Consider the following 115,343-nt stretch of genomic DNA (forward strand, 5'->3'; position numbering starts at 1 on the left):
TTATCTTTGCGGTCATATTTGGTTTTGCCGTATCACATGTGGGGGATAAGGGACGCCGAGTAGCTGCGCTGTTTGAAGATCTTAATGAAGTGATCATGAAGGTGGTCACCTTAGTGATGAGCCTTGCGCCATACGGTGTATTCGCTTTGATCGCTAAACTGTCACTGACGTTGGGTGTCGATAAACTCAAAGACGTGTTCATGTATTTTGTTCTAGTGCTGGCAGTACTGATGTTCCACGGCATGGTGGTTTACCCTGTGCTGCTAAAATTCTTCTCTGGCCTCAACCCGTTGATGTTCGTGCGCAAGATGCGTGATGTGCAGTTGTTTGCCTTTAGTACAGCGAGTTCCAATGCCACTCTGCCAGTAACGATGGAAACCGCAGAACACCGGATGGGCGTTAACAACCGCGTTGCCTCATTTACCCTGCCGCTGGGCGCTACCATCAATATGGATGGCACCGCAATTATGCAAGGGGTTGCGACTGTGTTTATTGCTCAGGTCTACAACGTCCATTTGGGCTTTGGTGATTACGTGAGTGTGGTGATAACCGCAACGCTCGCATCTATTGGGACTGCGGGTGTACCTGGCGTAGGCTTGATTATGTTGGCGATGGTACTGAAGCAAGTGGGTCTGCCTGTAGAAGGCATTGCAATGATTATTGGCGTTGACCGTCTGCTGGATATGGTTCGCACTGCAGTCAACGTGACAGGGGATATGGTGGCGACCGTTATCGTCGGTAAATCAGAAAAAGATTTCAATGAGGATGTTTATAACGATTCTGAAGCCGGAAAAACCAAAGGTTTAGAAGAGCAACTCAGTGAGAAATCTGCCTAGTCACTTGATATAATCCATTGTAAAAACGGCGTCCTAACAAGGACGCCGTTTTTATTATCTTTCCCAATAGGCCTCTTCAAGGCTGTCTTCGCGTTCGGGTAAACCGCGCGATAATCGTGGACTATTTTGCGCCAACACTTCATACGCTACACGGTTGGCGTACTTACAAATTTGTGAGAACGAGGAATAACACAAGCCGCCTTTGCTGTGTTTGATAGACCCAGGTACATTGGTCTTATGGAAGGTATTGGCCGCGAGATCATGTAGCAGTGCAGCTAACGCACCATCACCCGCGCCATTGGTATTTAGGATCTGCTCAGGCCCACCCATGTAAGGCGAAATGTGGGCATAGACCTTAATAGGTGCATCACAGTCGCGACGGCGCTTCGGACGCGAAAACTCATAGCGATTAAACTCAGGAATGACCCCCGGCAACAGCAAATGAGCCGTTTCGCGCTTTTCACTCTCTTCAGCGTAACCGGCAGTATAGAGCCCAGTCGCACCCGCCGTGGTCAACACCATATCACACCACTCAAGGGTCGCTTCACTGGCAAGTAGCGGATCATCAAAGCCCGTCAGCGCCAGCCCTTCCTCTTCGTTCATCGCCAGCACAGTGACATGGTCGCGAATAAAATCACGCCAAAACTGCGGATCTTGCTCAATCAAAAAGCGGGTACCTAAAGTCAATACGACAGGAACATCAGCTTCTTTGGCATATTGAATAGCGGTCATGGCGGCTTGAGTAATGCCATCACCTTCAGCTGCCCGCATCAAATAGGCAGATATTACCAGTGCTGAGCTGCCTTGTACCAGCTGTTGATTAATGTACTCAGCCGAAAGCTTATCCATCACCCCTTTGCTAATAGCAAAGGTACGCTCGCCGTTTTCTGAAATCAGGGTAAAACAACGGCCAATAGGTCCATTAACCGGTTGCAGATGATTGAGATCGACTTTAGATGAGGTATCACACAAATAACGATAGGCGTAACTGCCCACCTCAACCTGTCGACTCATCACCCCAAATAATACCGAACGGTCATCTGCCAGAATCGAGTAGTTATGTACCGTATTTCCAATGGTGCCCCCAGCAAACTGACCGCTGATCACCCCTGCAGCTTTGAGCTCCGTATACAGGGCTTCGGCTTGGGTTTCCTCAAGCAGCGTGGAGTTACCTTTCGGCAGTTGATAACGGGCTAACAGCGCATCATCGACCTTAGCTTCAATGTCCACTAAGGTTTGATCAATACCGCATATCCAGGTGCCTGTGGGTTTAGGCTGCTGGATCAGTTGCGCTAATAAGGGATCACGGTTTTTGACTGGGAAATAATGTTTGGACTTACGTTGTCCAGGGAATTTCATAACGGCATCTCTTCGGCATCACGAATATCGCGCAACAGTGTGCAATATTCGCGTCATACTCAAGGGCGGCAGATTCTACCACAGCTTATTAATGTTACCAGCGCTTAACGCCAGCCTTGGCTATGCTGCAGCACCAAATCCGCTAAAAACGCCATATGGTGTTCGTCATCGTTAAGACACGGCACAAAACGGTAAGATTCGCCCCCCGCATGGAGGAAGGTTTCTTTGCCGCCGATGGAGATTTCTTCAAGCGTTTCTAAGCAATCAGCCGCAAACGCGGGGCTGATAATATCGACAGACTTCACCCCTTGCTTAGGCAAACTTTCCAGCGTTTCATCAGTGTACGGTGTGAGCCATGGCTCTTTACCAAAACGCGATTGGAAACACACCATCCATTGCTCTGCATTCAGCTCAAGTTCTTGCGCCAACAACTCCGCAGTCTTATAGCAATGGTCACGATAAGGATCGCCTTCGTTTACGTAACGCTCAGGTACACCGTGAAATGACAGCAGCAGTTTTTGCGATTGACCATGTTGCTGCCAATGCTGACGCACACTGTGTGCCAAGGCTGAGATATAGCCTTTTTTATCGTGATAATCACGAATAAAACGTAACTCAGGCACATCACGACGCGACTTAAGTGTTGCCGCGACCCCATCTACCACACTGGCAACCGTAGAACATGAATACTGCGGATAAAGTGGCAGGACCAATACCTGCTTCACCCCTTTTGCTTCAAGCGCTTTAAGGCCACTATCCAGCGAAGGTTCACCATAGCTCATGCCCAGTTCAACCGGAATATCGATTCCGGTGCGGCTTAACAGCTGGTTTTGCAATGCTTGCTGTTGCTTACGGCTAATCACCATCAGCGGTGAGCCTTCTTGCCACCAAATGGACTCATATAATTTCGCCACTTTGCCTGGGCGGATATTCAAAATGATGCCATTCAGAATGCACCACCACAGCACAGGATTTACATCCACTACCCGCTGATCACTTAAAAACTGCTTTAAAAAAGCCCGTACTGCAGCTTTAGTTGGCGCTGTTGGGGTACCGAGGTTAACCAGAAGCACACCAAAGGGAGGTTGATTAGTTTGCACGTGTCGACATCCTGTTTTCGATTAATGGCGCTAAGTTATCAAAGCGTTAAGCATAAAAAAAGCCTGCGAAGGCAGGCTTTTTCGATTATGAGAATCTACTCATTAAGCTAATGCGGTCACGATAGCGTCGCTGACTGCTGCAACGGCTTGAGTACCGTCGAACTTGCTGTATTTAACATCATTGGTTTCGGCCATTTTGCCATAGTAAGCAACCAATGGTTCAGTTTGCTCGTGATAGATGTTCAGACGTTTGCGCACAGTGGTTTCTTCGTCGTCAGGACGGATCACCAACTCATCGCCAGTCACATCATCTTTGCCTTCCACTTTTGGTGGATTAAATACTACGTGATATACGCGACCAGAACCTGGGTGTACGCGGCGACCGCTCATGCGTTTTACGATTTCTTCATCGGGTACGTCAATTTCGATTACGTGGTCGATCTTGATACCGTTTGCCACCATTGCATCCGCTTGCGGAATAGTGCGAGGAAAACCGTCTAACAGGAATCCGTTAGCGCAATCATCTTGAGCGATACGCTCTTTAACCAAACCAATAATCAAGTCATCAGATACCAGTTGACCAGCATCCATAACTTTCTTGGCTTCCAGACCCAGGGGAGTGCCTGCTTTTACTGCTGCACGCAGCATATCACCAGTAGAAATTTGCGGAATACCGTACTTTTCCATGATGAATTGAGCTTGAGTACCTTTACCGGCACCTGGGGCACCCAGAAGGATAATGCGCATACAAGAGTCCTCTTTTCGCATTGATTTACATGATCAGGGGCGGAATCTTCGCACATTAGGCGGCTATTGAGAAGTCTTTGAACTTCGACTTTAGCCGACTAAGTCGATTATTGCGTAAAGGTCAAATGCCACTTATCTATTACGTTTTGATGATCACACTGCTGATTTTTTATCTGTGACTTTGCTCAATAAAGCAGACTGTACAGCTTACGTCGATATTGGCTGGCAAGCGCATTACCTTGACCAAGCGCCGACAAAATTGTCAGTAATTGCTGCTTCAGCGCGCCATTTGCGGCATTTAAATCTTGCTTAATTGGTGCAAACAGTAATTCTAAAGCCTCTTCATTACGCTGCGCTTGATGCAAAGCGGCAGCGAGTTGACTCAGCACCTCATAATCCGCAGGATTTTGCTCAAACGCTTGCTGCAGAGCGCGAATTTCTGGTGTGTCGGCGGCTTCTTCAGCTAACTTCACTCGCGCCATCAGCGACGCATATTCACCTTGCTTATCTTCTAGCTTCACCGAAGCTAAAAGCGTTTTAGCGGTTTCAACATCACCGATGGTTAGTGCGATGTCCGCATAAGCCAACGTGACTTCTCCGTTTGCCGCTTCGCTGTAAGCTTCTTTAATCACGGGCAACGCAGCGTCGGCTTGCTGATTAGCCAACAGTTGCTTGGCTTCATCAAGTTTAAGCTGCCACATTGCGGGCAGATGTTTGGCCAACATTTCACGAATTTTGGCTTCCGCTAAGCTACCGGCAAAGCCATCCACCGGTTGCCCTTGGCTCAGCAATAAGGTGGTAGGTAAACTTTGGATGCGAAAATAAGACGCTAACTCCATCTGAGTTTCACAGTTAACCGACGCCAGTTGCAGCAGCCCTTGGTACGAGGCAGAGATCTGCTCCATCAACGCCAGCAAGCTTTTAGTTTCAGGCATCTGCTCAGCCCAAAACACCATGGCCACCAGTTTTTCTTTGGAGATATCCACCAACTGCTGAATATTATCTCGGGTCAATTCCATTGCTGTTTGCATAAAATCGGCACCTATTTCAATGGCTGAAAAATAGGAAAAGGGCCATTGCGGCCCTTTTCGGCATCATTATTTAAAACTGCTCAGCAGCATCTTATTCATCAGACTGACAAACTTAGACGGATCTGACAAGCTGCCTTTCTCCGACAACAAGGCTTGTTGCAGCAGCAGCTCACTCCATTCAGCAAACGCAGTCTCATCTTGCAGATCGTTCAAACGTTCCACTAATGGATGGGTTGGGTTGACCTCAAAGATCGGCTTCACTTCTGGCACAGGCTGTCCTGCCGCTTGCATCAGCTTAATCATTTGAGAAGACATTTCACCTTCTCCCACTACCACACAAGCAGGCGTGTCAGTCAGACGCGTAGTGACTTTAACTTCTTTGACTTTATCGCCCAAGGCTTCTTTTACGCGTTTAACTAAGTCTGCAGATTCTGTCGCGATTTTCTCTTGTGCTGCCTTTTCAGTTTCATCTTCAAGGTCACCGAGATCCAAATCACCACGCGTCACTGAATGCAGTTGTTTTTCTTTGTATTCAGTCAGGTGGCTGATTAACCATTCGTCGATACGGTCAGACAGCAACAACACCTCAATGCCTTTTTTACGCAGTAACTCAAGGTGCGGACTGTGGGCTGCAGCTTCATAGCTATCGGCCACAATGTAGTATATGTGTTTCTGGCCTTCTTTCATGCGGCTGATGTAGTCGTCTAACGACACATTTTGCTTAGATGAATCATTATGAGTTGAAGCAAAACGCAGTAAACCGGCGACACGTTCTCTATTGGCGTAATCTTCAGCCGGACCTTCTTTCAACACTTGACCGAACTCAGTCCAAAACTGTTGGTATTTGTCGCTGTCGTCTTTGGCCAGCTTTTCCAACATGCCCAGCACTCGTTTGGTCAAACCAGAACGCATCGCTTGGGTCACTTTGTTATCTTGCAAAATTTCACGCGATACGTTGAGTGGCAAGTCGTTAGAGTCGATCAGCCCTTTCACAAAACGCAGATAAGATGGCATGAATTGTTCAGCGTCATCCATGATGAATACACGTTGAACAAACAACTTCAGCCCGTGCTTGTAATCGCGGTTCCATAAATCCCAAGGCGCTTTGGCTGGGATATACAGCAAACTTGTGTATTCCTGCTTACCTTCTACACGGTTATGGCTCCACGTGACTGGGTCGCCGTAATCGTGCGAAATATGGCGATAGAACTCTTTGTACTCATCGTCGCTCACGTCTGATTTATTGCGGTTCCAAAGCGCGGTGGCTTTGTTCATCACCTTCCATTGACCTTCAGTCGCAGGAATTTTTTCTCCATCCGAACCATCGCGTTCTGGTGTGCCCTCTTCCCACATTTCGACAGGCACTGAGATATGATCAGAGTATTTAGTAATGATTGAACGTAAGCGCCAATCATCAGCAAACTCTTTTTCCTCTTCGCGCAGGTGCAGCACAATTTCAGTACCGCGCGTGTCTTTTACGATGTCAGTGACGGTGAAGCTGCCTTCACCTTCAGATTCCCACTGCACCGCTTTATCTGCAGTATCGCCAGCGGCGCGCGTACGTACCGTTACCTTATCGGCCACGATAAAAGCTGAGTAGAAACCCACACCAAATTGACCAATCAGCTGCGAATCTTTTGCGGCATCGCCAGACAGGTTTTTGAAGAATTCGGCAGTACCAGACTTAGCAATGGTGCCCAAATGTTCGATAACGCTGTCGCGGTTCATGCCCACGCCGTTATCTTCAATAGTGACAGTGCCTTTGTCTTTGTCGGCACTGATGCGGACTCGCAAGTCACCATCACCTTCGTACAATGCATCATTGGTAAGGGCTAGGTAACGCAGCTTGTCAGCGGCGTCGGCAGCGTTCGACACCAGCTCACGTAAGAAAATCTCCTTGTTGGAATACAAAGAGTGGATCATCAAATGCAAAAGTTGTTTTACTTCAGCCTGAAAACCATGAGTTTCTTGTTGTGACATGAATTTCTTCCTCAGTTCATCCGGTTGGACAATCAAAAAAACAGTGTGAAACCTAACTGGATTAAAAGATGGGGGTCATTCAGCGCTTTTCAAGCGTCTAAAAAGACAGATTGCGCAAAAAGCCGACAATCGGCCATTAAAAAGCCCCGCAAATGCGAGGCTCTTCGGGCTAACAACATGATGTGCGATGGTTACAGCTGGATACGTCCGTTGAAAGACAAGGCTAATGTGGTGCTATCCACATACTCAAGCTCACCGCCCACCGGCACACCGTGTGCAATACGGCTAACTTTTACCGCGTAACGGCGAGCAATATCCGCAATATAGTGCGCAGTAGCATCACCTTCGACTGTAGGGTTAGTCGCTAAAATCACCTCGGTAATATCGGCCGATTTTAGGTGCTGTTCAAGCAGGCTTAACCCCAGCTCATCAGGGCCGATACCATCAAGTGGCGACAGATGCCCTAACAACACAAAATAACGGCCAGTGAAATGGCCACCCGCTTCAATCGCCAATACATCAGCAGGAGTTTCTACCACACAGAGAGTGTCAGATTGACCACGTTTACTACTGGCGCAAATAGGACACAAGGACTCTTCGGTAAAGGTGCGACAACTTTGACAATGCCCCACCTCACTCATGGCCTTGGCCAATGCATCAGACAGCTTAAGGCCAGCGTTGCGGTCGCGCTCCAACAATTGAAACGCCATACGCTGCGCTGATTTAGGCCCAACACCGGGCAAGCAACGCAACGAATGGATCAGCTCATCAACAAGCGGACTGAATTTCATGCCATTAACCGACGTTCAATTAAAATGGCATTTTCATACCTGGAGGCAGTTGCATGCCACCAGTCACTTGCGCCATTTTTTCTTTTTGGGTTTCTTCGACACGACGAGCTGCATCGTTGCAAGCTGCCGCAATCAAATCTTCCAGCATCTCTTTGTCATCTTCGAGCAAGCTTGGATCAATTTCGACTTTACGTACGCTGTGGCTGCCTGTCATCGTGACTTTTACCAGACCTGCGCCAGATTCACCGGTAACTTCCATGCGGGCAATCTCTTCCTGCATTTTAGCCATACGCTCTTGCATTTGCTGGGCCTGTTTCATCAGGTTGCCCATACCGCCTTTTCCAAACATATTCAGTTCTCTTTCATTAACAAATAGTGACAGCGAAAACCCGCCCATCTTACCCAAATATTCATGATTCGCAATTTAAAAGCCGTTGAGCTGTAACGAATTCGATCTGGTTAGCATTTACGGCTGAATTAATGCCGTTTTTTCCGCCAGCATTTCACCAGGGTAACTTAGTGAGTCCTCGTCCAATTCAGCGCCCATTTGCGCCATCATCCACTGCACATTGCTATCGGCGATTAACGATGACTTGGCTTGGGCTAATAATTCGCGATTAAAGCGATGACGTATCTCTTGCGGCGTTTCTCGCTGTTCATCCACGCCGACCTCAATAACGGCTTCACAGCTGATACCGAGCACAGCGCTAATCGCCTGCTCCATCTGCACCACAGCCGTTTTAGCAGCCAGATGCTTTTGATCGGGCTTTAGCAATAGTTTTATCTGTTCACCTAATGCGTAACATACGGAGTTAGCAGCTAACTGGCGCACTCGCCCACCAATGTTGATACTTGCCACCAGCTTGTACCAACGTAAATCATCCGCGTGGCCTGTGGGTTGTTCAACCCGGTTTGCTTGGGCTGACTCAGCAGGTACCGAAGCTGCAATATTCGGCTCAACCTCAACAACCGCTGATGATTGCGGCTGTTCAGCACTTGCTGTGGTAGTTGCACCACGTTGAGGTTCACGCGCATCTACCAATGGATTGGTGACTGGAGCCTGCGGTGGCGTTACATCACGGTGTGAAGGCTTTGGTTGCTCTGGCTCAGGAAGAGCTTCACCGGGTTCCTGGGCCGCTTTTTTTAGGCCACGTCCCGGAGAACTCACAGTACTCTCCACGTCATCGGCAGAGAGCGCCTCTATCTCTTTAAGCAAACTATCTCGGCTTGCTAACACCTGATCCAGCAGGTCATCGCCAAAGAGGCTGTCAACAACTGTGGCGACACTGTCCGTTGCCGTAGTGCCTTGAGCAGTAGCGGCTTCATCTGGCTGATTGTTCTGCAAGTCGCTCGCTTCAGCGATTGGCTGACGCTGAGCAGCAGCTGCCGGCGCTTCACCAAACATATCGCCCGTCAGTTCATCGTGAAAAGGCACTTCATAGGTGCCTTGTTCATCAACGGCATCTTCGACCACATACCGCTTTTCAGGCATGGCGTCAGCTGCCGCCATACTGGCATAGGACTGCTCGTTGTCATACTCTGCCGCCATCTTATCGTAGCCTTGATATCCCATACTATCGGCTTGAGAGATGATCAATGCTTGTTCAGCGGCTAAAGCAGCATCATCGGCGTCAGCAAAATCATCGTCATCACTGTCCGAGCTATCGATGACAACCACATCGATGGCAGTTTTTTCTGCCGTCGCCATAACCTGAGGCCGCGAGGCATTTTCAGCACCATGTTGAACTGGCGCTGGTGTTGCACTCGCCGATTTGACCGCTGCTGCACTCAGAGTTGGCAATTGAATAGATTCTACGCGGCTGTCATCTGTGGCCAGCCAACGAGTCGGAGTGGCTTTCGGTTCGAAGGCAACGGCTCGTAGCAGTGCCATTTCCAGTCCTGACTTAGGATCCGGCGCAAACGGCAAATCTTTACGGCCATGAAGCAACAGTTGGTAATAAAGCTGCACCTGCTCGGGAGGCAATGCCACCGCGAATGCCTTAATCTGCTCAGCATAGATCGCCAGTTGTGCCGCCGCAGGGGCAAATTGGGCTAAGGTGATTTGGTGAAGCAACTCCAACAAGCTGCGTAAAATTTCGTTGGCATCAGCGCCAAACGCTAACACTTTGTCGGCTTGGGTCAATAACTGGGCAATATCGCCATTCACTAACGCTTGCAGCAAAGTGAGCACTTGGCGCTCATCAACGGAGCCGAGCATTTTCTGCACCTGCTCCAGCATCACTTGACCGGCACCAAAGGCAATAGCTTGATCGGTTAGACTTAATGCATCACGCATACTGCCGTTAGCGGCTTTGGCCAACAAGTCCACTGCAGCGGCATCAGTCGGCACCTGCTCTTGCGCTAAAATATGAGTCAATTGAGCGCCAATGTCTTGCTGGCTCAAACTCTTCAAGTTGAACTGCAAGCAGCGCGACAACACAGTCACAGGCAGCTTCTGCGGATCAGTCGTGGCCAACAGGAATTTTACGTGTTCAGGGGGCTCTTCTAACGTTTTTAGCAACGCGTTAAAGCTGCTGCGCGAGAGCATGTGAACTTCGTCAATCAGATACACTTTGAAGCGGCCACGTGTTGGCCGATATTGCACGTTATCTAGCAGCTCACGGGTGTCATCTACTTTGGTGCGAGACGCCGCATCGACTTCAATCAGGTCGACAAATCGCCCTTGGGCAATCTCTTGGCAACTGGAACATTCACCGCAAGGATTTGCAGTGATTCCTGTCTCGCAGTTGAGCCCTTTGGCAAACAGTCTCGCTAAACTGGTTTTACCAACGCCGCGCGTGCCGGTGAAGAGATAAGCGTGATGCAAGCGCTGCTGACCGAGCGCATTGGTTAATGCATGCAAGACATGGGACTGGCCCACAACTTGTTCAAAGTTGGCAGGTCGCCATTTTCTGGCTAATACCTGATATGACATGAAACTCCCCAAATAACATTGGCTTGATATTGCGGGAGCAAGCTCCGCGGATCGTCAAACAATACCATGCAGATTCAAGACATGCTATTGCTACGATCCGAGGTGCGAGTAATTGCGGAATTAATCCCCTTCAAACTCACATAGTTTGGAGATTTCTAATCCCATATTGATCAAACGCTGCTCACCACCTAAGTCTGGCAGAGAGATAACGAACGCCGCATGAGCAACTTCCCCACCCAAACGGCGGATCAGTTTAACGGTGGCTTCAATAGTGCCACCCGTGGCCAGTAGGTCATCAACCACCAACACTTTGTCACCCGCTACGATGGCATCTTTATGCATCTCGAGCGTGTCATGACCATATTCCAGCTCGTAGCTCTCAGCAATGGTTTCACGCGGCAGTTTTCCCGGCTTACGAACTGGCACAAAACCTACGCCTAGCTCCAGCGCCAGTGGTGCGCCAAACAGGAAACCACGGGCTTCGGTACCCACCACTTTGGTGAAGCCGAGGTCTTTATACTGTTCAACAAAGCTACGGATAGTTAATTGGTAAGCAACAGGATCTTCCAACAAACTGGTGACATCGCGAAACATGATGCCCGGCTTCGGATAGTCAGGAATGGTTTTGATACTCTGCTTGATTAGCGCCAACTGCTCGGTATTTATTGCCATAATTTCAATACTTAATTTGACGGGTTTACCCTGTCTTTACCAACAAAAAGGCCCACCCAAGGTGGACCTCATCTAAAATCCGGCTAAAGCTTAAGCCGCTTTGACTATGGTTGCAACCGCAATCGGGCGTTTGTGCGGCAACGGTTGCTTATTTAGCCGGCAGTGTTTGGATGGCGTTTGTTTCGTTTTGACGCCAAATAAAGATCATCAAACTGATAAATAATCCCACTAACAATAACTTGACCCAGATAAGTGGCACAAAGTAAATGCTGACAGCAAAACTGAGCGCGGAAAACACCGATGCTCGCACTTTGATAGGTCGGCGGATCACACGCGATTGATTCCAATCCGCAAGCGGTGCACCAAAGCGAGGATGCTCATGCAACCAGCGATGTAATCTTGGGCTCGAACGGGCAAAACAAAACCCCGCCAGCAATAGAAACGGCACGGTGGGTAACAAGGGTAGAAAAATACCAATCACACCGAGCCCGACAGCCAGCAAGCCTGAAATTAAATAGAAACTACGTTTCAGCATTCAATGCACCAAATGAAAACAATTCTCAGTTATCCAGTTTAGCTAAAATGGCTTAAATACCCAAGTCTGCCCCAACAGATTAGCGCAATCGAAAACTGCTGTGACGAGATTGGGCAAGAAACGGTTTTACGGTAGAATGCGCAGCCCGTTATCATGAGGTTTAGCCCACGTGAGAGTTATCCTAGCCCCGATGGAAGGGGTTGTTGACCATTTAATGCGAGAATTACTGTCCAGTATCAATCACTACGATTTGCTGGTCACCGAATTCGTGCGTGTTGTTGATCAACTTTTGCCCGAGAAAGTGTTTTACCGTTTATGCCCAGAGTTGCAACAGCAAGGCAAAACGCTTGCTGGAACGCCGGTACGCGTGCAACTGTTGGGACAAGATCCTCAATGCATGGCAGATAATGCCATCACCGCCATTAATCTCGGCTCTCACGGTGTTGATGCGAACTTTGGCTGCCCAGCCAAAATGGTAAATCGCAGCAATGGCGGCGCTATACTGTTGCGCTGTCCTGAACGAGTACACGATATTGTCAAAGCAATGCGTCAAACCGTTCCCAGCGATCAGCCGGTGACAGCCAAAATACGTTTAGGCTTTGATGACCGTTCGCTGTACATGGAAAACGCACTAGCTGTATATGAAGCTGGCGCAACAGAGCTTGCCGTTCATGCACGCAGTAAAGTTGATGGATACCGTCCTCCGGCCTACTGGGAATACATTCGTGATATTCGTGAACGTCTACCGATCCCGGTTATCGCCAATGGCGAAATCTGGAATCAGCAGGATGCCTTGCGATGCCAAGAAGTGACCGGCTGTACTGATCTTATGATTGGACGAGGTGCCATTGCGATGCCAAATTTGGCAAATGCAATCAAGGGCTCTGAAACGCCCTACTCTTGGCAGCAAACCTTGCAACTGCTGCTGCAATATACCCAATATGAGCACGAGAAAAACCTCTATTTCCCCGCGCGGATTAAACAGTGGTTTAGCTACCTTAATCGTCAATATCCAGAAGCTGATGAACTTTTCCGGCAACTTCGCCTGCTCAAAACGCGGGAGGAGATCATCTCTTTGTTAGAAACTAGCGCCGTCACACTGCAAAAGTAGCTGAAGTTGATCAGAGTCATAGTGAGCCGTTACCAGCCAACTAGACTAGTAAGTTAGCGACCACTGAAGGGCGACGTGATCATGCAGCAAATTAGACAACGATTGTCGATTATAGAAATGGAACTCAGAAGTGAATTGGCGGCCTTGGCACCCGAATGGCAAGCGTTACTGCTTAGCGATGTAATCGAGCAGATGGCTAGCCATGACATGTGTCATCATGCCCTGTATTCAAAGCTGGTGCGTCTTGACGCGGCACTATGCCAATTGGACATTGGCTTATATGGTTTGTGTTCAGATTGTGAAGCAGATATTGAGGCTGAAAGGCTGAGTGCCGATCCGACTGAACAGCGTTGCCACCATTGTGATGACCAGTATAATCTTCAACATCGGCAAGAGCTAAGACTGAGCCATTAGCGTTACACAGATAGCAAAAGTGACAACAAAAAAGCGCGTGCTAAGACGCGCTTTTTCAACTTCTACACGACCGTAAAAATTAACGAGTACGTGGGCAGATTTCGTCAGCTGCGAAGAAGTATGCAATTTCACGTTCTGCAGAAGCCAAAGCGTCTGAACCGTGAACTGCGTTTTCATCGATGCTGTCTGCGTAGTCAGCGCGCAGAGTACCGCGAGCTGCTTGAGCTGGGTTAGTTGCACCCATGATTTCACGGTTTGCCAGAACAGCGTTTTCGCCTTCCAGAACTTGAACCATGATAGGACCAGAAGTCATGAAGCTAACCAGCGCACCAAAGAAAGGACGCTCGCTGTGCTCAGCGTAGAAGCCTTCAGCCTGTTCTTTAGTCAGGTGAACCATTTTAGATGCAATGATTTTCAGGCCAGCGCTTTCAAAACGGCTGTAGATTGCACCGATGTGGTTTTTTGCAACTGCATCAGGCTTGATGATAGAAAAAGTACGTTCAATCGCCATTGTTAAGGTTCCTAAATCAGCGAAGTTAAATTTCGCGCGGATTATACGAAATAACGATTGAAAATCCTAATCGAATCTCACAAAAGCGAGGTTTTTAAGGAGATAGCGCAATCTTGCTCGCATTTTTACTGCGAGCAAGAGCACAGTTCGGCAGTGAGCGGTTACTTTTCTTCAATCCAGCACTTTTGTACGGCTTCCAAAATGCGCTCGTTACAGTGCCGAGGATCATCATCAAATGCGTCTAACGCCATAATCCAATTGAATAAATCGGTGAAGCGAACCGCTTCTGGTTCAACCTCTGGATAGGCTTCTAACAGTTCTAAGGCGATGTCTAATGAATCGGTCCATTTAAGCTTCATAACGCCTCCTCAATTCAACGTAGGGGAGAATATGTAAAGCTTAGCAGCATTCATTGAATTCATACTATTCAACGCGCATTTTCATCAGCATTGTAACTATCGATAACCATAAGCATAACAACCAGCTATCAGTTCGCTACCGTTCAATAACGCATAAGGTTTATTGCCTCGTGCAAAGACAAAAAAGGTGTCTTGTGCAAGGCTTGCAATCCCTAATGCTAAATCGCGCCCGGACGCAAATGCTTCGCAAACGGAAAGGCAATTTTTAGTCGGTCAACGTCCGCCGCCGGTAACACCAGCAATAACTTCTTACCGTGCTCCCGCGCTTGTAACAACTCGCTATTGGTCAGCATCGGCAAACGCTCTGCGTCTCGACGCATCAGTTCAGCAATGGGGTCAGGAATAGGCGCTAGGCTTACCACAGCGTCAATACGCTGCATCAAAGGTAACGCTGCTAGTGGCAACAGTTCTGCGGGGCAATCTTCGCACACCAGTAACAACTCGCCATGGCTAATATCAGCCGCAAAACTCTGCTGATATTTTTGCAATGTGTGGCCATCAAAATGCTCGCCATTGGCGGCAAAAAATCGCTCCCAAAAGCGGCGGCGTTCAGCGCCCGAGCTAATACGCTGTTGCACTTCAGTGCGCTTTTCTGCAATAAAATCAAAAAGCGGCGCGAGACTGACGGGCAACATCGCTTCGAGTTTAGCACGAATATCTCGCGCAAATACTGGCGCAGCTCCGGCGGTGCTGATGGCGACGACTAAGCGGCCACGGTCGACAATCGATGGGGTAATGAAATCACAAGCGCTTGGTGTATCAACCACATTCACCAACGCGCCCAGCGCTTTCGCTAGGCGTGCGAGTTCCAAGTTTAAGGTCTGATCCGCCGTGGCGATATACACCAGTTCACGTTGATGCAGATCTGTCTCAGTAACGCGGCGCTGGGCTAAAGCGATTCGCCCAGCCTGCGCATAGGCGAGCACACCCGCACTCACCTCAGGCGCGATCACCTCAATGATCGCATCAGTACGGCACAATAAATCTAACTTGCGACAGGCAACGTCTCCGGCACCAATCACTAACACACGTAACTGCTGGGTATTGAGAAATAGCGGGAAATACTGCATTAATCCGTCACCAAAGGTAACTGTTTTTCACACCAACCGCGATAACCACCTACTAACGAAAATACCTGGTTATATCCCATCAATTGGAGATTGTGGCAGCTCAATGCAGAACGGAATCCACCGCCGCAATACAACACTAGCGCTGCGTCTTTATCGGGGAAGCGTACCTCAATATCGCGCTCAATAATGCCGCGGCCGATATGAATCGCATTAGGCAGATGATCTAGTTGCCACTCATGGTCTTCGCGAACATCGATCAATGTCCACGCTTGCGGTTGTGCTAAGTAGTCTTCAGCAGAAATTTCAGTGATGTTTGGCAGAATGGCTTCCACCAAGGCAAGAAAGCCAGGGCTGTGATGCATGAATGCTCCAAAGTCAAAGAATTAGCCGTTATGAGACTCACTGCGCTCGGCGCTGCATTGCCAACAGAGCTCAAAACTAGCATGGTTAAATTCATGACACTGTACACATTGCCACTGGGGTTGTTCAACATCTAACGCAGCTAATGCCAGTTGTGCTTGTTCAGCTTGACCTGAAAACACCCATAACTGCACACTCTGCGCATCAACGGGCAGTTCACCAACGCCGCCCATTAACGCTTCGCCCCGCAGTTCAACTTCGATGCCGCTCGCCTCCAACATGCCCTTCCACGTATGTGCTTGCAACAAATTGCCACTGGCAATCAACACTTTTCTCTGTTCCATGTACTGCACTACTCCAACCGTAACTGCTTGAATAAGCTCTCAGGAATCACGCTAGGTGACAACTCATGTGGTGTGTTGGCTCATGCTACAGCTAAAAAATGAACAGTGTCGAGGGATAGCCCACATATTGTTCACTTTTTATCAACAAAACATGATGGACTTTTGGCTAATACAGCAAAGACAAAAGCCACCGCGAAGGGTGGCTTTTTATATCAACTAACGAAGGTTAAGGCATGATGCTGGGTTGATCAGCGCCTTCTTTTTCAATTTGTACCGGCATCATATGTTCACGATTTACCCCGAGGCGCAGTGCCAAGTAACTCGCAACATAAATTGATGAGTAAGTACCTACCACAATCCCCATCAGCAACGCGGTCGCAAAACCGTGGATCATGGTGCCGCCTTTCAAAAAGAGTGCAACCACGGTAATCAAGGTCGTGCCCGTGGTAATAACGGTACGGCTCATTGTCTGCGTGATAGAGGCGTTAATCACTTCTCTCGGATCAGCTTTACGCATCTTGAGGAAGTTTTCACGGATACGGTCATACACCACGATAGTATCGTTCAGTGAGTAACCAACCACAGTTAATACCCCGGCCAGAACTGTCAAATCGAACTCAAGTTGCAGTACGGAGAACAGCCCCAAGGTCACGATAACGTCGTGCGCCAACGCGGCTACTGCGCCCATTGACAGACGCCATTCAAAGCGGAACGCCACGTAGATCAAAATACAGAGCAGAGCGACAAATACCGCCATTCCGCCTTGCTCAGCAAGTTCTTGACCAACTTGCGGTCCAACAAACTCAACACTTTTTTGAACTACGTCAGCATCTTGCTTCTGTGCCGCAATCATCACCAATTTCACTTGGTCATCACTTTTGGCACCCGCTTCGGTTTGCAAACGCACCACCACATCACGGCTTGAACCAAAGTTCTGTACTACAGCACTTTCTGTTGGGCCCTCTGCGAGTATGTCACGCAGCGAGTTCAGATCGGCAGGCTTACTGAAGTTGAGGACTACAGAAGTACCACCAGTGAAATCAAGGCCCCAGTTAATCCCTTTAGTACCCAGCGACACCAGCGATGCAAGCACCAGAATCATCGACATGATACTGATAGGTACAGCGTGACGCAGGAAGTTAACTGAATCTTTAAAATTTAAAATCTGTAACATCGTCGGTAGTCCCCTTAAATCGACAACTTCTTAAGACGCTTACCGCCCCACAGCGCGTTAACGACCGAACGAGTACCCACAATCGCTGTAAACATTGAGGTCAGGATACCGATCATCAGTGTCACCGCGAAGCCTTTAATCGCACCGGTACCCACTGCAAACAAAATCAGCGCTGTAATAAAGGTGGTGATGTTGGCATCAGCGATGGTTGAAAATGCGTTGGCGTAACCTTCGTGGATTGCTTGTTGAATAGAACGTCCGGCACGTAACTCTTCACGAATACGTTCGTAAATCAGTACGTTACCATCCACAGCCATACCAACAGTCAGCACCATACCGGCAATACCAGGCAAAGTCAGTACTGCACCGGGGATCATCGACATCACGCCAACAACCATGATCAAGTTAAATGACAGCGCTAAGTTTGCGATGAAACCGAAAGCTCGGTAGTAAATCATCATAAACAGCAGCACAACCGCCATACCCCAGATCATCGCCTGCAAGCCATTTTCAATGTTTTCAGCACCGAGGCTAGGACCAATCGTTCGTTCTTCGACAATCGATACCGGCGCAATCAAGGCACCAGCACGCAGCAACAAGGCTAAGTTTTGCGATTCAGCATGTGTCAACCCAGTAATCACGAAGTTACGTCCCAGACGCGCCTGAATGGTCGCAACTGAAATCACTTCTTCGACTTTGGTCATTTTGACCGTGCCATCTGGATTACGCAGACCACTGTCTTTGTACTCAATGTACAAGGTCGCCATCGGTTTACCGATGTTGTCTTTGGTCACGTTAGAGAAGATGGTACCGCCTTTCGCATCTAGGTTGATGCTCACTTGCGGACGACTGTATTGGTCAAATGATGGCTGTGCGCCCGTGATATGGTCACCGGTCAGCATAACTTCTTTCTGCAGAATCACCTCGCCGCCTTCACGACGTTTGAAGATCTCAGAGGTTGCCGGCAAACGACCCGCTAAAGCATTTTGCAGATCTGTCTTCTGGTCGACCATATGGAACTCGATTGACGCAGTCGCACCCAAAATTTCTTTGGCGCGAGCGGTATCTTGAACACCTGGCAACTCAACGATAATCCGCTCTGCACCTTGGCGTTGTACCACAGGCTCAGCAACACCCAGCTCGTTTACACGGTTACGAATAGTGGTGATGTTTTGTGTCAAAGCGTCTTCTTTGATCTGCTTCAGATAAGGCTCGCTCATGGTGGCAAGCAGCTTGTAGTTTTCGCCTTCTGAGGCATCCGCGAAGACCATTTCGTTGTTTGAGCGGGTTTTCAAAAACGCTTCAGCTTGCGCCACACTTTCTGCATCACGAAACGCAATTTCGATACCCTTTGGTGTCACTTTCACACCGGAGTAACGAATGCGCTCTTCACGCAGTTGTGAACGGAAATCCGCAATTTTTGCTTCTTCCATCTTGCGAATCGCTTCGCTCATATCAACTTCCATTAGGAAGTGAACGCCGCCACGCAAGTCCAAACCGAGCTTCATCGGTGCACCACCGACATTTTCCAACCATTGAGGCACGGCTGGCGCTAAGTTCAGCGCTACAGAAAAACCATCACCCAAGGTTTGCGCGATAGCTTCTTTAGCAAGCAATTGATCTTCACTGCTGGTCACACGCACCAACAACTGACCATTTTCAAGTTCTGAACGCTTAACTTGAATGCCTTTCGCTGCCAATAGATCTGTGACTTGTCGCTGAGTAGTTTCAGTCACAGTAGCACCACGAGTGCCAACAACCTGTACTGCGTTATCCTCACCGAAGAGGTTAGGCAGGGCATAGAAAGTCCCGATGGCGAGGAACACAATCACCATCAGGTTTTTCCACATTGGATATTTATTTAACACGCCTTAGCCCCCTTGGCTTACAGCGACTGAATAGAGCCTTTTGGCAATACCGCCGCAATATAATCTTTCTTGATAGTGATCTGAGTATCTTCGTTCAGACTGATCAGCACGTAGTCGTTGTCATCTGCAATTTTGGCGATTTTGCCAACCAGACCACCGTTAGTGAGGATCTCATCGCCTTTTGACAAAGCAGACATCAAATTTTTGTGCTCTTTCACCCGCTTAGACTGTGGGCGGAAAATCATGAAATAGAACACTAACCCCATCAGGATCAGCATAATCATCAATTGGAAAGTACCACCTTCTTGTGGTGCGCCAGGAGCGCTTGCGTAGGCATTTGCGATAAACATACTTTTTCTCTTCTTATATCAGTGGATTTAATCAAGTAATTCGGGCACTTCACGGCCCTGACGAGTGTAAAAGTCCCTTACAAAGGCGTCTAATGTACCTGTCTCAATGGCGCCGCGCAAACCCTGCATCAATCTTTGGTAGTAGCGCAGATTGTGGATGGTGTTTAAGCGAGCACCAAGCATTTCATTGCAGCGATCAAGGTGATGCAGGTAGGCGCGCGAGTAGTGCTTACAGGTGTAGCAATCACAGCCTTGTTCCAGCGGAGATGTATCATCACGATGACGGGCGTTACGAATTTTAATCACCCCATCGGCGGTGAACAGATGACCATTACGCGCATTTCGGGTGGGCATCACGCAGTCGAACATATCCACGCCACGACGAACACCTTCAACCAAATCTTCCGGTTTACCCACGCCCATCAAGTAACGTGGTTTATCCGCCGGAATTTTTGGACAAACATGTTCCAATACGCGGTGCATATCTTCTTTGGGCTCGCCTACCGCCAAGCCACCGATGGCATAACCATCGAAACCAATCTTCAGCAGGCCATCAAGGCTTTCATCACGCAGATGCTCGTAAACACTGCCCTGAATAATCCCGAACAGCGCATTAGGGTTTTCCAGTCGGTCGAATTCATCGCGTGAACGTTGTGCCCAACGCAGTGACATCTGCATTGATTTACGCGCTTCATCAACGGTTGCTGGGTATGGCGTACATTCGTCAAAAATCATGACGACGTCCGAGCCCAGAGAATGCTGAATTTGCATTGATTTTTCTGGGTCAAGAAAGATTTTTTCGCCATTGATTGGTGAGCGGAAATGCACACCTTCTTCGGTGATTTTACGAATATCACCCAAGCTAAATACTTGGAAACCACCCGAGTCAGTCAGAATAGGACGCTGCCAGTTCATGAAATCATGCAGATCGCCATGCTTACGCATCACTTCTTCACCAGGACGCAGCCACAGGTGGAAGGTGTTACCCAGCAGAATATCGGCGCCTGTTTCTCTCACTTCTTCAGGCGTCATCCCTTTGACCGTACCGTAGGTACCCACCGGCATAAACGCTGGCGTTTCTACAGTACCGCGTTCAAAAACTAAACGTCCGCGACGGGCGCGTCCATCTGTTGTTTGTAGTTCAAACTTCATGTGTTACCTCGTCAGAGAAACAGTCTGACTTGTTGTGGGGACGTATCCCATCAGATTCAAGGGGAGCGTCTCGCTCCCCCACATTAATTCATCAAATAATGTGATTCGAATTGTACTTTGCTTAGTCGTTGGCTGTCGTTTTACGGGTCACAAACATCGCATCGCCATAACTAAAGAAACGATACTGCTGCTCGACGGCATGCTGATAAGCATGGATAACATGCTCATAGCCCGCAAACGCTGAGACCAACATAATCAAGGTGGATTCAGGCAAGTGGAAGTTAGTGACCATTGCATCGATCACTTTCCACTGATAACCGGGGAAGATAAAAATATCGGTGTCACCGCAAAATGGCTTCAGTACGCCATCGTTAAAGGTGGCCGCACTTTCAAGTGAGCGTACGGAGGTGGTGCCCACGGCAATAACGCGCTTACCCGCCGCTTTAGTCACTTGAATCGCGTCAACCACTTCAGCAGGCACATTAGCCCATTCAGAATGCATGTGATGATTGTGCACATCATCAACCCGCACTGGTTGGAACGTGCCAGCGCCAACATGCAGCGTTACAAATGCGGTTTGCACGCCTTTGGCTGCCAATGCCGCTAAAATGGCGTCATCAAAATGCAGTCCCGCGGTTGGCGCGGCGACCGCACCGGGATTTTTGTTGTAAACGGTTTGATAGCGCTCTTTGTCTGCGTCGTCATCTGGACGATCAATATAAGGAGGCAGTGGCATATGCCCCACGGCATCCAGCATCTCAAGAATGGTGCAATCAGCTTGCAGCTCAAGCTCAAACAGCGCGTCATGACGTGCCACCATCGTGAGGTGATAACCCCCATCAACAATGATTTCACTGCCTTCTTTCGGTGATTTTGAGCTGCGAACGTGGGCTAACATGCACTTATCGTCCAACATGCGCTCAAGCAAAATTTCCAGCTTGCCGCCAGAGGCTTTCTGCCCAAATAGACGTGCTGGCACAACCCGCGTGTTATTGAACACCATCAGGTCGCCTTCATTGACTAACGCTAGAATATCTTTGAACTGTTTGTCCTGCAGCGCACCGCTGTTTCCATCTAGGGTCAATAATCTAGACGCGCTGCGTTCAGGCGTAGGAAATTTCGCGATCAACTCTTCCGGAAGATCGAACGCAAAATCTGCAACTCGCATGGGAATGCCTCAGAATAGCTTAAAACGGCGGCTAGTCTATGGGCTTGGGAGGGGAAGATCAAGAATCCTTCAATTCTCGCTCAGAAATCTCATCTTCTGAGGACGCATCCTTATTCGGTCGATAACTATCAATCTGCTCAAAAGGGATATCTATCGGGACGCGACGCCTCACCTGTCGTGGAGGCTTTCCCAGCAGTTTTTCAATCCAATTCCACATCTTCCATGATCCTTTATGAAGCATAATCTGGCACGAAATAACCAGTCTAGTAGAGAAAAACACCTCTGTCTGTGATATTTTTCAAATCACGGTGGCACATATTAGCCACATTCAGTTTTGTGGCAAGTATAAAATATGAACTTTTTAGCGCACCTTCATCTGGCAGACATCAGTAACACTTCGTTAGCCGGTAATATCGCTGGCGACTTTTGTCGCGGTAACATCGCCCATCATCCGCAACACCTTCGTCAAGGTATCTGGCTTCATCGAAAAATCGACACACTGACCGATAATGACGAAAGTGTGAAAATGCTCAGAGCACAATTTCCAACGCCGCTCAGACGGGTGGCGCCAATTCTGGTCGACCTAGCCTTTGATCATATGCTGGCACGTTACTGGGACGAGTATCACCATCAACCGCTCAAACAATTTAGCCAGAGGTGTTATCAACACCTAGAAGCAACGGACGAGTTGCCTAATACCCTGCAAACGCTGTTGCCCAAAATGCGTCATGGTGATTGGTTATCCAGCTATGCTAACAAGCTGGGATTTCATCAGGCGGTCGAAGGTGTGAGTACTCGGCTATCCAAGCCCGAACTCTTTACTGGCGCTACCAAGGCATTAACCAAGCTTGATGTCGATGTGGAAATTGCATTTCGCACTTTTTATCCGCAATTGATGGCCTATTGCCGCCGTTGGAGCCGCGAAACGCCGCCAGAATATCTGCTCGATTAGTGTAGATGTTTGGTCTCCTGCAGCGCTTTTGTATACAATACGCCGCGAACTGCGGGAGACGACATGCAAATCTTTGAATACCATCCACCCAAATTGCCTTGGCTAGATATTCGTTATATTGATCGCGACGTTATCGTAATCAATAAACCCTCTGGTCTGCTATCTAACCCAGGTCGTGCCGAAGTCACTCATGACTGCGCCCTCACCCGCTTACAGCAACTGTATCCTGAGACCATTCTGGTACATCGATTGGACTGCGCCACCTCGGGCATTATGGTGTTCGCACGCAGTAAAAAAGCCGAATCGCACTTAAAGAAGCAGTTTCAAGAACGCCACAACGATAAGCTGTATATTGCGGAAGTTGATGGGCATGTGCAGCAAGACCAAGGCACGATTGATTTGCCGTTAGCGCCGGATCGCGACAATCCTCCTCTGCAAAAAGTAGATGTCGCTGGCAAAAAAGCGATTACCCACTTTAGCGTATTAGAACGTCGCGCAGATTCAACAATTGTGTCGTTGCAGCCAGAAACTGGCCGTACCCACCAATTACGGGTGCATATGTTGGCGCTTGGGCATGTGATTTTAGGTGATGACTTTTACGGAGATGAACGGATACTGCATGCGAGGCCACGTTTGTGTTTGCACGCCGCAAGCTTGATGTTTAGTCACCCATGGTCAGCTAAAGAGATGCATTTTGTCAGCATGGCAGGGTTTTAAGTCTTTACCATGCTGCACGCTATTCTTGATTAAGTTGTGCAATTAAACGCCGGTTGGCTGCGCCGTATAAAAGCAGCCATCATCGCGACAGAACACTAAGGCGCCGTTGGCTTTAAGCACAAAAAACTCACCAAAGAAATTACCGCCTTTTTCCTCTAGGCGCACACCCTCACCAGTTTCTTTGGCCTGCATTTCATCACAACTGTGGCTACCGTCATTAAACCAAGTTTCCATAATCCATTTACCTGCTTCACGGTAAATGACAATTTCATCATCTAGGTTTGGACGTTTATCTCGCCACTTGCCAACAAGTTCACCGTGCTCATGTTGACGACGTACTAATTTTCGACGTTTTTCAGCCGCAGAAATACCCGATAATTTGCAGCATCCTTGTAATTGCAGTGGCAGGTTTTCCTGAATATCCAGCAACAACCCCATAATACTTTTGCCCCCAATCGCAAAAAGTAAACAGCCAGTAAAAATTAAAACATTTCATTTACACAACAATCACTTATTAGCAGTTGATTGTATGGTGACAAGTGTAATAAACAATCAATGAAAAAACGAGACTTAGATCACTGCAGGGAATTTACTTTAGTTACTTATGTAGCAAGATCATGTTTGTGGCAAAAGCGTGAGTTGGCTTAAAAACTCAGCAACCGGCGCAACAAAGAGTTAGTTGGATGCCGGCTTCATCTGGGTGAGCAAGATACGATTTTTCAATGAATACGCCGACAGCAGTAATCAGCTCTCCGTCCACATATAACAACGGGATTTGCGACCGACGCCATACCGGGACTTTGGCTTCTTGCCATACTTTTTTCAGTTCGCGGCCTTGCTGGCGCCAATGGGGATGACATCGGGTACTGCCGCTTATGGCATAGCGTATTTCCACATCACCTTGCAGACTATCTAGCGCAATACGTGCGCCAGAATGGGTGAGCGCACTCCTCATCGCCTGCCACGGTTTTGCGAGTGGCAACACTAACTGACCTTGTAGCAAGTCATGCAGCTGCGCCGATGTGAGCTGTAATGGTGTAGGTTCACGGTCAAAAGCCACTGGTTCAACATAGAGAGCGCCATTAAAACGCCGATAAACGACATTGGCAAAGTTAAGCGCCACCGTTGCATCGCTCTCGGCACACAATAGTTGTTGTAATAGTTGCTCAAGTTGCACTTGTGATGGGGGCGCAAGCTTACGTAACTGACAAAATTGGCGTACAAGCTGGCGCTGCCACGCTGCATTCATTTGCGCCAGCGGTGCTACTAACAAGGTCGCTTGCTCAGTGATAGCGCAGTGTCCAAGCAGTGGCTTGAGTTTTTCTGCCGCCACTTCTTCAAGCAATGCCTGTTGCTCAGCACATAACTGTGCGCTTCTTGCGGCAGTTTCTGCAATTGCAGGCCAACGTTGCTTCAATTCAGGGATGATGGCTTGTCTTAAAAAATTGCGGTCGTAACGAGTGTCGAAATTACTGTCATCAGTAACGAAATCTAACGCCAGTTCGTCAACGGCTTGCTCGATATCCGCCCGACTAATATGCAACATGGGGCGCAGTTGCCAATAATCATCGGCCAAGGTCTGAATCGCGCCCATTGCCGCAAGCCCTTTGGGGCCTTGACCACGTTTAAGTGCGAGTAATAGGGTTTCGAGCTGATCGTCTTGATGATGTGCCGTTAATAACACATCACCGCGGTTCATCAAGGCTTTAAGTGCCTGATAGCGCTGACTCCGTGCTTCAGCTTCAATACTCACCCCGGCGCGGGTGTCGACTTTGACATAACAGGTTTTGCTGTCGAGTTGGTATTCATGCGCAAGATTGCTGCACAATGCTGCCCACTGTTCAGCATATGGATTGAGCCCATGATGCACATGTACTAAATGTACTCGATGGCGTAATTCCGGTTGTTGGCGTACCAACAATGACAAAGCATAGGCCAGCAATGCCGAATCCATTCCGCCGCTAAACCCCAACCAAAGATGACGCTCCTCAGCTGGCGCCGTCGCAGGTAACTGCAACAGCAGGCTCGTCAGTTCATTGATGATGCTGTCGGTCAGGGCACGATTCATTCAAATAGTATCCGCACCCGGTTACTGCCGAGCATGGTTTCTAACGCCAACATCAATTCATCGGATGGGTTAATCCGCCAGTCATCGCCCATTTTAAACCGCGCTTGGGCGTGGGATTGCTGATATTCAATCACTAGCGGCACAGCGCCATTACGCCATGGCGACACGGTTTGTTGCAGAGATTGCAGCCACTGCGGGGTAATTTTGGCGGCATCAAGTTTGAGTTCAACCGCTGAGGCAAAGTGATTGCGCGCCTCACTCATATCGATAATATTGCGCGCGGTCATGCGATTACCACCGGAGAAATCGTCAAAACTCACTTCACCTTCACAGATGAGAATGCGATCTTGCTCAATCAAGTGGTTAAATTTCTCAAACGCTTCAGTGAACAGCATCACTTCAAGACGCGCACTCTTATCATCTAACGTTAGCAGCCCCATTTTTGAGCCGCGCTTGGTGGTCATAACCCGTGTCGCCACAACGAGACCCGCAACCTTGATGCTTTTACCGCGTTCAGTAGGATGGACTTCCTTCAAACGGGCACTAGTGTATTGCTTCAGTTCATCTAAATATTGATTAATTGGGTGGCCCGTCAAATATAAGCCGAGGGTTTCTCGCTCCCCTTCCAACCAGATTTTGTCTGGCCACGGGGCGCAATCAACAAACTGCTGCTTAGCGTCAGTTGGGTCGTCATTGAGCAAACCAAACATGTCGTCTTGACCAATAGCGGCTGCTTTTGCATGTTGGTCGGCGGCTCTCAACGCCTCTGGCAAGGTGGCCATCATCGAGGCACGATGTGGCCCTAGACCATCAAGCGCCCCCGCACTGATCAGCCGTTCAATCACCCGCTTATTCAGCTTTTTCAAATCGACACGGGCGCAGAAATCAAACATATCTTTGAATGGTCCCGATTTACGCGCTTCAATAATCGCTTCTACCGGCCCTTCACCAACCCCTTTGATAGCGCCGATGCCATAAACAATCTTTTGCCCGTCATCAACGGTGAACTTAAACAGCCCTTTGTTAACGTCTGGCGGAATGATGGTGAGCCCCATGCGATCGCACTCGTCCACCAAGGTCACGATCTTGTCGGTATTGTCCATATCGGCCGACATAACCGCGGCCATAAACTCTGACGGATAATGGGTTTTCAACCACAGCGTTTGATACGACACTAAGGCGTATGCTGCCGAGTGTGATTTGTTAAAGCCGTAACCCGCGAATTTCTCTACCAAGTCGAAGATTTTCATCGCCAACTCAGGATCAACCCCCTGCGACTCAGCACCACTGCGGAAAATATCCCGCTGTTTAGCCATCTCTTCAGGCTTTTTCTTACCCATCGCGCGACGCAACATATCCGCGCCACCGAGAGTATAACCCGCCAGCGCCTGTGCAATCTGCATTACCTGTTCTTGGTAAACAATAACGCCGTAGGTGGGCTCGAGGATCTCTTTTAGACACTCATGCTCAAAATCAGGATGAGGATAGGCCACCTTCGCCTGACCGTGTTTACGCGCGATAAAGTCGTCCACCATGCCCGATTCCAGCGGACCCGGACGGAACAAAGCCACCAACGCGATCATATCTTCGATGTTATCGGGTTGCAGACGCTTGATCAGATCTTTCATCCCGCGCGATTCAAGCTGGAACACCGCGGTGGTTTCATAGCGCTTCAGCATGCGGAACGATTCCGCATCAGCCACATCAATCGCCGCAATATCCACCGGCGGTTTACCTTCACGCGCTAAGCGTGGGTTGATCATAGCTAACGCCCACTCAATGATGGTGAGTGTTCGCAAACCTAGGAAGTCAAACTTCACCAGCCCCGCATATTCCACGTCACCTTTATCGAACTGGGTTACCGGGTTTTTACCCTCTGAATCACACAGTAACGGGCTAAAGTCAGTGATAGTGGTTGGCGAGATAACCACCCCACCAGCATGCTTACCTGAGTTACGAGTCACCCCTTCGAGCTTACGGCACATGTCGATAAGGTCGCGTACCTCTTCATCGGCTTCATAAGCCTCAGGGAGTGCAGGTTCTGCTGCAAACGCCTTTTCCAAGGTCATACCGGGCTCAGCAGGGATCATTTTTGAAATACGGTCAACAAAACCATAGGGATGCCCTAACACCCGTCCCACATCACGAATTACCGCTTTAGCGGCCATAGTACCGAAGGTAATAATCTGCGATACCGCATCCCGGCCATACATATCGGCCACGTGGTCGATCACCTCGTCGCGGCGATCCATACAGAAGTCAACGTCGAAGTCGGGCATTGATACCCGCTCCGGGTTCAAAAAACGTTCGAACAGCAGGTCAAATTCGAGTGGATCGAGGTCGGTAATTTTTAGTGCATAGGCCACCAACGAGCCCGCACCAGAACCACGCCCTGGGCCTACAGGGATGCCATGGTCTTTCGCCCACTGAATAAACTCCATCACAATGAGGAAGTAACCGGGGAATCCCATCTGGTTAATCACACCGAGTTCGACGTCTAAACGCTCATCATAAGCAGGACGCTGCTTTAAACGCTCTGCCTCATCCGGAAACAAAAACGCTAACCGTTCCTCTAACCCTTGCTTGGATTTATGTACCAAGAAGTCGGCTGTGGACATATCGCCGGTGGGAAAGTTTGGCAAAAAATATTCGTGCAAACGCACGGTAACATTACAGCGTTTTGCTATCTCTACCGTGTTTCGTAACGCTTCAGGAATATCCTCAAACAGCGCACACATTTCAGCTTCAGATTTAAAATACTGCTGGTCGCTGTATCTTTTTGGTCGGCGCGGATCAGCAAGGGTAAAACCATCGTGAATTGCCACCCGGATTTCATGCGCTTCAAAGTCATCTTGCTTCAAAAATACCACTTGGTTAGTGGCAACAACCGGTAAACCGAACTGCGCCGCAGCGTCTACCGCCAAATGCAGGTAACGTTCTTCGTCAGGGCGGCCAGTACGCAGCAATTCAAGATAATAACGATCAGGAAAATGTTGCTGATAGAAGCTAATCAGTTCAGCTGCTTGTTGATTGTTGCCTTTAAGCAGAGCTCGCCCCACATCTCCATCACGGCCACCGGAGAGTAGAATCACCCCTTCACCGTGCTCGATGAGCCATTCTTGGTCAATCGCCGCACGGTCGCCTACATAGCCTCGAAGATAAGACTTACTCGTCAATTGGGTCAGGTTCTGATAACCCTCATTGGTCATCGCGATGGCAGTTAGACTGCAAAACTCCCCTTCAAAGCCGGGGACAACGACCCATAAGTCCAAACCTATGATCGGTTTTATTCCGCTATCGTGACAGCCGCTATAAAACTTCACCAAACCACACATGTTGTTTTGGTCAGTAATCGCAACCGCGGGCATGCCTTCGCTGACAGTTTTGGCAAGGATAGGCTTTACCTTTGCCAAGCCATCAGTCATAGAAAAATCACTGTGGACACGAAGATGAATAAAACGAGGTTCGGCCATTCGAATATCTGCTTGTTTTTCAATGAATGATAAATTGGGTATGCCGCTATGCTACCGCATGCGGCATAGAGCTCAAGCGCTTTTATGCCAAACCGAGTGCTTGGCGGACAGGTTTAAAGCTACGGCGATGTTCAGCTAATACACCGTGCTGAGCAATGGCGTCGAAATGCGCCTTGGTTGGATAACCTTTATGTTTAGCAAAACCAAATTGCGGATAAAGCTTATCTAGCGCTTCCATTTCGCGATCGCGAGTGACTTTAGCAATAATTGAAGCCGCACTAATAGCAGCGACCAAACCATCCCCTTTGACTATGGCATCTGCCGCGATACCGGAAAAGTCAGGAGTACGGTTACCATCCACCAAAACCCGCTCTGGGCGAATTGCTAACCCAGCGACCGCTCGCTGCATCGCCAGCATGGTGGCATGCAAAATATTGAGCTCATCAATTTCGGCAGGTGAAGCACGCCCAACGCTGTAAGCCAGTGCTTGTTCGATGATGATGTCGTACAAGGCATCACGCTTTTTATCGCTGAGTTTTTTGGAATCATTCAAGCCCACTATTGGCTTGCTCGGATCTAATATTACCGCGGCAGTCACCACATCGCCGACTAATGGACCACGGCCAACCTCATCAACGCCTGCGACAATCCCCGGCTCTAATACCAGTAGTTGCTCTGCGGTAATCTGCTTATAAATCGCCATGAATTAAGCATCCTTCTGTGGGATATTAAGTAGAGCCTCGACGGCATCAGCTGCTTTCTCACTGGCATTTTGTTTAAGGCGTTGATGCAGTTCAGTGAACGTCTGCTCGAGCAGTCGAGGATCACCGTTCAACTGTTGAGTGACTTCATCCGCCAAGCGGGTTGGATTGCATTCATGTTGAATAAGCTCAGGCACCAACTCACGCCCAGCCAGCAAATTAGGCAATGAAAAATGACGAATTTTGATCATCAACTTGGCAATTTGATAAGTGATAGGGCTAACTTTGTAGCCGACGACCATCGGCCGCTTCACTAGCATCGCCTCCAAGGTGGCTGTGCCCGATGCCAGCAGAATACAATCAGCGGCAGCCATCACTTCACGCGAATAACCATCAATCAAGCTGATTTCCAAATCTGGGGCAAACTGCTTGAGTGCGCTAACAAACTGTTCACGACGTTTAGCATTAACCAACGGCGTCACAAATTTAATATCAGGAAAGCGCTGTTTCACCAGCTTGGCCGCTTCTAAGAACGGCTCAGCCAACATGCCCATCTCTCCACCACGGGAGCCCGGCAAAATGGCCAGATATTCAGCCTCAACCTCAAGACCAAGTGCAGCGCGCGCTGCGGCTTTATCTGAAACCAACGGAATATCATCCGCCAGTGTATGGCCAACAAAGGTACACGGAACCTGATGTTGATCGTAAAACGCCTTTTCAAACGGCAACAGTGCCAACACCATATTGGTTGCCTTAGCAATTTTGAAAATACGTTTTTGCCGCCATGCCCATACCGAAGGGCTAACGTAATGCACGGTTTTAATGCCCTGGTGCTTTAACTTGAGCTCTAGGCCGATATTAAAGTCAGGTGCATCAATACCAATAAAGCAGTCAGGTTGTAAGGCGGTGATTTGTTCAACCAATGACGCGCGGATTTTGAACAGTCTAGGCAGATGTGCCAATACTTCGGCAATCCCCATCAGCGACAACTCTTCCATCGCAAACAGAGACTCAAAACCTAAGGCTTCCATGCGTGGCCCACCAATGCCAACAAAACGCGCATCGGGGAAGCGCTGTTTAAGTTCAGCAACTAAACCTGCACCTAAAATATCGCCGGAGACTTCTCCGGCGACTAGGGCGAATGTCTTTACATTATTGTTTTTCAAATCTTTTTTCGTCATTGAAAACATTGCTTTTTCATTTGGGGTACTCACTGGGGTACTCAAACCATTTTCTCTAGGTTGCGTACCTTCGCGTAAATTGGGGTGATTATATAGGAGTGAGATCTTGTTGTGCACCCTAAAAAAAGAGGCTCCAAGGTGGAGCCTCTAATAACACCGGTTAATGTCGTGTGGTTTTTGGGGGATTCACGGTTGGGTTATTTTGGCGGGGCCGGTGTGTTGTTGTCGACGTTGTTGTCGTCTTGTTCTTCTTCCTGTTCTTGCTGTTTGGCCTTTTGTGCCAGATCGGCGATATAGCCGAGTAGCTGCTCGGCGCTGCCGTCTTTAAATCCTGAAGCGTTAACGATTGCCTGTATTAATTCACCTGATTGGTTTAACTGCTCTTGGGTGTCAAATAGTCGCGCTTTTAGTGCTGTGATGATCGCGTTTGGATCTTGTTGTGACATTGGCTGGCGTTGGTTCTCGTTGTCCATCTTCTTACCTGTTAGTTACTTGGATAGGTGCGAGTAATGCGGCCACCATTAATTACCGCCTCTACTGATGTAGTGGTTCTAACGGTTGAATTGCCGTCCATCATGTCGACGTAAATATTGCCGCTGTGAAAACGCGCCTCAGGTATTGCGGCGAGGAAGGTTTCGACGGCTGCGGTGATCTCGTCGTTCATTGCCTGCTGCGCTTGTTCAAGTTCTGTCGCGGTTGTCATTGTCCTGCTCCATACCGTTTGGGTGGCTACAGACTAGATCTTGGGTTCACCTGTCGTCACCCTGCGGAATTTCCAAACATTGCTGATCGATTTTTTATCACCCGTTCACCATTTTAAGTGAGTGGGTATCGCTGTTTGATTGCCGCTACCGCCTCCCGCCAACGTTGTTCACTCTCTGGGGTCTGGTCATATTGGTATTCCATATAAAGCGGGTCTGATTCTGCCGCATATGCAGCTTTCCGCTGGGCGATTGCTTTCTTGCGCTTCGCTTCGGCGCAATCGCACCATGTTCCTGTCTCTGGGGAGTAGACTTTGCCTCGATACTTAAATGTCGTGTCGAATGGGATTTCGTACCAATTCTCTAAGTCGTCGGGAACCGGCCAAACCTGCACATTTCTACAAGTGGCCTTGTCCACATAGGCAACTTTGAAGTGTTCGTCGTTTGCCTCTGGAGTCATTAGCTAACTTTCTCCTTAATGTTTACGCCCCATACTCGGTGGACAACACCGTTCTCTGAACCAAGTACCAGCGTTCTCAAGCCTGACAGTGAAACCGTCCAGTAGCGCGAGTCATTACTGAATAGGAAGAACCGCTGGTTATCCACGTTGGTAATATCCATTTGAACCGCATAGGTTGGGATCACGTTAGTCACCAATTGGTCGTCACCGTCGTCTGCGCCTGCTACGACTAGGAACTCGTATTTGTTGTAATCGTCGGCGAGCGTGATGTTTCCTGACCCTAAACCGGCTGCGTTGTAATAGAGCTGGGTATATTCCAGTTGTGATCTGATCTCTTTGAACGCTGGCGATTGACCTTCGAATCGAGTCACGCGCATTGTGGTTGGTGTACCAGATACACGGGTAACGCGAATTGTATAAACCTGCGAACTGGCGGCACTGGTGTCGGTTAACTGCTCGTTGATGGTCAGAACAGCACTAGCATCGTATAAACCTAGTTCGCCGTCATACCAGTTGTTAGCTGTACCTGTGTAGGTCTTATCTAGCAGCTTTGTACCTGCGGTTGTACCTCTGAAAACTTCCAGCTTCCAAATTGGCACTGAGTAAGCAGGGAATGTTGGCGACATAACGTATGCTGAGGCTGTCATGCTCAAACTGAGGTTTACCTTACCGGCTAGAGTTGAGATCGCGGCTAGTGCCAATGTACCGCCGCTGCTCAGTGTGGTGGTTGCTGCCGATTGCTGATTGCCTGAGGTTGTACCGATGTAATAAGGGTTAATTTGTCGGCGCGCTTCTTCTTGGATCGAGTCAATATCGACGGTGTCTTTGCTCAATTTACCGTTAAAGAAGCCATTACCCTCCGTGTCAACGTAGAAAATATCCTCTGTTACGTTGTTGTTTGCGTCGATCTTGGCGAGGTGAAGCGGCCTGTTAGCATCTGGGGCGATCTTAAAGCTAGTTCTGATCCCGTTGGTTTCGGTGATGCTGTTTACCTGCAAATGCTTGGCGTTGATCGCGCCTGCTGCGATCCAGTTTGCGGTGATCACGTCCTCTAATCCGGCCGGAGGCGTATCTGGGAGGAAGTCGTCCCAAGTCATAACCTTGGCGTTTGCACCACCAGTACCCCAAGATGTAGCCCTAAGCGTACCAGTCACATCAGCACCAGCAGACGTGGTTGTGATGCGCGTTGCGCCGTTATAGTGGATTAGCGTTGAGCCGTTCTTGGATGAGTACAAGCCCCACTTAGTGACAGACCCCCAATACAGTCCCATAGCTGAGCCGCTACTCATAAACTGCGCGTCATTGTTTAGCGCCAGCCCGTAATAGCCCCCCTTGGCGTAACCAGACACGTTTATTGTACTGTGCGAAGCGCCTGTGGCCCCAATAACACCACCGTTGCTTGCGATGGTGTAGGTAGAAGCGTTTACACCGCCTGCTGTGTAGATAGCGTCATATGCTGTGTTGTCTACATAGAATTTTTTAGTGCCATAGGTGCGAACCCATGTTGAGTCGGCCATGTAAATGCCACCGCCATAGGTGGCATTAAACCATCCCGTACTGCCTGATGAACGGAACCAGTTTGAACAGCTGAAGGAGTTCGTTACACCTGAGTCGTAGCCAGTGTAAAAACGTAGGCCGCTAATAGTCCCGCTAAAACTGGCATTGCCACCCCCATCAATACGGCCAATCTGCCCTTGGGCACCATTACCGAAGTAAACGCCATTGGTGCCAGCGTACCAGTTGAAGTAAGCCGCAAAGCTACCAGCGGCGGCGTCTAAGTGCAGGTTGCCATTTGTTGTTGTAACGCCTGCTGTGTTTGCATCCCCAGAATATCCATTGCCGCCAATTCGTAGGTATTTCCCCCAACTACCGTTAGGCCCGAATGTGAGCGTGTTATTTCCCGAAATAGTCGAACTTGTATTAATCCCCACGGCGTATGCGGTGTAATTGCTTGAATGCAAGATCTCTTTCCAAGCCCACCAGTTGTCCGTCACATCACGCAGCGAGCGGAAGTAAAGCTCAACTCCTGAACCCGTCCAAGATGCGGCAATCTCTGCCATACCAGCACCGCCACGCCCAAAGCCAAGCACAGACCAATACGAAGTTGGCGTGCTGTCCCCTAGTGATGCGTTGTGGACGTTGTAAGTGAATACACCATTACCGTTGGTGTTACGTGTGCCAGTAGCTGGGGCTGATAGCGCACCTTTCGATACGAGCTCGACAATACTTATGTTGGCCGTACCATCAAAGTTGACGTTGTTGATTGATCGCGCTGTTTGCAGGCGCGTTGCGGTGTTGGCGTTACCGTTTAGCGCCCCATTAAAGGTCGGCGCTGTTACTGAACCAGCAAGCGTTAAGCGTCTGTTGGCTGGGTTATACATCATGTGGTTCGTTGACTTATACAACGTGTTACCTGACATATTCTCCCAAACTACAGGATATTCGACGTCGTTGGTTGTGTGCTCACGAACAGACGCATAAGATGCGTTACCGCTGATGTTAATACCCCAAGTTCCTGACGCACCGCCGCCAGTAAGGGTAGGCGCATAACCGTTAAAGTTATTAGTGGCAAGCGGGCGTGGAATATCCGTTGTGCCCCACGCGCGAGTGCCAGTAACAGCCTGCGGCGCTTCACCAACCTGATAAACATTGTTCATTTGCCGCGCATAGATTCGGTACTGAATAACCTGATACGCGGTTAATTGCACGTAGACCTTAACAGTGCCATCGGTTTGGGTATAGAAAAGAACAGGACAGTTACCCTCAGAGCTGTACCCAGTAACCTTTAATCCCTCACGGTTCGTCGCAGTAATCTTGAAGTGAGTTCTGGTCGCCGTCCAAGCACCCCACACACCCTCAATGGTGAATGTGTCGTATGTGGCAGCGGTAGACGCTGGCATAACAGCGACTAAATGTGTCTCCGTGGTGTTCCCGTTGTAGTAGAACGAAGCATCAACGTAGCTGCCAAAAATATCCTCTAGCGACCATGAATAGTTCGCAGAGCCATTTACAGTTTTACCTCCACGGCCAATAGTGATTGTGCGTCCTGAGCCCCAATAGCTTGTAGTGATGTTGCCACCGCCATTGAAGCTGCTGCCGTTAATGGTGCGAGCGGTCTGCAACGTTGTAGCTGTAGCAGCGTTTCCACTAATGCCAATATTCCAAGTTCCTGTCGCACCGCCGCCTGTATTGGTTGGCGAGAAGCTGTTGTAGTTGCTTGAGTCGAGAATAGTTCTCCACGATTGATACGTGCCAGCCTCAGCGCGGCGCTGGTATAGGTTGCCGTCACTTGAGAACGCTAATTGGTGAGTATAGTTGCCGCTGTGTGTGCCTGCGGTCAACACGGCGTTGGCGTTATGAACAACTGGTGGTCTATTGGTTGATGATGAACTGAAATGCTCATATGAAATGTCACCCGCAGCGGTATAGAAGTTCAGGTCAATCGTCTGCCAGCTTGCATTGCTATACAGCGTCTTTGACGCAATGTTCCAGTTACCACTTGCACCAGCACCAGTTAGCGATGGGACACCAATTTCAGTAAGTGACCAAGACACATTAGCGGAACCGTTCACAGACTTACCTGTGCCGCCGATCGTTAGTGTTCTGCCAGTTCCCCAATAGCTTGTTGTGATGTTGCTACCACCATTGAAGCTAGTGCCGTTAATGGTGCGAGCTGTCTGCAAAGTAGTCGCTGTGGCTGCGTTGCCTGTAGTCGTTGTCGCAGTTGCTGCGTTACCCGTAATTGATATACCCCAAGTTCCGCTTGCCCCACCACCTGTCTTGGTTGGTACATAGTTGTTGTAATTGCTCGAATGGATGAATGTCTTGCCTGAACTGTGGCTTATATCGCCACCCATCATCATTTTGAAGTACTCAGTGGCGTAGTTGTCGTTGCCACCCATAGCAACAAAGAAACCAGTGTCACCTACACCCCATGAGCTAGGAGCTTTATACAGACCTGTGTATAGGTTTGTTCTGTAACCGCTTGAATACGTCGCGTATTGATGAGTAAGCGCCATAAACGCTGGGGTAGTACCAATACTGCCGCCAACCGCAACAATTGGAGCGCCTGCTGACAAGGTTAGGTCAGTTACTGCCGCCGCTTGATATGGTGTTTTAACGAATAAGTTGCCAGTAAGCGTTCCACCTGCCAGAGGTAAGTAGCTATGCGAGTGGTTGCCTGCTGCGTAGTTCGTGCTGCCGGTGCCGATGTTGCGATTGTTTGGCGAGTAGACGCGCTGCCCGTTGTCGTATAGCTGGCCGCTTGAATCGGCGATTTGCTTGGCGTAGTTGGCAACGTATAGGCCGCCGCTAACTACTGTTGCGCCTCGGTTTTGCGAGTCGCTAACGGTTAATACCTTTGTGCCGCTGTTGGCTAGTGATTCAACTAAAACACCGCCAGAACTGCCGATTGTCTCGGTAACTGTCAGCGAAATGGTGCCGCCGCTGGTGCTTTGATAGAAGTTGGCCGGAGCCCAAGATCCCGACACGTTTGAAACGGTGAACCAATACTCGTAATCGCTGCCGCCGCTTGGTAGTGGGCACTGAATTACGGTGTCGATTCTTATGTCTGAGTAGTGCTCGTCAGGCTCGCCGCCTGCGTGTAAGTTGTGCGACGTGCCGGTGTAGGTGGTGTCGTTGATTAGTTCGCTGGTGCCACCAACTGCTTTACGGTAGATCTGGACGCGACAGCTTGGCGCTGCTGCGTTGCCCATGTAGCCGTATTGGATAGGAATACCGCCGTTTATTTTCAGGCGCACTTGTGTTGAGGCGCCACCTGATGAAATTACTTCGTCGCCTGTCTCTGGGCTGCCGTTTACTGATGCGGCGTAGTACGTACCGGCGACAACGGGGTTTTGCGATTTGGTTCTGGTGCCACCAGTCACCGTAGCGTCTGGATCGGTTTGAACAAGCCGGTCGCGGAATTCTGGCGATAGGTCGCCCCATTTGATTTGGCCTGCCTTGGCCAGCGTGAAGTCACCCTCGATTACGGTGTGCCCGAGTCGTGCGGTTCGGCTGTTCGGGTCGTTTACGTCCTCGACGTTAACGATCGTCCCTGCCTCGATGGTAGAAACTCGCGCTTTGTTCATCCAAACGATGCCGTTAACGATTGAGAACGGCATGATCCCGTCGGCGCTGCCGTCGTCGAAGCCTAGTTGATCAGCTGTGAACTTGATTGATGTGCCGCTAGGGCTGGCGGTAGCGCCAAAGCCTGCAACCTTGCCGTTTGCCTGCACTTTTAACGAGTAGTAAGCCTCGTTTTCTACTGCGGACATACGCTGCTCGACGGCCGATACTCGGTCGGCTTTCGCGTAGGCAATTAAATCTGTGCTTGTCGCATAATCAGCATTAGCTAGTTGTGTCGATGTGACATAACTTTCTAATGTGATGTTTAGGTCGCTCGTTTTGACATAGGCAGTTAACTCGCTGTTCTTGGCGTAGTCGGCACTCACCAGCGCACTTTGAGTAACAAAGGTTTGCAGCGTTGTATTCAGACTCGTCGCTGTGACATATGATGTCATTTCTTCACGAGTGGCAAAATCCTTAGCTTCTAGTTGTTGGGTGGTGACGTACGCGCCCATTTGACTGCCTGTGACATAATCGGCCTCTATGTTTTGCAAACGCACTAGAACGCCGGTCACAGGTTTGTCGATTAAGTCGATACGCGATTTAAGCCCATTGTCTAATTTCTCGTTGGTGATCCAGCCGGTCGCACTGAAATCGTAAACTCGCGCAGGTATTTGTTCGCCCTGCTCGTTCCGTACCGTGATCGAGTAAGTGCCGTCGCCGTTGTCGGTGATGGTTGTCCCGTAGGTCTTGGCGACGGTGATCTCGAATGTGGCGAATACTTCCGGCGTCCATCGGCCGTTAATGGCTCGCGCCCGAATGTAAGCGCCGTATGTGCCGATCCCCAAACCGTCGACGTTGATTTGTGGGCTGGTTGATGTGTACGCCTTATCTAGTCGCGTTAACCCGTCGGCGCTGGCGATCTGCACCTCATAGGCGGTGTATTTTGACGGCTCGGCGCTGCTGATTGTCAGGAATCCGTTTCTTAGCTCGTCGCTTGCGGTTTCGCTGAATGTGAAGCCAGCCAGCGTTCCCGCTGTCATGTTGTCTGGGATCACGATTGTTGGACGGGTCACGGTGGCGTGAATGTCATCGTTCCAGATCTCTGGGTAGTCGATTTCTGCTTCTAGGTGGACTGACTCGTCGGCCTTGTTATAGCTCCAATTGGTGACGACGCAGTTAATGTTGATGCCGTCCTCTGGGATCTGGATTGCTATTGGTTGGCCGCACATGGCCAGCATACCTTTAGGCCCGACGTCCATTGAGATCGAGAAACCGGCGCGTGAACGCTCCATGTAGACTTTTTGCAGGCGTTGGGCGATTACAACGTCGTTGGTGAAGCTGAGTTCAAGCTCTTTTTCCAAGTAGCAACCATCGGCGTCGACGTATGCCTGATTGCTGATTATTGGCGCTTCGACGGTGGTGTATTGGCTGTTCTTGTCGACGTAGCTTGCGCGGACGGCGTTACAACGCTGACGGATAGGCGTAAATGGCTGGTAGTTTACCTGCCCGATTAGGTCGTTTGAGGTTAGCGTTAGTGCTGGCGCGCCTGAGAATGCACCTGCCTTTATCATTACGCGACCTGATACTCGGTAGATGTGACCGGCGCAGCTCGATAGTAACTTGTCGAGGACTTCGTTTGGCGATTCGTCGAAATCCCAGAAACCGTTACAGGTGTAACGCTTGGCCTGTCGTATGGTGCCGTTGTCGTCGTAGTCGACAAGCTCGTCGCAGATATTGGCCTGCTCGATGATGTTGGAAATTATGAAACGGCTAATAGGTACTGGCTTGTAACCAAAGTGTCTGATGTAGTCGAGCGCACAAAGGATTGGGTTGTCGCTCCATTCCCATGTTGTGGGATCGTCGGCCCGTTGCGCGCCTGAACCGCCATTGGTTGAATCCCGGCGAGGGTCGTAAACTTTGCGGCCGCGCACCTTAAAGGTGGCTGACTTCAAACCTGACGGCAGCGTTTCTGGGTCTGCTTTTACTTGGATTACTGCGTAGGAAACGCCAAAGCCGATGTGGTTCTCGTCCCAGCCGTCGACGACTTGTAGCAGTTTTGATGATGCCGCTGTTTGGGTGCCGTCGAATAGCTGATAGGTTGGGCTTGTTTCGTTGTAGTCCTTGTCGTTGATTTGGTACATCGAAACGGATTCACATTCATGTCCGGCAATCGTGATGCCCATTACGTGATAACTGAGATCTCCAACGAGCAATTTGCCATAGGCGAAAATGGTGCCGCCGACGATTGTCTCGCCGTAAATTCCTCGCCGTGGGCTAACCGCTGACGTTATCAGCGATTGCGAATCCTCGGTGCTGCTGCCGAGGCCCGATAATTTGGGCGTCATGGCGGTTGTCATAGCGTAAACGGCAACCGCGGTCATTACACCGACGACCGCAATCCCTGTACTTACACCGGCCGCTACACCGGCTGCTACCGCTGCAACTGCTACAGGCATTAATCAATTCTCCAAACTGCCAATACTTCGTTGTTCTTGTGCGCCATTAACCCTGCTTCGCTTGGGCAATAGACGGCCCCGTTCAGGAAAATCCCTGCTGTCGGGCCGTTTACTGTCTCGATTAGGCAAACGTCGCCCCGCGCTGGGTGCGTGTTCTGTGGTTCGCCTAATAGCTGGGTGATGGTGTCTTTTATGGTTCCCGCGCCGTAACGGCTAAGGGCTTTTGTGGCTCCGGCTTTGGTGCTGTATTTGCCACGGAATGCGGCGGCGTAGTCCTCGCCGGTCATAGCTTTGACGGCGTTGGCTGCGAAAAGGCAACAGTCGAACTCACCCCATTTAAATGGCGTGTTTAGGTTTTCCAGAATGTAGCGGTTTAAGTGAGTGGGCCAATTATGCTGCTTCATAGTTGGTTCCTCCGTCGGCTGCCGCTGCTGCCTCCACTTGACCCTGTGCCGATCTGCTTACCTGCGATTGTGTCGTCGATACCTTTTGCTAGGGCCTCGACTTGATCGAATATGGTGTCACCTGCGTGTAGGGCCTGCTGACTTGAGTCTGAGTATTTCGAGTTATTGACGGGGTTGGCCCAGATTTCTAACCAGTCCGATATAACGATACTGGCCGCATATGGCTTGTTCTTGGCTAGGCTGAAATTAACGATGTCGCCTGCGTAGAGCAGTTCCACGGCCGAAATGCGCCGGTGCTCGTCTAGTGATGCCAAGTAGACCTCTGCGGCGCGGTTCATCGGGTCTTGGTTCATAACGCTGGCGAATATGTCGCTGTCGTCTATGTAGAGCGTGAGGGTTAGCTGTTTCGCCGATGTGGTGCTGTCCTCGCTAAATTCCGATACTTCGGCCATTTGGCCCAAACCGGTGTAACGCTGGCCGTTGTGGAAAACCTCGCCGACGCCGGTGTGGGCGAATATCCAGCCGCTTGGGAATTCGATATTTGCTAGAAGGATTGTTCGCTGTGGATCTGCTCCCGCGAGCATGTCGCTTAGTGCTGCGGAATCGAATCTCATAATCTTATTGCCTCGATTAGTGAAAGTCTGACGCCTCTAGCGCCGAGCCTGTTTTGTGAGAATGTTGGGATCTCGCTGGGGTCGCGCAGCATAAACGTCCCGTATGGGTCTGCGGTAATTAGCGCGGTGCCTTGTAGTGGTGAGCGTCGTAGCTCTGGGGTGAAGTAGATCTTCGCTTCCCCGTTGGCGTCTGCCGTCGCGGTATCGGTTAGCTCGTAGAGAAAGCCGTCCAAGGTGAAGCGGTCGGCTATTGGCGCGATCTCGGCGTTTGGGGTTGCTCCGCTTATGGTGAGCATTTTCCCGTACTGGCTCGCGCCGTTTACTACGATCCCCCCGCCCCATGCGCCCTCGTTCTGGTGCGCTGTGTCACGGACGTAAAAGCGGCCGGTGCCGCCTTGTTTGTTTAGGAATCCGCGCAGGGTTCTTACATCTGCGCGCTTGATGAAATTCCAGCTTAGTGTCGCTTCCCATTTGTCTCCGGCCTTATCGAATACGGTTTCTACTTTTGAGAAGTTATTGAAGCGCGCCTCTGCGGCCGGTATTACCGCAAAGGCGCTAGTGCTGGGCGTTATGTCTGGGAAAAAATCAAACATTATGCGGCTATGCCTCTATTTTTGAGTTGGCGGTACAACTGGCCGCCGTTGGCAAAGTCTTTGGCTAACTCTTGTTTCATTCGCGCTGTTGCTGCGTCCATTGCGGCCGATATTTGTTGCTCGGTGCCTTGGGATGCGCCTCTTGCGTCGATTGAAATTGTGTTGTTTACGGTCACGCCCCCGCTACCTGCGGAATTTCCGCGCTGGTCTAGTAGGCTCTCGAAGTTATCGCGCTGCTTGTTGTTTAGAACCATTTCGCCTTTTTTCAGGAGCCAAGTGCCCTCGTTGGCTGCTGGAACGTAGCCGATCCCGTCGTGTGCCTGCCCTTTGAGGCTTGTGCCTTTGATGGTGCTGAGTACCTGCGCGCCGGTCGCTGCGGTTGCCGCAATTACTGGTATGTTTTGCGGGAAGCCGAGCGCGATTGCCTTACTGATGCCGGTCTGGATTGAGACGATTGCTTGGGCGATAGAGAACGCCTTACTGGCTGCGAATAGCGCCTTGTAGGTCTTTGATTGCTCGCCGCCAAAGGTTTTGGCTATGTCGGCCATGCCTCCGAATAGCTGCTCGTAGTTGCCGAGCTGCATTACGGTTTGTTGGGCTTCAAATTGGGCGATCTGCTGGTGATATTGTTCGTTGATGCGGCGCTTGTAATCGAGGTATTGGGCCTCTTTGATTTTCCCCTGTTCGTATGCCGCTTGATTGATTTGGTTTAGCTCGTTGTAGTGAGCTAATAACTGCTCGCGCTCGGTAGATAGTGCAGTTTGTAGGCGTGAGACTTGGGCGTCGGTCACTTTGGCGGTGTTTGTGCCTGTGCCCTGTTTGTTCGGGTCTTTTTTAACTCTGTATTCGCCAATGTCGGTTGCGGCCTGCGCTTTCTTGGTTTTTTCGTATTCTGCACGTAGCTGTTTTGCTGCGGCCGATTGTTGGTTGTAGGCGGCGATTGTCTTGTCGCGGGTTTTTAGTGCTTCTTCGATAGATGCCATTCGCGCCGCTTTGGCTGCTGCGATCTGGTCTTCTGCTGCCTTGAAGTAGGCTTGTGTCATGCCGTTGGCGATCTCGTCTGCGCGCTTGTAGGCTGCCTCGGCGTCGAAAGTGTCACCGTCCCAGAATGCTAAATCATCGGCAACTTCTTTAGACCAGATCTTCACCTTGTCGGCTAGTTTTGCCAGTTCTACTCCGATTGCTTGAGCAAATGCGGTGCCGTAGGCGCTACCTATGTCTACCCATGAGGCGAGTTCTACGGTGAGGATCTTCGCCATAGCGGTTACGTTAGACGGAAATTGCCGCAAGCCATCTAATACCTTTTTCTGCCATTCCCCGACTTTTTTGTCGTTCAGGTCTAGTGCGCCGTTGATGAAAGTGATCGCGCCGTCGAATCCGTTTTTTAGGGTGGTGAATACTTCGTTGAATTGGCCGACCCATGCGGAAAGTTCGGCCCCGAGCTGGCCACTGCTGATTAGGTCGGTAAGTTCCTGTAGCGCAATAGTCACGTAGCCGACGCCCTGTGTGATAACGTCGCTAACGCCTGAGTTGCTTATTGCGTAGACGAACTCGTCCCAAGTTAGGCCGAGCCGGTTCAGTTTGCCCTCTAGTGTCGCGGCTTGGTTTTCTAGCGCACCGGCGAACTCGACTTTTCCTAGTGATTGAAGGTACTTCTCGATTGATTCTGCGTCGTTTTTAACGCTGGTTTGCATCCCTCGGAATGTAAAAACGATCTTGTCGCCTTGGTTGCTTGATTTGATGCCGAATTCTTTTAGGCGCTCAAATTCGCCGGTGGTGGCGTCTGCTACGGCTTCCACAAAGTCGATGGTGCTTTTGCCTGATGCGGCGGCGATGTTCCCGTAGGCGAGCAGGGCCTCTTTTGACGGGTCGAGGCCAAGATTAACTAGCCGATTAAACGATGTGACAACGCTTTCTACGTCTTGGCCGGTGTCCTTTGAGAACTCTTTTAGCGCGGCAAAGGCTTTGCCTGCGTTAACGATTGAGCCGGTCGATGTTTTTAGCTGGGCCTCTAGGCTTTGAAATCGCTTTGTTACGTCGATTACTTGGTCAAATGAGGCATATGTTGCGTATGCTCCGGCCAATGTGCCACCAACGCTGGCAGCTACTTTGCTGATGCTACCTAATGCGCTTTCGGTGTCCTTTGCTTTGCGCTTAACGTCGGTGTTATCGCCTTTGAATATGATGTTATATAACAGGCTCATTTTGACCCCTTGCGGCTGTTCTTGGCGTTAACGGCTGCGGCTGCTGCGCGGCCTATGGTGCGGAGTTTTATGTAATCTTCTGGGGTGTAGGTGCGGCCACTCATGGTGGCGTCTGCTTGAATGGCTTTTACGTCTAGGCCGAGTAAAACGCCGTTGCTAACGATGAATAGGTCGTCTACATCTAGGAACCATTCAATCGCTTTCCAGTTTTCTTGGTAGATCTCGCAGTGCTGTTCGGCGACTTCGTCGGCTAGGTGTTCAAGGCCAAAGGCCGCAAAATCTGCGGCCATCTCCTGTTGCTCAGAGGCTGTTGCCCCGTTAGCCCAATAACGAGCCGCCTCTATCAGTTTTTTGCTGCTGCGCCTTGTACTGCTTCGTTGTAAGCCTTAATGATTGCCTGCCGGAAAAATGGATAACCGCAGGCTTTGCGTAGCTTGGCGACGGTGAATTTGACCTCTTTGCCTTGGTCGTCGACGAGGCCCTCCCAATTGGTCATAAATTTACTGATGAATTCAGCGTCGTCTTTGGCACTTTGTAGTGCCTGCTCGTATTCGTCTTGTGATAGCAGGTTGAATACTGCGGTGAATTCCTGCTCTTCTACCTTGCCGCCGTTTACTGGCACCCGCACTGTTACCGGCCAACATAGGCCGGTGATACGGTCTACTAACTTAAACATTCAGCTCCCCTTATTTGGTTGTAACGGTGTGTTGTGTGCCGATCACGTTGAACTCGATCTCGTAGGTGAGGCGCCCGTTTTGGTCGCCGTATGCTGGGCGCATTAGCTGGACGACTGGCAGGTTCAACACAAAGATGTTGCCTGCGGCTGTGCCGTGGGTGACTGTCATAGCCAACGGTGTCTCGTTCTTGGCAATGTCGAACGGGTTAAATGCGGCTAGGTCTTCGGCCAAGATGGTGATTGAGCCGGTTGGCGCTAACTCGGTAATGTCCACGGTTTCGGCTTGGGTGTTTTCGTCATATTCGACGGTGTTGGTTTCGTTCATTTGGAACGAGTAGGCTTTGACGTTTTGGCCGCCAATACTGATGGTGGTGTAGGTTGCGCCCACTGGCACCGGTTTCAGGAATCCGCTGAAATCTGGTTTTGCTGGCATTGACTGAGTTACGATGCCGCCATATAGGCCGGTTAGTTCGAACTCGATTGTGCCGACTTCCTGCACGTTTAGGTTGTAAGTGATGTTCCCGCGAGCGCCGGTGACTTTGTGTAGTGCACCGTCGCGGTACACGTAGACGGTAATGTCTTTCTCGGTGTTGTCGGTCACTCGGCTGAATTGAAACTCGCCCTCGCCTGCTGCGCCTGCGTAACCTGCGGCGACCATGATTGCTTCCCATGCTGGGGCGTTTGTGGCGGTGCCTGCGCCTGCGATCTCAACTGAGCCGGTCACTGATACGTAAGTACCAACTAGCGTCACCATTGAATTGCCGAGGCTGCCGTCGTCCAACTCGCGGTCGATGGTGTCGCCGTCCATTGGGGTTATATCTAGGCCGGTAGTGAGGATAAATGCCGGTTGCCCCGCGGCTTGGATTGCGTCGGAACCGTAGGCGGCTTGGTTAATGGCTGCGGCGAGTACTTTCTTAGCTGTTTTTCTCGTTGCCATGTGAGGTTACTCCGTTGGTGTTTCTGTGTAGCTTGTGGTGTAGGTTTCAAACCAAAACGCGCCGCCTTGGCCGAAAAATATGATTTCGCCGTCTACAAAGGCGATGGGGTCTGCGTCGTTGGCTGTGGGCGTCCAGCCGATTAGGTGCCGCCTGACGGCGCGATACATGGCTTCTAGTCGCTCGTTTACGTTCTGGCCGAGCCGGTCGTTTACGGCGCGCACAGCTAGAATTACGCCGAACCGCACCTCGATTTTTTGGTCGTCTAGGCCGGTATATAAAAACTCGCCATTGCCGTACTCCCCGATTGGGACGACAAAGGCGGCGTCGCGTCTAACGATGCCAGTGTCGAGCACGCTCTCGCGGTCGACGGCGGTTAGCACTTCTGTGATGAAAGGCGCGCCGTTCTGGTCTGTTAGCGTCTTTAGGCGCTCGGTAATGTCTCTAAGTAACACTCTGTCCCCCGATGGTGTTTTTCTTCATAAAGTGCGTGAATGCCTGCGCGATAATCTTCTTCTGTGGCGCTTCTAGGCCGAAGAATGGGCGCGGCTTGATATTGATTTTCTTTTTGTGCGCGCTGACGGTGATTTTCTTCGGTTGCTTGAGCTTCTTGCCGAATGCTTGGTTGATTACTCTGGTGTGCTCTTTGACGTTTATCGGTGACGGTAGCCCCTCTTGCTGCGCTCTGGCGTAGACGACATTTGTGCCGACTTCTGCCTGCTCACCAGTGTGTTTGGCCTGTATGCTGCGGCGCAATCGGCCCGAGTCGATTAGCGGCTTACCCTCGCGGTGGCGGATTGGTGCCCAAGGTGTACCGTCTGGGGCCTGCGAGTTTTTGAAGCCCATTAGAAAGTTGTTTTTTAGCCGGTTGGCAACGTCGCGATAGAAATCATCCAGTGGGGTGTGCTGGATCTTCTTGAGCGTCTTTTGTATTGCCTTGAACTCGACCTCGATTACCGAGTTGTTATCTGTACCTGTAGCCATTGGTGAAGTGCGCCAAAGAACGGTTAGTTAGAGCGCGGTCGCTGGCGCTCTTACTTACTGAAACGGTAAATCCGGTATTGCTGGCCTGTTTCTCTGGGATGCCAATTGTGGCTTTCCCTGCTGCTACGTCGCGCAGCCATGCAACACGCTGCTGATAGCGGTTTTTTACTTCGTCTGTTGCTCTTGCTGAATAGAGCGAGTAACGGGCCATATCGCAACAAACAGCGACGATTACCGCTGGGACTTCGGTTAGCTCCCCGTATCGCTGGGCGATGTAGCTGTCGATCTCGGCCTGTGCGTCGGCTATTGCGGCGGCGACTTTGGCTTCGTCGACGTCACCTGCTTCTGCTGGCGCTAGTTGCTTCACTTCGTAGTCGCCAAAACGGTTTTTAAGGTCTTCGGTTGTTGCGTATGGCATGGGCTAAATCCTTACTCTATGCCTGTCGCTTGTTCGTCTTGAAATGCGTCGGTAATGGCTTTGGCGTCTAACAGCTCTTTGTAGGTTTTGTCGTCTACGGTTGGCTGCTCGCCTTTTTTGAATTTCTCGTTTTTGATTCGCACTGTACGGACTAGGGTTACTTTCTTGTTTGCCATAACAGCCTCTCTTGGTTTGTCTGTGTTGGGTTAGGGAATTGGGGCGTTAGTGCGCCCCGCTGGAGGTAACGGCTTACACGACGCCCTCTAGGAAGTAACCGGCCTCGCTGGCGATTACTAATTCGTTGGTTGAATCGCCAACGGTAATTTTGACGCCGCCACGAATACCCAATTCACCAGGCTCTATCACCTTGCGGTAGGCGATGCGGCCCTGCCATGATGGGGTCAGCATGAAGGTTACGTCGTCGGTCAATTGCGCTGCCTGCTTGCGGTAAATGAGCGAGACTCCACCCGACCAAAGGTTACTGATATTCATTGCTTGGCCTTTGTTTGCGGTGTTGTAGCGACTGGCACCCACGATGATTTCGTCTAGCTCGAATAGCTCGCGGATAAAACTTAATGGCACTAGCCCGTCCTCGCCGGTGTTGCCGTGGTATGCGCGGATAATTTGCGGGTTCTTACGAAGAGCCAAAGCCTCGGCGCGGCCCATAACCATTATGTTTGGTGTCACCATTGGTGTGTTTAGCGCATCGGTGATTTGGTCGATTGGCTTGGATGCTGGATCTGTCCATTTATCGGTGCCGGTGATCAACTCGCTATGGTTATAGGTTGAGGCGTTCATGACCAAACTAGCGACACGCTTCTCGCGGTCTAGGGCTACTAATTCGGTCAGTTTGACGGTTGCGCGGCCCTCTGGGTCGAATGATGGGTTGTCACGCGCTTTGATGATGTCTGATTGCGGGATAACGTCGCTCAAACCGTAGTCGTTGACTGAGCCATCTTTTTCTGTGGCGCTGAATTCAACGGTGTTTGGTACACCTTTACGGCCAACAAAAGTGTTTGGAATGGTGAAAACGTCTTTAGTATCGAATTCTGTCCATTTGAATTGTTCGCTTGGAACGTCGAAGCGCGGCGCAACCATATCAGCGATGAATTGCGCGTTGCGGTAGCCGATAGCGATAGCTGTTAGCTTCGAGTCGACTACAAAAGGAGCTTTAGAACCCATAGGCTAATACCTCTTAGTTTTTGATGATTTCTAGCGATACGATGTCGCCAAGTACGTTTGCGGCGTCTAGTAAGCGGCCGATGCGCTCGGCTCCATCACCGGCGACAACTGCGCGGCCGTTAGCGTCGGCGGTAATCCATGCTCCTTTGGCTAGGACGCCGCTGGCTTCGACTTCAACGATGCCGGAAAAGGTAACGTCGATACGCTCGCCGTCAGCTATGTCTTGCGGTTCTTGGCTTACGCCGATTAATGGGTCTGCTGCACTGGTAGCCAGTGCGACTTGGTTATCGCCTGCGGCCAAGGCGACAATCCGGTAACGTGGGATCGCACCTGATGCGACAAAGGTTTTTACTAAGCCTTCGTTTCTCATAGGCTATTACTCCGCTAATTGGTTGTTGATGTGGTTAACGGCTTCGTCGATCGTGACTAGGTTGCCTGCTTTGCGCTGTGCTTCTTGGTATTCGACGGCTTTCTGTGCCAATTCGTGTGAGGTCATGCTGCGCTTGCCCTCGTTGCGCTCGCGTGAATGCTCGTTGAAGTCGACACCGGCGAGCTGCTCTAGCGATGCCAAGTAGGCGTCTGCACCTTTCTTCTTGTTGTCGCCCTCGGCGAACTCGATCGTGTCGTTGGTGTCGATTGTTTCTGCAAAGGCGATTGTTTGGGCGCGGTTGGCGGCGGGCACTTTGCCTGCTGCGATTAGCGCGTCGACCTTTGTCTCGATCTCGGCTTTACGTCGTGCTTTGGCTTGCTCGCTGAAGCTGGCGATCTGGCTTTTTAGGGTGTCGTTCTCGGCTTCTAGTGCCGCGATGCGGCTTTTGGCTTCTTCTAACTCGTTCATGTTCTCGCTCTCGTTGAAGTTGCTGGGGTCGGTTGTGATGTCTTGGGTGGCGGTGTCGATCTTGGCTTGGCCGCTGTCTTTCAATTCCTCGATGATGTAGTCGGGAATGATGTCGTCGGCTTCGTCACGACTGTATTTGTCGATTAGAAAATCCCGCAGGCGCTTGAATACCCGCGATATGTCTTGCAGGTTGAAGCCGTCACGGAGGGATTCTTCAAATTCGATGGTTTTGTCTGCTTCGCTGAATTCGACAGCGTTTAGGCCCTTAATGGCAGGTGGTTGCGCTCCTAAGAAGCCCACATGGCGCAGGTATAGCGTCCCCTGCTTTGGGTTGTTTGGGCTGTCCGGCAAGTACCATGAGGCCGATATTTTCTTGAATAATCCCTTTTGAACCATTTCCTCGAAGTCGGCGTTTACTTGGTGAGGTTCGGCGCTGATGTTGCCGTCGCTGAAAGATAGGGACTTAATCCAACCGTATGCTGGCGCGTTGTCGCGTGGGTGCCCGATTACGATTGGCGCTTCGTGCAGTTGCGGGTCGTAGCTTGCGGCGGCGTCTTGCAGTATGTCCTCGTTGAAGTCGAGCGTTTGCCCGTTGGCGGCGGTGTGTCTGCCGGTTTTGAATATATGGAGTTGCTTCATTGGCGGTTCCCTCGTTTATTGGGGACTTTGTACCGCCGATAAAATGGCTTTATTACCCGTAAAATTTCGTCTGTTGCGTTTACAGGGGATTGGTTGGGGGTTTGCTTGTCTGAAAACGAAAAACCGCCACAAGGGCGGTTTTGGGGCTGTTTAAAAGGGTATATCGTCCCAATAATCTTCAGAATTTGCGTTGTTCCAACCTGCCGGTGGTTGGTTACGCGCTTGCATGTTTGGAATATCAGAAGCCTGTTGCTGGCTCACATACTTGGGCTGCGGGGCGTGTTGTGTGTACTGCGGTTGCAGTGCTGGATCTTGGTAGCCGGTGCGTTGCCGGTTGTGTTGTCCCGATTGTTGGTTGCCACTGCTATCCCCTCGGCTACCGAGCATTTGCATGGTGCCGTTTATGTCGACAACGACCTCAGTTGTATAACGGTCTTGGCCGTTTTGGTCTTGCCATTTGCGAGTTTGCAGCTTGCCCTCGATGTAAACTTGCGAGCCTTTGCGTAGGTACTCACCGGCGATTTCAGCGAGCTTTCCAAAAAACACAACGCGGTGCCATTCGGTGCGCTCTTGCTGTTGGCCGTGCTGGTCTTTCCATGTTTCGCTGGTTGCCAGTGTGATGTTGGTAACGGCGTTTCCGTTTGATGTGTATTTTACTTCGGGGTCTCGCCCTAAATTGCCAACTAAAATGACTTTGTTAATGCCTCTTGATGCCATTCTACTTGCCTCAATCAATCCATAAAAAGCGGCCGTTAGACCGCTGATACTGCGGGTTATGGTTCAATAGATTTGTAGGTTGTTTAATCGATGTACCTGAAGATTTTTTCTGCTTCGGAGAGGGTTTCAGCGTAGTTTTTCAGGTTGTAGACGTTATCAGAAAGACGCTCTTGAAAAGTGCCTGTAGCTGAAAAAGCTAAAATGCTTGAGGCCATGATGTTTGCGCCTACGTTTAGCGCGAAGGGTGACATTAAACCTTGGAAGTAATTACCCGACCAAGCGACCATTACCTTTTCTGCATCTGGGTTTCGAGGGTCTCGACCATCAAAAGAGAATATCCCTGCAAACCCTTCACCCAAGAGGTATAGGCCGCCGCTGATGTCTTTGGGATTATCTAAGGATTCATTTAGTACCATTACTACAGCGTTCAGGTATGACTTGATTTCGTGCGGTGTTTTTAAGACGTCGGTTAGTGGTTTAGCTTCTAATTTCACTGACATATGAAGTCCCTTTTTGCTAGTTACAACGAAAACGAACCACGGTTCGTTTTTACGGATATTATTAAGCAAAAACGAACTTATCAATCTATTAAGTGAACATATATAACTAAAAGGCCGCAAATGCGGCCTAATAAAAAGATTTAACTCGGTGAGTTCATCAGAAAATAATCAATTTCGTAGGTTGTAAATCTTGGCTATCCTCTCAAACCGCAATTTGTACTGCTGCTGATTAGTCGGAGGAAGCCATTCATCCAACCCTTTATCGCCTTTCTGACGATTAAGTGACGCTTCAACAGCCACTAAATTGCGCTGGTCATTGGCAAATGTTTCACGTTCCGCTTGCGTCCATTTGTCGGCACCATGTTTCCATGCCCAACTGAGCGGCACAATATGGTCAATATCGACTTCTGAAGCGTTCACAATCACGTTGCCACTGTACATAGATACCCAGCGACCTCTAGTAACACGGCCTTTGTCATTAAAAACCAAGTTACCGGTGTTCTGAGAAATCAAGATTTCTTGTCGGGTATCTTGGCCGTCATGGTCTACATCAGCCCACCCTTTTCCGAACTTGTCCCTTGAGTAGCCAGAATCAACCGAGTGTTTTGCTGTTGGTTGATATACCGACATGGCTTTTGGCACATATCCTTTAGGCAGACGACCACCTGAGCTTAAGCAGTCGTCAAGCGTTTGGTAAGGGGTGAAATGTTTGGTCTTATCGAAATACTGGCTACTTTCATCGTGGCAGATGCCACTGTTTGATTTCTTGATTAGTGCATGCGCAGGATATGCCAGCAAAGACGCTGCGAGCAGCACGATTGATAGAAAAATTCTCATTCCCTAACCATAAAGCTCCGTGAAAAGTACCCTGCCAATGTGACATAAACCTATTGTTAGTCAAGCAATTGCGGGGGATGTTGAGTAGTTGGCATCTAGCGGGCGCAACGTGAAATTGCCCCATTGTGTGTTATTGACGCTGCTAACAATTAGCTCTACACCCTGTCATTTGAGCAAATTTTAGTAATGCTAGAGAGTGCCAGAATTATTCTTACTTTATAACGTATCTAACGGACTGGTTGTCCCCGCGAAATGTTGGCCAAGTACATGTGTATAGATTTGTGTTGTACTAACGTCATTGTGGCCTAGTAACTCTTGGACACTTCTTATATCACGGCCTGCTTGAAGCAAATGGGTTGCGAAGCTGTGCCTAAACGTGTGGCAGGTGACGCGTTTATTTATTTGAATATTACGAACGGCATTCCCGAGCGCTTTACGAATAACACTTTGATGCAAATGGTGCCTGCAAAGTGTTCCCGTATAAGGATTAATGCAGGTTGACGACGAAGGAAAAATAAACATCCATCCGTGTTGCCTAAACGCATTGGGGTACTTACGTTCTAATGCATTTGGCAGAGATGGGCCTATCCCCTTTTGGTTGTCATCCTCTTGAATTTTAATAGCCTTTTCAATATATGTAGTAAGCTTCTCTGCGCATTTATGGCTGAGGATGGTTTGCCTATCTTTATGTCCTTTACCGTCTCTAACGGTAAGCGATGTTCTAACAATATCAATGTCTTGGACGCGTAATCGGAGACATTCTGAAACTCTTAGTCCACTACCATAGAGTAGTTCAATGATTAGCCTGTCTCGGCCATGAAGTTCATTTAATATCGATGAGATCTCCAATTGGGATAAAACCGTCGGTAAATGTCTCTGCTTAGTCGCATAGCAAAATCCTAAATCACCAAGATCATGGTGCAAATGCTTTTGATATAAATAGGCTAATGCGTTAAGTGCTATTTTTTGTGTGTTGATAGCCACATTTCGTTGATTGGCAAGGAAGGTTAAAAATTGTGTGACTTCTTCCGTTCCCATTGTTTCAGGATGACGCTTGTGGTGAAAGTTAATGAATGCTTTGATCCAATACAGATAGGTTTTTTCTGTTCTAATGCTGTAACCACGCATACGCATTTCCTCCTGAAGACCTTTCAGAAATGGGCTTTTTAGACTCATGATAACTCCCAACCTTATAATACTGTGTTTATATACAGTATTATTTGAAATTCTTGGATATCAAGGGAAATAGTGAAAAATTTTTGCGCGTTTATACATGAATAAAATTAGATTATTTATTTTTATCAACAAGTTATGTATTTTGGATTAGAGATAATAGGTTTGGAAAACGCGCATGCGCGTTTTTCCAGATGGTGAATTTAGTAAAATACTGATAAGTTCATTGCATACAAATAGTTAACTGTGCGCGTTTTTACTGGTCCAACAAGATAAATGCGCATGCGCACTAATAAAATGTTATACCCACTAAGCATCGGATGAATATTAAACTTAAAATAGTATTTTGCTTTATTGTCATTACTGCGTGCACAGCTCTTACAGTTAGTGCGGGCTCTCCTCGCTATTATTCACCATTCTCATTAACCACAGTTTTGCCTATGTTTCTTGTTTACTCCTCCGGCATTTCTGGGGTGACGTTATCGTTTATTGCTGCTATTCCAAACGCATTGGTATTTCTAATCAGCACCTTGTCGCTAACTGAGCAAGACTCTAAACTGACCAAGCCGTTTACAATATTCTGTGCCATCACCATACTGTTCTCTATTGCTTTTTTTGTGGTTAGCTTCAGTTATGGTGTAACGTATCAGGGGCTTAGCCATACTGTCTTAATGTGTATTTTTAGCGGCACTTTTATTGCTGCAATCTTTGCGGCTTTTAAACTTAATAATCAAAATCCAAACATTAATAATGCCTTGGCATTCAGAGTTTTATTTTTTAGTTGGGTGGGCTGGGTTGCGTTCCCATGGCTCGGTGAAATGATTTAGCAGGTATAACAAACCAAGGCAGCGGGACAATTACATGCAGGCTCCCGTCACTTCGTTCCGTATTTTAGCCTGCATGTATTTGCCCCTGCTTGGGGCGTTATATGTGTTGAGGTGCATTTGAGCTCGCCAGAAAAAAGCTTACTTTATGCTGATACAATAATTGTCGATATCAAGTGGCAGGGAGCTGCATGCACGATCCGCTATGAGGCTTGGGATGGCGACATAAATTCCCTGGCTTTTCTGGATGCAAGAATAATTTCTGAATGCGAAATAGATAGAGATCGTGTAGAGAAGGGCACTTTGAAGCATTTGAGTTCAGGTAACTGGCAACTAACTCTTGTGGATGATGACGATTTAGCTTTTCTAGTTTTAGAGTATCGAAACTGTGAGCCCATATAACAAACGCAAGCAAACCGGCCTGACGGCCTCGACTCGCTACGCTCGCGTTTGTTGCGGGCGTTAGCCGAGGTTGAAAAAGTGCGTTACTTCTTCGTCGTATTTATGATTTTTAGTGTGAATGTGATGGCATCAGAGACTGTTGAATATCAAATTGACGCCACATTCATTGATGACAATGATTCATGGGCAATCATCGAGCCACTTTGGTGGACAGTAAGCATTTACGATGGCGAGAAAAAATACGAGCAAGATCTATCTAAATACAGCAAGAGCCAGAGATTAGTTTTTGCGTGTCATTGGTATATGTCTGAAGTTAACAATGGTGGGCACGATCAATTTTACTATAACAGCACCGGCATAGTATGGCGTGACGCAATTGAATGTTTCGATGCCATTGGAGCAACAGAGATATCAGAAATAATCAAAAGTTCAGCGACCAGGCTCGGTGGCTCCCCTAGCTTAGACAGAAATGAGAGGAATGAGGTTCTAGAAAAAATAGAGCCCAAATTTGATGATCTAGATGACCGGTTTTATAAGCTAGAAAGTCAAATAGATATCGAGAAGTTGATAAAGGTATTTATTTCAAAAAGAAAAAGCGATTTTGTTTTCAACGGCAAGGTTTTAAAGCCATGAAAGCGGCTAATCGGGTAGCCGGAGGTATCTAGCCTCCAGCCCCCACACCACCCTGCATGCGGCTCCGCACAGGGCGGTTCATCTAGAACACCTAACCTGTTATTTGGCTAGGATAATGAACAGAAATCCATCCATCTCTTAGTGAATACAATCCTGCGTTCGTCAGATATTCGTTACTCAGCGCTTGCTGTATGCCTGGCGTTTTCGAGCTACGCCAAGGGCCTTTACTTGTGAGCCCACAAGCAACGGCTGCTTGGATCCTGACACCTCGTTTCAGTAGGTTTTGCACCTTAGTCCGTGGTTTTCGCCACTGACGCCAGAAGCACATACGCACTCGGCGACGGATCCAGTGGTCTAAATCGACGCACCCTTGATAAGCGTTGGCTATGCCAAAGTAATTGATCCAACCTTGCATATATTGCCGCAGTTTAAACAGTTGATAGCTCATACTGACTCCCCAATTGCGGTTCGTCAGTCGTCGTATCTTTTGTTTGAAAACATGCAACGTGTTGGCATGCCATTGGATCTTTCCTCGGTTAAAGGTGAAACCAAGGAATTTGCTTTGGCCTACCTTAACCACTTGGCTTTTATGCTCGTTAACGATCAGTTTTAGCTTCGTACCAAGATAATGAGTAATACTCTTGAGAACACGTTCTCCCGCCCGTTGAGACTTCACCAAGATGATAAAGTCATCAGCGTAGCGGGCGAAGTGATGTCCTCGACTTTCCAGTTCTTTATCCAAACTATCCAGCATGATATTTGATAGTAATGGTGAGAGTGGGCCGCCCTGAGGTACACCTTCGAAGCTTGCTTCAAATTGGTCGTTGACCATGACGCCCGCTCGTAGGTATTTGCCAATAAGCGCCAGCAGACGCTTATCCTGCACCTTACTCCTTAACTGAGTCATCAACAGATCGTGGTTGACGCGGTCAAAGAACTTGGACAGATCAACATCAACGGCAAATTTGCGTTTCTGTTTGATGATATCCCTGACTTGTAGTACCGCCTGTTGGGCGTTTCTGTTCGGCCTAAAGCCGAAGCTATTCACTGAAAAGTGAGGGTCAAACAACGGCGTGAGTATTTGAGCGATTGCTTGTTGTATCACACGATCAATCACGGTAGGGATCCCCAATTTGCGTTTACCGCCATCGGATTTATCGATCTCTACACGCCTGACCGCTGAGGGTTGATATTCTCCTCGCTCAAGCTGAGATTTACACTGTTGCCAGCCGCCTTGTTGCATCCAGCGCGGGAAGGATTCGATGGTCATGCCATCAATGCCCGCCGCGCCATTATTGGCTTTCACTTGTCGCCAAGCTCGGTGTAGATTCTCAGGTTCGAGTAGTTGCTGAAATAGATTGCTGCTGAAGGCTGGTTGCTGGCTAATACGCTGTTGATAGTAATCGTCTGTCGACGTAGTGGGTATCGACAAGTTTGGCAAGACTCCTCCTTCTTCTAAATGTTCAGGCCTTCACCATATCCCATCCATTACGATAGGCGTTGGGCTACTATGCCGTCTGCTGACTTCTGCTTAATCACATGCCGAGTTGCCCCGTCATGCGCTATCGGTTTTCATCTAATTCGCTCTTTCCAGTCGATGAAATTGAAAAGCCAAGACACTTGTAGACCAGAGCCTTACTGGTTAATGACCGATCGCATGCTAAGCAGATCTCCCCAGATAAGGACATGAACTTTCTTTGCACTGCTGCATCATTTACGGTGGCCGTTAGATCACGTGGTTTCGTCGTCTTGTGCCAACTCACCTTCAGCCTACGCCTCATATGATGTTCTTGTTCATCAGCTCGCAAATTTGCTAGCGGCTTCCTTCAGACCGCCCCTCACGGGTAAGCCCTTGCCATTCGCTAGTAGTTAACGTTTAATAACAGCATGTTATCGAACGGTGACCTTCCTACAGAGGACTTTCACCTCATTAGTTCATGCCCATGCTGGGCGTACACAATCACAAGCAAGGGACCAAACTACGCTCCGCCAATTTGCGGTTCGCTTTGCTCACTTTACCGCAAATTGGCTCCGCTACGTTTGGCCCCTGTTGTGGGCGTTAGTGAGAACATGAAAAAAATCAGCATATTGCTTTTATCCATAATTAGTCTTTTCGTCATGGCAGGTAACAATATAATGATTCATAACAATACAGAGCGTGTGCAAAAGCTTGAAAAGTTGTTAGTTGAAAAGAAATTTACTGCTGATGAAAAGCTTTTTTATCCTGGAGCTCCCTCAGAAGAAGTTAGGGCAACATGCGAACAAGCAATGAATATTGTAATCCAAGCTTTAATTGATACTCCTGAGGCGGGTATAACGGAAATCGAGTTTTGGAGCCTTCTGGAAAAAGCTGCCACGGTTTATAAACAATTTGACTCAGAAGAAATGGAACGCGGCCTAAGTTACATGGAAGAAATAATGGACATTTATGACATCGAAAGCTCCGATGGTAGGTTAAACACTTGGAGGTATGGGTTTGATCCAGCAAATTCTCACTAATCGGGTAGCCGGAGGTATCTAGCCTCCAGCCCCCACACCACCCTGCATGCGGCTCCGCACAGGGCGGTTCATCTAGAACACCTAACCTGTTATTTGGCTAGGATAATGAACAGAAATCCATCCATCTCTTAGTGAATACAATCCTGCGTTCGTCAGATATTCGTTACTCAGCGCTTGCTGTATGCCTGGCGTTTTCGAGCTACGCCAAGGGCCTTTACTTGTGAGCCCACAAGCAACGGCTGCTTGGATCCTGACACCTCGTTTCAGTAGGTTTTGCACCTTAGTCCGTGGTTTTCGCCACTGACGCCAGAAGCACATACGCACTCGGCGACGGATCCAGTGGTCTAAATCGACGCACCCTTGATAAGCGTTGGCTATGCCAAAGTAATTGATCCAACCTTGCATATATTGCCGCAGTTTAAACAGTTGATAGCTCATACTGACTCCCCAATTGCGGTTCGTCAGTCGTCGTATCTTTTGTTTGAAAACATGCAACGTGTTGGCATGCCATTGGATCTTTCCTCGGTTAAAGGTGAAACCAAGGAATTTGCTTTGGCCTACCTTAACCACTTGGCTTTTATGCTCGTTAACGATCAGTTTTAGCTTCGTACCAAGATAATGAGTAATACTCTTGAGAACACGTTCTCCCGCCCGTTGAGACTTCACCAAGATGATAAAGTCATCAGCGTAGCGGGCGAAGTGATGTCCTCGACTTTCCAGTTCTTTATCCAAACTATCCAGCATGATATTTGATAGTAATGGTGAGAGTGGGCCGCCCTGAGGTACACCTTCGAAGCTTGCTTCAAATTGGTCGTTGACCATGACGCCCGCTCGTAGGTATTTGCCAATAAGCGCCAGCAGACGCTTATCCTGCACCTTACTCCTTAACTGAGTCATCAACAGATCGTGGTTGACGCGGTCAAAGAACTTGGACAGATCAACATCAACGGCAAATTTGCGTTTCTGTTTGATGATATCCCTGACTTGTAGTACCGCCTGTTGGGCGTTTCTGTTCGGCCTAAAGCCGAAGCTATTCACTGAAAAGTGAGGGTCAAACAACGGCGTGAGTATTTGAGCGATTGCTTGTTGTATCACACGATCAATCACGGTAGGGATCCCCAATTTGCGTTTACCGCCATCGGATTTATCGATCTCTACACGCCTGACCGCTGAGGGTTGATATTCTCCTCGCTCAAGCTGAGATTTACACTGTTGCCAGCCGCCTTGTTGCATCCAGCGCGGGAAGGATTCGATGGTCATGCCATCAATGCCCGCCGCGCCATTATTGGCTTTCACTTGTCGCCAAGCTCGGTGTAGATTCTCAGGTTCGAGTAGTTGCTGAAATAGATTGCTGCTGAAGGCTGGTTGCTGGCTAATACGCTGTTGATAGTAATCGTCTGTCGACGTAGTGGGTATCGACAAGTTTGGCAAGACTCCTCCTTCTTCTAAATGTTCAGGCCTTCACCATATCCCATCCATTACGATAGGCGTTGGGCTACTATGCCGTCTGCTGACTTCTGCTTAATCACATGCCGAGTTGCCCCGTCATGCGCTATCGGTTTTCATCTAATTCGCTCTTTCCAGTCGATGAAATTGAAAAGCCAAGACACTTGTAGACCAGAGCCTTACTGGTTAATGACCGATCGCATGCTAAGCAGATCTCCCCAGATAAGGACATGAACTTTCTTTGCACTGCTGCATCATTTACGGTGGCCGTTAGATCACGTGGTTTCGTCGTCTTGTGCCAACTCACCTTCAGCCTACGCCTCATATGATGTTCTTGTTCATCAGCTCGCAAATTTGCTAGCGGCTTCCTTCAGACCGCCCCTCACGGGTAAGCCCTTGCCATTCGCTAGTAGTTAACGTTTAATAACAGCATGTTATCGAACGGTGACCTTCCTACAGAGGACTTTCACCTCATTAGTTCATGCCCATGCTGGGCGTACACAAGTTAAATCATCGGAAAATCACTCGCTGGCTGCGCCAAAGCGCTCGCGTTTTCCGCTGTTTAAAGCGTTATGCTCAAAGAGGTACGGATGACCTGTAGTTACAAATTGACAGAATCTGAAGTCGTAAATGCAATGAAGCTAAACGGGAGAGGTTCCAATAAGACATTGGTGGCGCTTGTAATTGTTGGGCTAGTGTTGGCATTGGTTGGCACTTTTACCGAGCACAAGGCATTAGGATTTGGTGGCGCTGTTGGTGGGTTAATTGGTTATTTTTCCGTTCTGTTCTTATTGATACCGTTCAACGCTAAGAAACAGTTTCGCCAAAACAGGGCGCTAAGGGCTGAAATCACCATGCTTTTATTAGAGCAAGGAATAAATTTCAAAAGTGAATCAGGCGAAAGTAACTTGCAGTGGTCTGACATTCACAAATGGAAGTATGGTAAAGGCATCTATCTCCTGTATATCACGAGTAATATGTTCCATATGGTTCCATCAAGGGCGCTTTCAAATGAAGCTGAGTTTAGCAAATTGCTTGGTGAGTATATTGGCCCTAGAAAAGCATAACAAACGCAACCAGTATGCTCCCTGCGGTCGCGGGACGCCCAAAACGCTTCGCTTATTTGGCCGCCCCTGTTGCGGGCGTTAACCCATAGAAATTTTTATCCGAAAATGTCGAGTTAGAGTTAAGGCTTTAACTCGGAATTGTCCATAAACAACATTGTGCCCCTTTTTGCTCCTATTTAACTGCCGCGTATCCATCACGGCAGTTCCGACATTTTCCTCTCTAACGCCGCCTTTAAGTTTTCCAAATAACTAACCCCTGAGTTATGGGCGAAGCTTGGCCCCGTTCCCTGCGGGTGTATTACAACCTCGCCTGTTTTTGGGTTCTGCCATTTAAGCATTGGCAGGACTGGATCGTCTGATATGGTTAAGCCGTTAGCTTTCACGTCGTCAGCGTCCATTTGTATTACGCCACAGCGGCAGTTGTAATCGTTTGGCGGGAAGTGTGTTTGCCAGAATTTCGCGTCTATTGGATAGACTTTACCGTCGAATCCTAAGTGCTCAGGCCTCGTTTTACTGTCATCAACGGCGTCGTACATCAAGTACGGCATATCTTCGGCATTTTCTTGAATACCAGCCCAATGTCCTGCTGAGTAGGCGCTTTGCAGGTTCGTGCGAAAGATTGTCTCTAGGCGGCTGGCGCTGCCTAACTGAATAGTGATGACTGTCCCGTCTGGGCCGACTATATCTTTTTTCCCCCACCATCCTTTTTGCTGTAGCAACGGGATTAGCGTGGCTCGAAAGGTGTCTAAAGTGGTTCCACTCGCTAATGCCTTTTCTAACTCGCTTTTGATGGCTGATAGCAGGTCGATATTCATCATTTTTGCGACGGTAAATGCTGCATCGTGCTGTTCACCTATCATGTCGAACCAATCCCACGTTGGCTGCAATCCCTTTGCCGTGAAATAGCTGATTGCTTCCTCTGGGGGGAGTTCAAAGGTAAGGCTTGGCTCGTAGTAGTTAACTATCATGGATGTCTCATTTGCTCGCTTTCAACATTCCCATAAGGCGGCCAACAAAGGTTGCGTTGCGTAGAGTGTCCACGGCTTCTTTTGGTGGTTCTACGTCCATGAGTTCTTGTATTTTTGCCCTCACCTTTTCTGCATCGGGAGTCGTTTCCATAAAGGCCATTAGCTCGTCTACTTGCGTCCCGATTAGCTGCTGATATTTGGTCGATAGGTACTCTGCTGCGTCGGCTAATGCCTGCATATCTCGGCGATGTTGGACGCGCTTATCAGTAAGGCGGCTAACTTCTGCAAACTCTGCCCCCATAGGTGGTACAGGTTGACTAGCGGTGGGTTCAAATTGGTTTGGCGGCAAGACTTCCGTTTTCTTGCGCCACCCTGCGCCGTAGGTTTCGGTGATGTATTCCTCGGTTGGCTCATAGCCGAGTTGGGCGATCTTGTTGTCTCGGTCTGCTAATTCGTTGAGGTCGACTTCTGGCTCTGTTCTGCGCCAAACGGTCGGAATGTCGGCGTTTGGGTAGTTCATGCTGACGAGCTGTTTGACCACTTGCTCGGTGAATGAATAACACAGCTGGTCGGCGTCGGATTTGATGATTTCATCGCGCACAGCCATGTGTGTTTCTGACTGGCTGCGGCTGCTGCCATTATCGGTGGTCATGGTTTGGCTGAGAATGATTTTCGCGATTGAGGCGTCCATTGCGGCCTTTAGCGAGTTGTAATCGGCTGTCCCACTGCGGCTGGCTTCGATTAGCTCTACTGCGAAATCTTCGGGCACTACGACGCCGCTATCGGCTTGAATCGCATCGAGTACTGATAGCGCGAGCGATACCTGCTCGTTATCTTTCATTTGCGCTTGTGATAGCCTCGCGGTTGCCGTTGGCATGCCGAATTTTTCCAGAAAAATCATCCAGAACTTGATCCCGTTGCGCTTGAAAAAAACCGGCCAATAGAGCGAAAAGGCCAATCCTTCGCCATATGGATTGTCGTCGTTGTCTGCGCCGGTACTGAATACCCAGAATTTTTCTCGCGGCATTTTCTGCTTGGTTAGCAGGTCGTCGACCAAGTACAGCTCGCCGTTAGGGCCAAAGCGAAAGCGTGAACGGTCACGAACCTTGATTGCATCAATCACGATCCGGTTTAGACGTTGACTATAGCCCCACATGATTTCCGCTACTGAATAGCCGTAGTGGACACCGCCTTTAATCATTTTTTCGCTGATGTCGTCGAATGGAATGAGGTCTAGGCATTGGGTAACAAATTCGGCGATCTCAATGTCTTGTGCGCTTTCACTGGCCGGTTTAACTTCGAATGGTGCGGATATTAGAGCCTTGGTGCGCTGTTGGTAGCAGCTCGCCACTTGGTCGTCGCGCAAAATGTCGCGGTAGACGTCAAACCTGCCACCGTGTTCCCGCAGCAGGTTGTCGGGGTTCTGGATCATGCCATTGATAAGAGCCTGCGCCATGAGTTTGCCGTGATCTACTCGGCTGAGTTCCTGTGTTTGAATTGGTTTTAGTTTGTTTGCCATTGTCAGTAACCCCTGTATTTACTGCGGCTTCGGTTAGATATTGCGAAGCTTTGTCGTGTAGGTTTGTCCTCTGCCCTTTTCTGCTGGTTTAAACTCGCGTAAACGATGTTCATACCGTGCATTCTTGCCCATTTGAGGTATTGGCTTGTACTGTCGACTTGGTCATCGTTGGCGCTAAGTGGAAAGCCGAAAAGCTCGCTTTCGTAGTCGGGCAGCCACGGTGCGGCAACTGGTAGCCAAAACTGACCGGCCTCGATCATGGGCGAAACCGCGATGAGTCGATCTAGCTTGTTGACGCCTTGCGGGTCGATTGCGATTACCGGCATTCTGATTGGCTTTGGGAAACCTTCGAGTTTTATCCCCTCGCGGCATTCTTGGATTAGGCTTTGGCCGCTTGCCTTGTCCTCGATAAGTACGGCGTCGGGTCGCCATTGCATGTATAGACTTGCCAAGATGCGCTTGAGGCTTGGGTATTCGACTCTGTCGCGCCATACGTGAAGCAGATAGTGGTTTTCGTCCAATTCGCCCCATATTGTCGCCACACTTGGGTCGTTGTGCTGCTCTGGTTTGTATGCGGTATCTAGGCTTATAACTACCCGTGAAAATTCAGACGGCGGCGTTCCGTAGCGTTTGGGCCATGCGCGCTTGATGAGCGAACCGTCTAGCGGTTTTGGCCTTTGCTGGTATAGCGATTCCCAGTTGCGTGAGCCTTGCACGCGCTTTTCACGTGCCCAGTGTTCTGGGGTGAACCATTCCGTCCATAGCCATTCGCCGCGCTTACGTCCTAGCGGGTCGGTGTCTGTTTCGCATTGGGCCTGTAAACAGAGTACATACCAATCTTCGCCGTCCCTTGAGGTTATCCAGCCGCTTTCGCCGTTCCAATCTTTAGGCAAAATGCGGCCGCTTAAATCGTCTTCATGCCAGCGGGTTTGGATGATGATTATCCAGCCGTTTGGCTTTAAACGGGTGCGAAGGTCGTTGAGGTAGGCTTCCCATGTTTTCTCGCGGATTGTGGGGCTGTCTGCGTCCTCGCGGCCTTTTACGGGGTCGTCGATGACTAGGCCGTTGGCGCGGTTCCCTGTGATACCGGAGAGAATGCCGCCGCACATATAGGTCGCCCCGTTGCTTATCGACCAGTCATCAACTGCGCGGTTATCTGCATTTAGGTAAACGCCGAATAGCTCGTTGTAACCCTTGCTTGAGGTTATGGCGCGGCACTTGCGACCAAACTTTTTGGCTAGACTGCTGCCGTAGCTGGTGCAGATGATGTTCTCGTTTGGGTGCTTGCCCATGTACCAAGTCGGGAATGTGACGGTGCCATATGTGCTTTTAGCGGAGCCCGGAGGCATCATCACCATTAGGCGCTTGATTCGCCCCGCTTCTACATCCATGAGCTTGCTGTTTAGTAGCCGGTGGTGCTCTGCGGGTTCAACGGTAATTGGATAAAAGGCCGTTGAGGTTTCGTGCATGGTGCAGTTTGGGTCGTCGCATTTGTCGCCCAATGGGCACTCGTCCTCTTTTAGCGGAACGCTTGGGATCTCGATATAGCGGCAATAATTGTCGAGGTTGTCGATCGCCTGCTGTCGGCGCTCGGCCTCTAGCAACATCAATAGTTCTATTTCCTCGGCAGGTGTCATTGCTCTCATTTGCCGACTTTTCCCATTAGCTCGGCGATACGTGCGCGACGTTCTTCTGGCGTCATGCTTGCGGGGTCATATTGCTGCTTTCCGTCTGGTGTAGTCGGTGCAACTTTGGCCGGTGCTTCTGCACCTGTTAGCCGGTTGATACTGTCTAGGATGCGGCGCGCAGTCTCGATAGCCTTGCCGTCACCTGATTTAACTTTGGTCTGTAGGCGGAGAAACATATCCTCGTAACGCGCTAGTTGCAGGGCGCGATACTTCTCTGTCTCGGTTAGAGTTTCGCTGGCGAGTTCATCTAGCGCGAGAGTTTCTTGCTTGTGAACCCAGCCCACGCTTTTGCCTATATGCTGCGCTATCTGCCTGATACTGAATCCCTGACGGCGCATGTCGATAATTTGCGGCCGGAGTGCGGCCGCTGTTGCTTTATCGGATTGTCGTTTACTCGCCATTGTCTAGTGCTTCCAGTGTCAGGGCGTCTAGATCTGCCGCAACTGGATAGCCTGCGGCTTCTGTCGCCACTTTGGGATCGCCTTTGCAGAAAACGATCACGTTCTCGTAGGCTTCAAATACTTGTCTGTGGTCGTCGAAATGCGCGGCTATGGCTTCTGATAGGCCCTCGATTGCCTGCGGGGCTGGCTCGCCTTTAGCAAAAACAAGGGCGTTTTGGTGGCCCTTTGCCATTTTGCGGCTCTTGGTGAATTGACCTGCTGCGCGGATCGCGTTTGAGCCTATGCTTGTGAGCAGGATTAGCTCGTTGTAGTAGCTCAAGCCTGCGGCTTGAAAGGCTTTGATGGTGTCCTGAACGAATCCGTAGTAGCTGCCGTTTTTGTTGCGTACCTCGCCAACGACGAACACGGCGAAGCGGTCGTTTTTAAGTTTGCTGCAAGCCTTTTTGATGATGTCGGTATAGGCCGCGACGAACTGGTCATACTCAAGGGTTGATAAGTCCTGCGGGTTGTCGCTGTAGACTTCGAGATCGGCGTATGGTGGGCACGAAAAGATAAAATCGACCTCTTGGTCGACTAGGTCGGGAATGTTGCGGCTATCGCCGTTTATCCAGCGCGCGGTGCTGTCTGTGCCGAGTATGTGCAGGGCTTGCGCTTGGTTAGCCTTTACCTGTTCGGGACGCAGTTCGACGCCTGTGTAGTCGTAGCCGAGGAAACCGGCTACTACTCCGCGCACGCTGCCGCCTGCGAATGGGTCGAGGATCTTGCCTAGCTTTGGGCAGAACCATGAATACATGATTTCGGTAAGTACGGGGTCGAATATGCTTGTGCCGGTGAGGACGATTTCCTCTGGGTACTTCTCGGCGAATTCTTTCCACGAAAGTTTGTAGCCAAGCTCGCGTTCTACTGCGTTTTTGAACTCGTAAACGTGCGGCGGCTGGCTGCTGACGGCGTATGTTAGCCCGTCGTCGCGGCCCAGCTCGCTCTTGATTCCTAGCGCCAACCATGCGCGCTTGCGGTCGGCCCAATATCCCTGCTTGGCGTCTAGAACGCTGAATGGTGGCACGATGAAACGCTCGGCTAGGGTTTCCTTGGCCAGCTCGACTTCTTCGCCTGCTGTGAGTTCTTCGGGTGACATTAGGCTTTCGAGGAAATCGTTTAAATCCTCATTATCGACTTCGCCGATATCTGCCAACAGTTCGTCGAGCAGTGCTTGGTCTTGATCTGCTAATGCGCCGATGGGGTCGATACTAGCGAGCGCGATCTTTTCTTCTCGCTCGGAAAGTTCGACGTATTTAACCGGCACTTGCTCGCCTTTCTTCATTGCCAACTCTACGCGCAGGTGGCCGTCGATTAGGTGGCCGGTGGTTTGGTTGACGATTACGTCCTGAATCCATCCGATTTCACTTAATACGCCGTTTAGCGCGTCCTGTTGGTGCTTTGGGTGCTTCCGAAAGTTGAAAGGGTTAGCCAGTAGCTGTGCGGGGTCTTCAGTCCCACTTCCTACGATTCGGTTTTCCCATTGTTGGTGTTCTTTTGGCATGGTTTCCCTCGGCGCTAGTGTTCACGCCCTATGCGTTCACGTTGTTTTTAATCTTCTGGCTGGGCGATAGAGCGCACTAATGCCATGATGCCGGTCTGAATACTGGCTTTACCCATTTCGGCCCATTTGAAAGGCTCGGCGCGCTTGAACCGCTCGAATTCGTGGTACTGCTCTGAGTCTTTTTTGGCGCGGCTTGCTGCGGTGGCCTTTAGCTGGTTGTCGATGGTGAGTTTTTCTTTTAGCTGCTCGGCGAGAATGTTTAACTCGCGGCCTTTCATCTTGATTTCGTTGATTAGGTCGATTTCTTCTGATGTCAGGTCGCGGTAGCCATTGATATAGCGGTGTTGGTTATCCATCTGCTGTCCTCGATTAGTCGGTTAATAGGCGGCAAACGCGCCCATGTGGCGCGCTGCGTTTGGTTATTGATTAGTTCAGCTTGTCGGGGTCGGCGACTATGTCCTCGATTACTTTGAGCCGCTTGCCACTTAGGCTGAGAATGATGTCGCTTAGGGTGTCATCCACGACCTCATTAGTGTTGAGGTCGCGTAATTTCTTGAGGCCGTAGACGACTAAGCGGGTGAAAAACCGTTCGAGGATGGTCTTGAATGCAATCTTGGCGATTAGGGCCATGAAGGTTTCTTTTAGGACGGCGAGCAAGATATTAAACATGGCGGCGTTCTCCTTTGAATGTGATGACTTCGGGATCTGTTAGCCAACGCTCGACGCTCTCGATGTAATGCTCTGGGGTGCCTGCTCCGGTCTTGTTGTAGAAGCTTTTCCAGTAGTGAGCGCGGTTCAAATAGGTTGATGGGATATGCTCTGGGCGTAGTCGGTAAGTTAGGCGGCAAAAAATCAGACTTAGCTTTGGGTCGCTGTCTAGATCTTCGGGTTTGGTTAGCTCGATGTCATAGCCGAAAACGTCCTTAATGGCGGCCTTGGCGTCGTCCTTGGTGCGTTCTTGAACATCGACGATGCCGATTTTGTCGTGCTGGCAAAGGCCATGACCGTTGTTTGGTGTGGTGTCTTTGTAGGTGCCGAGTTGGGTTTCGGCGCAGGCAGTTTCGACGATCATCTCGGAAGCGGTGCCGTACTTACCGAAGCCTAGAACTGCGCAGATATTTTTAGCCATGACCAAGGCGTCGGCTTGATATTGGAGTCCGTAGTAGGTTTTCATTTTTCGCTTTTGGTTCTTCTTTCGATGGTTAGTGCGAGTTCTTGAACGCTGCGGTTTGTCTTGCGGATTTCTTCGAGGATTAGGCGATTTGACTGCTCTTGCTGCTCACGTCGAGTCTCAATGAGCATTGATAGCTTTTCGACGGCGTCTTTTAGCTCTTCCTTTGAGGCGTAGTTCTGGCTGATGTTGTATTGGCGATCATCAATGCGCGAAACCCAGCCGGTTAGCAGGGTTACGCCTAAAATCAGGATCGGGATTGAGAAGTTAATCAGGAGCGTGATTACTTCGTTATTGTGTTGTTTCTCCGGTGCTGCCATAGATACCGCGCTCTTTCAGAATGGTTGCGATTCGTCGGGTTGTTAACCGAAATTTTGCAGCCAGCTCCTTCACTGTTTTACCCGTAGAATTTCCCGTTCTTAGGCTATCCAGCGCGGCGGTTTCGATTTGCTTATTGCGGAGTTGCTTTAAAGCGACCTTTGGGACGTAAATATCTGAGCCGCCAAACCAGCCACAAAGCACTTTTGCGCGTTCTTCGCCGACCGCGTTTATTAACGCTTCTGACGGCTCCGAGGCGTGAATGTATATGAAGCTCCCACCGAAGTGCTGTTCTAGGCTAATTAGCCCGTCTAGGCTTATTAGGCGCGACAATTCAATTTCCCATGAGGTAGTTGGCGCGATTTGGTTCATGCTGCGGCCTCGTTGATGTATTTCTCGATTTGTTGTTGCGCTTCGTGCCAGCCCCAGCAGACAATTGCGCGATAACCGGCTTGATTCATTTTTTCTACCCATTCGCGTTGCTCTGGTGATGGATAGTTTTTGTCTTTTGAACTGGTGTATGGCGCTTTCAGCTCTACCCATAAACCGTGATTTGCTGCGGTCGGAATGGCGAGTAACAAGTCTGATACTCCGGCTTTAACGCCCATACGCTTAAAACGCGCAGCTTCGGCTTTATTGCGCGAACCGCCGTTTGGGATATGGATTAGGTAGTCTGCGATGGTTGAACCGCGGATAACGCCGGAGATTTGCGGTAAACGTCTAATGCGCGCCCATTTGATGAGGCATATTTGATGTTCGTCCTCTAGGTGTCTTGGTCGTTTTGTTGTTCGCATGGTCTATCAAGTGCCTGGTCAAAATTAGGTAAAAATTGCCGCTTTTCAGCCACCGGCGCGGCCACCGGCTAGTAATGTCTCGGCCTGACCTGCTTATTCCCGTTTGTTCCAGATCACTTGGGCATCTAAGCCCTGCCTCCTTGCGATCTCTGGACGGCTGGCGCGAACAGGTGCGCGTCGGTCTTGGTCTCACTTCTGTGTTGTAATTCGTTCTCTCGCCTTGGCCCTTATGGCGGCGATTCTGGCTCCGAGCTCGGTGTTCTCGTTTAGCTTGAAGCCTTTAATTCGTTGCAGGGTTGCATTCATTTCGTCAGCCCTAGTGGTGTTGTCCTCTAGTGCGATTCGTGGCTCTGGTAGCGTTCCGGCGATCGCTTGCTCGACCCAATGGTCATACTCGCGTTGCACTAGCTCTCTGAATCGTTCCTCGCTGCTAACGTAGATGTTGTAACCGACCCGTTGGTCTATCAGCTCAACGATGCGATGCGAGTATTCTTGTTTTCGGCCCGTAACGCGCCTCTCGCGCCTTTTCGCTATTACTTCGGTGATTACCTCGTCCACGGGTCTAACGCCTAAATCTGCGGCTGTGGGTTTGCATAACTGGGCGAACTCTTCAGGGTTTGGCGTCCACTTGTTTGTGGTCGCTCGTTGTTTTAGGTGTTCTATTCCCCATCGGAGGCCCTTGCTGCCTATGCCATGCCTGATTAGGCGCGAGGCGTATTCGTTAATCGTGTCTTTGAGTACCTGTTCGTCTTTGCCGAATTTGCTGTTGAAGTCTGCGCAGTAGACGGATAAAACCGGTACTAATTCGGCCATGAGTCTGTTCACGACCTTAGAATTCATCATCTCCGTATTGGGCGAGGTCTGCGGCTGCCTCTCTGGCAAGCTGGAAGATCCGCGCCGTTGTATTTTGAGGTGATTTGCTATGCTGCTGATGCTGGTAGGTTGTCCCATTTGGATTCACTCCGGATTGTCTACCGGCCATGTAAGCTTTTTGGCGACCGCACCATCCCCTCCAAGCTCTTAGCCAATGGCCTCTAGGTTGAAAAAGTGAAAAGTTGTTTTTGTGGTTTACGAAGGTGACGAATGTCCCCTCGATCTGTTCTTGGCTGAAAGCGGCTAAACCTGAGATTTTTGCGGCGTTGATAAACTCGTCGTCGAGTTCCAACTGGTCGGCGGTTAAATTTTGCTCGACCCCATAATTATTAATAGGGTTTATATATTTATAATCAGATATGGTGCCGTCATCGGTGCCTTCACCGGTGCCGTGTTGTGGCTGTAACCCTTGATATTGCTGGGTTTGTATAGTTCCCTCACCGGTGCCGTCATTGGTGCCGTCTTGGTGCCATGTTCCGGTGCCGTCATTAGCCTGAACCCCTTGGTATGACTGGGTTTTAGTAGCTCCATCATATGGTGCCGTCTTAATTTCGGTAATTTGCCATGATGCGGCCTCTCCTTTTGCTGCTGAACCAACTTCGATTTTGGCGATTAATTCAGCTTGCTCTAATGTCATGAGTAATCGCTCGATCTGCTTTTTGGTCGGGTCGATTGCCTCTGCTTTTGACTTGAGTGGTGGCTGGTAACGGATGAGGTTTGCCATGCGTTTAAAGCTCATGCTTACAACGCCTGTTTGGTAGTCAGCCATTGAACGCATGGCGATGTATAAGCTTCTCGCCAGCGGACTAACGCAAGGATCGAGTAGCTTGTCGTACTCGGCTTTTCTCATGCGTCATTACCTTGGTTTATTACGTCTAACCCGCGACGCGCCAAGTAGCCCAGACTTTCGTAGAGCTGTTTGTCGATGGTCACAGCTTGGTCGGCTTGAGAGATGAGCTCTAGGCCGATCGCGGTTAGCAGGGTGGCAAAGTCTTGCAGGGTGATACTTCGCTCGCCGTTTTTTAGGCGTGAAATGAACGCGGCGTCTTTGCCTATGGCCTCACCTGCATCGCTATTTCCACATTCACAAATCGCTGACAAAAGTACGGCGTAATTTTTTGCAGCTTTATTGCTAGTTGTATTGCCCATGTTCCTGTACCTTTAAAACTAAGCCGCTTGTTCGTTAAACAGTTCTAAATCAGCCTTTAGTTGAGCGTCAGTCTTAACCTGAATTTCGAACTGTACGCCTCGCGGCAGCTTATCGGGCCAGCCCGACACTGTGGTCTTAGAGCGTTGCAGCACATGGGCTAACGCCTTTTGAGAACCAAAAAAATTAACAGCTTCGGTTTTAGTCATGTTCGTTTGTCCTTGTTAGTTCGGATTTATAGTAAGTGTTTTGCGAACTTTAAATACAATTTTACGAAACTTCAATCACCTAATTTAAGAACCGTTTTTCGGTTAGTATGTATCTATTGGTTTTGTTTACTGTCAGGGAAGAGATTTTCTAGTTCAGGGGGTATGTATGGATAAGACTTTGTATTCAGAGAGAGTTGCAGCTCGTATTCGTGAACGCTGCGCCGATCTCGACATTCTGCAAGCCGATATTGTAAGAAAAACAGGCGCAGCAAAGAGTACCGTTAACGCTTGGTTTTCTGGCGGTACTGCTCCGCGAGGTGCCAACGTGGGCAAACTGTGCCGCATTCTACGCTGTAGCAGTGATTGGTTGCTTGAGGGTATTGGTAATCCAGCTTATAGCGAAGAAACCGGCGTTATGGCCAGCCTGCAATCAACGGCTGATGTTAATAACGTAAAAGAAATCGAATCGCCGATCGTGCGCGTTCCTGCGCTTATGGTTGATACTGAAAATGTGGTTAATCTAGACGGCGACAATGAGCATATTTTCCCTGTTACTGCGCTCAATGGTTCTTCAAAAGTAAATGGCTCCGCATGGATTGAGGCTAACAGCAGAACCGCTGCGCCGGTAATTATGAATGGCGATGCTTTGCTGGTAGATACCGGCGTAAACAACGTTTCCAAATCCGGCGGTTTCTATGTGATTTCTGATAGAGGCGTTCTTAACGTTTTTCAGGTATTCGTAGAGATTAACGGTGATTGGTCTATCGTTGACGGCTCTCGCATAGGCGCTAAAACCGTAATCCAGCGGGATTATCGTGACGCGATTGTTATCGTTGGCAGAGTATTATTCCGCTGCGGTGGTATAGAATAGTTAGCTGTATCCATAAACTCCTTTCGATATTTGGCGATCAAGAATGGTCGCCATTTTTTTGACTAAGTGTTAGCCAATTGACACAAAACCCATATTAAAAATGTGATTTCACACACACAAGATGTTCACTTTAACGAACCTTTTGATAGTATAGGCATTCTCTAAAGGAGGATGGTTTGTAAATGAGTGAGCGTGCTTTTTTGGTCGTTAGCTTCGACCTGCCTAGAAAGGATGCTAAGGCTTATCGCCACAGAGCGTCAGTCAGTATCCCTTCAGGCATAGATGCTATTGAGTTAATTAGTCAATTGAAGGATTTAACTGATGAATTCTCTAACGTAGTCGTTAACATTTCTCCCTCTGAACGCGGCTAGTTGAGCGCGCATGGCGTCCCCAAAAAGGACGCCTTTTTCATAATTAATCCGCTATTAAATCCCGTTTTCTATCACAATCCCTGAATAACCTCTCGCCAATAAAAATTTAAATTTCGTTAAACAACACCAATTTAAATACTGATATGCGAACTTTTTATAATTTTTTGGTTTCCACCTCTTGAACAATGTTCGTATTTCACTATCATTCAATACGCAAAACGAAGCAACATGGAGAAAGGTGGTTCAAATGCTGACGATGCGATTCAACGATTACAACCTATTGCCTCCCGCGCCAACGCTTGAGGAGTTACACCAAGAACGCCGCTTTGAGGATTGCGAGCTACTTCTGGACAAGGTTGTAAGTGGTGAGCCTGTAGAGGGCGTGACTGTCGATGATGTTGTCGACGTTCTCGGATATGAGGAGGTTGCTGATTTGGTCGCGATAGTGCTGCGGGGAGGGAAAGACTTCAACGTTAAGCTGAGTTCCTTTCGTCGTCGAGCTGTCGAGAAATCGCTTCAGTTGTTTGATGACTTCTTATAAAGGAAAAGGGGTCAAGTGTGCGGCTTGACCCCCAGTGATTTGGACTTAGTTAAGCCCTAACCAGCGAGGGAATTTTACCGTTATGAACACTATAAATCTAGCCACTGTTAATCGGTCAAACAAACTTATCGAGCAGCAGCTAATGCTTGCGGTGCGCTTCGGTGTGCTGATGTATCGCCGCCGTGATACAGAACTTAGCCGTCGCCGTCTGCTGGCTGCGATTAAGGCTTTGCACGATCACCTCAACACTTATGGCCCGTCTACGTGGCTAGAACAGAACTTTATGGGTGTATCTGGTCAGTTTGCTGGTTTGTGGTGGCTCGTCACTGGCAAATTTGGCTCTTACCGAATTGGTATTGATGACCGCGAGTTCAAGGTCGCCGGTGCCCCTGTCCTGTCTTTAGTAAAAGGAGAGATGCAAGCATGAAAGAGTCTGCGATCAAAGGGCTTGTTACCAAGTTAAATAAGGAATTGGACAAGCTTAAATCGGGCGAGGTGTTGGTTAAGAAAAACCTCCATTCTGAGGTTTACCATCGGGCCAATGGCGTTAGTAATTCCAAGCTAAAGCTGTTTATTAGCTGCCCTCGTAAGTATCAGGCGCGCTATATCACCGGCGAATCTGAGCAAAAACAAAATAAGGCATTCGATCTTGGCAAGGCTGCACACGGCCTGATTTTGGAGCCTGAAAAATTCAACTCAGAGTTTATCCGCCAACCGGATGACATTGCTGTCCGTCGAGGTAAGGCTTGGGATGCGTTCAAAGATGCGAACCCCAACAAAGTGATTATTACCGGTGAGGATTGGACGCATTGCTTTGGTATTCGCGACGCGGTTCTGCGCCACCATTTCGGTGCGCGCCTGCTGTCTGGTGGCCGTGCTGAGGTGTCATTCTTCAAACGCGATGCAACAACTGGCCTGATTATCAAATGTCGTCCTGACTACATGCTTGGCGATCTCATTACGGACGTTAAAACAGCGGCCAGCTCTGAGCCAGAGGCTTTCGGTAAGCACGCCGCGTCCCTGCTCTACCATATGCAGGATGCTATCTATCGCGATATTACCGGCCTGCCCGACTTCGCATTCTTAGCAGTCGAAAAAGAGCCGCCTTATGTAGTAACCGCGCCGATTATGTTCGACGACGATGCCCGTCAAATCGGTCATGCGATGTATCGCGATGCACTGGGGCGATTAGCCGATGCGATCGATTTCAATGTGTTTGAGGGGTACTCAAACAAGCCGGTGGTTATCTCGCTGAAGCCTTGGGATAAGAAGAAATTTGAACATTTAGAACAGATTGAATATGAGGAATCCGCGTCATACGCGGCGTAATGGGGGATTTATGAACCAAGCTATTCAACAAACCGAATTCAATACAAACCTGCCTGTAGGCGCGGAAAACACCACGGACCTGCTGCTTGATAGCCATGCGATGACTCAAATACAGGCTGTGGCCAGAATGATGGCTAATGGCCGCGCTACGGTTCCGCAACATTTGCAAAAAAATGAGGCTGATTGCTTTGCGGTTTGCATTCAGGCAGCTCAATGGAAAATGAACCCGTTTGTCGTGGCTCAGAAAACCCATTTAGTCGGTGGGACTCTTGGCTATGAAGCGCAACTGGTTAACGCAGTGGTATCGTCCTCCACCGCTATTGTGGGCGGCTTCCATTATGAATGGTTCGGCGCTTGGGAGCGCGTCATTGGCAACTTTAAAGAGGTTACGAACCCACAGGGTAAAACCTACATAAAGCCAAATTGGGCGCTTGCCGACGAAAAAGGTCTAGGTGTTCGCGTCTGGGCTACTCGTCGCGGTGAAGATGAGCCTAAGGTGCTTGAGTTGCTACTTTCTCAGGCACAAGTGCGAAATTCTACGCTGTGGGCGTCTGACCCTAAGCAACAGTTGGCTTACTTGGGCGTGAAACGTTGGGCGCGCCTCTATGCCCCTGCTGTGATTATGGGCGTCTATACCGTGGATGAGTTAGAGCCTAGCAATAATCGAATCCGCGATGTTAACCCTCGCCCAAATACAGCGCCAAAAGCAAAAGGCTCAACATTGAATAGCGTCATCGACGAACCTCAAAGCGATATGGATCTCGTCGCTGAGTTCCATGCTCGAATTGATGATACTTCGTCGGTTTCAATACTTAACCAGATAGCGAGTGAAATCGGTGTCGCGGTTGAAGAAAACCGAATTTATGAAACTGAGCGTAAGGAACTGCTGAAACACTTTAAACAAGCCAAACAGTTCATTGCTCAGGCCGAGGAAATGGAAGCCCAAGAGGCTGCCGCTGAATAGTAGCCGGTGCGGGGTCTCAGCCCCGCTAAAAGGAGATCTGATTCATGCCTGTAGGTTTTGCAAATAGCTCAACACCAGTCGAAATCCGTAACTTGTGGCGCACTCCCGATTTTGCCTTTGTGCCGCTTAATAACGAGTTTCGCTTTGCGCTAGATGTGGCTGCTGACGCTATGAACGCCAAGGTGCCTGATAACTTTATTACTGCCGAGGAAAATGCGCTGACAGTATCGTGGGCAGATCGCATTCCTGCGGGGAAGCCGTTAACTGCTTGGTGCAATCCACCTTATGACAATATCCAACCTTGGTTAGATAAGGCCCATTTCGAGGCGTCTACTCGCGGCCTAACAACGGTGTGCTTTGTTCCACTGACACCTGATGCTGGTTGGTGGCCGACCAACGCCAGTGAAATTCGCCAAATTACCGGTGTACGTCGTAAAGGTGATGCTCGCAATATATCGGGCCGCGTGAAGTTTATTCGCGCCGATACTGGCAAGCCGGTAAACGGCCAAAATAAAGGCTCGTGTTACATCATTTTTGCCCCGTTCACGCTGGGCAATATGACGACAAAATATGTGCCTATTACTCAACTGATTGATGATTTTGAAACGTTCCAAGATATGACTGATTGTGGGGTGTACGATGCCTGATGAAATTGAATATCTATCAACAAATCAACTATGTCTGCGCTACGGTGGGATCTCTAAACGTACCCTACTTTACTGGCGCGAATCTCGCGGCTTCCCGATGCCGGTGTTTACTGCTCGCATCGCGCTATATGCCAAGAAAGATGTGTTAGCGTGGGAGGCTGAAAACTTCAATCTCACAGCCAATCAACAAAATCATGAATGTAAAAGCGCAGCCTGAGGGCTGCGCTACTTTATTGAACATAACTTTTAGCTCGGTATTGCAGTCCGGCTTCAAGTGTTTGTTATGCGTTGCCGTATCAGCATAAACTATGAAAACATCTAAAAGTGTTTTTAAAGGTGCCATTACTGGTGCTACACTTTGATAAAGCAAACCACGGAGCACCATAATGGCGTATCAAATTTTGACATCTGTCGCAGCAAGTATCACCGAGCTAAAAAAGAACCCTATGGGTACGGCCTTGGAAGGTGAAGGACAGCCTGTGGCAATTCTCAATAGAAACGAACCTGCGTTTTATATCGTACCTCCGGCTCTGTTTGGCTACTTTCAAGAATTAGCTGAAGATGCAGAATTGAACCGTATCGCAGATGAGCGGATGCAAGAGCCAGATTTTGTCGAGGTCAACATCGATGACCTATAAGCTCAAATTTGATAAAAGAGCTTTGAAAGAATGGGAAAAATTAGGCTATCCGGTAAAAACTCAATTCAAAAAGAAATTAGAAGAACGCCTTGAGAATCCCCGAGTACCAAGCGCCAAATTAAGTGGTCATGCAGACCGCTACAAAATAAAATTACGTTCAGCTGGTTATCGGTTGGTATATCAGGTTTTTGATGAAGAAATCGTTGTTACCGTGATTGCGATTGGCAAGCGGGAAAACTCAGATGTTTACTCGTTGGCAGACAATCGCTGAAGCGCTTTTCAAAGAGCAAAACGCCCCAATATGGGGCAAAATAAGCATTGCCTGATCGACTTGTAGGCTTCACTTCATGTCTAAGTTCTGTGCTCAGTATCGCCTACTAGGGTAGCTTAATCGGCTACTATACGTTAAGAGTCTTAACCGATAGAAGGTGAAATGCAGTGTTTTATCGACATCACCTAAAACCTTACATTCCCCTAATGCAGGTCTTGACCGTATCAGCCATTGTTACAGTTTTTTACCTTAAAAATCAGTTTTCTGTAAATTTCCCGATTAACTTTCAAATCACACAACAGTTTCTCAGCGAAATAGCTCCGGGCGCACTACTAATCTGTTTGCTTTTAGGCTTTGGTCATTATTTTATCAATCAAAGGCTTAATTACTCTGTCAAAACGTCCAAACTGAGTTTATGTCAAAAAGTCTTCGGATTAAGCTTCTTTCTCGGCTGCTCAAACTTATTGCTTTTTTTAAAAGCGGAAAAACTCAAACTAACACAACGTGATCGGTACATGATTTTGCTGATTGGCCTTAGTTCAGCGGGTGGGATTAGCTGTGTTTCAATGTCTGCATTGGGAATCCCTGTATATCAACTCCTGCTTGCAAGCCTAGTTATGCCCTTAGCTATTATCATTCTTAACGTTCCGTTTAAGAGAGAAAAATCAGGCAGTTCAGTCAATTACGCTGTTGGCAGCATTCAACAAAGCAAAACACGCAAAAAATTATCCGATTACCTTTCTCAATATTTGGTGGGGGGCTGCAAACTTACTGCTAATAAAACAATTACTATTATGTTTTTCGAAGTACTCAAGGGTTCTGTATATAAATCAGATATCGATTGGAGTTATGTTACCCATTATCCACATTTGCTCTTAAAGGATTTGGGGTTTAGTGCTCAAGCCGCTGAGGTTATCACTCAAGCATGGATTGCCAAAACTGTAGCGAATAGGGAAGCAGCGCTTATTGATGTTGCTAACGCCGGAATTTATGACGAACTAACGCTAATACAACAGATGTTGACGCTCTCTTTGCTGATCAATATCGCCAGTGTTAGTGCTTTTATCGTTGTTGGTTTAAATATAATGGCTTTGTTTGGTAAACAAGCAAACCAATACCTAAAAATCCTGCCTATCGCATTTTTCATAGTAAATATTGTTCCGATTCTACCAGTTGGTGTCTATTCCTTACTCTATTGGTAATTACTAGGATGTGATTAGCTGGATAGCAGTCTTTTTAGACTGCTATCTTCATAAGAATCAAAATATTACGTGTTGCAACAGTAACTAATTAGCTTTCTGTCTAATAAAAATACTTGCAACCAAGGTCACTATAAGAATCATTGCAACCACGCCAAGCGAAACCGCGACTGGTATATGGATGAAATCAACCATCGTCATCTTTAGCCCGATGAAAACCAAAATTACGGCTAGTCCATATTTAAGCAATGAGAACTTTTCTGCCATACCAACTAACAAGAAATACATAGCTCTCAAGCCTAGAATCGCAAACAAGTTGGAAGTCAAAACGATGAATGGGTCTGTGGTAACAGCAAAAATCGCGGGAATGCTATCAAGGGCAAAAATGACATCACTCAACTCAACCATTACTAATGTCAAAAACAGCGGTGTGACATACCAAAGTCCATTACGTTTCACTAAAAAATGCTCATTTTCTAGCGTGTTAGTAACTCGAAGGTGCCGTTGTAGCCATTTGATTAAAGGATTATCAGCGGTATTTTCCTGTTCTTCTCCACCAAAAAACATTTTGGCACCGGTAAAAATCAAAAAAGCACCGAATACATACAACAGCCAGTCAAATTGGGAGATTAACCAGCTGCCACCGAAAATCATCAATGTTCTCAATATAATAGCGCCTAGGACACCATAAACTAACACTCGGCGCTGTAAGGATGGAGGAACAGCAAAATAGTTAAATAACATCAGCCAGACAAATAAGTTATCTACGGCCAACGCTTTTTCAATGAGATAGCCAGTCAAAAATGCGACTGACTGCTCCGCTGCGACTTCATGACCAGCTGTACTATTTAAATACCACCAAAGACCTGCGTTGAACGTAAATGTTATTGATACCCAAATAACAGACCAGACAGCTGCCTGTTTGACGGACATGCCATACTCGCCTCGGCGGCCTTGAATCATCAAATCAATAGCAAGCATTGTGATAACTATGAGAGCAAAAGCTCCCCATAGCATCGGTGTTCCGACTGTTGTCATAAAATAGCTACTCCTAAAAAAACAAAATGGCCGACACAGAAAGTGTCAGCCATTGATTTTGAGTAGCAATAGACCTCGCCTTCCGGCAAGGTCTCACTTACAACCATCTAAAAAGGTTGCTCGGCGACCGGATGCTTTAAGCATCGTGATGACGATCTACCGACAATGAAGTTACTCCCCTTTGCAGCGCAAAATCTACACTAGGCTCAAAAGCTAGTCAATCGAACCTAGGATTATGTTTTGGGAAAACTAATCTGGCCTACTTTATATTCGATGCCGTAGCCAACACAACGCTGTAGCACTACCCCAAAAGAAGTCCACGCTTTTGTGTGGTCGGAACGAAATTAAACAATTTGTTGTTATACGTTTTTGCATTTACTCTCTCCTTGGCTGCCACTTGCTTTTAGGTGAACGTCTTTAACCGTGGGGTTGGCATTTGCAAGTGCGACATAAATCTCAGCAACCATAACTGGGCCGCGATGGGTGGAAAACTGACCGTAGACGTTCAATTGCCTGACGGTCGTCATATCGGTATGAATTTCTGATTTTTCCACGGATTAAGCACTAGCGTATGCCAATGATTTAAACGCCCATATAACTGGAGCGGCGAATGTGAATACAACACAGTTGAGCGAAGTGACTTTTTGTTATCAATTAACATTTTCAAGGTACTCCACAAACCTTGGCTCCATGCCACTGAGACGTAAATACCTCGGATGATAGGTTCTAAATGTATATAGTGGTAATGCCTCATGAACTATGCGTGACAATTCTTGTTTTGTGAACCCATCTACAGACTCAAAGCGTGAGCCAGAAAATATATTTTCGATGTGCCCGTCGAAGTTGGGGCCAGTAAAAAAGATGACTATATCTGGCGTTAGGATATTAATCTCCTCTAACAATAGCGCGGAGACATCTCGTAATTCGAGTTCCAATTCATATGGAGGACGATCATCATTAAAATCACAGCGATTTAAATTGCTCCAAACGATCGCATAATTGTCTATTTCTAGAGCATTCTCAATTTTTCGCGTCACATTCCAAAATGGGCTTGAGTAGTAGGTCTCTCCAAAGTTGAAATCTTCATAACATCTCAGCAGTTCTTCAATATCACCATCACCCCATCCCTTAGTTTGCTGGCCTACGATCATCAGCTTTACTTTTTGTGCCGAATAGGAAGCTGGGGATTTGATTAAGATAGGTGCAGAGAGGTTCGGATTTCTTGTCCGCAATTCCGATATTATGCCCCAGTACTTTTCATATACATCATTGAGTAACTTTTGATTGCCCACTCTGTTTCCTTTTTGCAGTCTGAATAGTCACATGTATTAGCTACCACGCTCCAACTAGTCTATTGCTTATTGGTGCAATGGTTGTTACTTCGCCTAAATCGTTAATTATTTCAAAATTAGAAATCTTCTTTCTGCTCTTTTTACACCACTCTAGACTTATCTTTGCAAGATCGTGGGCTGCTGGTAGTTCAAACATATTTTTTAGTAAAAGTGCAGTCAGTGCTGAGTTTTCCTCAAAGAAGAAATCACCAATATTGACCATATTATCTGGGCTCACACAAGCTGAAGACCTTTGCTTCTGAAACATCTTTCTTTCGATTAGATTTGGAGAACCAGCCTGATTAAGCGCCTCTCTGTACTCTGGTGCTGTAAAATCAATGATATTATTCTCTGTCTCAATCCAACAATGAAAAGCATCTGGACTACTATAGAAATTACCTTCTTCTACACCTGCATATGTCAGCGTGTCGCCACTTTCAGTTAATCGAATAAACGCCATTCCCATAACAGGCCTCGCCTTAACTTTAAATAGGTGCTCTAAAATGATAGCCCCATTCACATTGTAAAATTGACATGATTTGCCAGCCCCATGAGATAATTCTCGACCTACGCTTGCTACAATTTTGTAAATTAGCTCGTACTGTTTAAGCGTAATATCAAACTTCATCTGTTCAATCCTAGTTTAGATTTAACTGTGTTAAAAAATTAAGATAATTCCTATTGGTATTTAATACACCATTGGAAATGTTCTGTCGTCTTCTTAAACAACTCTCTTTCTGCTCAAGGGCACGATGTTTTCATCACCGTGTTCTAGCGCTTTCATTATCCCCCACCACTGCCGATAGATAACTGCCATTTTGTCAGTGTAAGTGGCGCGGTCGTACACGTCTGCCTCACCATGTAGCTTATGGCCGAGCATCTTTTCACAAACAGCCCACTCTCCTAAGTCTGACCAATAGCTGCGCGCTGTTCGCCGCAGGTCGTGAATGCTCCACGGCTCCCAATCTGGATTTTCGCCGTTTGCGTCGTTGAATTTCTTACTACTTGCCGCAATTAGCACCTGCCGCGATATGTCCTGTAGTGAAGCTCCGGACATTTGTCGCTGCGATTTAGCGGTCTTGCTATCCATTGCTATACAAAGCCAGTCACAATCGCTGTATTCGAGCAATGCATCCCATAGGTGACGCATTTCTGGCAGAATGGGCCTGATTATCGGCTTCTTGGTCTTTTTCCCTGTCTTGTGGAATTCTGGCGGCACGGTCCACGTCATAGCCTCAAAATCAAGCCAGTCGCGCTTGGTGTGGCGTAACTCGCCACCACGGCACCCGTAGAAAAGCAGTAACTCTAGAATGGCGGCGTTCTTCTGGTTCATATCCATAAAACGCATGGTGCGGTATAGCGTCCTAATATCTGCGTCGTTGAGAACTCTAGTTCGTTGGTTTTTAACGATCCCTAAGCTGCGTGCATTAATGCCGGTTAGGATATTGTCGCCCTCAATGGTTCCCGCTATTAGGTGGTAGTCAAAACACATACGCAAATCACCGAGGATACGCTTTGCGATGTCTGGGACTTCTGCTGCCTTACTAATTAGGAATTGGGCCATAGTTGCTCGTTTGAGCTCTTGGTATGGTATTGCGCCGAATTCCTTTTGAACGTGTAACTCGTAGGTGCGCCAGTGCTTCTCGCGCCCCACAACTTTACACTGTCGTTCGAACCAGATTTTGAATAGGTTGTCGAAGGTTGGCGCTGTTAGATTCTGGATTTGCTGTGCCTTTACTTTGACTCGCGGATCATAGCCATCGGCCACATATTGAGCCAATTCTAAAACTCGTTCTCGCGCTTCTTTTAGGCTCATGCGTGGGAATGTTCCCAGCGTGATTCTGATTTGCCGTCCGTCTTTAAGTCTTGGCCGGTAGATAAACGAGATCTTGCCGTTTCTCAGTCGAGCCGATAGTCCGTCACGGTCGGCCTTACTGATCTCCTTTTCGTAGATCTTCCCGTTGTTCTTTTCTAGCCACATATTATTAAGCATGGTTGCACCCTGATTGCTGGTTATATGTGCTCAAGTCCCCATCCAATTTGGGGTACTCAATGGGGACTCACTGGGGTACTCAAAAAGGACGGTTTGAGCTGCTTGAATTTGCGTAGTTTTGCACAGCGAGGGAAGTTTGAAAAGTCGTAAAGGTTGATTTTATTGGATTTTTTGCTGGGTCTTGCTTGGTGTTGCATAGGGGGATTTTACTCCCCCATTTCGTCTCCGGCGACTAGGGCAAAAACTTTCGGCTGGATTGACTCAGTCATATCAGCGAATAATGCCTCGTTGTGATGATGTGACGAAATCAATGAACAGTTTTACTTGCTCATCGTTAGCGATGTCATCTTGCAGTGCCGCTACAGCTTCATCAACTGTGAGGCTGCTACGATAAAGCGTCTTATAGGCACGACGCAGTGCTTGCTGGCTTTCTTTTGAAAAACCACGACGCTTCATGCCTTCAAAGTTTAACCCACGAGGAGATGCCGCTTGTCCTGATGCCATGACAAACGGTGGCACGTCTTGCAAAATCAGGCTGGCGCCAGCAGTAAAGGCATGCGCCCCGATATGGACGAATTGGTGCACGCCAGTCATACCGCCCAGAATAGCCCAGTCATCCACTTTACAATGACCCGCAATTGAGGCGTTGTTTGCCATAATGACGTTATTGCCGACCACGCAATCGTGGGCAACATGCACATAAGCCATCAGTAAATTGTTAGAGCCAATCTTAGTCAGCCCTTGATCCTGCACCGTACCACGGTGAATCGTGACAGATTCACGAATTACGTTATTGTCACCTATCTCTAAGCGCGTGGCTTCGCCAGCGTACTTTTTATCTTGACACTCTTCGCCCACTGAAGCGAATTGGAAGATTTTGTTGCCTTTACCAATAACGGTCGGGCCTTTCACGACAACGTGTGAACCAAGCCAACAATCATCCCCAATCACAACGTCTGGACCTACATACGTCCATGGGCCGATAGTAACGTTTTTACCAATTTGAGCGTCCGGATGGACAATAGCGGTTTCATGAATCACGAACGAATCTCTCTACGGGCACACATGATTTCAGCAGAGCAAGCTAACTCGCCGTCAACACTTGCTTCACCATAAAACACACCAATCCCTCGGCGTTCTTTGATCATTTTCACATCGAAACGAATTTGATCGCCAGGGCCAACAACACGCTTAAAGCGTGCATTATCAATACCAGCAAAATAATAAAGTACGTTTGGCGATGGTTTTTCACTCATGGTTTTGAATGCCAACAACCCAGTGGCCTGCGCCATTGCTTCGAGGATCAGCACGCCCGGCATCACAGGTTGAATAGGGAAATGCCCTTGGAAGAAGGGTTCATTAATAGTGACATTCTTAATTGCGGTCAAAGTTTCACCCGGCGTAAAGTCAAGTACGCGGTCGACCAGCAAAAATGGATATCGGTGTGGCAAAAATGCCAAAATTTCTTGGATATCCATTGTGTTCAATTCATTGGACATGAATTAATCCTCTAACCGTCTTAGCGGCGTTATTCTTCGTTCGGCGTTACCGATTTTTCCAATTTACGCACGCGTTGGAACAACTCATCCAACTGGCGGAAACGTACAGTGTTTTTACGCCACAAGCGGTTATCCATCGCAACAGTTGCAGATGAGTATAGCCCAGGCTCTTTTACATCATTGGTGACATTGGTGCCACCCGAGAGATGTACACCATCGGTAATGGTTAAATGACCGGAAATTGCGCATGCCCCGCCGATAATGCAATAACGTCCAATAGTGACGCTACCGGCAAGTACAGTACATCCAGCAATTGCGGTATTTTCCCCAATAATGTCGTTATGAGCAATCTGCACTTGGTTATCAATGATGCAACCATCATGGATTTCTGTATGTTCAAGTGCACCGCGGTCAACTGTGGTCCCCGCGCCTATTTCAACGCGATTACCAATACGCACACCGCCGGTTTGCGGGATTTTAATCCATGTACCACGTTCGTTGGCATAACCAAAGCCGTCAGAACCCAGTACTGCACCCGAATGAATAATACAGGCTTGGCCTAGATGAACGTTGTGATAAACGGTCACATTTGCCCAAAGAATACAATCTGAGCCGATAACGCAATCTTGGCTAATGACGGTTCCTGCACCAATCTGTGCATTCTCACCGATAATCACATTGGCACCGATCACCGCATTAGCAGCAACAGCAACGCCTTTGCCTAATTTGGCAGAAGGGTCGATAACCGCCGATGGATGAATCAACTCCGCCGCTTTCGGTGTGGTATCCAACAATTGTGCGGTACGGGCAAAACCCACGTATGGATCTTGTAAGATCAACACGTTACCAGAATAACTATCCGCCATGTCCGCTTTTAATATCACCGCGGAGGCTTGTGTTGTTTCCAGCTGCTGCTTCAATTTGGGGTTTGAAAGGAAAGCGACTTGACCGGCAGTTGCACTTTCTAAAGAAGCAACAGAGGAGACTGTGATATCACCGTCTCCTCGTAACTCAGCACCCAAATGCTCAGCGAGCTGTTTTAATGAAACAGCTTTCATCAATTACTGACCTTTGCTCAGCTCTTCAACAACTTTACCGCTGATGTCTGCCTCAGGCTTAACATAGATAACTGCACCACGTTGCAATACCATGTCGTATTGTTCTTTCTTCGCAATGTCATTGATGGCTTTTTGAACTTTCACCAGCAACTTGTTTTGCTCTTCACCTTGGCGGCTACGCAGATCTTCATCCAGCGCTTTACCTTTCAACTGAAGATCAGCTTTGATTTGGTCCATTTTACGAACCAGATCAGTCTTTTGCGCTTCAGTCATGATAGCGGCATCACGTTGCTGCTTTTCCATCATGCCTTTCAAATCATCTTGCATTTTTTGAACTGCGGCCATGCGATCGCCGAATTCTTTTTTCAGTGCATCAGTGATCTGTTCGCGCTGAGGGATCTGCTGGAACACGGTTCCCATATCCACCACAGCTAACTTCTCTGCATGGGCAGCAAGAGGCGCACCCGCCAACATCATAGACACTAGAGCGCCATTCACTATCTTTTTCAAAATCAAACTCCTTGTTAGGATTCAGCAATGCTGCCGAGTTTATGTGTTTTAGAATGTTTTGCCAATATTGAACGAGAAGATCTCCATATCGTCGTCTTCGTAGCTCTTAATTGGCCAAGCGAGACTGAATACCATCGGACCCATCGGTGAGAGCCACTGCACGCTCATCCCCCACGAGGCCCGAATGCGAGCTTCATCGCTATAGTCTGCTAACTCAGCATACTGATCCGCTGGCAGATATTTGTATAAGCCATAGTCAAATTCAGTATCCCAAACGTTACCTGCATCGACGAAGAAGCTCGTACGTACAGAGTTGCTATACGACTCATCCAAGAACGGGGTTGGTACAATCAACTCCATACTTGCTGTCGCCAACGCGTTACCACCGATTGAACGGTTACTACGTACGTAGATGTTGTTCAATTCCCCCGGTAACGAACAGCTATCTCCAGAAGCATCAGGTGAACAAGATTGATCGTCACGCATTACGTAGAATGCGCGCGGGCCAACCGAGTTAGACTTGAAGCCACGTAAATAACTGCTGCCGCCGGTGTAGTAGTTTTCCCAGAATGGCAGAATTTGGTCATTACTGTTGTATTTACCATAACCGTTTGCATAAGCAAGACGCGCTCTCGTCAAGAACACGAAACTGTGAGAACGGTTAATTGGGAAATAGAAACTAGTCTCAAAATCTGTTTTAAAGAACTGCAGATCTGAACCTGGCACTGTCATACGACCGTTCAAACGCTGTGAGTTACCGTCTGTTGGGAAGGTACCTCGGTCAAGCGTACTGCGTGTCCAGCCTAAGCTCAGTTCGAAGTTATCAAAACTCAAACTGTCATCAGGGTTTTCGTTGCTACGGTACAAGTTGTAAAAACGTAGCGCCTGTTGGTAACCCGATACATCTGAGATTTCGTTGTGGCGATAACCTAAACCAACGTTGATACGGTTGTATTCGTTGATAGGGAAGCCCAAGGTCGAAGCAACACCATAAGAGTTGTTTTTATAGCGTTCTAGATAAGCGCTGTTCGCATCAAACGCACTCCAATACACTGAGCCACCTAAACTCACACCATCTTTGGTGAAGTAAGGGTCGGTATATGACAAGTTAACACTCTTCTGATAGCGGTTCGTATTGAGCGTAATACCCGCTTGGTTACCTGTACCTAAGAAGTTAGATTGCTGAATACCAAACTGTAAACTCATACCTGAGTAACTGCCGTAACCGATACCAGCGTTAAATGAACCCGATGGCTGCTCTTTTACTTTGAACTGCACATCAACCAAGTCATCAGTGCCGGTCACCGGAATGGTTTCGGTATCGACGGTTTCAAAGTAACCCAAACGGTTCAAACGTGCTTTAGATACTTCGACCAAAGCGTCATTCAACCAAGCACCTTCCATCTGGCGCAACTCACGACGCATCACTTCATCCGCCGTTACTGTGTTACCAGTAAAGTTGATCGAGCGTACATAAACGCGCTTACCTGGCTTGATATTGATGTTAAGCGTTACTTCCTTGGTCTTGTCATCAATCTCAGGGTAGGTCTTCACTTCTGGATTAGCATAACCGAAACGACCAAGATACTTGCTGTACATCTCTTCGGTAAAGGTCACGTCTGCACCGTTATATTGCACGCCCGTTTTCAGCGGCAAAATGGTTTGCAAGACTTTCTCACGGCCCATCAAATCGCCGGTCAAATTAACTTCTTTAACCTTGTACTGTTCGCCTTCATTGACGTTGATGGTGATATACAGACCTTTACGGTCTGGGGTCATTGACACTTGCGTTGAAGTGATCTCAAACCGGATATAGCCATTGTTATGGTAAAAGGTTTCTAAGCTTTCTAAATCCGCTTGCAGTTTTTGCTTCTGATAGCGGCGCTCACCAAACAGGTTCCACCATGCAACAAAATCTTTCAGTTCAATCAGATTGGCCAGCTCTTCATCGGAGTAATGTTCGTTACCCACAAAGTTGATCTGACGAATTTCTGCTGCCAAACCTTCGGTGAACTTAAATTTCAATTCAACGCGGTTACGCGGCAAGTTAACGATTTGCGCTTCAACTTTAGCGCCATACTTCCCTACCCCGTAGTAAAAATCTTGCAGACCTTTTTCAATGTCTGACAACATGGTGCGGTCTAATGACTCACCAATTTTCACACCGCTGCCATCAAGACTTTCTTGCAGTTGTTCATCTTTAATATCTTTGTTGCCATCAAAGCTGATTTCACTAATCGTTGGGCGTTCACGCACGTCAATAATCAGCACATCACCATCTCGCGCAACTTGCACGTTTTCAAAGTTACCCGATGCGTACAGACTTTTGATCGCCTGTTGCAACTTCACTTGGTCAATGGTGTCACCCACTTTGACTGGCAAATTCAGCAGCGCTGCACCGAGCGCAACGCGTTGTAATCCTTCAACCTGGATATCCGCAACTTTAAAAGGCTGGAAAGTGTCGGCCCATCCATTCCCTGAATAAGCGGCGCCGACCAGTAACATAGAGGCAAAAAGTTTATTTAATCGCATAGAGCACTTCTAATTATTTGTCAGTCCTTGCTCAGAGTCGGGCAAAATCGTTAAACAGGGCGATGCTCATCATTACTAACAGCAACGCCGCCCCAAATCTGAATCCAATTTCCTGAATCCGCTCGGAAACAGGCTTACGGGTAATCACTTCGATGAAGTAATACAGCAGGTGTCCTCCGTCTAATACAGGTAAAGGCAACAGGTTAATAATCCCGAGATTTACACTGATTAGCGCAAGAAAACCTAAAAAATATACCAAGCCAATATCGGCACTACTGCCCGCACCTTGGGCAATTGAAATCGGGCCGCTAAGACTTTTAACAGAAACATCACCAGTAAACAATTTGCCGATCATCTTGGTGCTAACCACCACCAGTTGCCAGGTTTTATCCGCTGCCATGCTGACAGCTTCTACCGGGCCATACTGCAGATCGATTTTCATGTTCTCAGGCCACTCTGGGAGCTTAGGCGCTACCCCGATGAATCCCTCTGTCACGCCGTTATCATTGAGGCGCCCTTGAGGCGTTATCGACAGCGACAGTGATTGACCATCACGCATCACTGATAACGGTATAGTCTGATTGGGTGAGGCTTTAATTAGTTCAACAAAGCGTGTCCAATCGGTAAATTCTTCGCCATTAATGGAGCTAATGACATCACCGACCTTAAGACCAGCTGCTTCAGCAGCGCTGCCTTTATTCACAACGGCAAGTTCGGGGACTAAATTCGGGCGATAAGGGATTAACCCAAGAGTGCTAATCGGCGACTCTTTTTCAGGATTAAATTTCCAACGACGGATATCCAATTGAACGGTTTTGCCCACAGCGGTTGCATCACTGTCAGGCGCAATTAACTCTGCAACTGGTGTTAACGTTAACGACAACGACTCTTCACCAATGTGACTGACTAAAGCGAGATTAACTTCTTCCCAGTTACGTACGCTCTGACCTGATACAGCAGTAATCTGCTGCGGTTGAGTGACGTTTAGCACTGCGGCGGGGGAATTAGGATTTACCGATTGTAAAACAGGTTTAACTGCCGGCAAGCCCAGCAAATACATAAAATAGAGCGCAATAATTGCAAAGATAAAGTTGGCGATAGGACCAGCCGCTACGATGGCAATTCTCGCCCAGACGCTTTTACGGTTGAACGCCTGATCGACTTGGTCGGCCGGTACGTCTTCTACCCGCTCATCGAGCATTTTAACGTAGCCACCGAGCGGGATCATACCAATGACATATTCAGTACCATCTTGACCGACACGGCGCCACAACGCCTTACCAAAGCCTACTGAAAAACGAAGCACCTTTACGCCACAGCGACGTGCAATATAAAAATGGCCGAACTCGTGAGCGGTAATCAAAATGCCCAGTAGTACGACAAACGCTGCTATGTTGCGTAAAATCTCAATCATTCGGTGCTTTCAATCCTCAACTAAGGTGCTTAATAAATTCGTCTGCGTAACGACGGCATTGTTCATCGAGCGCTAGAATATCAGCTATCGAATCCAGTGGCGATTGCGGCACGATATTCAAACAGTGCTCATTAACTCTCACGATGTCCGTAAATCCAATCTGCCCCGCTAAAAATGCCGCGACGGCACGTTCATTGGCCGCATTGACAACCGTGGTTGCCTCCTGACCTTTGCGACTTGCTTCCATCGCCAAGGCTAAACAAGGGAATCGATTGAAATCAGGCTCAAAGAAGCTCAATTGTCCGACTTTGAAAAAGTCCAAAGGTTCCACGCCCGAGCGAATTCTTGTTGGATAGGCCATACAATGCGCAATGGGTGTACGCATATCAGGATTTCCGAGCTGCGCCAGCACACTACCGTCGCAATATTGCACCATAGAGTGGATAACACTTTGAGGATGGATAACGACTTGGATCTGTGCGTCGGTCGCATTGAACAACCAGCGCGCTTCGATATATTCCAAGCCTTTGTTCATCATGGTGGCGGAATCAACCGAAATCTTCGGTCCCATCGACCAGTTTGGATGCTTAATGGCTTGGGCCGGTGTCACATGTGCTAATGATGCAAGATCCGCCGTTAAAAATGGCCCGCCAGAGCCTGTCAGCAATATCTTACTGATACCGGAGGCTGCTAAGTCACATTTCCCCAATGCATGTTGCGCTTCAATGGATAAACACTGAAAAATCGCATTATGCTCACTGTCTACTGGTAACAAGGTGGCACCATACTCGGCAACGGCATCAATAAATAACCGCCCTGACATTACCAAGGCTTCTTTATTGGCCAATAGCACGCGCTTTCCTGCTTTTACCGCTGCCAATGTGGGCTGCATACCTGCAGCCCCCACTATTGCTGCCATCACGCTATCAACTTCAGTACTCGTCACCAGTGATTCTAATTCGTCAGCGCCAGTGGTGACCTCAACGCTAAGATGGCCAATCCTCTGCTTTAACTGCTGCGCTGCGTCTGCGGAAACCATGTGAGCCACTTTTGGAAGGTATTGCTCACAGAGGGCGACCATTTTGTCGACGTTGGTGTTGGCGACCAGCGCATACACTCGATATTGCGTAGGGTTTTGACTAATAACACTGAGCGTGCTGGCACCAATAGAACCGGTGGCACCGAGGATCACCATTGATTGCATAGTGGTTACATCCAAAAAGCGAGATAGAGAAGCGCAAACACAGGTAACGCAGCTGTGAGACTATCAATGCGGTCTAATACGCCACCGTGGCCGGGGAGAATGGAGCCAGAGTCTTTAATTTTGGCCACACGCTTAAACATACTTTCAGAGAGGTCGCCCAGCGCTGACGCTAACGCGGTGATCAGGGTAACAACAATGACTAACTGCCACTCTTGCTCTGGCGAGTAATACATCACCCCAGCAACCACGATTAATGTGGTTAATAAGCCGCCGAACAGACCCTCAACGGTTTTACCAGGGCTAACACGGGCAATCAGCTTGGTTTTACCAAAGGTTTTGCCGGCAAAGTAAGCGCCTGAATCCGCCGCCCAAACCACTAACATCACCAACAACAGCAAAGTGCCGCCCATGTAAGGATTAGCTTGTGTATCAAGCGCCTTAATCACAGAAAGTCCGGCAAAACAGGGCAAAAGCGTCAACTGACCAAACATTGACTTCAACATATGGTTGCTCTGCCACCAACGACTACTGCCGGGAAACGATACGACCAGCACCAGTGCAATCAACCACCAACAAGCCCCGAGTAGCAGTAGCGCTAACATGACGGGATGAAGATGACCACGCAGCCAAATTTGATCGGCAGGAACAATCAGGTTTATCGCCACCAATACGGCCGCGATAGTCGCTGTAAAGCTCCATTTAGTGACTTGGCAGTTCGGGTCAATAATGCGACCCCATTCGCGGGCGGCAATAGCAAAAACGGGCACTAGTACCCATGAGAAATAGAGCGAAGGAAGGTAAAAAATGGCCCCTAAGACAAGAGGGATCAACCAAATTGCGGTTATTATACGTTGTTTTAGCAAAAGAATTCCTCTTACAGGCTCTGCTTACTCTTCATTGTTTCAATCTGTTTGCCGGTGAGACCAAAACGACGTTGCCGGCTATTAAAGATCTCAATTGCCTCTTTAAATGTCTGCTCGTCAAAATCTGGCCATAACGTATCGGTAAACACGAGTTCCGCATACGCGACCTGCCATAGCAAAAAGTTGCTGATTCGGTAGTCACCACCGGTGCGGATCATTAAATCAACTTCGCACTGATTGTGCATGCTTAAATGCTGACTTAATGCCTCTTCAGTGAACTGTTCGCTGTCAATTTCACCAGCTGCGAATTGTTCAGCCATTTTTTGAGCAGCTTGAAGTATATCCCAACGGCCACCATAGTTAGCAGCTACGTTTAAAATTAATCCTTGGTTATCTGCAGTTTGTTGTTCTGCTTTTTGGATTTGACGCTGTAAACGTTCAGAAAAACGACTGGTATCCCCGATGATGTTCAAACGAACACCGTTCTTTGACAATGTTTTAATATCGCGTTGAAGGACGGTCAAAAACAGCTCCATCAACAAACTGACTTCTTTGTCTGGTCGGCGCCAGTTTTCACTTGAAAAGGCAAACAGGGTAAGGGATTTAATCCCGATTTGACGCGCCAAACTGACAGTGCGACGCACCGCCTTCACCCCTTCTTTATGACCCAATACTCGGGCTTTTCCGCGCGACTGCGCCCAACGGCCATTGCCGTCCATAATAATAGCGACATGGCTGGGGATATTTTGATTTACCAGATCGCAAAGATTATCTGGTAGTTGTTCAGATGTCTGACACTCCGAGCTTGGTAATGTGATATCAGCTGCAGTCTCCATCTTGGATGACATCGAATTTAAATCCCTAATAAAATAAAAACGCCGCGTAGTATAACGCTACACGGCGCTTCAAAACCAGTTTAACAAGGCAATATCAGACTTCCATCAACTCGGCTTCTTTTGCAGCCAGAATCTCATCGATGAGCTTAATGAACTGGTCGGTGATTTTTTGAATTTCATCTTCGCTGCGACGCACATCATCTTCTGTGCACTCTTTGTCTTTTTCGAGTTTTTTCACATCAGAGTTAGCGTCACGACGCACGTTACGAATCGCGATACGGCCGTTTTCAGCCTCTGCACGAACAACTTTGACCAAATCACGACGACGTTCTTCAGTCAGTGCTGGCAATGGGATACGAATCGTTGCGCCAGCAGACATTGGGTTCAGTCCTAGGTCTGAACTCATGATGGCTTTTTCAACAGCTTGAATCATTGAGCGGTCAAATACGTTTACGGCCAGAGTACGGCTGTCTTCAACCGAGATATTACCCACCTGTTTCAGAGGAGTCATGGTGCCGTAGTAAGAAACCTGAATGGAATCCAACAATGCAGGATGTGCACGACCGGTGCGAACCTTAGACATTTGTCCTTTGGTTGCCTCTACACATTTTTCCATGCGGGTTTTCGCATCTTTTTGAATGGTTTCAATCACGTTAGATTTCCTTTTATTTAATATCTATTACCCAGCGTTGACCAAGGTACCCTCAGAGGTATCCCCCATGATCACTCTGCGTAGTGAGCCTGGCTTATTCATATTGAACACGAGGATGGGCATATTATGATCCCGCGCCATCGTAAATGCAGCCAAATCCATCACTTTTAATTCTTTATCGAGCACTTCGCCGTAGCTCAGTGTGTCATATTTTGTTGCATCAGGGTCTTTCATTGGGTCTGCAGTGTAAACCCCATCAACCTTGGTGCCTTTTAGCACGACTTCCGCCTCAATTTCAATGCCCCGTAGACATGCTGCAGTATCAGTCGTAAAGAATGGGTTACCTGTACCCGCAGAGAAAATCACTACACGGCCAGATTTTAGCAAGCTAATGGCTTCAGCCCAATTATAAGCATCGCACACGCCGTTAAGCGGAATGGCAGACATCAAACGTGCATTGACATAAGCACGGTGCAACGCATCACGCATTGCCAAGCCATTCATTACGGTCGCCAGCATCCCCATGTGATCGCCAACAACGCGATTCATGCCCGCTTTGGCAAGCCCTTCGCCACGGAAGAGGTTACCGCCGCCGATAACGACGCCGACTTGAATACCGAGTTCCACCAACTCTTTAATTTCCTGTGCCATGCGATCCAATACTTTTGGATCGATGCCGAACCCTTCTTCACCCATCAGGGCTTCGCCGCTTAATTTTAATAGGATACGTCTAAAGGCTGGTTTTGGATTGGTACTCATATTTTTCAGTCCTAGTCATAATAAGACCGCAGCAATTGCCGCGGTCTTTGATGTTGAAGAAAAGCGATTATTAAGCCTTTTTAGAAGCTGCGATTTGAGCAGCAACTTCAGCCGCGAAATCTTCTTCTTTCTTCTCAATACCTTCACCCACTTCTAAGCGGATAAAGTTAGTCACAGAAGCGCCCTTCTCTTTCAAGAATTCGCCAACAGACTTTTTAGGTTCCATGATGAATGGCTGACCAGTCAAAGATACTTCACCGGTGAATTTCTTCATACGGCCTTCAACCATCTTCTCAGCGATTTCTTTTGGCTTGCCTTCGTTCATGGCGATTTCAACCTGAACTTCACGCTCTTTAGCAACCACTTCAGCTGGTACGTCTTCAGGGTTGATGTACTCAGGCTTAGAAGCAGCAACATGCATAGCCAGGTGCTTCAGAGTTTCTTCGTCAGCAACACCAGTCACCACTACACCGATACGGTCGCCGTGGCGATAAGAGGCAACGTTTTCGCCGTCGATGTATTCAACGCGACGTACGTTGATGTTTTCGCCGATTTTAGCAACCAGTGCAACACGCGCTTCTTCAAACTGTGCTTTCAGGTCTTCAACGGTCACTTTACCAGCAGCAGCCACTTCCAGAACTTGGTTAGCGAAAGCCAGGAAGTTAGTATCTTTTGCTACGAAGTCAGTTTGGCAGTTAACTTCCAGCAGAGCAGTGAAACCAGCACCTTGCTTGATCAGGATGGTACCTTCAGCAGCGATGTTACCGGCTTTCTTAGCAGCTTTGGCAGCGCCACTCTTACGCATGTTTTCGATTGCCAGTTCGATGTCGCCGTCAGTTTCAGTCAGCGCTTTTTTGCAATCCATCATGCCTGCGCCAGTACGGTCGCGCAGTTCTTTAACTTGGGCAGCAGTAATTGCCATTGTTAAATCCTCAATTGATAATTCGAAAAAGTTACCAGTAATACTTAAAAAACAGGGGCCATATGGCCCCTGTTAACCAAAGCATTTCGGCTAATAAGGGAGATGTATTACATCAACCTTATTATTCAGCTTCGATGAAAGCTTCTTCAGCTTGAACAGCCAAATCCTGACCACGGCCAGCATTAACTGCAGCAGCAACAGAGTCAGCATACAGGCGAATTGCGCGCATTGCGTCGTCGTTACCTGGAACTATGTAGTCAACACCAGCTGGAGTTGCGTTAGTATCCACAACAGCTACAACTGGAATACCCAGGTTGTTAGCTTCTTTGATAGCGATGTGTTCATGGTCAGCACCGATTACGAAGATCGCATCAGGTAAGCCGCCCATGTTTTTGATACCGCCCAAAGATTTTTCAAGCTTTTCCAATTCGCGGCTGCGCATCAGAGCTTCTTTCTTGGTCAGTTTGTCAAAAGTGCCATCTACAGATTGAGTTTCCAGATCTTTCAGACGCTTGATTGATTGACGAACGGTTTTCCAGTTAGTCAGCATACCGCCTAACCAGCGCTTATCAACGTAGAACTGTTCACAAGAAATTGCAGCTTCTTTAACAGCTTCGCTTGCTGCACGCTTGGTGCCTACAAACAGAATTTTGCCTTTTTTAGAAGCAGTGTTGCTCAAGAAAGCCAAAGCTTCGTTGAACATTGGCACAGTGTGCTCCAGGTTGATGATGTGTACACCGTTGCGAGCGCCGAAGATGAATGGCTTCATCTTAGGGTTCCAGTAACGGGTTTGGTGACCGAAGTGTACACCGGCCTGCAGCATATCGCGCATAGAAACTGTAGTCATTTTCAATACCTTAAAGTAAAGGGGTTATACCTCCACGTATCCCATGTATCCGACCTAAAAAGGCACCCCGGCACATGTGTCGACACGTGTGTGATTTCGTAATTAAATTATTTGCCATATAATGGCCGCCATCTTTCACTCAGCTTAGACTCAACTTGAGGAATATTCCCCAGCTTGAGACACTAACTTCCGAGTCAAATCTAACGGCGCGCTTTATACCATAATTCGCCTCAAAAGACAAACCCAAAACTGGTTTGATTTCGCCATAATTTTTGGATTCGGAAGCCTGGAGTGTTAATTTAACTTGCTCTTAAATAAGCTAAAATTGCGTCATTCATTGACAGCTTGAGAATTATTATGACTATCACAATTAAAACTGCTGAAGAAATCGTAAAGATGCGCGCGGCCGGCAAATTAGCCGCTGAAGTTCTGGAAATGATTGCCCCATTCGTCAAACCTGGTGTCACCACCAATGAATTAGACGAACGTTGTGCCAAATTTACTGAGGAAGCAGGCGCGATTTCAGCCCCCTTGAACTACCACGGTTTCACCAAATCAATCTGCACCTCAATTAACGAAGTCGTCTGTCACGGCATTCCAAGTGATCGTCAGCTTAAAGAAGGCGATATCATCAACATGGATATCACCGTTATTAAAGACGGCTATCATGGCGACACCTCAGCCATGTTCTTAGTGGGTGAAGTATCGGCAAAAGACAAACGTTTGTGTTTATTGGCACAAGAAAGCCTCTATGCCGCGATTCGCAAAGTGCGTCCCGGGATGCAGCTTGGTGAGATTGGTACCACTATCGAAAAATTCGTCAAAAACAGTAAAAGTGGACTGGAGAAGTTTTCTATTGTTCGTGATTACTGCGGTCACGGTATTGGCGCGGGCTTTCATGAAGAACCACAAGTGGTCCATTACCGTAACAATGATCGCACGATTATTCGTCCCGGCATGTGCTTCACCATCGAACCCATGATCAATGCAGGCCGTTACCAAACAGTGCTAAATCACGAAGATGGCTGGACTGTATCCACTGCCGATGGTAAAAAATCAGCGCAATGGGAACATACTCTGCTGGTCACAGAAACGGGTGTTGAGGTACTGACATTGCGCAATGACGAAGACTTCCCTCGCATCATCAACCACAAATGATTGTTTGCCATTGAAGGATCATAATGACTAACGCACAAGCGGTAAAAGCCCTACTTAACGAGCACTTACAAACACTGAGCAAACGTTTTATTGCCAGAGAAAAAATTAGCGAATTAGTGAAGGAGCGCACCCGCTTTGTCGACGATTTATTGGTCGAACAATGGCAACAAGCTGGTTTGGTGAACGACGGTATTGCCCTTATTGCGGTCGGTGGCTATGGCCGTGGCGAGTTGCTACCGCATTCTGATATCGACCTGCTGTTTCTCGTACCGCCAGTGCTCACCGCAGATGAAGAAACCAAACTGTCGCAATTCATTGCGTTTCTTTGGGACACTGGACTTGAGATTGGCCACAGCGTACGTACTCTTGGTCAGACCTTAGAGCATGGTCGCGGCGATATCACCATTGCCACCAATTTGTTAGAAGCCCGTTTGCTTGCGGGGCCAGAATCAGTATTTAAGGTACTTTACGATAAAATCCGTGAAGACAGCTTTTGGCCCTCCAGCGTGTTTTTTCAAGCTAAACGTGATGAACAGCGTCAACGGCACGATAAAGCAAACGCCTTTGACTTAGAGCCTAACCTCAAAACCTGCCCAGGTGGATTACGCGATATCCATACCGTAGCGTGGGTGGCAATCCGCCACTTTAACGCGGCTAACCTCACTGAACTCGTTGCCCATGACTTTCTTGAACCGCAAGAGCTAGATGAGTTGCTAGAAAGCCAGAATTTCTTATGGGAAGTAAGATTTGCGCTGCACATGACGGCAGGTCGAGATGAAAACCGCCTGTTGTTCGACTTGCAGCGACAAGTGGCAGAATTTTTAGGCTATAAAGACGGTACCCAACTGGGAGTTGAGCAGATGATGAAGCGTTATTACCGTACGGTAAGACGGATCATGGAGCTCAACGAGATGTTGCTTCAACTGTTTAAGCGCGCAACGCTTGGCGATACACATGCGTTAGAAATTCAATCGATTGATGACAACTATCAACGTCGTGGTCGGTTTATTGAAGCGCTCAAGCCAAACATTTTCGAGCAGCCCCATGAAATTGTGCGCTTATTCCTTTACGTTGCTCGCAATTCCAATATTCACGGAATTTATGCGCCAACCCTGCGAGCATTGCGTAATGCTCGTCGGCTATTAGTACAGCCGCTAATGGAGTCGGTAGAATCACGCAAGGTGTTGATGGAAATCCTCAAACACCCACGGGGCATTTTTGCGTTTTCTTTAATGCACAAACATGGGATTTTGTCGGCCTATCTACCGGCATGGCGCGCGATTGAAGGTCAAATGCAATTTGACCTATTCCACGCTTACACCGTTGATGAACACACACATCGACTGCTGCTCAACATCGATAAGTTCTCCCAGCAAGAGCAACGCGATGAGTTTCCGTTAGGAGCGGTATTGATCAATCAACTACCCAAAAAGGGTTTGTTGGTACTGGCCGCAATTTTCCATGACATTGGAAAAGGCCGCGGGGGTGATCACAGTAAACTCGGCGCGGTAGATGCACTGGAATTTTGTCAGTTGCATGGATTAAATAGCCACGATGGCCGTATGGTAAGTTGGCTCGTTGAAAATCACCTAACCATGTCGATTACCGCGCAGAGACGTGATATTTCAGATCCAGATGTCGTTGCAGATTTTGCCGACAAAGTAAGAGATGCATCGCACTTAAGCTATCTGTATTGCCTGACCGTCGCCGATATCTGTGCCACCAACGAACATACATGGAACAGTTGGAAAGGATCACTGCTGCGCGATCTCTATTATTCTGCTCAGCGCGTACTGGCTCGCGGCAAAGAAAAGCCCGTCGATATTCGAGGTCGCGTGAGAGAACATCAAGCGAAAGCGAAAAAAGAGCTCTTACGCAGAGGCATTAAAGAAAAAGCGCTGGATGATTTATGGCATCGCTTGCGAGCGGATTACTTCCTACGCTACCAACCCACCCAAATTGCATGGCATGCAGAAGCAATATTAAAACATCGTAACGACGATGAGCCCTTGGTGCTGATTTCTAAACATATGACACGTGGCGGCACTGAACTTTTCATTTACTGCAAAGACCGTCCAAAACTGTTCGCAACAGTGATGGCAGTACTGGACAACAAAAACATTAACGTTCACGATGCGGGCATCATGATGACAAAAGATGATTTCGCACTGGACAGTTTTGTCATTCTTGAGCAGGATGGAGCCCCTGTTACGCAGCTATCCCGTATCCAAAGTATTCGCAAAGCGCTAGAAAAGGCCCTTGCAGATGTACCGAAGATGCCTAAGTTCCGTAAGATGGCGCGCATAATGAAACCATTCAACGTTGCCACTCAAGTAGGTTTTATCCCGAGTAAACGCCAACGTACCACGATGATGGAACTCATCGCCCTCGACACCCCGGGGCTACTTGCTAAAGTCGGCGAAATTTTCTATCGCTGTGGGTTTACGTTGCAATCAGCCAAAATCACTACCATTGGTGAGCGGGCTGAGGACTTTTTTATCTTACAAACAGTGGATGGCAAAGCGCTGGATGAACAACAGCAGCGCCAACTGCAAGATGCATTAGTTACAACTTTAAACAATCAATCAACGCAATAAAGAGTTAGGAGAATACAATGGAGGCTTTACGCCAACGCATTGAGGCGGCTTTTGAAGCCCGCGCGACGATCAGCCCAGCAACTGTCGAAGCTTCGTTGAAAGCTGATGTCGAAAAAGTCATTGATATGCTTGATCGCGGCGAAGTTCGCGTCGCCGAAAAAATTGATGGCGAATGGCATGTGCATCAATGGCTGAAGAAGGCGGTATTGCTGTCGTTCCGTATTTTCGACAATGCTGTTGTTGAAGGCGCTGAAACTAAGTACTACGACAAAGTACCAATGAAGTTTGCTGATTATGACGAAGCGCGTTTCCGCGAAGAAGCTATTCGTGTAGTACCACCAGCAGCGGCTCGCAAAGGTTCATTCATCGCAAAAAACACCGTGTTAATGCCATCTTATGTGAACTTAGGTGCCTACGTTGATGAAGGTACAATGGTAGATACATGGGCAACCGTAGGTTCATGTGCTCAGATCGGTAAAAACGTTCACTTGTCTGGTGGTGTTGGCATCGGTGGCGTATTGGAGCCACTGCAAGCAGGCCCAACGATTATCGAAGACAACTGCTTTATCGGTGCTCGCTCAGAAATCGTAGAAGGTGTGATCGTTGAAGAAGGTTCAGTGATCTCTATGGGCGTATACATCGGTCAAAGCACCAAGATTTATGACCGTGAAACCGGCGAAGTACACTATGGTCGCGTACCAGCAGGCTCAGTGGTAGTTTCAGGTAACTTGCCATCAAAATGTGGTAAGTACAGTCTCTACGCCGCTATCATCGTGAAAAAAGTAGATGCCAAAACGCGCGGTAAAGTGGGTATTAACGAATTACTGCGTATCGTTGACTAAGTTACTCAACGCTTTCGCTTAAAAAAATGCCAGCCTTCATCAGGCTGGCATTTTTGTTGCTGCAACGGTGAGTTGTTAATCTGCGAGCAACTCACGTGCGTTGGCAAGTGTATTGCTGGTAATAGTATCGCCACCCAGCAGGCGCGCCAATTCTTCAATACGCTGTTCGCGAGTTAATGGCACCATCGACGTTTCAGTCATCCCAGCCTTGCTTTGTTTAGCAACAAACATTTGCTGATGACCGTTTCCAGCCACTTGGGGTAAGTGGGTCACGCAGATCACTTGGGTGGAGTTGCCCAGTTGCCGCAACATACGCCCAACCACAGCAGCGGTTGGCCCAGAAATCCCAACATCAACCTCATCGAAAATCAAGGTAGGAGTGGCAACCTTCTGCGATGTAATCACTTGAATGCCTAAACCAATACGTGAAAGCTCACCACCCGATGCCACTTTAGATAAACTGTCTAACGGCTGGCCAGGGTTAGTACTCACTTTAAAATCAACCGTATCACTGCCGTGAGACGATATAACTGCTTCGTTAAATGCTACATCAATAACAAACTTCGCTTTTGGCATATTGAGTTCACGCACAGAGTCAGTGACCAGCTTGTCTAACGCCTTAGCATGGCGCTGACGGCTACTACTGAGCTTTTGTGATGCTTGTTGATATTGAAGCAGATAAAGTTCAACTTGCGTTTGCAGCTGCTCTAGCAGCTCGTCATTGGAGTCTAAAGATGCGAGCTCCGCAATTAACGATTGATGATGCTGAAAAAGCGCTTCTGGCAACACATGATGTTTACGACTTAGCTGCATCACTTTTGATAAACGAGCTTCAAGCTCAGCAAAATATTCAGGATCAATTTCCAAGTTATCAGCATAGTGCTGTAACTCACTACGGCTTTCCTGAATTTGGATAAGCGCTTCATTAAGCATGTTATTGACTGAACTGAGCTTGTCATCATAACTCACCAGCTCTTCTGCAAGGCTAAGTACTTTATTGAGCATCGACTCAAGGTTTGCTTCATCATCTTCGCTAAGTAGCATCAAACTGGCTTGTACGTTTTCAACTAATGAGGTGCTATTAGCTAAGCGCTTGTGCTCGTTTTCAAGCTCACTGTATTCGAACTCACCTAGTGCAAACTCATTCAACTCTTCAACTTGATAACTAAGGAGCTGGCGCTTAGCTTGTCGTTCCTGAGCACTCTGAGATAGCTCTGCTAGTTGTTGCTCTGCATGACGTAAGTTGTGGTAAGCCTTGGTTGTAGCCTCCAGCAGTAAATTATGTCCCGCATAGCTATCTAGTAGCACTAACTGCTGATCGCCACGCAATAATGCATGATGCGCATGTTGGCCATGAATACCGATCAACAAGTTTCCAAGCAACTTTAGCTGCGCCACGGGAACAGGATTGCCATTGATATATCCGCGAGAACGTCCGTCGGCCGTCACCGTGCGACGCAGAATACATTCGTTATCGAGTTCAAGATCATTATCTTCTAGCCAACGTTTAGCCAACGGCACGTCCGCGAGCGAGAACCGCGCACTGACTTCCGCCTTATCAGCACCGGGACGAACAGCACTCGCATCAGCTCGGTTTCCCAAACACAACCCTAGTGCATCAATCGCAATCGACTTACCCGCACCCGTTTCACCAGTGATAGTGGTCATTCCAGCACTAAAATCTAACTCTAAAAACCGAACGATGGCATAATTTGTTACGCTGAGTTGGCAAAGCATAATGGCCCCCGAAGTACTGTATTGATAAACAGTATATACTGATTTTTTATACAGTAAATATACTGTGCAATTTTTTCTCAACCACAGTTTTTCGCAAGTTCATTGCAGTAAACTTCAGCGGAATCATTGGTTATTTTAGGATCAGCATAGATTTATGCTCATCAAAAAGGACGCTCATGTCAGGTCAGCAAGCTGCTGAATTTCAGTTAATTTACCTTTTCGTGCACTTGGTTAATGCGGGAAGTTTTTCCGCTGCTGCCAAAGAATTGTCGATGCCCGTTGCCACCGTAAGTCGAAAGCTGGCCAAGCTTGAAGCTGTCCTAAACGAGCAATTACTGATGCGCAGTACGCGCAAGTTGAGGTTAACTGAAGAAGGGCTGGCATTATTTCAAAAATATCAGGCGCTGATAGCGCAATTCGATGCCTTGAACGGCGCGCCAGAAACGCCTGAGGGTACATTACGTGTTTCAGCGCCCATCTCGATTGTCACCGCGCTATTTATCGATGTATTTAACGAGTTTTGCGATAACTATCCTGACATCCGCTTGCATATTGTGCAAAGCAATGAAGAGTTTGACCTGATTGATGAAGGAATTGACGTGGCAATTGTGGGAGGCACACAACCCGACTCATCGTGGATATCACGTTCAATGGGCGTGTTAGATTATCGCCTCGTTGCATCACCGGATTACCTCAAGCAAGCGCCAAGGCTCAATCACCCACGCCAACTTGAACAACATCAAATCATTAAGGCTTGGCCGCTTTATAACTTTTCCTTACGCCATCCGAGCGGTGAAAGTTTTTACTATGATGGTCCAGCAAAACTCACATTAACCGATCTTAACGGTGCCATTATTGCGGCAGAACACAATGGCGGCATACTTTATGGCCCAGAGTTATTTGTAAAACAGCAACTTTCAGATGGACGGTTACAGATCTTGCTACCTGAATGGCGCTGCGAAAAACGCCGGATTTCACTACTGCAACATCAACGCAGCCAACAGCCGCTTAAAGTGAAATTGTTTATCGACTTTATGCTGAGTAAAGCACAAACAATTTTTACCTCATGATGAATACAACAAGGCCCCGAAGATCGGGGCCTTGTTGTATCTGCGAGCTTTTACAAACTGATCCCCGCTTTAGCGAGATCTTTGTCGATTACGCTCATAGGCAACGAAACGTAGCCATCTTTTTCAACCACCATCTGGCCTTGCTTCGAAAGAATATATTTCAGAAATTCGCGCTGCATTGGCGTCAACGGCTGATTTGGGTGTTTGTTAATATACACATACAGGTAACGAGACAACGGATATTTGCCACTGGCGGCGTTTTCAGGTGTCGCTTCAATATACTCTTCACCTTGTTTGGCCAGCGCTACCGCTTTAACCCCTGCGGTTTTATAACCTATGCCTGAGTAGCCGATCGCATTGAGTGATTGAGATACTGACTGCACCACCGATGCACTACCAGGTTGCTCATTCACACTCGGCTTGAAATCACCCTTACACAATGCGTGATCTTTGAAGAAACCATAAGTCCCAGACACCGAGTTACGACCATACAGCTGAATGTCTTTTAAGCCCCAAGCACCGGTCAGCCCCAAGTCACTCCAACGAGAGAACTCTTGTGAGCCACATTTGTGCGTTGATGAAAAAATGCCATCAATCTGCTCCATATTGAGTCCTTTGATAGGATTATCTTTATGAACAAAAACGGCTAAAGCATCAATAGCAACACGGATTTTGGTCGGCTTATAGCCGTAGTGCTTTTCAAAGGCTTCTTCTTCGTTTGGCTTCATCGCACGGCTCATTGGGCCGAACTGTGATGTACCTTCAGTCAGTGCTGGCGGTGCAGTTGATGAGCCTGCAGCTTGGATCTGCACATTCACATTGGGATAGATATGCTTAAACTCTTCCGCCCACAAGGTCATCATGTTGGCTAAAGTGTCAGAACCAACGGAAGAAAGATTGCCCGAGACGCCACTCGATTTTTGATAAACTGGCAAGCTTGGGTCGACAGCAGCCAAGGAAGAGAAAGAAAGTAAGCTAGAGGCTAATAACGTGAGCGCGCCAGCTAGAGGATTCAGTTTCATCTTTACTCCGGTGAGGATCAGAAATTATCGATTAAATTAACGTCAGTATTTCGAGCTTTCATCACCATTTTATGACCAAATAATGACAGTTAGATGACGAACGAGATGTTCGATTTAGAAGTCCAATGGCAACTACACGACTAAATGCTGCGGAATAATAAAACTAAAGGTACTGCCCTTCCCCAGCGTACTATTAATGACGAGCTCGGTGTGATGATGGCTAAGTGCATGTTTTACAATAGCCAAGCCAAGGCCTGAACCCCCAGTTTGTCTTGAACGCGCATTATCGACGCGATAAAAACGCTCGGTTAGTCGTGAAATATGTTGTTGAGCTATCCCGATGCCACTATCAGTCACACTGAACATGGCGCCAGTGGCCACTTGTTGCCAACGTATATGAATCGTCCCACCCGGCTCAGTGTAACGAATCGCATTAGAGATAAGATTTGAACAGGCACTACGTAGTTGCAATTCGTCACCATGAACATTTAACTGCGGGTCTACCTCAAAGGTGACTTGATAATCATCACGCGCTAATGCTTCGGCCTCGGTGCGTAACAGGGCCACCATCTTTTGCATATCGACCACTTTTTCGAGGTTAATTTCTGCAGAGTCCTCGATACGCGATAACACCAATAGTTGCTCAACCATAGACTTCATGCGGGTGGCCTGCTGCTGCATCAAGGTCAAAGCTCGTTGGTTGGGATCATCCTCATCCGCCATACTCTGCATAACTTCGAGGTAACCTTGCAGTACAGTAAGCGGTGTTTTTAATTCGTGGGAAACGTTGGCCACGAAATCTTTGCGCATTCCCTCCAGCTGACGCACTCGGGTGACATCACGCGCAATCAACAGCATTTGTTGTTCGCCGTAAGCAATAATACGGATTTCAAGTACGCGCTTCTCTGATACAGGTGACGGCAGAGCGAGGGGATCATCAAATTTTCCCGCTTTGATATAGGCAGCAAAGTCAGGATGGCGGATCAGGTTATCCACCCGTTGGCCATTATCTTGAGGCCAAACTAAGCCCAACATCAACTGGGCTAATTTGTTACACCACAAAATATTCAGTCCGGCATCAAGCACTACAGCAGCATCTGGCAGCGCTTCGGCACCTTGGCGAAATCGACCAAGTAATCCAGCAAGTTGACTAACACGCTTGCGGTTTTTGCCTTGCAGACGGTAAATACCGTTAAATACGCCTTCCCAGCTACCGGTGCCTTGTGGCGGTGTGAGTCGACGGTCTTTCCACAACCAATGATTAAGCCTTATCAACTGACGATAGTGCCAAGTGAGCACTAGCCCCATTCCGATACACAGCACCAACAGCAGATGTCCGCTTACAAGTCCGACTAATAAACACCCCAGCAGATAAAATGCTAAGCGAAAAAACAGTCGGTATCCTGAATAGGAATCAAACATAGATTATTGCGCCGTCAGGTAAGGCCTACTTAGCCCAACGCCCAGCATGGGCGTCAGCTAATTAAAACAGGTTGATTAAGTGCGGGCTGAAAAACGGTATCCAGCGCCACGTACGGTCTGGATCAGGCGGTCGTGTCCAGAAGGCTCAACAGCCTTACGCAAACGACGAATATGCACATCCACTGTACGATCTTCCACATATACGTTAGTGCCCCAAACGTTATCAAGCAATTGCTCGCGAGAATATACACGCTCTGGGTGCGTCATAAAAAAGTGCAGCAAGCGAAACTCCGTCGGCCCCATGTCGAGTACAGACTCACCCACCGTCACGCGATGGCTCACAGGATCGAGCATCAAACCTTGCACTTCAATGGTATCTTCCAAACGGGTTGGCGCCGCACGACGTAACACAGCTTTGATACGTGCAACTAACTCTTTCGGTGAAAAAGGCTTGGTAATGTAGTCATCAGCACCAACTTCTAAGCCCTTCACTTTATCTTCCTCTTCACCACGCGCAGTGAGCATGATAATCGGAATTTGGCGAGTAAATTCATCTTGCTTCAGGGTCTTAGCAAATTGGATGCCGCTACCACCTGGAAACATCCAATCCAGCAGAATGAGATCGGGATAGGGTTCCTTTAGCTGTGCAGATGCAGATTCAAAATCTTCGGCTGTGGTCGTCGCAAAGCCATGTTGTTCCATCACAAACGAAAGCATCTCTCGAATGGCGGCTTCATCTTCAACAATCAAAATTCTTGCAGTCATGGGTGCTTCTTTAAGTAAAATAACACGCTGCTATTATTAGACAAATTTATGACAGATTTATGAATAACCAGCAACTTATCCGTCATATTTCTTTTATTCTACAGTTATTTTTGCCAAAACGCCTCATGCGCTAGAAAAACAAAAAGCCAGTCTATTTGACTGGCTCTAGCATCGACTTAGCTGAGCTTAGAACTTGTGTTCCAGACCCAAACCAACATAGCTTTCATCGTCAGATGAACCTTCCATAGAGCGTGAAGTGTAGAACGCGAACAACTTAGTTGGCTTAGCCAGTTTGTAGTCGCCACCCACTGACCATGAATCGCCAGTGTCATCCATGTCTTGGTATTGTGCTTTTAATGTTACAGCATCGATGCTGTAAGCAGCACTGACCAGGTAACCCTCGATGCTGTCTGCATCGCCTTCAGATTTTTCTTGAGACTGCCACATTGCACCCAATGTCAGGTCAGCCACTTTACCTTGTACACTAGCGCGAACGGTGTCATAACCTTTTACTTTTGAGTCATAAGCGATAGCAGCGTAGATTGGGGTTTTCTTCAGACCTGCATCACCGTACATCAGCGCTGCAGATACACCGCTTTCACCGTCTTGGCTGTTTGAAGCTTCAGCAGCATAAGTAACACCCAACTTCACGCCACCCAAAGAAGGTGAAACGTAGTTTACAGTTTGTTCGATACGGTTGTCGCCTTTGAACAGACTCTTCAAGTCACCAGATAAGTCGTTGAATTGGTCTACGTTACCTTGAGAAACTTTCAGCATAGTGTCTTGACGACCAACTGAGATTGCACCGAAATCGCCCTTCAGACCCACAAACTGGCTGCGTGCTTTGAAGTTGTTGCTGCTGCTGTCATCGGTAGCAACTTCATATTCAACTTGATAGAAAGCACTCAGTGCGTTGCCCAAGTCATACTCACCTTTAGCGCCGAAACGTGAAGCATTGCTTTGCACCGCAGTTTCTGATTCAACACCATCATCATTTGACTGTACTGTTACGTTCAGTTTGCCGTAAACAGTCAGTGGATCAGCTGCATATGCAGAGGTAACACAAGCAGAAGCGATAGCGGTAGCGAGTAGGGTTTTGCAAATAGAGTTCATCATTATTTCCTTTCGACGTTATGTTCGTCTTGGTTATGGATTTGGAACGAGCGAAAGTGTGCAGATGACGTGTTGCAGTTTTATTTCACAGCGACCTAACGCGGTAGTCGATTTATTTTTTTTTGCCAAATTATTTTCTAAAAACCTTTACTGGCGCGGGTTTAGGACATATACAAAGAAATATGACATTTTAGTTAAATCTTTGAATTTGTGGATCTTGATGAATTTTTATCCAAGGTTTACGGCGAAAAACAGATGGCTTACACTGCCGACTCCATTTTGAATGAGCAGCGAATATGTGGTTTAAAAATCTAACTCTCTACCGTTTTAACAAACCTTTTTCTATCGAGGCTGAACAGCTGGAAAAAGCGTTGGATGAATTTGTATTTCATCCCTGCTCAAGCCAGGACATCAGCAAATTTGGTTTCACCCATGCCCTTGGCAAGCTGGGGCAATCTTTGGTGCATAGCGCGGAGAACCGCCATCTTATTTGCGCGACCAAAGAAGAGAAGATTCTGCCATCACAAGTGATCCGTGAAGCATTAGATGAGAAAGTGGCGCATCTTGAAGCTGAAGAACAGCGAAAAATTACCAAAAAAGAAAAAGACGCACTGAAAGATGAAATCACCACGACACTATTACCGCGCGCGTTTAGTCGTCGTAGCCAAATTCGTGCGTTAATTTTGCCAGAGCAGCAACTCTTGTTAGTCGACAGCAGTAGCGCAACCAAAGCTGAAGAGTTACTCGCACTGTTACGTAAAGCGATTGGCAGCTTACCAGTCGTCCCCGTTAGCTTTAGCACTCCGATAGAAATCCAGCTTACTGATTGGTTGAAGCAGGGTGAGCTTCCGGTACCGTTTTACCTGTTGGACGAAGCTGAACTGAAATCAGCCGCAGATGATGGTGGGATCGTACGGTTTAAGCAGCAAGATTTGACTGAGGACGAAGTATTAGCCCATGTTGAATCGGGCAAGCAAGTACACAAACTGGCTATCCAATTTGAACAGTCTATTCAGTTTGTACTGCAATCTGATGCTGGTATTCGCCGTTTGAAGTTTGCTGAAGAGTTTCGTGCCCAAACTGATGATGTTGCAGGTGAAGATCCCTTGGCCAAGCTCGATGCCGACTTTGTGCTGATGAGCAGTGAAATTATCGTGCTACTCAACACCTTGATCGCTAAGTTAGGTGGATTTGAAGAGCAAGCCATTTAAGAGCTCCCAAATAAACAAAAAGCGCCGCGCGGCGCTTTTTGTTTATGCTCTGGCTGAATTAATCTGCCTTTTTAAAATTGCCATCACTGTCAAATGGCCAGTCGATACCCAGCCATGCTTCGAACAATGCTTTTTGTGAACGTGCAGCTTTATCCAACGGTTTGATCGCTAATTTACCTGCCGGTGTTTCAGCTAAAGTAACCACGTAAGTTTGCAAGGTGTCATCCTTAAACAGGGTCACACTAACCTTATCACCAACCTTAAAATCTTCTATGCGCTTTTCAAAACCGTCCGCGGTCACCTTTAGGCCATTAATTGCAACCAGTTCATCTCCCGCCGCAATACCAGCTGTCCAAGCCGGTCCATTGCGCTCCACCGAGGTAAACTTAAGACTAGTGCCACTGACGCTAGCCCCAATAAAGGCTTTCGTTTTTGCGTCTTTGCCGTAGCTTAGTGCTAAGCCTGCATGTTCAAGCATCTCATTAAAATCATAGCTCACTGGCGACTCGACATTTTTCGACCACCAATCGCTATAATCTCGTTTAGTGAGCTGCTGCAACAAGGTTTTAATTGTCTGAGCGTTGTAGCCTTTTGGAATTGCATAGTCACGGTAAAGCAGTTTATGCACATCACGATAAGAGGCTTTAAGTTTTGAGTCACGTAGCAGCTGATAATCCAGCGCCATCGACACTAAATACCCTTCAGAGTAGATGTTAATACTGTGATTACTGGCGTAATCGCCGCTGGTTGCCACCCACTCACCTAAACTAGTTTCTGCAACGGATTGCTGCTCGCGCCCTGGCGTATGCTGATTGCGTTCAATACGCTTGGCAATATCCTCTAAAAACTCTTTAGCGCTCATCACGCCTGCACGTAATAGCAATTGATTTTGGAAATAGCTGGTTGAGCCTTCTGCCATCCACAGCAGATCACTCATATTTTCTTGTTGAAAATCGTAGGGTACTAATCCTTCAGGACGGTAGGCTTTTACGTTCCAAGTATGAATAAACTCATGCGAGGCGGTACTAATAAAGCGAAGATAATCCTTACGCTCCCTGAAACTAAAACGCGGCAGTTGGATCACCGTCGAGTTGATATGTTCTGTGGCACCGCGAGCACCACTGGTGGCATGTACAATAAACAGATAACGTTCAAACGGATATCCCTGCCAAATATCTTGTGACTTCACGGTAACTTTCTGTAAATCTTTCACCATCTGTTCGATGTCAAAGTTACCTTCGCCCCACACCACCAGCTCGAAAGCTTTGCCGTCTGCAGAGAAATTACGATATTGGCTGATCCCTGTTTCAATCGGCGAATCGATCAACACATCATAGTTATCCGCAACAAAAGTGTGCGGTTTAATGCCAGCTGCCATGCCTGAATAGCTTTTCCAGTTTTCTGGCACAGTTAACGCTACTTGCACCGGCTGATCGCGAAAACTCGGGCTGTACATCATCACCCCACTGGCATCTAAATATGCATGGGTATTGCTGATGTCACGTACACGCTGCCCCAACTCATTGGCATATAACTGGTAAGTAACGGTGACTTGTGAGGGTTGCTCAAGTGCAACCTGCCACTCACCGCTGGCGGTGCGTTGCCAAGTTAATGGTTGGCCATGCTCATCCTTGGCCACAAAATTGCGGATTCCGTCAGCTAAAGGCAACACAGTGTATTTTCCGGTGCGCCACACCGGCAGATTCACCTGTAACTGACGCTCATTGGTCATTGGAAACGACACTGACACTTGCGCCAAATGATGTTCTGGGTCGGTAATATTGACCTGATACAAAACATCTGCCCAGGCCATTGGCGCCATACTCACACTGGCTAAAAACATGGCACACTTAGTCGACAAACTGCTGATTTTCACGCGAAATCCTTGCTGAATCATTGTTGAAATGCGGAATCCAGAGTATAACAACTCCACGGTGTTGACTCACCCCGATAACATAATCCTTAACAATTAAATATTATCGAACCCTATCAACAACCAAAGAGTTCCTATTGATGCGTTGGTTTAGCTGCTGTTTTGTCGCCTTTGCTCTCTTTTTCAGTCATGCGTCTTCGGCCAATTCTGCGGACGCAATAGAAGTGACTTACCGCGAAACCCCCCAACAGCTGTATCAGCAGTTACATGATTCCGTTAAGCAAACCATTTTCAGCTCGGCAGACGAACTTCATCGTGCCGCACTCAATACCAATCAAACTGACGACGAGCTATTTGAAAACTTATATTTTCTCGCGCGTTTAGCGCTCGAAAGTCGTGTGCAATATGAAAGCAAACCAGAAGATGCAACTGCACTTCATGATGCCTTACTCAAGATTGCCAATAGTGATTATCAGCACGCGGCCGCATTAAACATTGCAGGCCGCTACGCAGGTAGAATTAACCAGCAATATCGCGACACCGTTAGCTTTAATGAACAAGCGATTAACTACATTCGCAACGCGAAAGATGTGCGAGCTTTACAGCTAAAAGTGGTGATTTACGATGAAATGGGCGTGGTTAACCTGATATTGAAACGCCAAGACGCGGCACTGAATAACTTTAAGCAGATGTTAGAAGCGGCCACTTTGCTGAGGAACGATTATCTGATCGCCGAAGCCGAAGCGCGTTTAGCCAAGTACTATCGCGAAGTCGATAAAATGTCACTGGCACTGCAACACTATACCGCCGCTTACAACGCAGCGAGTAAAGATAAAAAGCCATACCAAACTGCGATGTTAGAGATGAATTTAGCCAAGCTCTATCGTGATTTGAAGCAGTGGAACGAAGCCCTTAATCATATTCACAAAGCCATAGAGCTGTTTCGCCAACAAGGTGACCACAAGTTTTTGTCGGCCAGTATGACGGTGATTGCCATCATTTACGCTGAACAAGGCGAGTGGGACAAGGCGATTGATTACTATCTCAATGCTCAGCAATATGATGCTAAGTATCAAAGCCTTACTGCGCAAGCGCTCAATTTTCACAACCTTGGTGAAGCCTACTTTCATATCGATAACTACAACAAAGCATTAGAATATCTGCTGCAAGCGAACAAAATATTTCGAGAACGTAACAGCAACCATTATCTGGTTTACAACGAAATGATGTTGGCTCAAGTGGCGATTAAAGCGGGTCAATTCGATGTTGCCTTAAGCCACGCTCAAGATGCGCTTAATCTTGCAGAAAAGCTCAGCCTGACTGATGAGCGGATTGAAGCGCTTACCTACCTGGTTAGCAGCCAACAGCATCAAGGCCAGTATGAAGCGGCGTTAAATAATCAACAACTGATAACCCAACTCACCAAAGAGAAGCTTGAAACAGCGACAACGACTGCTGCACCAAAAGCGGAAACCGAAATTGCCGAACAGAACTTGCTGCTAAAAACCCAAAAGCAGCGAACCGAATTGCAAAAGCAACAGAACATGCTGCTAAACAGGAATATCGTTATCGGTTTTCTGCTGATGTTATTGATAGGGGTAGGCACTTATATTCTCTACAGTGCCCGTAGACGTCAGCATGAAAAAGCCTCACAGCAGCATGCAGAATCGTTACTCAAGCGAGATCCGATGTTTCAGTTACCGGGCTATCGCGCCTTTATTGAACAACTTCAGCAAGACATCACCGGCATAGCATTGTTGCGCTTTGCTGAACTCGCGAGCACGCCCTTAACACGCGGAATGTTTGCCGCCACGCTGATTCAAGACAATATCTATAACCGCATTAAGCTATTAAGCAATGCCAAGATATACAGCATAGCGCCGGGTGTTTTTGCCTTAGTATCGGCGCAACCCATCGATATCAAAGAACTCTATCAACGCCTTCATGGCGTCAATCTTGACGGCAATCCGTTACGGCTAGATCTTGTGGCAATTAATTTGCCGCTATTGGCAGATGATGAGGTGTCCTTGCCCGCGGAAGTGATTTTTGAAACCTTACAATGGATGCTGGCTGGCGCAGTCTCGACGCAAGCTGAGACAGGCTGTTATTTAACCATAAAGGTGCTAGAGTTTACGCCATCGACCGTATTTTCACAGCCACTCTATTTACAATTGGCACAAGCGGTTCGGCGCGGATTTATTCGAATTGAAAGTAACAAGGACAAAGACGAGATCACATGGCCTAAGTTCCAAGCGTTAGAGACGTCAGGATCTGCTAATATTCTTTGATCTCGCTTGAAACATCGAAAAGGATTCGTTTGCGGTAACGTTTTATTGCTATAACATCAAGTTTATAAGCGATGGTTTAATGGCATAAGACTCACACAACGATAATGCTGTAGATGCCAAAGGAATGACTCTAGAATGAAAGATGCAAACGCGAGTCTGTCGCAACTTGATGTAATGAGACAGCGCTTTGATGCTGCTCAAGTTGAATTGGCTGAACTAAAAGAGGAGCGCGTTACCAAACTGCGCGCCCTGTCTAACTTCATTGGACAGCTCAGCTTAGCCTGCAAGGGGCAGAATCTTGAGCTTGATAACAAGCTGGCCAAGTTACGCGCCAATCTTACTGATGTCGAACGTCTGGATGAAATTCTCCCCGAACTGGTTGATATTGAAAAAATTCTCAAGCGTCAATACAGCCATGTCATGTCCATGCTGGAACAAGGTCGCAGTGGCTTAGCAAAATTTAGCCGTCAGCTGCAACGTGTTGAAAACGTTCCTGATAAGCTCCGTAAAGAGATTAACTACTTTAAACAAGACGTCACCAAACCATTCCATAGCGTTTGGGATTACATTCCCAAAGTAGAACAATTAATGGGTTTCTACGAACAGACGTTAACGCTCTGTTTTGAGTCTCAAGCACCATTAAATTATCTGCCTAAATACCGCCAACTCGCCCATGAGTTAGCGCAAATTATTGCTGAAATCGACTTTACTAAGGCTCAACGTGACCAAGTACTGGTCATCAAAGAGCAACTGGCAAATGAAATTGATGTTGAAGCGCTGCTAGAATGTTATCAAACGATTTTGAGTATGCTGCTGGAGAACATCGCCAAAGAAAAAAGCGCCTCACAAGAGTTTTTATTCGCGCTCAATGAGGCATTGATGTCCGTTCGGGATTCCATCGATGAATCACTGAACCAAGCACAGCGTAGCCAACAACTGAAAAACCAGTTGAATACCGACATTAATCATCAAGTTAATAATGTTGAAAGTGGACTTGCCGACGTAGACGATGTCGAACTGTTGAAAACACAAGTTGTCGATCAACTGAATGTGTTGCGTGCCAGCCTCACTCGTAAAGAGGCATTAGAGCAACGCGAAATCACCCTGTTGAAAAAGTCTGTTGAACACCTGCGTAATGAGATATCAGAGCTTTCATCAGAAACCTCGTCCTACAAAGAAAAGCTATTTGAACAACAGAAACTCAACCTGTTAGATAGTCTGACACAATTGCCTAACCGTGCCGCGCTCGATGAACGGATGGAGCAAGAGTATCGTCATTATCAGCGAAACCGTAATCCGCTGTGGGTCGCCGTTGCGGATATTGACCACTTCAAATCAATTAACGATAACTTCGGCCATAGCACAGGTGATAAGACACTGCAGGTGATCGCCATGGCATTGAAAAACTCATTGAGAGACACGGAATTTGTGGCACGTTATGGTGGTGAAGAGTTCGTGATGCTGATACCAGATGTGTCACTCAATGATATTGGTCATTTATTAAACCGTGTGCGCGAAAAAATCAAAAATATTCCATTTAAATTTAAAAATCAGCGTATTACAGTTACATTATCGATAGGAGCGGCTAAGCTCATAGACGGCGAGCACATTTTAGAAACCTTTGAACGTGCCGACGCCGCTCTCTACAAAGCAAAGCATGAGAATCGGGACAGAGTTATTATCGATTGACGCACAGCGCCTGCCCCGCTTCTTAAGGAGTATGCATGATCGTCAAAATCAGTCCACGCGGCAGCATGGATCAGCTTTCCCAACTCGAGGTTGACAGCTTAAAACACGGCGCCAGCAGCGAGCTTTATCAACTCTACCGTAACTGTTCACTCGCAGTTTTGGCATCTGGGGTACAAACCGACGATGCCAAGTCACTGTTTGCACTCCATCAAGATTTTGAAATTAATGTACTACGCCGCGAACGAGGCATTAAGTTAGAACTGGTCAACCCACCACAAAGCGCCTTTGTCGATGAACAAATCATCGTGGGTATTCAAGAGCATTTGTTCGCAGTACTGCGCGATCTCATCTACGTGCGACACAAATTTAATAACCTCAAACATATCAATCCAGAAGACCCTACCCATATCACCAACATGGTGTTTGATATTTTGCGCAATGCCCGCGCAATCTCGCCAATGCAAGACCCTAATATTGTGGTGTGCTGGGGTGGCCACAGTATTAATCAAGTGGAGTATAAGTACACCAAAGAGGTTGGCTATCAACTCGGATTGAGAAAGTTAGATATTTGTACCGGTTGTGGCCCCGGCGCAATGAAAGGGCCGATGAAAGGCGCCGCCATCGGTCACGCAAAACAACGAATTCATCAGCCACGCTACATTGGGATGACCGAGCCTAGCATTATTGCCGCTGAGCCACCGAACGAGATCGTAAACGAACTGGTCATTATGCCCGATATTGAAAAGCGCCTTGAAGCGTTTGTGCGCATGGGACATGGCATCATTATTTTCCCAGGCGGTCCAGGTACCGCGGAAGAGCTGCTGTATATTTTGGGCATATTGCTCAACGAGAAGAATGCAGATATTCCATTCCCACTGCTCCTGACGGGTCCCACTGAAAGTGCTGCTTATTTCGAAGAGCTTGATGCCTTTGTAGGCGCCACCCTTGGCAAAGCAGCACAAAGTAAATACCAGATCATCATAGATGACCCCGCTGAAGCCGCAAGACAGATGCGCTTAGCGATGGAGCAAGTGAAGCAGCACCGCAAACAAACTGGGGACTCCTATCAGTATCAATGGAGCCTGACTATTGAGCCGGATTTCCAACTGCCGTTTGAACCTACCCACGCAGCGATGGAATCGCTAGACCTACACTTTAACCAAGACAAAGCTAAGTTAGCGGCAAATCTGCGCAAAGCATTTTCTGGGATTGTGGCGGGTAACGTGAAGGCCGATACCATGCAACGGGTTGAAGATTTAGGGCCATTCAAACTGCGTGGCGACGCCGCGATTATGACATTGATGGACAAACTACTTACAGCGTTTGTACAACAGCAAAGGATGAAGCTACCGGGGAGTCATTACACTCCGTGCTATGAAATCAGTAAATGAATCGATTACTCATCATTGATGGTATGAATCTGGTGCGCCGTATTTTAGCGGCGCAACCCGATCAAAATGACATGCAAGCTTTGACAGTTCGTGCTATCGCCGCTTGCCGTAAATTATGTCAGCACCACCAGCCGAGCCATGTGGTCGTGGTTTGGGATGGCACCCAAGTGTCGTGGCGTAAACAGCTTTATCCTGATTATAAAAAAGGCCGTAAACCTATGCCTGAGTCTCTGGCGCAGGGGCTACCATCAATCATCACTGAACTTAAATCTAAGGGATTCAATTCGTTACAAGCAGATTCAGAAGCTGACGATGTCATTGCCACCCTCGCCTTTAAACTCAACCAATCTGGTGGTGAGGTGATTATTGTTTCCACCGATAAAGGTTTTGCTCAGCTTAATCTCCGAGCCGTGAAGCAATGGGATTATTTTGCACACCAGTGGTTGGATCTTGATGCGCTTGAACAAAAGCTGGGGGTGAGTCGGCAACAATTATTGGACTTTATTGCGTTAAGCGGTGACAGCGGCAATAAAATCCCAGGGATCAGCGGTATCGGTCCTAAATCTGCGGCGGAGTTGTTACGCAGTTATCGCTCGCTAGCCAATATCTACAATGCGCTTGATAAGCTCGGCAGTAAACAAGCGCAAAAACTGGCAGATGGACGAGAAATGGCAAGACTTAGTTATAAGTTAGCCAAACTCAAAACCGATATGACGCTCGACGTGCGCTTAAGCGACTATCGCCTTCAGCAATAGCTGTAAGAGAGAAATAAAGTTTCATACCAAACAGTCAAGCAACCCTGCTCGAACAGTTTAAGATTAAACATGATCAAAAATAAAGATTCATACTGATTGCATCCATCAAGTCCGAATCAAGCTACAGCTGAGTATTAAAGTATCATACTCGTTGTAACTCATTTCTGGACATAAACGTGATAGAACGTTTGCTCTAATTAGT

116 protein-coding genes (1 of these 116 cut by a window edge) are annotated in these 115,343 nt (G+C 48.1%); 28 read left to right on the plus strand and 88 right to left on the minus strand.

From position 1 onward, the window contains the following. Nucleotides 1-836 carry the 3' portion of a dicarboxylate/amino acid:cation symporter gene (locus JYB87_RS11635; protein WP_207353661.1) on the plus strand. It extends 475 nt beyond the left edge of the window, so only the last 836 of its 1,311 coding nucleotides appear in the window; the start codon falls outside the window, past its left edge; it ends in the stop codon at nt 834-836. 54 nt (nt 837-890) lie between these two features. Here JYB87_RS11635 and JYB87_RS11640 read toward each other — a convergent pair whose 3' ends face one another. From JYB87_RS11640 to JYB87_RS11685, 10 genes are all read right to left on the minus strand, one after another. Further along, nucleotides 891-2,195 carry an inosine/guanosine kinase gene (locus JYB87_RS11640; protein ID WP_207353662.1) on the minus strand — a complete coding sequence of 435 codons (1,305 nt, stop codon included), beginning with the start codon at nt 2,193-2,195 and terminating at the stop codon, nt 891-893. A gap of 104 nt (nt 2,196-2,299) precedes the next feature. Further along, a complete protein-coding gene (gene hemH, locus JYB87_RS11645; protein WP_207353663.1) occupies nt 2,300-3,295 on the minus strand; it encodes a ferrochelatase in 996 nt (331 codons plus the stop codon). A gap of 102 nt (nt 3,296-3,397) precedes the next feature. Beyond that, entirely contained in the window at nt 3,398-4,042 is a 645-nt protein-coding gene (gene adk, locus JYB87_RS11650; protein ID WP_207353664.1) for an adenylate kinase, read from the minus strand. 185 nt (nt 4,043-4,227) lie between these two features. Continuing rightward, nucleotides 4,228-5,073: a tetratricopeptide repeat protein gene (locus tag JYB87_RS11655; protein ID WP_207353665.1), complete on the minus strand. Its 846-nt coding sequence runs from the start codon at nt 5,071-5,073 to the stop codon at nt 4,228-4,230. 66 nt (nt 5,074-5,139) lie between these two features. Then, entirely contained in the window at nt 5,140-7,053 is a 1,914-nt protein-coding gene (gene htpG / locus JYB87_RS11660; protein ID WP_207353666.1) for a molecular chaperone HtpG, read from the minus strand. A 191-nt stretch (nt 7,054-7,244) separates the two neighbouring features. Continuing rightward, nucleotides 7,245-7,844 (minus strand): recombination mediator RecR, encoded by a 600-nt coding sequence (gene recR, locus JYB87_RS11665; protein WP_207353667.1) that lies wholly within the window; start codon nt 7,842-7,844, stop codon nt 7,245-7,247. 19 nt (nt 7,845-7,863) lie between these two features. Beyond that, complete coding sequence (locus JYB87_RS11670) at nt 7,864-8,193, minus strand: YbaB/EbfC family nucleoid-associated protein (protein ID WP_207353668.1); 330 nt, start codon at nt 8,191-8,193, stop codon at nt 7,864-7,866. A 117-nt stretch (nt 8,194-8,310) separates the two neighbouring features. Then, nucleotides 8,311-10,779, minus strand: coding sequence for a DNA polymerase III subunit gamma/tau (dnaX, locus tag JYB87_RS11675; RefSeq protein WP_207353669.1), 2,469 nt, complete (start codon nt 10,777-10,779; stop codon nt 8,311-8,313). A 120-nt stretch (nt 10,780-10,899) separates the two neighbouring features. Continuing rightward, on the minus strand, nt 10,900-11,451 hold the full coding sequence (gene apt, locus JYB87_RS11680; protein ID WP_207353670.1) for an adenine phosphoribosyltransferase: 552 nt from the start codon (nt 11,449-11,451) through the stop codon (nt 10,900-10,902). 148 nt (nt 11,452-11,599) lie between these two features. Then, on the minus strand, nt 11,600-11,986 hold the full coding sequence (locus tag JYB87_RS11685) for a YbaN family protein (RefSeq protein WP_207353671.1): 387 nt from the start codon (nt 11,984-11,986) through the stop codon (nt 11,600-11,602). Nucleotides 11,987-12,155: 169 nt separating this feature from the next. On the opposite strand from JYB87_RS11685, the gene JYB87_RS11690 reads away from it, so the two are divergent. After that, nucleotides 12,156-13,097 carry a tRNA-dihydrouridine synthase gene (locus JYB87_RS11690; protein WP_207353672.1) on the plus strand — a complete coding sequence of 314 codons (942 nt, stop codon included), beginning with the start codon at nt 12,156-12,158 and terminating at the stop codon, nt 13,095-13,097. A gap of 75 nt (nt 13,098-13,172) precedes the next feature. Next, on the plus strand, nt 13,173-13,511 hold the full coding sequence (locus JYB87_RS11695) for a TraR/DksA family transcriptional regulator (protein ID WP_407695815.1): 339 nt from the start codon (nt 13,173-13,175) through the stop codon (nt 13,509-13,511). 79 nt (nt 13,512-13,590) lie between these two features. Here the strand turns inward: JYB87_RS11695 and ndk are convergent, their stop codons facing one another. From ndk to queA, 10 genes are all read right to left on the minus strand, one after another. Continuing rightward, nucleotides 13,591-14,022: a nucleoside-diphosphate kinase gene (ndk, locus tag JYB87_RS11700; protein ID WP_207353674.1), complete on the minus strand. Its 432-nt coding sequence runs from the start codon at nt 14,020-14,022 to the stop codon at nt 13,591-13,593. A gap of 161 nt (nt 14,023-14,183) precedes the next feature. Then, a complete protein-coding gene (gene iscX / locus JYB87_RS11705) occupies nt 14,184-14,381 on the minus strand; it encodes a Fe-S cluster assembly protein IscX (RefSeq protein WP_207353675.1) in 198 nt (65 codons plus the stop codon). Nucleotides 14,382-14,599: 218 nt separating this feature from the next. Further along, nucleotides 14,600-15,511 carry a precorrin-2 dehydrogenase/sirohydrochlorin ferrochelatase family protein gene (locus JYB87_RS11710; protein WP_207353676.1) on the minus strand — a complete coding sequence of 304 codons (912 nt, stop codon included), beginning with the start codon at nt 15,509-15,511 and terminating at the stop codon, nt 14,600-14,602. Then, nucleotides 15,511-15,873, minus strand: coding sequence for a rhodanese-like domain-containing protein (locus JYB87_RS11715; protein ID WP_207353677.1), 363 nt, complete (start codon nt 15,871-15,873; stop codon nt 15,511-15,513). Before JYB87_RS11715 ends, JYB87_RS11710 begins: the two co-directional genes overlap by 1 nt. 21 nt (nt 15,874-15,894) lie before the next feature. Continuing rightward, the gene (locus tag JYB87_RS11720) at nt 15,895-16,215 is read right to left on the minus strand and encodes a putative signal transducing protein (protein ID WP_207353678.1); all 321 of its coding nucleotides are present in this window, start codon (nt 16,213-16,215) and stop codon (nt 15,895-15,897) included. 226 nt (nt 16,216-16,441) lie between these two features. After that, a complete protein-coding gene (gene secF, locus JYB87_RS11725) occupies nt 16,442-17,389 on the minus strand; it encodes a protein translocase subunit SecF (protein WP_207353679.1) in 948 nt (315 codons plus the stop codon). Nucleotides 17,390-17,403: 14 nt separating this feature from the next. Next, on the minus strand, nt 17,404-19,257 hold the full coding sequence (secD, locus tag JYB87_RS11730) for a protein translocase subunit SecD (protein ID WP_207353680.1): 1,854 nt from the start codon (nt 19,255-19,257) through the stop codon (nt 17,404-17,406). A 17-nt stretch (nt 19,258-19,274) separates the two neighbouring features. Continuing rightward, nucleotides 19,275-19,607 carry a preprotein translocase subunit YajC gene (gene yajC, locus JYB87_RS11735; RefSeq protein WP_207353681.1) on the minus strand — a complete coding sequence of 111 codons (333 nt, stop codon included), beginning with the start codon at nt 19,605-19,607 and terminating at the stop codon, nt 19,275-19,277. 27 nt (nt 19,608-19,634) lie between these two features. Beyond that, nucleotides 19,635-20,759, minus strand: coding sequence for a tRNA guanosine(34) transglycosylase Tgt (gene tgt / locus JYB87_RS11740; protein ID WP_207353682.1), 1,125 nt, complete (start codon nt 20,757-20,759; stop codon nt 19,635-19,637). A gap of 121 nt (nt 20,760-20,880) precedes the next feature. Next, on the minus strand, nt 20,881-21,927 hold the full coding sequence (gene queA / locus JYB87_RS11745; RefSeq protein WP_207353683.1) for a tRNA preQ1(34) S-adenosylmethionine ribosyltransferase-isomerase QueA: 1,047 nt from the start codon (nt 21,925-21,927) through the stop codon (nt 20,881-20,883). A 352-nt stretch (nt 21,928-22,279) separates the two neighbouring features. Between queA and JYB87_RS11750 the strand changes: the two genes are divergently transcribed. Together JYB87_RS11750 and JYB87_RS11755 are read left to right on the plus strand one after the other, a co-directional pair. Beyond that, on the plus strand, nt 22,280-22,879 hold the full coding sequence (locus tag JYB87_RS11750) for an acyl carrier protein phosphodiesterase (RefSeq protein WP_207353684.1): 600 nt from the start codon (nt 22,280-22,282) through the stop codon (nt 22,877-22,879). Nucleotides 22,880-22,942: 63 nt separating this feature from the next. Next, nucleotides 22,943-23,596 (plus strand): RluA family pseudouridine synthase, encoded by a 654-nt coding sequence (locus JYB87_RS11755; RefSeq protein ID WP_207353685.1) that lies wholly within the window; start codon nt 22,943-22,945, stop codon nt 23,594-23,596. A 42-nt stretch (nt 23,597-23,638) separates the two neighbouring features. Here the strand turns inward: JYB87_RS11755 and JYB87_RS11760 are convergent, their stop codons facing one another. The 27 genes from JYB87_RS11760 to JYB87_RS11890 form a co-directional block, all read right to left on the minus strand. Continuing rightward, nucleotides 23,639-24,034, minus strand: coding sequence for a hypothetical protein (locus JYB87_RS11760; RefSeq protein WP_207353686.1), 396 nt, complete (start codon nt 24,032-24,034; stop codon nt 23,639-23,641). Between the two features lie 214 nt (nt 24,035-24,248). Continuing rightward, complete coding sequence (gene tilS / locus JYB87_RS11765) at nt 24,249-25,664, minus strand: tRNA lysidine(34) synthetase TilS (RefSeq protein ID WP_207353687.1); 1,416 nt, start codon at nt 25,662-25,664, stop codon at nt 24,249-24,251. Then, nucleotides 25,661-29,137: a DNA polymerase III subunit alpha gene (gene dnaE, locus JYB87_RS11770; protein ID WP_207353688.1), complete on the minus strand. Its 3,477-nt coding sequence runs from the start codon at nt 29,135-29,137 to the stop codon at nt 25,661-25,663. Before dnaE ends, tilS begins: the two co-directional genes overlap by 4 nt. 82 nt (nt 29,138-29,219) lie before the next feature. Continuing rightward, nucleotides 29,220-29,840 (minus strand): ribonuclease HII, encoded by a 621-nt coding sequence (rnhB, locus tag JYB87_RS11775; RefSeq protein WP_207353689.1) that lies wholly within the window; start codon nt 29,838-29,840, stop codon nt 29,220-29,222. A 3-nt stretch (nt 29,841-29,843) separates the two neighbouring features. Continuing rightward, nucleotides 29,844-31,004 (minus strand): lipid-A-disaccharide synthase, encoded by a 1,161-nt coding sequence (lpxB, locus tag JYB87_RS11780; protein ID WP_407695848.1) that lies wholly within the window; start codon nt 31,002-31,004, stop codon nt 29,844-29,846. 212 nt (nt 31,005-31,216) lie between these two features. Then, the gene (locus JYB87_RS11785) at nt 31,217-31,492 is read right to left on the minus strand and encodes a hypothetical protein (protein ID WP_207353691.1); all 276 of its coding nucleotides are present in this window, start codon (nt 31,490-31,492) and stop codon (nt 31,217-31,219) included. Between the two features lie 11 nt (nt 31,493-31,503). Then, complete coding sequence (locus tag JYB87_RS11790) at nt 31,504-31,722, minus strand: hypothetical protein (protein ID WP_207353692.1); 219 nt, start codon at nt 31,720-31,722, stop codon at nt 31,504-31,506. A gap of 113 nt (nt 31,723-31,835) precedes the next feature. Further along, entirely contained in the window at nt 31,836-32,180 is a 345-nt protein-coding gene (locus JYB87_RS11795) for a hypothetical protein (RefSeq protein WP_207353693.1), read from the minus strand. After that, complete coding sequence (locus JYB87_RS11800; protein ID WP_207353694.1) at nt 32,180-39,706, minus strand: hypothetical protein; 7,527 nt, start codon at nt 39,704-39,706, stop codon at nt 32,180-32,182. The genes JYB87_RS11795 and JYB87_RS11800 overlap by 1 nt, the downstream gene beginning before the upstream one ends. After that, nucleotides 39,706-40,110 carry a DUF6950 family protein gene (locus tag JYB87_RS11805; RefSeq protein ID WP_207353695.1) on the minus strand — a complete coding sequence of 135 codons (405 nt, stop codon included), beginning with the start codon at nt 40,108-40,110 and terminating at the stop codon, nt 39,706-39,708. Before JYB87_RS11805 ends, JYB87_RS11800 begins: the two co-directional genes overlap by 1 nt. Further along, the gene (locus JYB87_RS11810; RefSeq protein WP_207353696.1) at nt 40,107-40,724 is read right to left on the minus strand and encodes a hypothetical protein; all 618 of its coding nucleotides are present in this window, start codon (nt 40,722-40,724) and stop codon (nt 40,107-40,109) included. The genes JYB87_RS11805 and JYB87_RS11810 overlap by 4 nt, the downstream gene beginning before the upstream one ends. Continuing rightward, a complete protein-coding gene (locus JYB87_RS11815; RefSeq protein WP_207353697.1) occupies nt 40,721-41,317 on the minus strand; it encodes a hypothetical protein in 597 nt (198 codons plus the stop codon). Before JYB87_RS11815 ends, JYB87_RS11810 begins: the two co-directional genes overlap by 4 nt. Continuing rightward, entirely contained in the window at nt 41,317-43,521 is a 2,205-nt protein-coding gene (locus JYB87_RS11820) for a tape measure protein (protein ID WP_207353698.1), read from the minus strand. Before JYB87_RS11820 ends, JYB87_RS11815 begins: the two co-directional genes overlap by 1 nt. Continuing rightward, nucleotides 43,518-43,811: a hypothetical protein gene (locus JYB87_RS11825; RefSeq protein WP_207353699.1), complete on the minus strand. Its 294-nt coding sequence runs from the start codon at nt 43,809-43,811 to the stop codon at nt 43,518-43,520. The genes JYB87_RS11820 and JYB87_RS11825 overlap by 4 nt, the downstream gene beginning before the upstream one ends. A gap of 53 nt (nt 43,812-43,864) precedes the next feature. Continuing rightward, nucleotides 43,865-44,197, minus strand: a complete 333-nt coding sequence (locus tag JYB87_RS11830; RefSeq protein ID WP_207353700.1) for a hypothetical protein — start codon at nt 44,195-44,197, stop codon at nt 43,865-43,867. A 10-nt stretch (nt 44,198-44,207) separates the two neighbouring features. Next, the gene (locus JYB87_RS11835) at nt 44,208-45,134 is read right to left on the minus strand and encodes a phage tail tube protein (protein ID WP_207353701.1); all 927 of its coding nucleotides are present in this window, start codon (nt 45,132-45,134) and stop codon (nt 44,208-44,210) included. 6 nt (nt 45,135-45,140) lie between these two features. Next, the gene (locus JYB87_RS11840) at nt 45,141-45,587 is read right to left on the minus strand and encodes a phage tail terminator protein (RefSeq protein ID WP_207353702.1); all 447 of its coding nucleotides are present in this window, start codon (nt 45,585-45,587) and stop codon (nt 45,141-45,143) included. Further along, complete coding sequence (locus JYB87_RS11845) at nt 45,577-46,116, minus strand: phage virion morphogenesis protein (RefSeq protein WP_207353703.1); 540 nt, start codon at nt 46,114-46,116, stop codon at nt 45,577-45,579. The genes JYB87_RS11840 and JYB87_RS11845 overlap by 11 nt, the downstream gene beginning before the upstream one ends. After that, nucleotides 46,097-46,534, minus strand: a complete 438-nt coding sequence (locus JYB87_RS11850) for a gp436 family protein (RefSeq protein WP_207353704.1) — start codon at nt 46,532-46,534, stop codon at nt 46,097-46,099. The genes JYB87_RS11845 and JYB87_RS11850 overlap by 20 nt, the downstream gene beginning before the upstream one ends. A gap of 11 nt (nt 46,535-46,545) precedes the next feature. Continuing rightward, nucleotides 46,546-46,710 carry a hypothetical protein gene (locus JYB87_RS11855; protein WP_207353705.1) on the minus strand — a complete coding sequence of 55 codons (165 nt, stop codon included), beginning with the start codon at nt 46,708-46,710 and terminating at the stop codon, nt 46,546-46,548. Between the two features lie 73 nt (nt 46,711-46,783). Continuing rightward, nucleotides 46,784-47,716: a major capsid protein gene (locus JYB87_RS11860; protein ID WP_207353706.1), complete on the minus strand. Its 933-nt coding sequence runs from the start codon at nt 47,714-47,716 to the stop codon at nt 46,784-46,786. A 13-nt stretch (nt 47,717-47,729) separates the two neighbouring features. Next, nucleotides 47,730-48,086 carry a capsid cement protein gene (locus tag JYB87_RS11865; protein ID WP_207353707.1) on the minus strand — a complete coding sequence of 119 codons (357 nt, stop codon included), beginning with the start codon at nt 48,084-48,086 and terminating at the stop codon, nt 47,730-47,732. Nucleotides 48,087-48,092: 6 nt separating this feature from the next. Continuing rightward, complete coding sequence (locus JYB87_RS11870; protein WP_207353708.1) at nt 48,093-49,193, minus strand: hypothetical protein; 1,101 nt, start codon at nt 49,191-49,193, stop codon at nt 48,093-48,095. Between the two features lie 150 nt (nt 49,194-49,343). Then, nucleotides 49,344-49,910: a single-stranded DNA-binding protein gene (gene ssb / locus JYB87_RS11875; protein WP_207353709.1), complete on the minus strand. Its 567-nt coding sequence runs from the start codon at nt 49,908-49,910 to the stop codon at nt 49,344-49,346. An 83-nt stretch (nt 49,911-49,993) separates the two neighbouring features. Next, nucleotides 49,994-50,410, minus strand: a complete 417-nt coding sequence (locus JYB87_RS11880; RefSeq protein ID WP_207353710.1) for an antirestriction protein — start codon at nt 50,408-50,410, stop codon at nt 49,994-49,996. 168 nt (nt 50,411-50,578) lie between these two features. Next, nucleotides 50,579-51,247: an HNH endonuclease family protein gene (locus JYB87_RS11885; protein ID WP_207353711.1), complete on the minus strand. Its 669-nt coding sequence runs from the start codon at nt 51,245-51,247 to the stop codon at nt 50,579-50,581. Nucleotides 51,248-51,463: 216 nt separating this feature from the next. Further along, nucleotides 51,464-52,423 (minus strand): integron integrase, encoded by a 960-nt coding sequence (locus tag JYB87_RS11890; protein WP_207353712.1) that lies wholly within the window; start codon nt 52,421-52,423, stop codon nt 51,464-51,466. Between the two features lie 317 nt (nt 52,424-52,740). On the opposite strand from JYB87_RS11890, the gene JYB87_RS11895 reads away from it, so the two are divergent. After that, nucleotides 52,741-53,247: a hypothetical protein gene (locus JYB87_RS11895; protein WP_207353713.1), complete on the plus strand. Its 507-nt coding sequence runs from the start codon at nt 52,741-52,743 to the stop codon at nt 53,245-53,247. A gap of 522 nt (nt 53,248-53,769) precedes the next feature. Beyond that, a complete protein-coding gene (locus JYB87_RS11900) occupies nt 53,770-54,279 on the plus strand; it encodes a DMP19 family protein (protein ID WP_207353714.1) in 510 nt (169 codons plus the stop codon). Between the two features lie 91 nt (nt 54,280-54,370). On the opposite strand, the gene ltrA (JYB87_RS11905) is transcribed toward JYB87_RS11900, so the two are convergent. Then, nucleotides 54,371-55,720, minus strand: a complete 1,350-nt coding sequence (gene ltrA / locus JYB87_RS11905; protein ID WP_207353715.1) for a group II intron reverse transcriptase/maturase — start codon at nt 55,718-55,720, stop codon at nt 54,371-54,373. Between the two features lie 629 nt (nt 55,721-56,349). On the opposite strand from ltrA (JYB87_RS11905), the gene JYB87_RS11910 reads away from it, so the two are divergent. After that, on the plus strand, nt 56,350-56,778 hold the full coding sequence (locus JYB87_RS11910; RefSeq protein WP_228729853.1) for a DUF4844 domain-containing protein: 429 nt from the start codon (nt 56,350-56,352) through the stop codon (nt 56,776-56,778). Nucleotides 56,779-56,859: 81 nt separating this feature from the next. Here JYB87_RS11910 and ltrA (JYB87_RS11915) read toward each other — a convergent pair whose 3' ends face one another. Next, entirely contained in the window at nt 56,860-58,209 is a 1,350-nt protein-coding gene (gene ltrA, locus JYB87_RS11915; RefSeq protein ID WP_207353715.1) for a group II intron reverse transcriptase/maturase, read from the minus strand. Between the two features lie 623 nt (nt 58,210-58,832). Between ltrA (JYB87_RS11915) and JYB87_RS11920 the strand changes: the two genes are divergently transcribed. Further along, the gene (locus JYB87_RS11920) at nt 58,833-59,291 is read left to right on the plus strand and encodes a YcxB family protein (protein ID WP_207353716.1); all 459 of its coding nucleotides are present in this window, start codon (nt 58,833-58,835) and stop codon (nt 59,289-59,291) included. A 194-nt stretch (nt 59,292-59,485) separates the two neighbouring features. Here the strand turns inward: JYB87_RS11920 and JYB87_RS11925 are convergent, their stop codons facing one another. The 15 genes from JYB87_RS11925 to JYB87_RS11995 all read right to left on the minus strand — a co-directional run bounded on the left by JYB87_RS11925 (nt 59,486) and on the right by JYB87_RS11995 (nt 69,919). Continuing rightward, nucleotides 59,486-60,259: a phage head morphogenesis protein gene (locus JYB87_RS11925; RefSeq protein WP_207353717.1), complete on the minus strand. Its 774-nt coding sequence runs from the start codon at nt 60,257-60,259 to the stop codon at nt 59,486-59,488. Between the two features lie 7 nt (nt 60,260-60,266). Continuing rightward, a complete protein-coding gene (locus JYB87_RS11930) occupies nt 60,267-61,778 on the minus strand; it encodes a DUF935 domain-containing protein (protein WP_207353718.1) in 1,512 nt (503 codons plus the stop codon). Nucleotides 61,779-61,780: 2 nt separating this feature from the next. Further along, nucleotides 61,781-63,415 (minus strand): phage terminase large subunit, encoded by a 1,635-nt coding sequence (gene terL / locus JYB87_RS18745; protein WP_228729854.1) that lies wholly within the window; start codon nt 63,413-63,415, stop codon nt 61,781-61,783. Nucleotides 63,416-63,420: 5 nt separating this feature from the next. Beyond that, nucleotides 63,421-63,867, minus strand: coding sequence for a hypothetical protein (locus JYB87_RS11940; protein WP_207353719.1), 447 nt, complete (start codon nt 63,865-63,867; stop codon nt 63,421-63,423). Next, complete coding sequence (locus JYB87_RS11945; protein WP_207353720.1) at nt 63,857-65,407, minus strand: hypothetical protein; 1,551 nt, start codon at nt 65,405-65,407, stop codon at nt 63,857-63,859. The genes JYB87_RS11940 and JYB87_RS11945 overlap by 11 nt, the downstream gene beginning before the upstream one ends. A gap of 47 nt (nt 65,408-65,454) precedes the next feature. Continuing rightward, nucleotides 65,455-65,763 carry an Acb2/Tad1 domain-containing protein gene (locus JYB87_RS11950; RefSeq protein WP_207353721.1) on the minus strand — a complete coding sequence of 103 codons (309 nt, stop codon included), beginning with the start codon at nt 65,761-65,763 and terminating at the stop codon, nt 65,455-65,457. A 70-nt stretch (nt 65,764-65,833) separates the two neighbouring features. Then, complete coding sequence (locus tag JYB87_RS11955; protein ID WP_207353722.1) at nt 65,834-66,076, minus strand: hypothetical protein; 243 nt, start codon at nt 66,074-66,076, stop codon at nt 65,834-65,836. Next, nucleotides 66,069-66,581 (minus strand): hypothetical protein, encoded by a 513-nt coding sequence (locus tag JYB87_RS11960; protein WP_207353723.1) that lies wholly within the window; start codon nt 66,579-66,581, stop codon nt 66,069-66,071. The genes JYB87_RS11955 and JYB87_RS11960 overlap by 8 nt, the downstream gene beginning before the upstream one ends. Next, nucleotides 66,578-66,898, minus strand: coding sequence for a hypothetical protein (locus JYB87_RS11965; protein ID WP_207353724.1), 321 nt, complete (start codon nt 66,896-66,898; stop codon nt 66,578-66,580). Before JYB87_RS11965 ends, JYB87_RS11960 begins: the two co-directional genes overlap by 4 nt. Further along, nucleotides 66,870-67,268, minus strand: a complete 399-nt coding sequence (locus JYB87_RS11970) for a Mor transcription activator family protein (protein WP_207353725.1) — start codon at nt 67,266-67,268, stop codon at nt 66,870-66,872. The genes JYB87_RS11965 and JYB87_RS11970 overlap by 29 nt, the downstream gene beginning before the upstream one ends. Further along, nucleotides 67,265-67,690, minus strand: a complete 426-nt coding sequence (locus tag JYB87_RS11975; protein ID WP_207353726.1) for a VRR-NUC domain-containing protein — start codon at nt 67,688-67,690, stop codon at nt 67,265-67,267. Before JYB87_RS11975 ends, JYB87_RS11970 begins: the two co-directional genes overlap by 4 nt. Before the next feature lie 189 nt (nt 67,691-67,879). Then, nucleotides 67,880-68,533: a replication protein P gene (locus JYB87_RS11980; RefSeq protein ID WP_207353727.1), complete on the minus strand. Its 654-nt coding sequence runs from the start codon at nt 68,531-68,533 to the stop codon at nt 67,880-67,882. After that, on the minus strand, nt 68,520-69,413 hold the full coding sequence (locus tag JYB87_RS11985) for a hypothetical protein (RefSeq protein ID WP_207353728.1): 894 nt from the start codon (nt 69,411-69,413) through the stop codon (nt 68,520-68,522). The genes JYB87_RS11980 and JYB87_RS11985 overlap by 14 nt, the downstream gene beginning before the upstream one ends. Continuing rightward, complete coding sequence (locus JYB87_RS11990; RefSeq protein ID WP_207353729.1) at nt 69,410-69,712, minus strand: hypothetical protein; 303 nt, start codon at nt 69,710-69,712, stop codon at nt 69,410-69,412. The genes JYB87_RS11985 and JYB87_RS11990 overlap by 4 nt, the downstream gene beginning before the upstream one ends. An 18-nt stretch (nt 69,713-69,730) precedes the next feature. Beyond that, complete coding sequence (locus tag JYB87_RS11995; protein ID WP_207353730.1) at nt 69,731-69,919, minus strand: Cro/CI family transcriptional regulator; 189 nt, start codon at nt 69,917-69,919, stop codon at nt 69,731-69,733. A 166-nt stretch (nt 69,920-70,085) separates the two neighbouring features. Between JYB87_RS11995 and JYB87_RS12000 the strand changes: the two genes are divergently transcribed. The 10 genes from JYB87_RS12000 to JYB87_RS12045 all read left to right on the plus strand — a co-directional run bounded on the left by JYB87_RS12000 (nt 70,086) and on the right by JYB87_RS12045 (nt 76,753). Continuing rightward, complete coding sequence (locus tag JYB87_RS12000; RefSeq protein ID WP_207353731.1) at nt 70,086-70,790, plus strand: helix-turn-helix domain-containing protein; 705 nt, start codon at nt 70,086-70,088, stop codon at nt 70,788-70,790. 618 nt (nt 70,791-71,408) lie between these two features. Then, nucleotides 71,409-71,702: a hypothetical protein gene (locus tag JYB87_RS12005; RefSeq protein WP_207353732.1), complete on the plus strand. Its 294-nt coding sequence runs from the start codon at nt 71,409-71,411 to the stop codon at nt 71,700-71,702. Nucleotides 71,703-71,784: 82 nt separating this feature from the next. Then, nucleotides 71,785-72,129 (plus strand): hypothetical protein, encoded by a 345-nt coding sequence (locus tag JYB87_RS12010; RefSeq protein ID WP_207353733.1) that lies wholly within the window; start codon nt 71,785-71,787, stop codon nt 72,127-72,129. After that, nucleotides 72,126-73,031, plus strand: a complete 906-nt coding sequence (locus JYB87_RS12015; protein WP_207353734.1) for a PD-(D/E)XK nuclease-like domain-containing protein — start codon at nt 72,126-72,128, stop codon at nt 73,029-73,031. The genes JYB87_RS12010 and JYB87_RS12015 overlap by 4 nt, the downstream gene beginning before the upstream one ends. Nucleotides 73,032-73,041: 10 nt before the next feature. Next, nucleotides 73,042-73,995: a RecT family recombinase gene (locus tag JYB87_RS12020; RefSeq protein ID WP_207353735.1), complete on the plus strand. Its 954-nt coding sequence runs from the start codon at nt 73,042-73,044 to the stop codon at nt 73,993-73,995. Nucleotides 73,996-74,039: 44 nt separating this feature from the next. Then, nucleotides 74,040-74,642: a phage N-6-adenine-methyltransferase gene (locus JYB87_RS12025; RefSeq protein WP_207353736.1), complete on the plus strand. Its 603-nt coding sequence runs from the start codon at nt 74,040-74,042 to the stop codon at nt 74,640-74,642. Next, nucleotides 74,635-74,859 carry a MerR family transcriptional regulator gene (locus JYB87_RS12030; RefSeq protein ID WP_207353737.1) on the plus strand — a complete coding sequence of 75 codons (225 nt, stop codon included), beginning with the start codon at nt 74,635-74,637 and terminating at the stop codon, nt 74,857-74,859. The genes JYB87_RS12025 and JYB87_RS12030 overlap by 8 nt, the downstream gene beginning before the upstream one ends. Nucleotides 74,860-75,028: 169 nt before the next feature. After that, nucleotides 75,029-75,280 (plus strand): type II toxin-antitoxin system Phd/YefM family antitoxin, encoded by a 252-nt coding sequence (locus tag JYB87_RS12035; protein ID WP_207353738.1) that lies wholly within the window; start codon nt 75,029-75,031, stop codon nt 75,278-75,280. Next, complete coding sequence (locus JYB87_RS12040; protein ID WP_207353739.1) at nt 75,270-75,551, plus strand: type II toxin-antitoxin system RelE family toxin; 282 nt, start codon at nt 75,270-75,272, stop codon at nt 75,549-75,551. Before JYB87_RS12035 ends, JYB87_RS12040 begins: the two co-directional genes overlap by 11 nt. Nucleotides 75,552-75,718: 167 nt before the next feature. Beyond that, the gene (locus tag JYB87_RS12045) at nt 75,719-76,753 is read left to right on the plus strand and encodes a hypothetical protein (protein ID WP_207353740.1); all 1,035 of its coding nucleotides are present in this window, start codon (nt 75,719-75,721) and stop codon (nt 76,751-76,753) included. A gap of 84 nt (nt 76,754-76,837) precedes the next feature. On the opposite strand, the gene JYB87_RS12050 is transcribed toward JYB87_RS12045, so the two are convergent. The 18 genes from JYB87_RS12050 to rpsB all read right to left on the minus strand — a co-directional run bounded on the left by JYB87_RS12050 (nt 76,838) and on the right by rpsB (nt 94,208). Next, nucleotides 76,838-77,788, minus strand: coding sequence for a TerC family protein (locus tag JYB87_RS12050; RefSeq protein WP_207353741.1), 951 nt, complete (start codon nt 77,786-77,788; stop codon nt 76,838-76,840). A gap of 359 nt (nt 77,789-78,147) precedes the next feature. Beyond that, entirely contained in the window at nt 78,148-78,342 is a 195-nt protein-coding gene (locus JYB87_RS12055; RefSeq protein ID WP_207353742.1) for a hypothetical protein, read from the minus strand. A gap of 96 nt (nt 78,343-78,438) precedes the next feature. Continuing rightward, nucleotides 78,439-79,080: a hypothetical protein gene (locus tag JYB87_RS12060; protein ID WP_207353743.1), complete on the minus strand. Its 642-nt coding sequence runs from the start codon at nt 79,078-79,080 to the stop codon at nt 78,439-78,441. Nucleotides 79,081-79,120: 40 nt separating this feature from the next. Then, nucleotides 79,121-79,747 (minus strand): DUF2026 family protein, encoded by a 627-nt coding sequence (locus tag JYB87_RS12065; protein ID WP_207353744.1) that lies wholly within the window; start codon nt 79,745-79,747, stop codon nt 79,121-79,123. Between the two features lie 93 nt (nt 79,748-79,840). Continuing rightward, a complete protein-coding gene (locus tag JYB87_RS12070) occupies nt 79,841-81,112 on the minus strand; it encodes a tyrosine-type recombinase/integrase (RefSeq protein WP_207353745.1) in 1,272 nt (423 codons plus the stop codon). 270 nt (nt 81,113-81,382) lie between these two features. Continuing rightward, nucleotides 81,383-82,153: an acyl-ACP--UDP-N-acetylglucosamine O-acyltransferase gene (gene lpxA / locus JYB87_RS12075; protein WP_207353746.1), complete on the minus strand. Its 771-nt coding sequence runs from the start codon at nt 82,151-82,153 to the stop codon at nt 81,383-81,385. After that, on the minus strand, nt 82,150-82,611 hold the full coding sequence (gene fabZ, locus JYB87_RS12080; protein WP_207353747.1) for a 3-hydroxyacyl-ACP dehydratase FabZ: 462 nt from the start codon (nt 82,609-82,611) through the stop codon (nt 82,150-82,152). Before fabZ ends, lpxA begins: the two co-directional genes overlap by 4 nt. Nucleotides 82,612-82,640: 29 nt before the next feature. Further along, on the minus strand, nt 82,641-83,669 hold the full coding sequence (gene lpxD / locus JYB87_RS12085) for a UDP-3-O-(3-hydroxymyristoyl)glucosamine N-acyltransferase (protein ID WP_207353748.1): 1,029 nt from the start codon (nt 83,667-83,669) through the stop codon (nt 82,641-82,643). A gap of 3 nt (nt 83,670-83,672) precedes the next feature. Then, nucleotides 83,673-84,179 (minus strand): OmpH family outer membrane protein, encoded by a 507-nt coding sequence (locus tag JYB87_RS12090; RefSeq protein ID WP_228729855.1) that lies wholly within the window; start codon nt 84,177-84,179, stop codon nt 83,673-83,675. 48 nt (nt 84,180-84,227) lie between these two features. Further along, nucleotides 84,228-86,711, minus strand: coding sequence for an outer membrane protein assembly factor BamA (bamA, locus tag JYB87_RS12095; protein ID WP_207353749.1), 2,484 nt, complete (start codon nt 86,709-86,711; stop codon nt 84,228-84,230). A gap of 31 nt (nt 86,712-86,742) precedes the next feature. After that, nucleotides 86,743-88,125, minus strand: a complete 1,383-nt coding sequence (rseP, locus tag JYB87_RS12100; protein WP_207353750.1) for a sigma E protease regulator RseP — start codon at nt 88,123-88,125, stop codon at nt 86,743-86,745. A gap of 16 nt (nt 88,126-88,141) precedes the next feature. After that, entirely contained in the window at nt 88,142-89,329 is a 1,188-nt protein-coding gene (gene ispC / locus JYB87_RS12105; protein ID WP_207353751.1) for a 1-deoxy-D-xylulose-5-phosphate reductoisomerase, read from the minus strand. 5 nt (nt 89,330-89,334) lie between these two features. After that, nucleotides 89,335-90,192 (minus strand): phosphatidate cytidylyltransferase, encoded by an 858-nt coding sequence (locus JYB87_RS12110; RefSeq protein ID WP_207353752.1) that lies wholly within the window; start codon nt 90,190-90,192, stop codon nt 89,335-89,337. 11 nt (nt 90,193-90,203) lie between these two features. Beyond that, the gene (locus tag JYB87_RS12115) at nt 90,204-91,040 is read right to left on the minus strand and encodes an isoprenyl transferase (protein ID WP_207353753.1); all 837 of its coding nucleotides are present in this window, start codon (nt 91,038-91,040) and stop codon (nt 90,204-90,206) included. Between the two features lie 82 nt (nt 91,041-91,122). Next, nucleotides 91,123-91,644, minus strand: a complete 522-nt coding sequence (frr, locus tag JYB87_RS12120) for a ribosome recycling factor (RefSeq protein WP_407695849.1) — start codon at nt 91,642-91,644, stop codon at nt 91,123-91,125. 63 nt (nt 91,645-91,707) lie between these two features. Continuing rightward, complete coding sequence (gene pyrH / locus JYB87_RS12125) at nt 91,708-92,439, minus strand: UMP kinase (RefSeq protein WP_207353755.1); 732 nt, start codon at nt 92,437-92,439, stop codon at nt 91,708-91,710. A 70-nt stretch (nt 92,440-92,509) separates the two neighbouring features. After that, nucleotides 92,510-93,361, minus strand: a complete 852-nt coding sequence (gene tsf / locus JYB87_RS12130; protein WP_207353756.1) for a translation elongation factor Ts — start codon at nt 93,359-93,361, stop codon at nt 92,510-92,512. A 121-nt stretch (nt 93,362-93,482) separates the two neighbouring features. Next, nucleotides 93,483-94,208: a 30S ribosomal protein S2 gene (gene rpsB, locus JYB87_RS12135; protein WP_207353757.1), complete on the minus strand. Its 726-nt coding sequence runs from the start codon at nt 94,206-94,208 to the stop codon at nt 93,483-93,485. A gap of 357 nt (nt 94,209-94,565) precedes the next feature. On the opposite strand from rpsB, the gene map reads away from it, so the two are divergent. From map to dapD, 3 genes are read left to right on the plus strand one after another with little or no spacing between them, the layout of a single operon-like run. Continuing rightward, entirely contained in the window at nt 94,566-95,366 is an 801-nt protein-coding gene (gene map / locus JYB87_RS12140) for a type I methionyl aminopeptidase (RefSeq protein ID WP_207353758.1), read from the plus strand. A 23-nt stretch (nt 95,367-95,389) separates the two neighbouring features. After that, entirely contained in the window at nt 95,390-97,963 is a 2,574-nt protein-coding gene (gene glnD, locus JYB87_RS12145) for a bifunctional uridylyltransferase/uridylyl-removing protein GlnD (RefSeq protein WP_207353759.1), read from the plus strand. Between the two features lie 17 nt (nt 97,964-97,980). Continuing rightward, nucleotides 97,981-98,805 carry a 2,3,4,5-tetrahydropyridine-2,6-dicarboxylate N-succinyltransferase gene (gene dapD / locus JYB87_RS12150; protein WP_207353760.1) on the plus strand — a complete coding sequence of 275 codons (825 nt, stop codon included), beginning with the start codon at nt 97,981-97,983 and terminating at the stop codon, nt 98,803-98,805. Between the two features lie 75 nt (nt 98,806-98,880). Here the strand turns inward: dapD and recN are convergent, their stop codons facing one another. Beyond that, nucleotides 98,881-100,542, minus strand: a complete 1,662-nt coding sequence (gene recN / locus JYB87_RS12155; RefSeq protein WP_207353761.1) for a DNA repair protein RecN — start codon at nt 100,540-100,542, stop codon at nt 98,881-98,883. A gap of 176 nt (nt 100,543-100,718) precedes the next feature. Here recN and JYB87_RS12160 point away from each other — a divergent pair, with 176 nt between their 5' ends. Continuing rightward, nucleotides 100,719-101,612 carry a LysR family transcriptional regulator gene (locus tag JYB87_RS12160; RefSeq protein WP_207353762.1) on the plus strand — a complete coding sequence of 298 codons (894 nt, stop codon included), beginning with the start codon at nt 100,719-100,721 and terminating at the stop codon, nt 101,610-101,612. 50 nt (nt 101,613-101,662) lie between these two features. Here JYB87_RS12160 and JYB87_RS12165 read toward each other — a convergent pair whose 3' ends face one another. The 4 genes from JYB87_RS12165 to JYB87_RS12180 all read right to left on the minus strand — a co-directional run bounded on the left by JYB87_RS12165 (nt 101,663) and on the right by JYB87_RS12180 (nt 105,937). After that, on the minus strand, nt 101,663-102,634 hold the full coding sequence (locus tag JYB87_RS12165) for a PstS family phosphate ABC transporter substrate-binding protein (RefSeq protein ID WP_207353763.1): 972 nt from the start codon (nt 102,632-102,634) through the stop codon (nt 101,663-101,665). A gap of 132 nt (nt 102,635-102,766) precedes the next feature. Next, nucleotides 102,767-104,056 (minus strand): phosphate regulon sensor histidine kinase PhoR, encoded by a 1,290-nt coding sequence (gene phoR, locus JYB87_RS12170; protein ID WP_207353764.1) that lies wholly within the window; start codon nt 104,054-104,056, stop codon nt 102,767-102,769. A gap of 75 nt (nt 104,057-104,131) precedes the next feature. Then, on the minus strand, nt 104,132-104,821 hold the full coding sequence (phoB, locus tag JYB87_RS12175; protein WP_207353765.1) for a phosphate regulon transcriptional regulator PhoB: 690 nt from the start codon (nt 104,819-104,821) through the stop codon (nt 104,132-104,134). Between the two features lie 186 nt (nt 104,822-105,007). After that, nucleotides 105,008-105,937, minus strand: a complete 930-nt coding sequence (locus JYB87_RS12180; RefSeq protein ID WP_207353766.1) for a porin — start codon at nt 105,935-105,937, stop codon at nt 105,008-105,010. 293 nt (nt 105,938-106,230) lie between these two features. Between JYB87_RS12180 and rdgC the strand changes: the two genes are divergently transcribed. Next, entirely contained in the window at nt 106,231-107,145 is a 915-nt protein-coding gene (gene rdgC / locus JYB87_RS12185; RefSeq protein ID WP_207353767.1) for a recombination-associated protein RdgC, read from the plus strand. 58 nt (nt 107,146-107,203) lie between these two features. Here the strand turns inward: rdgC and JYB87_RS12190 are convergent, their stop codons facing one another. Then, nucleotides 107,204-108,988 (minus strand): M61 family metallopeptidase, encoded by a 1,785-nt coding sequence (locus JYB87_RS12190; RefSeq protein ID WP_207356690.1) that lies wholly within the window; start codon nt 108,986-108,988, stop codon nt 107,204-107,206. Between the two features lie 170 nt (nt 108,989-109,158). Here JYB87_RS12190 and JYB87_RS12195 point away from each other — a divergent pair, with 170 nt between their 5' ends. The 4 genes from JYB87_RS12195 (at nt 109,159) to xni (ending at nt 115,141) form a co-directional block, all read left to right on the plus strand. Continuing rightward, nucleotides 109,159-111,306 (plus strand): tetratricopeptide repeat protein, encoded by a 2,148-nt coding sequence (locus tag JYB87_RS12195; RefSeq protein WP_207353768.1) that lies wholly within the window; start codon nt 109,159-109,161, stop codon nt 111,304-111,306. Between the two features lie 135 nt (nt 111,307-111,441). Further along, entirely contained in the window at nt 111,442-112,995 is a 1,554-nt protein-coding gene (locus tag JYB87_RS12200; RefSeq protein ID WP_207353769.1) for a GGDEF domain-containing protein, read from the plus strand. Nucleotides 112,996-113,030: 35 nt separating this feature from the next. After that, nucleotides 113,031-114,386 (plus strand): nucleotide 5'-monophosphate nucleosidase PpnN, encoded by a 1,356-nt coding sequence (gene ppnN, locus JYB87_RS12205; protein WP_207353770.1) that lies wholly within the window; start codon nt 113,031-113,033, stop codon nt 114,384-114,386. Continuing rightward, nucleotides 114,383-115,141 (plus strand): flap endonuclease Xni, encoded by a 759-nt coding sequence (gene xni / locus JYB87_RS12210; protein WP_207353771.1) that lies wholly within the window; start codon nt 114,383-114,385, stop codon nt 115,139-115,141. The genes ppnN and xni overlap by 4 nt, the downstream gene beginning before the upstream one ends. Nucleotides 115,142-115,343 lie beyond the last annotated feature (202 nt).

The sequence above is a fragment of the Shewanella avicenniae genome, assembly GCF_017354945.1.
In the GTDB taxonomy this organism is placed as follows: Bacteria; Pseudomonadota; Gammaproteobacteria; order Enterobacterales; family Shewanellaceae; genus Shewanella; species Shewanella avicenniae.

Bases quoted from the DNA above. Each gene is read 5' to 3' on its own strand.
- JYB87_RS11640 (WP_207353662.1), bottom strand. From the start codon at position 2,195: ATGAAATTCCCTGGACAACGTAAGTCCAAACATTATTTCCCAGTCAAA.
- adk (WP_207353664.1), bottom strand. From the start codon at position 4,042: ATGCGCATTATCCTTCTGGGTGCCCCAGGTGCCGGTAAAGGTACTCAA.
- JYB87_RS11655 (WP_207353665.1), bottom strand. From the start codon at position 5,073: ATGCAAACAGCAATGGAATTGACCCGAGATAATATTCAGCAGTTGGTG.
- htpG (WP_207353666.1), bottom strand. From the start codon at position 7,053: ATGTCACAACAAGAAACTCATGGTTTTCAGGCTGAAGTAAAACAACTT.
- recR (WP_207353667.1), bottom strand. From the start codon at position 7,844: ATGAAATTCAGTCCGCTTGTTGATGAGCTGATCCATTCGTTGCGTTGC.
- JYB87_RS11670 (WP_207353668.1), bottom strand. From the start codon at position 8,193: ATGTTTGGAAAAGGCGGTATGGGCAACCTGATGAAACAGGCCCAGCAA.
- dnaX (WP_207353669.1), bottom strand. From the start codon at position 10,779: ATGTCATATCAGGTATTAGCCAGAAAATGGCGACCTGCCAACTTTGAA.
- apt (WP_207353670.1), bottom strand. From the start codon at position 11,451: ATGGCAATAAATACCGAGCAGTTGGCGCTAATCAAGCAGAGTATCAAA.
- JYB87_RS11685 (WP_207353671.1), bottom strand. From the start codon at position 11,986: ATGCTGAAACGTAGTTTCTATTTAATTTCAGGCTTGCTGGCTGTCGGG.
- ndk (WP_207353674.1), bottom strand. From the start codon at position 14,022: ATGGCGATTGAACGTACTTTTTCTATCATCAAGCCTGATGCAGTTGCA.
- iscX (WP_207353675.1), bottom strand. From the start codon at position 14,381: ATGAAGCTTAAATGGACCGATTCATTAGACATCGCCTTAGAACTGTTA.
- JYB87_RS11710 (WP_207353676.1), bottom strand. From the start codon at position 15,511: ATGCAGTATTTCCCGCTATTTCTCAATACCCAGCAGTTACGTGTGTTA.
- JYB87_RS11715 (WP_207353677.1), bottom strand. From the start codon at position 15,873: ATGCATCACAGCCCTGGCTTTCTTGCCTTGGTGGAAGCCATTCTGCCA.
- JYB87_RS11720 (WP_207353678.1), bottom strand. From the start codon at position 16,215: ATGGAACAGAGAAAAGTGTTGATTGCCAGTGGCAATTTGTTGCAAGCA.
- secF (WP_207353679.1), bottom strand. From the start codon at position 17,389: ATGTTACAGATTTTAAATTTTAAAGATTCAGTTAACTTCCTGCGTCAC.
- yajC (WP_207353681.1), bottom strand. From the start codon at position 19,607: ATGTTTATCGCAAATGCCTACGCAAGCGCTCCTGGCGCACCACAAGAA.
- tgt (WP_207353682.1), bottom strand. From the start codon at position 20,759: ATGAAGTTTGAACTACAAACAACAGATGGACGCGCCCGTCGCGGACGT.
- queA (WP_207353683.1), bottom strand. From the start codon at position 21,927: ATGCGAGTTGCAGATTTTGCGTTCGATCTTCCGGAAGAGTTGATCGCG.
- JYB87_RS11750 (WP_207353684.1), top strand. From the start codon at position 22,280: ATGAACTTTTTAGCGCACCTTCATCTGGCAGACATCAGTAACACTTCG.
- JYB87_RS11755 (WP_207353685.1), top strand. From the start codon at position 22,943: ATGCAAATCTTTGAATACCATCCACCCAAATTGCCTTGGCTAGATATT.
- JYB87_RS11760 (WP_207353686.1), bottom strand. From the start codon at position 24,034: ATGGGGTTGTTGCTGGATATTCAGGAAAACCTGCCACTGCAATTACAA.
- tilS (WP_207353687.1), bottom strand. From the start codon at position 25,664: ATGAATCGTGCCCTGACCGACAGCATCATCAATGAACTGACGAGCCTG.
- dnaE (WP_207353688.1), bottom strand. From the start codon at position 29,137: ATGGCCGAACCTCGTTTTATTCATCTTCGTGTCCACAGTGATTTTTCT.
- rnhB (WP_207353689.1), bottom strand. From the start codon at position 29,840: ATGGCGATTTATAAGCAGATTACCGCAGAGCAACTACTGGTATTAGAG.
- JYB87_RS11785 (WP_207353691.1), bottom strand. From the start codon at position 31,492: ATGGACAACGAGAACCAACGCCAGCCAATGTCACAACAAGATCCAAAC.
- JYB87_RS11790 (WP_207353692.1), bottom strand. From the start codon at position 31,722: ATGACAACCGCGACAGAACTTGAACAAGCGCAGCAGGCAATGAACGAC.
- JYB87_RS11795 (WP_207353693.1), bottom strand. From the start codon at position 32,180: ATGACTCCAGAGGCAAACGACGAACACTTCAAAGTTGCCTATGTGGAC.
- JYB87_RS11800 (WP_207353694.1), bottom strand. From the start codon at position 39,706: ATGCCTGTAGCAGTTGCAGCGGTAGCAGCCGGTGTAGCGGCCGGTGTA.
- JYB87_RS11805 (WP_207353695.1), bottom strand. From the start codon at position 40,110: ATGAAGCAGCATAATTGGCCCACTCACTTAAACCGCTACATTCTGGAA.
- JYB87_RS11810 (WP_207353696.1), bottom strand. From the start codon at position 40,724: ATGAGATTCGATTCCGCAGCACTAAGCGACATGCTCGCGGGAGCAGAT.
- JYB87_RS11815 (WP_207353697.1), bottom strand. From the start codon at position 41,317: ATGTTTGATTTTTTCCCAGACATAACGCCCAGCACTAGCGCCTTTGCG.
- JYB87_RS11820 (WP_207353698.1), bottom strand. From the start codon at position 43,521: ATGAGCCTGTTATATAACATCATATTCAAAGGCGATAACACCGACGTT.
- JYB87_RS11825 (WP_207353699.1), bottom strand. From the start codon at position 43,811: ATGGCCGCAGATTTTGCGGCCTTTGGCCTTGAACACCTAGCCGACGAA.
- JYB87_RS11830 (WP_207353700.1), bottom strand. From the start codon at position 44,197: ATGTTTAAGTTAGTAGACCGTATCACCGGCCTATGTTGGCCGGTAACA.
- JYB87_RS11835 (WP_207353701.1), bottom strand. From the start codon at position 45,134: ATGGCAACGAGAAAAACAGCTAAGAAAGTACTCGCCGCAGCCATTAAC.
- JYB87_RS11845 (WP_207353703.1), bottom strand. From the start codon at position 46,116: ATGGCTACAGGTACAGATAACAACTCGGTAATCGAGGTCGAGTTCAAG.
- JYB87_RS11850 (WP_207353704.1), bottom strand. From the start codon at position 46,534: ATGCCATACGCAACAACCGAAGACCTTAAAAACCGTTTTGGCGACTAC.
- JYB87_RS11855 (WP_207353705.1), bottom strand. From the start codon at position 46,710: ATGGCAAACAAGAAAGTAACCCTAGTCCGTACAGTGCGAATCAAAAAC.
- JYB87_RS11860 (WP_207353706.1), bottom strand. From the start codon at position 47,716: ATGGGTTCTAAAGCTCCTTTTGTAGTCGACTCGAAGCTAACAGCTATC.
- JYB87_RS11865 (WP_207353707.1), bottom strand. From the start codon at position 48,086: ATGAGAAACGAAGGCTTAGTAAAAACCTTTGTCGCATCAGGTGCGATC.
- JYB87_RS11870 (WP_207353708.1), bottom strand. From the start codon at position 49,193: ATGAAGCAACTCCATATATTCAAAACCGGCAGACACACCGCCGCCAAC.
- ssb (WP_207353709.1), bottom strand. From the start codon at position 49,910: ATGGCATCAAGAGGCATTAACAAAGTCATTTTAGTTGGCAATTTAGGG.
- JYB87_RS11880 (WP_207353710.1), bottom strand. From the start codon at position 50,410: ATGTCAGTGAAATTAGAAGCTAAACCACTAACCGACGTCTTAAAAACA.
- JYB87_RS11885 (WP_207353711.1), bottom strand. From the start codon at position 51,247: ATGAGAATTTTTCTATCAATCGTGCTGCTCGCAGCGTCTTTGCTGGCA.
- JYB87_RS11890 (WP_207353712.1), bottom strand. From the start codon at position 52,423: ATGAGTCTAAAAAGCCCATTTCTGAAAGGTCTTCAGGAGGAAATGCGT.
- JYB87_RS11895 (WP_207353713.1), top strand. From the start codon at position 52,741: ATGAATATTAAACTTAAAATAGTATTTTGCTTTATTGTCATTACTGCG.
- JYB87_RS11900 (WP_207353714.1), top strand. From the start codon at position 53,770: ATGGCATCAGAGACTGTTGAATATCAAATTGACGCCACATTCATTGAT.
- JYB87_RS11910 (WP_228729853.1), top strand. From the start codon at position 56,350: ATGAAAAAAATCAGCATATTGCTTTTATCCATAATTAGTCTTTTCGTC.
- JYB87_RS11925 (WP_207353717.1), bottom strand. From the start codon at position 60,259: ATGATAGTTAACTACTACGAGCCAAGCCTTACCTTTGAACTCCCCCCA.
- JYB87_RS11930 (WP_207353718.1), bottom strand. From the start codon at position 61,778: ATGGCAAACAAACTAAAACCAATTCAAACACAGGAACTCAGCCGAGTA.
- terL (WP_228729854.1), bottom strand. From the start codon at position 63,415: ATGACACCTGCCGAGGAAATAGAACTATTGATGTTGCTAGAGGCCGAG.
- JYB87_RS11940 (WP_207353719.1), bottom strand. From the start codon at position 63,867: ATGGCGAGTAAACGACAATCCGATAAAGCAACAGCGGCCGCACTCCGG.
- JYB87_RS11945 (WP_207353720.1), bottom strand. From the start codon at position 65,407: ATGCCAAAAGAACACCAACAATGGGAAAACCGAATCGTAGGAAGTGGG.
- JYB87_RS11950 (WP_207353721.1), bottom strand. From the start codon at position 65,763: ATGGATAACCAACACCGCTATATCAATGGCTACCGCGACCTGACATCA.
- JYB87_RS11955 (WP_207353722.1), bottom strand. From the start codon at position 66,076: ATGTTTAATATCTTGCTCGCCGTCCTAAAAGAAACCTTCATGGCCCTA.
- JYB87_RS11960 (WP_207353723.1), bottom strand. From the start codon at position 66,581: ATGAAAACCTACTACGGACTCCAATATCAAGCCGACGCCTTGGTCATG.
- JYB87_RS11965 (WP_207353724.1), bottom strand. From the start codon at position 66,898: ATGGCAGCACCGGAGAAACAACACAATAACGAAGTAATCACGCTCCTG.
- JYB87_RS11970 (WP_207353725.1), bottom strand. From the start codon at position 67,268: ATGAACCAAATCGCGCCAACTACCTCATGGGAAATTGAATTGTCGCGC.
- JYB87_RS11975 (WP_207353726.1), bottom strand. From the start codon at position 67,690: ATGCGAACAACAAAACGACCAAGACACCTAGAGGACGAACATCAAATA.
- JYB87_RS11980 (WP_207353727.1), bottom strand. From the start codon at position 68,533: ATGATGAATTCTAAGGTCGTGAACAGACTCATGGCCGAATTAGTACCG.
- JYB87_RS11985 (WP_207353728.1), bottom strand. From the start codon at position 69,413: ATGAGAAAAGCCGAGTACGACAAGCTACTCGATCCTTGCGTTAGTCCG.
- JYB87_RS11990 (WP_207353729.1), bottom strand. From the start codon at position 69,712: ATGGGCAATACAACTAGCAATAAAGCTGCAAAAAATTACGCCGTACTT.
- JYB87_RS11995 (WP_207353730.1), bottom strand. From the start codon at position 69,919: ATGACTAAAACCGAAGCTGTTAATTTTTTTGGTTCTCAAAAGGCGTTA.
- JYB87_RS12000 (WP_207353731.1), top strand. From the start codon at position 70,086: ATGGATAAGACTTTGTATTCAGAGAGAGTTGCAGCTCGTATTCGTGAA.
- JYB87_RS12005 (WP_207353732.1), top strand. From the start codon at position 71,409: ATGCTGACGATGCGATTCAACGATTACAACCTATTGCCTCCCGCGCCA.
- JYB87_RS12010 (WP_207353733.1), top strand. From the start codon at position 71,785: ATGAACACTATAAATCTAGCCACTGTTAATCGGTCAAACAAACTTATC.
- JYB87_RS12015 (WP_207353734.1), top strand. From the start codon at position 72,126: ATGAAAGAGTCTGCGATCAAAGGGCTTGTTACCAAGTTAAATAAGGAA.
- JYB87_RS12020 (WP_207353735.1), top strand. From the start codon at position 73,042: ATGAACCAAGCTATTCAACAAACCGAATTCAATACAAACCTGCCTGTA.
- JYB87_RS12025 (WP_207353736.1), top strand. From the start codon at position 74,040: ATGCCTGTAGGTTTTGCAAATAGCTCAACACCAGTCGAAATCCGTAAC.
- JYB87_RS12030 (WP_207353737.1), top strand. From the start codon at position 74,635: ATGCCTGATGAAATTGAATATCTATCAACAAATCAACTATGTCTGCGC.
- JYB87_RS12035 (WP_207353738.1), top strand. From the start codon at position 75,029: ATGGCGTATCAAATTTTGACATCTGTCGCAGCAAGTATCACCGAGCTA.
- JYB87_RS12040 (WP_207353739.1), top strand. From the start codon at position 75,270: ATGACCTATAAGCTCAAATTTGATAAAAGAGCTTTGAAAGAATGGGAA.
- JYB87_RS12050 (WP_207353741.1), bottom strand. From the start codon at position 77,788: ATGACAACAGTCGGAACACCGATGCTATGGGGAGCTTTTGCTCTCATA.
- JYB87_RS12065 (WP_207353744.1), bottom strand. From the start codon at position 79,747: ATGAAGTTTGATATTACGCTTAAACAGTACGAGCTAATTTACAAAATT.
- JYB87_RS12070 (WP_207353745.1), bottom strand. From the start codon at position 81,112: ATGCTTAATAATATGTGGCTAGAAAAGAACAACGGGAAGATCTACGAA.
- fabZ (WP_207353747.1), bottom strand. From the start codon at position 82,611: ATGTCCAATGAATTGAACACAATGGATATCCAAGAAATTTTGGCATTT.
- lpxD (WP_207353748.1), bottom strand. From the start codon at position 83,669: ATGAAAGCTGTTTCATTAAAACAGCTCGCTGAGCATTTGGGTGCTGAG.
- bamA (WP_207353749.1), bottom strand. From the start codon at position 86,711: ATGCGATTAAATAAACTTTTTGCCTCTATGTTACTGGTCGGCGCCGCT.
- rseP (WP_207353750.1), bottom strand. From the start codon at position 88,125: ATGATTGAGATTTTACGCAACATAGCAGCGTTTGTCGTACTACTGGGC.
- ispC (WP_207353751.1), bottom strand. From the start codon at position 89,329: ATGCAATCAATGGTGATCCTCGGTGCCACCGGTTCTATTGGTGCCAGC.
- JYB87_RS12115 (WP_207353753.1), bottom strand. From the start codon at position 91,040: ATGTCATCCAAGATGGAGACTGCAGCTGATATCACATTACCAAGCTCG.
- frr (WP_407695849.1), bottom strand. From the start codon at position 91,644: ATGGAAAAATGTGTAGAGGCAACCAAAGGACAAATGTCTAAGGTTCGC.
- pyrH (WP_207353755.1), bottom strand. From the start codon at position 92,439: ATGAGTACCAATCCAAAACCAGCCTTTAGACGTATCCTATTAAAATTA.
- tsf (WP_207353756.1), bottom strand. From the start codon at position 93,361: ATGGCAATTACTGCTGCCCAAGTTAAAGAACTGCGCGACCGTACTGGC.
- rpsB (WP_207353757.1), bottom strand. From the start codon at position 94,208: ATGACTACAGTTTCTATGCGCGATATGCTGCAGGCCGGTGTACACTTC.
- map (WP_207353758.1), top strand. From the start codon at position 94,566: ATGACTATCACAATTAAAACTGCTGAAGAAATCGTAAAGATGCGCGCG.
- glnD (WP_207353759.1), top strand. From the start codon at position 95,390: ATGACTAACGCACAAGCGGTAAAAGCCCTACTTAACGAGCACTTACAA.
- dapD (WP_207353760.1), top strand. From the start codon at position 97,981: ATGGAGGCTTTACGCCAACGCATTGAGGCGGCTTTTGAAGCCCGCGCG.
- recN (WP_207353761.1), bottom strand. From the start codon at position 100,542: ATGCTTTGCCAACTCAGCGTAACAAATTATGCCATCGTTCGGTTTTTA.
- JYB87_RS12160 (WP_207353762.1), top strand. From the start codon at position 100,719: ATGTCAGGTCAGCAAGCTGCTGAATTTCAGTTAATTTACCTTTTCGTG.
- JYB87_RS12165 (WP_207353763.1), bottom strand. From the start codon at position 102,634: ATGAAACTGAATCCTCTAGCTGGCGCGCTCACGTTATTAGCCTCTAGC.
- phoR (WP_207353764.1), bottom strand. From the start codon at position 104,056: ATGTTTGATTCCTATTCAGGATACCGACTGTTTTTTCGCTTAGCATTT.
- phoB (WP_207353765.1), bottom strand. From the start codon at position 104,821: ATGACTGCAAGAATTTTGATTGTTGAAGATGAAGCCGCCATTCGAGAG.
- JYB87_RS12180 (WP_207353766.1), bottom strand. From the start codon at position 105,937: ATGATGAACTCTATTTGCAAAACCCTACTCGCTACCGCTATCGCTTCT.
- rdgC (WP_207353767.1), top strand. From the start codon at position 106,231: ATGTGGTTTAAAAATCTAACTCTCTACCGTTTTAACAAACCTTTTTCT.
- JYB87_RS12190 (WP_207356690.1), bottom strand. From the start codon at position 108,988: ATGTTTTTAGCCAGTGTGAGTATGGCGCCAATGGCCTGGGCAGATGTT.
- JYB87_RS12195 (WP_207353768.1), top strand. From the start codon at position 109,159: ATGCGTTGGTTTAGCTGCTGTTTTGTCGCCTTTGCTCTCTTTTTCAGT.
- JYB87_RS12200 (WP_207353769.1), top strand. From the start codon at position 111,442: ATGAAAGATGCAAACGCGAGTCTGTCGCAACTTGATGTAATGAGACAG.
- ppnN (WP_207353770.1), top strand. From the start codon at position 113,031: ATGATCGTCAAAATCAGTCCACGCGGCAGCATGGATCAGCTTTCCCAA.
- xni (WP_207353771.1), top strand. From the start codon at position 114,383: ATGAATCGATTACTCATCATTGATGGTATGAATCTGGTGCGCCGTATT.